The organism is Algoriphagus aquimarinus (genome assembly GCF_900112005.1).
In the GTDB taxonomy this organism is placed as follows: Bacteria; Bacteroidota; Bacteroidia; order Cytophagales; family Cyclobacteriaceae; genus Algoriphagus; species Algoriphagus aquimarinus.
Genome location: NZ_FOKK01000005.1, coordinates 1 through 100,772, shown reverse-complemented (window position 1 = coordinate 100,772; position 100,772 = coordinate 1). Strand labels below are relative to the sequence as shown.

82 protein-coding genes, 2 rRNA genes, 1 other RNA gene, 1 pseudogene and 1 riboswitch are annotated in these 100,772 nt (G+C 41.3%); of the genes and pseudogenes, 41 read left to right on the top strand and 45 right to left on the bottom strand.

The window, feature by feature from the left end; all coding sequences use genetic code 11:
• Positions 1-543 precede the first annotated feature (543 nt).
• From BM291_RS08050 to BM291_RS08030, 5 genes are all read left to right on the top strand, one after another.
• Positions 544-2,964, top strand: a complete 2,421-nt coding sequence (locus tag BM291_RS08050; protein ID WP_092896513.1) for a DUF1549 domain-containing protein — start codon at positions 544-546, stop codon at positions 2,962-2,964.
• Positions 2,965-3,561: 597 nt separating this feature from the next.
• Complete coding sequence (locus tag BM291_RS08045) at positions 3,562-4,992, top strand: DUF1501 domain-containing protein (protein ID WP_092896135.1); 1,431 nt, start codon at positions 3,562-3,564, stop codon at positions 4,990-4,992.
• A 184-nt stretch (positions 4,993-5,176) separates the two neighbouring features.
• Positions 5,177-6,208 carry a DUF4365 domain-containing protein gene (locus tag BM291_RS08040; protein WP_092896133.1) on the top strand — a complete coding sequence of 344 codons (1,032 nt, stop codon included), beginning with the start codon at positions 5,177-5,179 and terminating at the stop codon, positions 6,206-6,208.
• Between the two features lie 113 nt (positions 6,209-6,321).
• Positions 6,322-6,762, top strand: coding sequence for a carboxypeptidase-like regulatory domain-containing protein (locus tag BM291_RS08035; RefSeq protein WP_092896130.1), 441 nt, complete (start codon positions 6,322-6,324; stop codon positions 6,760-6,762).
• Between the two features lie 477 nt (positions 6,763-7,239).
• Positions 7,240-8,565, top strand: coding sequence for a Gfo/Idh/MocA family protein (locus tag BM291_RS08030; protein ID WP_092896128.1), 1,326 nt, complete (start codon positions 7,240-7,242; stop codon positions 8,563-8,565).
• A gap of 95 nt (positions 8,566-8,660) precedes the next feature.
• On the opposite strand, the gene BM291_RS08025 is transcribed toward BM291_RS08030, so the two are convergent.
• Positions 8,661-9,410 (bottom strand): flavodoxin family protein, encoded by a 750-nt coding sequence (locus tag BM291_RS08025; RefSeq protein ID WP_092896126.1) that lies wholly within the window; start codon positions 9,408-9,410, stop codon positions 8,661-8,663.
• Positions 9,411-9,619: 209 nt separating this feature from the next.
• Here BM291_RS08025 and BM291_RS08020 point away from each other — a divergent pair, with 209 nt between their 5' ends.
• Positions 9,620-10,306: a Crp/Fnr family transcriptional regulator gene (locus tag BM291_RS08020; RefSeq protein WP_092896124.1), complete on the top strand. Its 687-nt coding sequence runs from the start codon at positions 9,620-9,622 to the stop codon at positions 10,304-10,306.
• Positions 10,307-10,698: 392 nt separating this feature from the next.
• Entirely contained in the window at positions 10,699-12,120 is a 1,422-nt protein-coding gene (locus tag BM291_RS08015) for a DUF6600 domain-containing protein (protein ID WP_092896122.1), read from the top strand.
• Positions 12,121-13,172: 1,052 nt separating this feature from the next.
• Here the strand turns inward: BM291_RS08015 and BM291_RS08005 are convergent.
• The 6 genes from BM291_RS08005 to BM291_RS07980 all read right to left on the bottom strand — a co-directional run bounded on the left by BM291_RS08005 (position 13,173) and on the right by BM291_RS07980 (position 24,024).
• Positions 13,173-15,221, bottom strand: coding sequence for a sulfatase-like hydrolase/transferase (locus tag BM291_RS08005; protein WP_245786804.1), 2,049 nt, complete (start codon positions 15,219-15,221; stop codon positions 13,173-13,175).
• Between the two features lie 168 nt (positions 15,222-15,389).
• A complete protein-coding gene (locus BM291_RS08000; RefSeq protein WP_092896118.1) occupies positions 15,390-17,168 on the bottom strand; it encodes a RagB/SusD family nutrient uptake outer membrane protein in 1,779 nt (592 codons plus the stop codon).
• Between the two features lie 13 nt (positions 17,169-17,181).
• Entirely contained in the window at positions 17,182-20,664 is a 3,483-nt protein-coding gene (locus BM291_RS07995; protein ID WP_245786803.1) for a SusC/RagA family TonB-linked outer membrane protein, read from the bottom strand.
• Between the two features lie 81 nt (positions 20,665-20,745).
• Entirely contained in the window at positions 20,746-21,780 is a 1,035-nt protein-coding gene (locus BM291_RS07990) for a FecR family protein (RefSeq protein WP_092896116.1), read from the bottom strand.
• Between the two features lie 224 nt (positions 21,781-22,004).
• The gene (locus tag BM291_RS07985) at positions 22,005-22,598 is read right to left on the bottom strand and encodes an RNA polymerase sigma factor (protein ID WP_092896114.1); all 594 of its coding nucleotides are present in this window, start codon (positions 22,596-22,598) and stop codon (positions 22,005-22,007) included.
• Positions 22,599-22,731: 133 nt separating this feature from the next.
• Positions 22,732-24,024, bottom strand: coding sequence for an aminopeptidase P family protein (locus BM291_RS07980; RefSeq protein ID WP_092896508.1), 1,293 nt, complete (start codon positions 24,022-24,024; stop codon positions 22,732-22,734).
• Positions 24,025-24,401: 377 nt separating this feature from the next.
• On the opposite strand from BM291_RS07980, the gene BM291_RS07975 reads away from it, so the two are divergent.
• The 4 genes from BM291_RS07975 (at position 24,402) to BM291_RS07960 (ending at position 28,958) form a co-directional block, all read left to right on the top strand.
• Positions 24,402-25,631, top strand: coding sequence for a M16 family metallopeptidase (locus BM291_RS07975; protein WP_092896112.1), 1,230 nt, complete (start codon positions 24,402-24,404; stop codon positions 25,629-25,631).
• A gap of 2 nt (positions 25,632-25,633) precedes the next feature.
• Positions 25,634-26,278 carry an O-methyltransferase gene (locus tag BM291_RS07970; protein ID WP_092896110.1) on the top strand — a complete coding sequence of 215 codons (645 nt, stop codon included), beginning with the start codon at positions 25,634-25,636 and terminating at the stop codon, positions 26,276-26,278.
• A gap of 67 nt (positions 26,279-26,345) precedes the next feature.
• A complete protein-coding gene (locus BM291_RS07965; RefSeq protein ID WP_092896108.1) occupies positions 26,346-27,941 on the top strand; it encodes a lytic transglycosylase domain-containing protein in 1,596 nt (531 codons plus the stop codon).
• Positions 27,942-27,965: 24 nt separating this feature from the next.
• On the top strand, positions 27,966-28,958 hold the full coding sequence (locus BM291_RS07960; RefSeq protein WP_092896106.1) for a DUF3078 domain-containing protein: 993 nt from the start codon (positions 27,966-27,968) through the stop codon (positions 28,956-28,958).
• Here the strand turns inward: BM291_RS07960 and BM291_RS07955 are convergent.
• Positions 28,955-29,455, bottom strand: a complete 501-nt coding sequence (locus BM291_RS07955; RefSeq protein ID WP_092896104.1) for a hypothetical protein — start codon at positions 29,453-29,455, stop codon at positions 28,955-28,957. The two genes, BM291_RS07960 and BM291_RS07955, sit on opposite strands and share 4 nt — an antisense overlap.
• A 74-nt stretch (positions 29,456-29,529) precedes the next feature.
• Positions 29,530-30,675 (bottom strand): DNA polymerase III subunit gamma/tau, encoded by a 1,146-nt coding sequence (locus BM291_RS07950; RefSeq protein WP_092896102.1) that lies wholly within the window; start codon positions 30,673-30,675, stop codon positions 29,530-29,532.
• Between the two features lie 403 nt (positions 30,676-31,078).
• On the opposite strand from BM291_RS07950, the gene ssrA reads away from it, so the two are divergent.
• Positions 31,079-31,481, top strand: a transfer-messenger RNA (tmRNA) gene (gene ssrA, locus BM291_RS07945).
• A 238-nt stretch (positions 31,482-31,719) separates the two neighbouring features.
• Here ssrA and BM291_RS07940 read toward each other — a convergent pair.
• Positions 31,720-32,730 (bottom strand): LacI family DNA-binding transcriptional regulator, encoded by a 1,011-nt coding sequence (locus tag BM291_RS07940; RefSeq protein ID WP_092896100.1) that lies wholly within the window; start codon positions 32,728-32,730, stop codon positions 31,720-31,722.
• Positions 32,731-32,884: 154 nt separating this feature from the next.
• Between BM291_RS07940 and BM291_RS07935 the strand changes: the two genes are divergently transcribed.
• From BM291_RS07935 to BM291_RS07925, 3 genes are all read left to right on the top strand, one after another.
• Positions 32,885-34,327, top strand: a complete 1,443-nt coding sequence (locus tag BM291_RS07935; RefSeq protein ID WP_092896098.1) for a mannitol dehydrogenase family protein — start codon at positions 32,885-32,887, stop codon at positions 34,325-34,327.
• Between the two features lie 24 nt (positions 34,328-34,351).
• The gene (locus BM291_RS07930; RefSeq protein WP_092896096.1) at positions 34,352-35,674 is read left to right on the top strand and encodes an MFS transporter; all 1,323 of its coding nucleotides are present in this window, start codon (positions 34,352-34,354) and stop codon (positions 35,672-35,674) included.
• Between the two features lie 205 nt (positions 35,675-35,879).
• Positions 35,880-36,809, top strand: coding sequence for a carbohydrate kinase family protein (locus tag BM291_RS07925; RefSeq protein ID WP_092896094.1), 930 nt, complete (start codon positions 35,880-35,882; stop codon positions 36,807-36,809).
• A gap of 151 nt (positions 36,810-36,960) precedes the next feature.
• On the opposite strand, the gene BM291_RS07920 is transcribed toward BM291_RS07925, so the two are convergent.
• Positions 36,961-38,427: a sulfatase family protein gene (locus tag BM291_RS07920; protein ID WP_245786802.1), complete on the bottom strand. Its 1,467-nt coding sequence runs from the start codon at positions 38,425-38,427 to the stop codon at positions 36,961-36,963.
• A gap of 429 nt (positions 38,428-38,856) precedes the next feature.
• Between BM291_RS07920 and BM291_RS07915 the strand changes: the two genes are divergently transcribed.
• From BM291_RS07915 to BM291_RS07900, 4 genes are all read left to right on the top strand, one after another.
• Positions 38,857-39,267 (top strand): hypothetical protein, encoded by a 411-nt coding sequence (locus BM291_RS07915; RefSeq protein WP_092896090.1) that lies wholly within the window; start codon positions 38,857-38,859, stop codon positions 39,265-39,267.
• A 159-nt stretch (positions 39,268-39,426) separates the two neighbouring features.
• Positions 39,427-40,515 carry an efflux RND transporter periplasmic adaptor subunit gene (locus BM291_RS07910; RefSeq protein WP_092896088.1) on the top strand — a complete coding sequence of 363 codons (1,089 nt, stop codon included), beginning with the start codon at positions 39,427-39,429 and terminating at the stop codon, positions 40,513-40,515.
• 30 nt (positions 40,516-40,545) lie between these two features.
• On the top strand, positions 40,546-43,713 hold the full coding sequence (locus BM291_RS07905) for an efflux RND transporter permease subunit (RefSeq protein ID WP_092896086.1): 3,168 nt from the start codon (positions 40,546-40,548) through the stop codon (positions 43,711-43,713).
• Positions 43,706-45,145: a TolC family protein gene (locus BM291_RS07900; RefSeq protein ID WP_092896084.1), complete on the top strand. Its 1,440-nt coding sequence runs from the start codon at positions 43,706-43,708 to the stop codon at positions 45,143-45,145. The genes BM291_RS07905 and BM291_RS07900 overlap by 8 nt, the downstream gene beginning before the upstream one ends.
• 88 nt (positions 45,146-45,233) lie before the next feature.
• Here BM291_RS07900 and BM291_RS07895 read toward each other — a convergent pair whose 3' ends face one another.
• Positions 45,234-46,346 (bottom strand): Fic family protein, encoded by a 1,113-nt coding sequence (locus BM291_RS07895; RefSeq protein ID WP_092896082.1) that lies wholly within the window; start codon positions 46,344-46,346, stop codon positions 45,234-45,236.
• Between the two features lie 498 nt (positions 46,347-46,844).
• A pseudogene (locus BM291_RS07890) lies at positions 46,845-47,226 on the bottom strand (ATP-binding cassette domain-containing protein); the annotation flags it as partial.
• 124 nt (positions 47,227-47,350) lie between these two features.
• Between BM291_RS07890 and BM291_RS07885 the strand changes: the two are divergent.
• Complete coding sequence (locus BM291_RS07885; protein WP_139229062.1) at positions 47,351-47,752, top strand: hypothetical protein; 402 nt, start codon at positions 47,351-47,353, stop codon at positions 47,750-47,752.
• A gap of 15 nt (positions 47,753-47,767) precedes the next feature.
• Here BM291_RS07885 and BM291_RS07880 read toward each other — a convergent pair whose 3' ends face one another.
• A complete protein-coding gene (locus BM291_RS07880; protein ID WP_092896078.1) occupies positions 47,768-48,463 on the bottom strand; it encodes an ABC transporter ATP-binding protein in 696 nt (231 codons plus the stop codon).
• Entirely contained in the window at positions 48,460-49,944 is a 1,485-nt protein-coding gene (locus tag BM291_RS07875; RefSeq protein ID WP_092896076.1) for a DUF5687 family protein, read from the bottom strand. Before BM291_RS07875 ends, BM291_RS07880 begins: the two co-directional genes overlap by 4 nt.
• Before the next feature lie 157 nt (positions 49,945-50,101).
• On the opposite strand from BM291_RS07875, the gene BM291_RS07870 reads away from it, so the two are divergent.
• Both BM291_RS07870 and BM291_RS07865 read left to right on the top strand, forming a co-directional pair.
• Positions 50,102-50,341, top strand: coding sequence for a hypothetical protein (locus BM291_RS07870; RefSeq protein ID WP_092896074.1), 240 nt, complete (start codon positions 50,102-50,104; stop codon positions 50,339-50,341).
• Positions 50,328-50,666: a type II toxin-antitoxin system PemK/MazF family toxin gene (locus BM291_RS07865; protein WP_092896072.1), complete on the top strand. Its 339-nt coding sequence runs from the start codon at positions 50,328-50,330 to the stop codon at positions 50,664-50,666. The genes BM291_RS07870 and BM291_RS07865 overlap by 14 nt, the downstream gene beginning before the upstream one ends.
• Positions 50,667-50,779: 113 nt before the next feature.
• Here the strand turns inward: BM291_RS07865 and BM291_RS07860 are convergent, their stop codons facing one another.
• Genes BM291_RS07860 through BM291_RS07850 form a run of 3 tightly spaced genes read right to left on the bottom strand, consistent with a single transcriptional unit; the run spans position 50,780 to position 53,879 of the window.
• Positions 50,780-51,742 (bottom strand): ABC transporter ATP-binding protein, encoded by a 963-nt coding sequence (locus tag BM291_RS07860; RefSeq protein ID WP_092896070.1) that lies wholly within the window; start codon positions 51,740-51,742, stop codon positions 50,780-50,782.
• Between the two features lie 3 nt (positions 51,743-51,745).
• Positions 51,746-52,777: an iron ABC transporter permease gene (locus BM291_RS07855; RefSeq protein WP_092896068.1), complete on the bottom strand. Its 1,032-nt coding sequence runs from the start codon at positions 52,775-52,777 to the stop codon at positions 51,746-51,748.
• A complete protein-coding gene (locus BM291_RS07850; RefSeq protein ID WP_092896066.1) occupies positions 52,764-53,879 on the bottom strand; it encodes an ABC transporter substrate-binding protein in 1,116 nt (371 codons plus the stop codon). The genes BM291_RS07855 and BM291_RS07850 overlap by 14 nt, the downstream gene beginning before the upstream one ends.
• 144 nt (positions 53,880-54,023) lie before the next feature.
• Positions 54,024-54,238: riboswitch (cobalamin riboswitch) on the top strand.
• 112 nt (positions 54,239-54,350) lie between these two features.
• Here BM291_RS07850 and BM291_RS07845 point away from each other — a divergent pair.
• On the top strand, positions 54,351-56,210 hold the full coding sequence (locus BM291_RS07845) for a TonB-dependent receptor (protein ID WP_092896064.1): 1,860 nt from the start codon (positions 54,351-54,353) through the stop codon (positions 56,208-56,210).
• A gap of 86 nt (positions 56,211-56,296) precedes the next feature.
• Complete coding sequence (locus BM291_RS07840; protein WP_092896062.1) at positions 56,297-57,346, top strand: YncE family protein; 1,050 nt, start codon at positions 56,297-56,299, stop codon at positions 57,344-57,346.
• Between the two features lie 248 nt (positions 57,347-57,594).
• On the opposite strand, the gene BM291_RS07835 is transcribed toward BM291_RS07840, so the two are convergent.
• The 3 genes from BM291_RS07835 to BM291_RS07825 are packed head-to-tail and all read right to left on the bottom strand — an operon-like array spanning position 57,595 to position 59,734.
• Positions 57,595-58,332, bottom strand: a complete 738-nt coding sequence (locus tag BM291_RS07835) for a DUF3298 and DUF4163 domain-containing protein (protein WP_092896060.1) — start codon at positions 58,330-58,332, stop codon at positions 57,595-57,597.
• Positions 58,333-58,334: 2 nt separating this feature from the next.
• Positions 58,335-59,330 (bottom strand): methylmalonyl Co-A mutase-associated GTPase MeaB, encoded by a 996-nt coding sequence (meaB, locus tag BM291_RS07830; RefSeq protein WP_092896058.1) that lies wholly within the window; start codon positions 59,328-59,330, stop codon positions 58,335-58,337.
• Positions 59,327-59,734: a hypothetical protein gene (locus BM291_RS07825; protein ID WP_092896056.1), complete on the bottom strand. Its 408-nt coding sequence runs from the start codon at positions 59,732-59,734 to the stop codon at positions 59,327-59,329. Before BM291_RS07825 ends, meaB begins: the two co-directional genes overlap by 4 nt.
• Before the next feature lie 52 nt (positions 59,735-59,786).
• Between BM291_RS07825 and BM291_RS07820 the strand changes: the two genes are divergently transcribed.
• Genes BM291_RS07820 through BM291_RS07810 form a run of 3 tightly spaced genes read left to right on the top strand, consistent with a single transcriptional unit; the run spans position 59,787 to position 61,417 of the window.
• Positions 59,787-60,317: a CopD family protein gene (locus tag BM291_RS07820; protein WP_092896054.1), complete on the top strand. Its 531-nt coding sequence runs from the start codon at positions 59,787-59,789 to the stop codon at positions 60,315-60,317.
• Between the two features lie 12 nt (positions 60,318-60,329).
• Positions 60,330-60,980, top strand: coding sequence for an SCO family protein (locus BM291_RS07815; protein ID WP_092896051.1), 651 nt, complete (start codon positions 60,330-60,332; stop codon positions 60,978-60,980).
• On the top strand, positions 60,977-61,417 hold the full coding sequence (locus BM291_RS07810) for a c-type cytochrome (protein WP_092896049.1): 441 nt from the start codon (positions 60,977-60,979) through the stop codon (positions 61,415-61,417). Before BM291_RS07815 ends, BM291_RS07810 begins: the two co-directional genes overlap by 4 nt.
• Here BM291_RS07810 and BM291_RS07805 read toward each other — a convergent pair whose 3' ends face one another.
• Positions 61,418-61,837, bottom strand: a complete 420-nt coding sequence (locus BM291_RS07805; RefSeq protein WP_092896047.1) for a hypothetical protein — start codon at positions 61,835-61,837, stop codon at positions 61,418-61,420.
• Between the two features lie 128 nt (positions 61,838-61,965).
• Between BM291_RS07805 and BM291_RS07800 the strand changes: the two genes are divergently transcribed.
• Complete coding sequence (locus BM291_RS07800; RefSeq protein ID WP_092896045.1) at positions 61,966-62,787, top strand: aminotransferase class IV; 822 nt, start codon at positions 61,966-61,968, stop codon at positions 62,785-62,787.
• 199 nt (positions 62,788-62,986) lie between these two features.
• Here the strand turns inward: BM291_RS07800 and BM291_RS07795 are convergent, their stop codons facing one another.
• Genes BM291_RS07795 through BM291_RS07780 form a run of 4 tightly spaced genes read right to left on the bottom strand, consistent with a single transcriptional unit; the run spans position 62,987 to position 66,523 of the window.
• The gene (locus BM291_RS07795) at positions 62,987-63,427 is read right to left on the bottom strand and encodes a hypothetical protein (protein ID WP_092896043.1); all 441 of its coding nucleotides are present in this window, start codon (positions 63,425-63,427) and stop codon (positions 62,987-62,989) included.
• A gap of 26 nt (positions 63,428-63,453) precedes the next feature.
• On the bottom strand, positions 63,454-64,716 hold the full coding sequence (locus BM291_RS07790; RefSeq protein ID WP_092896041.1) for an ABC transporter permease: 1,263 nt from the start codon (positions 64,714-64,716) through the stop codon (positions 63,454-63,456).
• On the bottom strand, positions 64,713-65,345 hold the full coding sequence (locus BM291_RS07785) for an ABC transporter ATP-binding protein (protein WP_092896039.1): 633 nt from the start codon (positions 65,343-65,345) through the stop codon (positions 64,713-64,715). Before BM291_RS07785 ends, BM291_RS07790 begins: the two co-directional genes overlap by 4 nt.
• Before the next feature lie 2 nt (positions 65,346-65,347).
• Complete coding sequence (locus tag BM291_RS07780) at positions 65,348-66,523, bottom strand: hybrid sensor histidine kinase/response regulator (protein WP_092896037.1); 1,176 nt, start codon at positions 66,521-66,523, stop codon at positions 65,348-65,350.
• Positions 66,524-66,788: 265 nt separating this feature from the next.
• On the opposite strand from BM291_RS07780, the gene sucD reads away from it, so the two are divergent.
• Both sucD and BM291_RS07765 read left to right on the top strand, forming a co-directional pair.
• Entirely contained in the window at positions 66,789-67,670 is an 882-nt protein-coding gene (gene sucD, locus BM291_RS07770; RefSeq protein WP_092896033.1) for a succinate--CoA ligase subunit alpha, read from the top strand.
• Positions 67,671-67,871: 201 nt separating this feature from the next.
• Entirely contained in the window at positions 67,872-68,384 is a 513-nt protein-coding gene (locus tag BM291_RS07765; RefSeq protein ID WP_092896031.1) for a GNAT family N-acetyltransferase, read from the top strand.
• Positions 68,385-68,654: 270 nt separating this feature from the next.
• Here the strand turns inward: BM291_RS07765 and pgi are convergent, their stop codons facing one another.
• Positions 68,655-70,298, bottom strand: coding sequence for a glucose-6-phosphate isomerase (pgi, locus tag BM291_RS07760; protein ID WP_092896029.1), 1,644 nt, complete (start codon positions 70,296-70,298; stop codon positions 68,655-68,657).
• Between the two features lie 219 nt (positions 70,299-70,517).
• Here pgi and BM291_RS07755 point away from each other — a divergent pair, with 219 nt between their 5' ends.
• Positions 70,518-71,231, top strand: a complete 714-nt coding sequence (locus BM291_RS07755; RefSeq protein WP_175499665.1) for an energy transducer TonB — start codon at positions 70,518-70,520, stop codon at positions 71,229-71,231.
• Between the two features lie 42 nt (positions 71,232-71,273).
• Positions 71,274-72,017 (top strand): hypothetical protein, encoded by a 744-nt coding sequence (locus BM291_RS07750; RefSeq protein WP_092896025.1) that lies wholly within the window; start codon positions 71,274-71,276, stop codon positions 72,015-72,017.
• A gap of 200 nt (positions 72,018-72,217) precedes the next feature.
• Here BM291_RS07750 and acnA read toward each other — a convergent pair whose 3' ends face one another.
• Entirely contained in the window at positions 72,218-74,995 is a 2,778-nt protein-coding gene (gene acnA / locus BM291_RS07745) for an aconitate hydratase AcnA (RefSeq protein WP_092896023.1), read from the bottom strand.
• 156 nt (positions 74,996-75,151) lie between these two features.
• On the opposite strand from acnA, the gene BM291_RS07740 reads away from it, so the two are divergent.
• Positions 75,152-76,210: an endonuclease/exonuclease/phosphatase family protein gene (locus BM291_RS07740; RefSeq protein ID WP_092896021.1), complete on the top strand. Its 1,059-nt coding sequence runs from the start codon at positions 75,152-75,154 to the stop codon at positions 76,208-76,210.
• Positions 76,211-76,216: 6 nt separating this feature from the next.
• On the opposite strand, the gene BM291_RS07735 is transcribed toward BM291_RS07740, so the two are convergent.
• The 4 genes from BM291_RS07735 to BM291_RS07720 are packed head-to-tail and all read right to left on the bottom strand — an operon-like array spanning position 76,217 to position 79,175.
• On the bottom strand, positions 76,217-77,194 hold the full coding sequence (locus tag BM291_RS07735; RefSeq protein ID WP_092896019.1) for an MlaD family protein: 978 nt from the start codon (positions 77,192-77,194) through the stop codon (positions 76,217-76,219).
• Positions 77,191-77,943, bottom strand: coding sequence for an ABC transporter ATP-binding protein (locus BM291_RS07730; RefSeq protein ID WP_092896017.1), 753 nt, complete (start codon positions 77,941-77,943; stop codon positions 77,191-77,193). Before BM291_RS07730 ends, BM291_RS07735 begins: the two co-directional genes overlap by 4 nt.
• Before the next feature lie 2 nt (positions 77,944-77,945).
• Positions 77,946-78,743 (bottom strand): MlaE family ABC transporter permease, encoded by a 798-nt coding sequence (locus tag BM291_RS07725; protein WP_092896015.1) that lies wholly within the window; start codon positions 78,741-78,743, stop codon positions 77,946-77,948.
• Between the two features lie 60 nt (positions 78,744-78,803).
• Positions 78,804-79,175: a response regulator gene (locus BM291_RS07720; protein WP_092896013.1), complete on the bottom strand. Its 372-nt coding sequence runs from the start codon at positions 79,173-79,175 to the stop codon at positions 78,804-78,806.
• Between the two features lie 1,242 nt (positions 79,176-80,417).
• On the opposite strand from BM291_RS07720, the gene BM291_RS07715 reads away from it, so the two are divergent.
• Positions 80,418-80,873 carry a YciI family protein gene (locus BM291_RS07715; protein ID WP_092896011.1) on the top strand — a complete coding sequence of 152 codons (456 nt, stop codon included), beginning with the start codon at positions 80,418-80,420 and terminating at the stop codon, positions 80,871-80,873.
• A 191-nt stretch (positions 80,874-81,064) separates the two neighbouring features.
• On the opposite strand, the gene BM291_RS07710 is transcribed toward BM291_RS07715, so the two are convergent.
• Positions 81,065-81,979, bottom strand: coding sequence for a glutaminase (locus BM291_RS07710; RefSeq protein WP_092896009.1), 915 nt, complete (start codon positions 81,977-81,979; stop codon positions 81,065-81,067).
• Between the two features lie 230 nt (positions 81,980-82,209).
• On the opposite strand from BM291_RS07710, the gene BM291_RS07705 reads away from it, so the two are divergent.
• The 5 genes from BM291_RS07705 to typA all read left to right on the top strand — a co-directional run bounded on the left by BM291_RS07705 (position 82,210) and on the right by typA (position 86,559).
• On the top strand, positions 82,210-82,557 hold the full coding sequence (locus BM291_RS07705; RefSeq protein ID WP_092896007.1) for a PadR family transcriptional regulator: 348 nt from the start codon (positions 82,210-82,212) through the stop codon (positions 82,555-82,557).
• Positions 82,558-82,576: 19 nt separating this feature from the next.
• Positions 82,577-83,239 (top strand): hypothetical protein, encoded by a 663-nt coding sequence (locus tag BM291_RS07700; RefSeq protein ID WP_092896005.1) that lies wholly within the window; start codon positions 82,577-82,579, stop codon positions 83,237-83,239.
• Positions 83,236-83,850, top strand: coding sequence for a hypothetical protein (locus BM291_RS07695; RefSeq protein WP_092896003.1), 615 nt, complete (start codon positions 83,236-83,238; stop codon positions 83,848-83,850). The genes BM291_RS07700 and BM291_RS07695 overlap by 4 nt, the downstream gene beginning before the upstream one ends.
• Complete coding sequence (locus tag BM291_RS07690; RefSeq protein ID WP_092896001.1) at positions 83,847-84,545, top strand: hypothetical protein; 699 nt, start codon at positions 83,847-83,849, stop codon at positions 84,543-84,545. The genes BM291_RS07695 and BM291_RS07690 overlap by 4 nt, the downstream gene beginning before the upstream one ends.
• A 208-nt stretch (positions 84,546-84,753) precedes the next feature.
• Complete coding sequence (gene typA / locus BM291_RS07685; protein WP_092895999.1) at positions 84,754-86,559, top strand: translational GTPase TypA; 1,806 nt, start codon at positions 84,754-84,756, stop codon at positions 86,557-86,559.
• A gap of 63 nt (positions 86,560-86,622) precedes the next feature.
• On the opposite strand, the gene BM291_RS07680 is transcribed toward typA, so the two are convergent.
• Entirely contained in the window at positions 86,623-87,609 is a 987-nt protein-coding gene (locus BM291_RS07680) for an aldo/keto reductase (protein WP_092895997.1), read from the bottom strand.
• Between the two features lie 167 nt (positions 87,610-87,776).
• On the opposite strand from BM291_RS07680, the gene BM291_RS07675 reads away from it, so the two are divergent.
• Positions 87,777-88,169 carry a Dabb family protein gene (locus BM291_RS07675; RefSeq protein WP_092895995.1) on the top strand — a complete coding sequence of 131 codons (393 nt, stop codon included), beginning with the start codon at positions 87,777-87,779 and terminating at the stop codon, positions 88,167-88,169.
• Between the two features lie 55 nt (positions 88,170-88,224).
• Positions 88,225-89,544, top strand: coding sequence for a S41 family peptidase (locus BM291_RS07670; RefSeq protein WP_092895993.1), 1,320 nt, complete (start codon positions 88,225-88,227; stop codon positions 89,542-89,544).
• A 147-nt stretch (positions 89,545-89,691) separates the two neighbouring features.
• Here BM291_RS07670 and BM291_RS07665 read toward each other — a convergent pair whose 3' ends face one another.
• From BM291_RS07665 to BM291_RS07615, 11 genes are all read right to left on the bottom strand, one after another.
• A complete protein-coding gene (locus BM291_RS07665; protein ID WP_092895991.1) occupies positions 89,692-91,344 on the bottom strand; it encodes a M1 family metallopeptidase in 1,653 nt (550 codons plus the stop codon).
• Positions 91,345-91,356: 12 nt separating this feature from the next.
• Positions 91,357-92,808 carry a M24 family metallopeptidase gene (locus BM291_RS07660; RefSeq protein WP_092895989.1) on the bottom strand — a complete coding sequence of 484 codons (1,452 nt, stop codon included), beginning with the start codon at positions 92,806-92,808 and terminating at the stop codon, positions 91,357-91,359.
• A gap of 48 nt (positions 92,809-92,856) precedes the next feature.
• The gene (locus tag BM291_RS07655) at positions 92,857-93,723 is read right to left on the bottom strand and encodes a universal stress protein (RefSeq protein ID WP_092895987.1); all 867 of its coding nucleotides are present in this window, start codon (positions 93,721-93,723) and stop codon (positions 92,857-92,859) included.
• On the bottom strand, positions 93,720-95,321 hold the full coding sequence (locus BM291_RS07650; protein WP_092895985.1) for a BCCT family transporter: 1,602 nt from the start codon (positions 95,319-95,321) through the stop codon (positions 93,720-93,722). The genes BM291_RS07655 and BM291_RS07650 overlap by 4 nt, the downstream gene beginning before the upstream one ends.
• A gap of 352 nt (positions 95,322-95,673) precedes the next feature.
• On the bottom strand, positions 95,674-96,273 hold the full coding sequence (gene hisIE / locus BM291_RS07645; protein ID WP_394333448.1) for a bifunctional phosphoribosyl-AMP cyclohydrolase/phosphoribosyl-ATP diphosphatase HisIE: 600 nt from the start codon (positions 96,271-96,273) through the stop codon (positions 95,674-95,676).
• A gap of 168 nt (positions 96,274-96,441) precedes the next feature.
• Positions 96,442-97,197, bottom strand: coding sequence for an imidazole glycerol phosphate synthase subunit HisF (gene hisF / locus BM291_RS07640; protein WP_092895983.1), 756 nt, complete (start codon positions 97,195-97,197; stop codon positions 96,442-96,444).
• Between the two features lie 229 nt (positions 97,198-97,426).
• On the bottom strand, positions 97,427-98,143 hold the full coding sequence (gene hisA, locus BM291_RS07635; protein ID WP_092895981.1) for a 1-(5-phosphoribosyl)-5-[(5-phosphoribosylamino)methylideneamino]imidazole-4-carboxamide isomerase: 717 nt from the start codon (positions 98,141-98,143) through the stop codon (positions 97,427-97,429).
• A gap of 177 nt (positions 98,144-98,320) precedes the next feature.
• Entirely contained in the window at positions 98,321-98,917 is a 597-nt protein-coding gene (gene hisH / locus BM291_RS07630) for an imidazole glycerol phosphate synthase subunit HisH (protein WP_092895979.1), read from the bottom strand.
• A gap of 112 nt (positions 98,918-99,029) precedes the next feature.
• Positions 99,030-99,809 carry a phenylalanine 4-monooxygenase gene (locus BM291_RS07625; RefSeq protein WP_092895977.1) on the bottom strand — a complete coding sequence of 260 codons (780 nt, stop codon included), beginning with the start codon at positions 99,807-99,809 and terminating at the stop codon, positions 99,030-99,032.
• 452 nt (positions 99,810-100,261) lie between these two features.
• Positions 100,262-100,373: ribosomal RNA gene (rrf, locus tag BM291_RS07620) — 5S ribosomal RNA — on the bottom strand.
• Positions 100,374-100,534: 161 nt separating this feature from the next.
• Positions 100,535-100,772: ribosomal RNA gene (locus BM291_RS07615) — 23S ribosomal RNA — on the bottom strand; the annotation flags it as partial.

Sequence of the window (100,772 nt, the reverse complement as noted above, 5' to 3'; positions counted from 1 at the left end):
TGCATGTTTTAATTCTCTTGCCAAAGGCAAGGCCTGTAGATGCCCAGAATGAAATTCTAGGGTAGTATGATGAGTGAGTATGACAGAGTGCCAAAGGCACGATCGGTAATTCCATTGGAGCAAAAGGGTGAGTTGATTATAATTTTTTTAGGAACTAATTGCTTTTTTAGTTTTAGGTTGAGGACATTATTTCATCAATTACCATAGAGTCGTACCTAAAGGCACGTCAGGTTTCCCATTATAAATCTTTCTACCCATAGTTTGTCTCCGCCTCAGCGGACAGGCACTAAAGGGGCAGGTTGAGAATCCGCGTATATCTGCGGATCTTTTCAGCGCAAATCTGCGGGAAATAAACCCATTCATCAAATCAACCCACAACAGGATAGGTTTACCCAACAAAACCACTATTTTTCAATTGTAAGATCAGTAGGCTGCTAATACTCAGCAAGTACTAAATCGTTTGCTTTACCTAGAACACACTTGAAAAATCAATCTCAAAAACCTTCTTCTCTTCCAATTTTCCTCTTTCTACTTGGAGGAACCATGCTTTTCATCAATTTCTCAGCATTTGCGCAGACGGAAGTTGTAGAAGAACCTGCTTTCTGGCTTTGGCAATTCCTAGGTCGCCTTCATCCCCTGATCGTCCATTTCCCTATCGCACTGATAGTAGTGGCGGCATTGATGGAGCTGTTTACTTGGAGGAAGTTCAACTCCAAGATCAGGCCTGGAATAATGATTTTAGCGACTATTGGAGCAGTGAGTGCAATTATAGCCGCACCTATGGGCTGGCTCTTAGCTACGAATGAAGGTACTTCTGGTGAACTTCTGGATTTGCATCAATGGATAGGAATTGGAACAGCCATTTTGAGTGTGCTCACGTTATTTTTCCTCTCCAAAATCTCACGCAGACCAACTAGATCTCAGATAAAAGTATTCAGGTCCTTCCTATTCCTAACTGCCATCTGCGTATCAGTTGCTGGACATTTTGGAGGATCACTTACGCACGGGGAAGATTTCCTCACGGAAGTTTTACCTATCGGCAATACCGATGAATCAGAAATTGAAAAAGCACCGATAAATCTAGCTTCCTACAGCTCAGAACTCAGTCCCGAGAAAGAGATGAAACTGATCGGGGAAGTTCGGATGGTCTTGGCGCACAATTGCTACAAATGCCATAGCGGAGCAAAGATCGAAGGGGAATTGCGGTTGGATGAAAAAGAGTATGTTTTTGCCGGAGGCGAAAATGGTCAGATTCTAATCCCCGGAAATCCCGGTGAAAGTGAGATCATCCGCAGAATTAACCTGGGCAAAAACCACGACGATGTAATGCCTTCCAAAGGCAAACTACTCAGCAAAGACGAACGAGATTTGATCGCGCTCTGGATCTCCAAAGGCGCACCTTGGCCGGATGGTGCTGCTCAACAATCCGTGTATCGAGTTGCAGAATTAGCTCCTCGAAACCCAACTCTCCCTGCCTATAAAGCCGGTTTGGACAATCCCATCGATCTCTGGGTGGATGAATACTTCCAGGAAAACAAGCTGGAATGGAAAGGAGTGGTGGACGACAAAACCTATCTCCGCAGGATCTACTTAGATATCACGGGTATGATTCCGAGTCCACAGGAGTTGGATGAATTCAGGAAAGACACACGCTCTGACAAGCGAAGCATCTGGCTACAGAATCTATTGAACAAATCGGATGATTATGCCACGCATTGGCTGACTTTCTGGAACGATGCACTCCGCAATGACTACACTGGCACGGGCTATATCACCAAAGGCAGATACAATATTACGGACTGGCTTTACACTTCGCTAAGAGACAACAAAGCATACGATCAGTTCGTCAGGGAATTGCTCAATCCCACCGAAAAGTCCAAGGGTTTCATTGAGGGAATCAAATGGCGTGGAACAGTCAATGCCAGTCAGCGAACAGAAATGCAGGCTGCGCAAAATGTAGGGCAGGTGATTTTGGGCTTGAACCTTAAATGTGCTTCCTGTCATGACAGTTTTATCTCTGATTGGAAACTCGAAGAGTCTTATGCTTTCGCCAATATTTTCGCAGACTCTACGCTCGAGGTCAGTCGCTGTGAAGTACCTACGGGGAAAATGGCTAAGACTGCAATCCTTTGGGAGGAATTAGGTGATATAGACAGTATGGCTACTAAAGCGGAAAAGCTCAGACAGCTCGCAGATCGATTGGTGCAGCCAGCGAATGGCAGAATGTACCGCACGATTGTAAATCGGGTTTGGAAGCAGCTAATGGGTCGCGGAATCGTGGAGCCCGTTGACGAGATGGACAATGCCCCTTGGAGTCAGGATTTACTGGATTGGCTGGCTTCGGATTTCGTGGAAAATGGCTATGATTTGAAGGAGTTGATATACCAGATCGCAAGTTCGAAAATCTACCAGTCCCAATCCATAGGCTACGAGACCTACGATGCTGTCATGGCTGATGATTACAAATTCAACGGAATGGTGCGGAGAAGAATGACAGCGGAGCAGTTTTCTGATGCCGTAAGTGAAATCGTTTACCCTCTTTTCCCAGACGATGCGATCAAGTACAATCCTTTTGAACTGCAGAAACCGGAGCATGTCACTCCGAGCTTTGCGCGAGCATCCTTGGTGGCAAATAATCCTTTCCTCACCGCCTTGGGAAGACCAAATCGTGAAATCGTCTCTACAAGCAGAGAAGCTCAGGGGAGTTTATTACAGGCGCTAGAACTTACAAATGGAGAACGATTGAATACTGCTTTGCAGAAAGGAGCGGAAAGATGGAAGACTCAACTCAGCGATCCAGTTCAGATCACGGAGGAATTGTACCTAAAAGCGCTGAACCGAAAACCCAATGAGAAAGAACTAGCGATCGCAAAAGCTGCTCTAGGCGCAAAACCAGATGCCGCCAAAATCCAGGATTTATTCTGGGCGGTGATTCTGTTGCCGGAGTTTCAGATGGTGGAGTGAGGAAGTTGGTTGTTGGTTATAGGTTGTTGGTTATAGGTTGTTGGGTGTTGGGTGTTGGGTGTTGGGTGTCAGATGACCGATGTAGCTCAGTAGTATCGTCCTTGCGAGGAGGCACTGCTTTTCTCTTCAGCAAAAAGAGTTAAGTTTTCAAAGGAAATGAATGAAGTACAGTTGAGGAATTCCCCCTTTTCAAAGGGGGCAAGGGGGATTTAAAAAAATAGACCGAAGACAGGAGACAGAAGACGGGAGTATCGTCATTGCGAGGAGGCACTGCTTTTCTCTTCAGCAAAAAGAGTTAAGTTTTCAAAGGAAATGAATGAAGTGCAACTGAGGCTACTCCCCCTTTTCAAAGGGGGCAAGGGGGATTTAAAAAAATAGACGGAAGACAGAAGACAGAAGACGGGAGTACCGTCATTGCGAGAAGGCACGACGAAGCAATCTGTAAGAAATTAATGATTTCCCGCAGATCAGCGCAGACAACTATCGCTGATTTTCGCTGATCTTGTGTTGTAGTAAATAAATTTATTATAGTAAATCTGCGTTTATCTGCGGTTCTTTTCAGCGATAATCTGCGGGAAAAAGATACTTAACCAAACCATGAAAACACCACTAAACCGACGAGACTTTATAAAAAAAACCTCTGCTGCTGCTATGGCTACTATGGGAATGGGCGCGCCGTTGGCGGGGCTGTTGTCTTCCTGCGGAGTGGACAAAATCCCGGCAACGGCAGACTCGGTTATCTTACTTTTCATGGCTGGAGGAATGGCGCATACCGAAACCTTCGATCCAAAGAAATATACGCCATTTCGCAAGGGAATGGAATCCAAAGAAGTGCTCAGCACCTTCCCTTCCATCCCGACAGCATTGGATGGAATTCACTTTTCCGAAGGCCTGGAATCCATGGCAAAAATCATGGACAAGGGAACGCTGATCCGCTCCTACGTGGCGGCAGATCTGGGGCATATTCTGCATACACGACATCAATATCACTTTCATACCTGCTACGAACCTCCACAATCCGTGGTCGTGCCGCATCTTGGTTCTTGGATCTCCAAGGAACTTGGTCCGCTGAATCCTGTGATTCCTTCCTTCATCAATATAGGACAGCGATTTTCGGTGGGTGAAGGCGAGGAACTGAAGGCTTTTCACAGTGCAGGTTTCTTGGGTTCTGAGCATGGTCCATTTTTGATTCCAGATCCTTCGGCTGGTTTGGATAGCGTGCGCCCTCCTATCGGCATGTCCACGAGTAGATTTGAGTCGAGAAATCAACTCTATGAAAACCTGCTTTCCGCGGGCGCCATGGGCGAATACGGTTCGGACTATCAAAAAGAATCCCTCAAACGATCCATGGAGCAAGCCTACATTCTGCTGAATTCCCCGGAAGCCAAGGCTTTTGATCTGAGTCTGGAACCCAAGGAAAGCTATGACAAATACAACAATGGTAAGTTTGGCTTGGGATGCCTGCTGGCAAGAAGACTGGTGGATCAGGGCGCTCGATACATCACCGTAACTTCCGAGTATGAGCCATTCTTTGGTTGGGATACGCATGACAATGGACATACCCGTCTGAAGGGCATGAAGAAAATGATCGACTCCCCTATCGCCCAACTCATCTCTGACCTGGATGAAAGTGGAAAACTGGACAGAACGCTTGTCATCGTAGCATCTGAGTTTAGCCGGGATATGCTGACAGAAGGAAGACCAGGTCTGAAAGTGCTGGATCAAGTGGATGTACCGGATATCATAGAAGACATGAAAAACTACGGAATGCACCGACATTTCACAGATGGCTGCTCCATGCTGATGTTTGGTGGCGGAATCAAACGCGGACATGTCTTTGGTAAAACCGCTGATGAGCGACCTTGCAAAAGCATAGAAAACCCAATCAAAATCGACAGCATCCACCAGACTGTTTATCATGCCTTAGGCATCGCTCCAGAGACAAACTACGAGATCGAACAGCGTCCATTCTACACCACGCCTGATGGACATGGGAAGGTTGCTTTTGATTTATTACAAAAAGGCTAATCCCTTCAAACAAAGTTTTTTAGATTAGTTTCTTCTATTTTTTAACTAAGGGTTGCGGAAGAAGTAAAGAGGGCGTATTTTGAAGAGCTTTTTGAAATTTAAAGTACAGCTTTATAAAACTTTAGGAAGACAAAAGTTAATTCAATAATCAAGTTTAGCTTAATCAAAATAGCAATTAAGAAACATGGATTTACCTAAAAGTAACAAATCGAATAAAATTGGCAGGAAAGGCGTTACACTCCTCACTTCGATTATTGAAGATCAACTAGATTGGCAATTAAGAATTAATCATCAAGAAGACGATTTTGGTATTGATGCTTACATTGATATTATAACTGAAGATGGTCATTTGACAGGAAAGTCTATTGCAGTCCAGATTAAATCAGGACGATCTTATTTTAAACAAACAAATGAATATGGTTGGAACTACTCTGGAGAACTTAAACATTTAAACTATTATCTAAACCATCAAATTCCTGTAATACTTGTTATCGTAGATACGGATTCGAAAAAAGCTTATTGGGAACTCTGTGATGCTCAACAAACTGATAGAAGCAGTAAAGGATGGTCAATAGTAATTCCTTTTCATCAAGAATTAGGAGAAAAATCAAAAGTAGAATTAACAAAATATATAGGTCCGACAATTGATTATGTTTCTCAATTAGAAAACCAGTGGAAGACAAATGAGTTCTTAAAAAAAATTGGACATATTCTTCTTGTAGTTGGTAAAGAAGAAATTGAAAATTCTGACTATGAACCCTTAATTTCAGCTTTGAAATATTTTACAAGAAAAAAAGATTTAATGTATAAATATAGGAGCAAAATAGAAATTGCTATTCATGGATATGACAATGATGACAGACAACTATATGAAATTGACAAACCTAAAGAATGGATAGTCAATATATTGGAACATGTAAAAGGGCTCACCTTCTTTTTAGCTAATCACGTAAACGCACAGTTTCTAAGGTTGTTTCTATATTCTCAAATAGAATTTGAAATAAAAGGAAATCCTAAAAATGAAAACGGTATTGAAAAAATAAAGGTTGAATTTGAATCAAAAGAATCAGTGAAAGTATTGTACAAACTTTTTGACGATTTAAATGAGTTTTGCGATTATTTTAAGATACCTACACCGATTAATAAGGAGGTTTCAGATAATATCACAAACTGTTATACGGGTGGTGAATTTTTGAAGAATAAGGATAATCAATAATGAATAATTAAAACGCTATAAGCCCCCACTGATAGTAGAATAAGCGTTGAGGTTGCTAGGTGTAGATACAAACTTCACCCAGTCATAGTAGCTAAATTTACCCAAGACTAGGAATGAGGCTTTTGATACTTCTGACAATCTATTTAATTCCATTTCTTTCAACTGGACAGACTCGAACAATTACTGGAAAAGTCATTGACGAATTCGAACTGACGACCATTCCACAGGTGAGAATTCAGAATCGCGACACCGTACAACTTGGGACAACTGACATGAACGGGAATTTTAAAATAGAACTCCCCGCTGGGACAGAGCAATTGCTATTCAGCTTTATAGGTTTTGAGCTGACAACGGTTCAGGTTCTAAACAACTGCGATAACTTGGAGATTATTATGATGTTGGCAAGCTCCTATGACTTCATGACAATGAAGACAGTTAATAGGAAACGATATAAAAGATTCAGAAAATTAAATGAACGACATCAGGAAGCATTTGAGAAAGGTGTTTTTAAATCAAGGACACCTTGTGTAGCCTATATCTTCAGTAAAGATTAAACGCTTGAACCCATAGCTACCCCACTGAGCGTAGACTGGCGTTGAGCTAGGTTTAGTTCCAGAAATAAGCATAGACTATATTTAGTCCCTATCTGATTCTTGATTAAATCTCCTTTATCGTTGAGCTAAAAAAAGAGAACCTCAGGTATATCCCGAGGTTCTTGATTCGTCAAAATTCCTATACTTTACTTCAAGGCTTAATCATTCAGTATAGGTTTTAGTGCATAGCCTTTCAATTGAAATTCCGATAACGTTGTTTGTGCTGTGAAAGTGACTTTAGCGAAGGGTAACAAACCTTGCACTAGGCGTAATTTGTGACTAAGCTCCTCTACAACATCACAGCTCAGCCACTTTTTTAGGATTTTTTTTCACTGAAAAGCTATAGTAACAGGCTTTTAACCAGACACTTTTCCGATTCATCACAATTTCCTGTATTTTGAGTTCAAGATTCTTTTCCCAACCCAAAACACAAACCCGATGACTGACCGTCGCAACTTTATCAAATCCACAGGAATCCTCGCTGGCGGACTTTGGCTAGCCCCATCTCTACTCCAGGCCAAGCAAGGCGTCGCTGCAAGTGACCGGATTCGGGTAGCACTCATAGGTTGCAATAATATGGGTTTTGGAATTCTTCGTCATCACCTCGCGCTGCCGGAAGTGGACTGTGTGGCCCTGTGCGATATAGACCAAAATGTGCTCGATCGAAGAATCGCGGAAGTGGAGACAGCCACAGGAAAAAAACCGGAGCGCTACACCGACTTTAGACTGTTGCTGGAACGCAGCGATGTGGACGCGGTAATTATCGGCACTCCAGATCACTGGCATTGCCTGATCGCCGTGGCCGCCTGCCAGGCCGGAAAGGATGTCTATGTGGAAAAACCCATGGCAAACACCATCGGGGAGTGTGAGCTGATGGTCAATGCAAAAAATCAGTACGACAGAATCATGCAAGTAGGTCAGCAGCAACGATCTGGGCAAGCTTTTATTGAAGCCCGGGAGTTGGTGAAAAGTGGCTACATAGGCAAAGTCAGAAAGGTGAATATCTGGTCAAACTTCAATTACGGACTTGGAAACCTGATCCAACCTACGACTCCGATCCCTGAGGGAGTGGATTATGATTTTTGGCTGGGACCTGCACCTTCCCGAAGCTTCAACCCAAATCGCTTTCACGGAAGTTGGCGACACTTTTGGGATTATGGCGGGGGTTTGATGTCCGACTGGGGTGTGCATCTATTGGATATGGCGATCTGGGTGGAAGAAAATCCGGCTGTCCCTTCCAGAGTACTTACCTACGCAGCCAATGTCAATAAGGAGAATCGGGATCGGGACACCTTCGATACCATGAATGTCCTCTATCCTAAAAAGGACTTTTTGATTAATTACGACATGAATGGTGGGCTGCAAACCGGACCTTACGGCAAACCATACGGAATCGGGTATGTGGGCGAAAAAGGTACGCTAGTAGTCAATCGCGGTGGTTACGAAATCTATCCGGAATGGGATCCAGAGGCCAAAGCTCCAAAAATAGAAGCCAAAAAATTGGAAGGAATGACTGACAGTCACAACCTACATGTAGCCAATTTTGTGGAATGCATCAAAAACAGAAATCAACCCATTTGTCCGCCGGAGGCTGGGCGAATCGCAGCCTTGCACGCTCATATTCCAAATATCGCAGCAAGGATTGGGGCGGAGGAATTGCTTTGGGATGAAGCCAAACGAGAATTTACTGGAAATGCAGCTGCCAATGAATTGATTTGGCCTAGCTATAGAACGCCTTGGACTTTACCGAAAATAACCTCTTAACTATCCTGATATAGTTGAGCAAGGACAAGGCGTAGTCCCGCACAGTTAGCGGGACTACGCCTTTCTATCTAATCCACTTTTCAATTGATAAGCTATTACGACCTATACTCAGGATTTGGACTATCTTGATCTGATTTTGCATCCCACATAGTTCGCTGATTTCCATAGGCAGGAATACCGCCTTTGTCTTTCAGCATTTTTGCCAGGTGCATCAGGTTCCAAGTCATAAAGGTTGTATTTCGGGTAGTAAATTCATTTTCTGGACCACCTGAATTTTTATCCATATAGGAAGGACCAGGACCAGCCTCTCCTATCCATCCGGCATCTGCCTGCGGAGGAATGGTATAACCCAAATGCTGAAGTGAGTACAGCATATTCATGGCGCAGTGTTTAATCCCATCTTCATTTCCCGTAATCAGGCATCCACCCACGCGACCATAGTAAGCGTATTGACCTTCGTCATTCAGTTTGCCGGAAAAACCGTACAAGCGCTCGATCGCCATCGTAGCAATGGATGACTTCTCGCCCAACCAAATAGGCGTACAAAGCACCAGAATATCTGCATCCATGACTTTTTGCTGAATAGCTGGCCACTCGTCGGCATCCCAGCCATGTTCCTTCATATCTGGATACACGCCAAAAGCGATCTGATGATCCACCGGGCGAATCACCTCCACCGAGACTCCGTTTGCCTCCATGATCGCCTGACTGATGCTGATCAGCCCAGAGGTATGGGATTGCTCAGGGGATTTCTTTAAGGTGCAATTGAGAAAAACTGCTTTGAGGCCAGAGAAATCTTCGGGATTATTTTCATTGAGTTGTTGTTGGAAAGAATTGAGTATCATGGGTGTTTTTGGTTGTTAGTTATTGGTTGTTAGTTATTGGTTATTCGTTGTTAGGTGGTTGTTGGTTAGAAAAGTGGACTGATTTATAAATTACTAAAACCTGATCTTTTGAAGTGTCTTTATAAAGACAGACATCAATTTATGAGATAGTATCCCTGTTATTAACTAATTTGAACCTGTTCTGTTTGAAAAAACATCAAATCCACACTATGTCCGAAAACGCCAACATCTGGTTCCTCGATAATTTCAGCATGATGAAAGTGCTGAAGCCTCATGAACTGATGGAATTAGAAAAAATGACTGTAATGGCTGATGTGATGAAAAATCAGGCTGTTTACTTCCCACAAGATGAGGCTAGGACTATCTATTTTTTGAAAAAGGGAAAAGTGAAAATCTCCAAAGCCTCGGATACGGGCAAAGAAATCATTCTCAGCATACTTGGCCCGGGAGAAATGTTCGGCGAACTAGTTCTGGCAGGTGAAGAATCAAGAGAAGACCTGGCTGTAGCGACCGAAGATGTGATAATCTGTAAGGTCAATCAGGAAAGATTCAAGGAGCTCATGGCAAAAAATCCAGCTCTTAATTTCGCGATTACCAAATTCATCGGGCTTAGAATTAAGAAAATACAGACTAGATTGGAAAACTTGATTTTCAAGACTTCAGAACAACGAATCACCTGGTTTCTCAAGGATTTCACAACCGAGTTTGGTAGACAGCTCAGCGGTTTTCCAAATCAGTGGCATGTCGACATGAAACTCACGCACAAAGACATTGGTAAGTTGACGGCCACGAGTAGGCAGATGGTCACCACTGTTTTGAGGGATTTAGAAACTAAGGGGATTATTAAATACGATAGAAGTAGAATCTATATTTTGGATATCACACAAATCAGTTGATTCTTGACGGTTAGGTGTGCCAGATTTTTTTGAAAAAAGTATAAGTACTTATTTTTATTTTTTCCAATATTTTTAAACTGAAGTAAACGATCTTCAAAAGAAAAATTACAAAGATTAAAATATGTTATATAATATTTTTAAGTAAGTACTGATTTTTAACATCAATCTTAAGGCAATATTAAGATTTAACTCAACCATTGGCCTAATTTTTTACGTAAACCAACCAAGGAATCTGCACATTTTAAGGAAGTTCGAAAAACTTGGCGTGATTTTGGTTTTAGTATGCATGCATCCTTTTAGTAGAAAAATGCATCTACCTAAATAGGAAGCCTTAAAAAGCCCACAACCCAATAAGTATATAACCAATTATTTAATCACTAAACCCACGTAAAATGAAAACGCAACAAGTACCACGATGGATGAGGAATTTGATGATGGGAATCATCGCACTAATCTGGATTACCCCAAAAGAAGCCCAAGCGGAAAATGTAGCTGGAGTTTCCTTTCAGGTATTCTATGATGAATTGATGCCTTATGGGGACTGGGTAAAAGATGGACGACATGGATATGTATGGCTACCTGCTGTATATGATGATTTCCACCCTTATGGAACCAATGGACACTGGGTAATGACCAATTATGGTAATACCTGGGTATCTGATTACGACTGGGGTTGGGCGACTTTCCACTACGGTAGATGGTACTTTGACGACAATTACCAGAGCTGGGCATGGATTCCTGACTACGATTGGGGACCAGCTTGGGTAGACTGGAGAACCGGTGGTGGATATTACGGTTGGGCACCTATGGGTCCTGGCTTCTCTATCAATTTCAGAGTAAATATTCCTTCTACTTATTGGATTTTTGTTCCTCAAAGAAGATTTGCCTACGTGAACGTTTATAACTACCACGTACCGCATGCAAGAAGAGTGAACATCTATAACAATACAACCATCATCAATAACACTGTGGTGTACAATAACAATAGATACTATGGTGGACCAGCGCGAAGAGAAGTAGAAAGAGTAACCAAAAGCTCTTACCCTGAGCGCAGAATAGAGAACAGCAGTTCAGCTGGAAGAACTGTAGCCTCAAGAAACGCAGTAAGTGCATATAGACCTGATTTGCAAAGTGCAAGAGGAACAACTGCATCTGCTAGACCTTCTAGAGTTCTTTCTTCCGGACAATCCAGAACGCAGCCAGCGACTACTCCTTCCAGAGTAAACAGCAGATCTGAAGCAGTTTCTGGTAGATCTGCAACTACTCCTGCTGGATCTTCAAGATCATCTGAAAGAGTAACAACGCCAAGTCGAACTGAGAATACTGGAGGTAGATCTACCTCTCCTTCTACTAGCCGTGGAGAATTCGAGACCACACCATATCCTGGTTCTCAAACAAGAACCTCTACTCCTAGTCGTGAGAGTCAAGGATCTCCTAGCACTACTAGAAGCACTGAACCTAGATCTTCGAGCCCATCTACAAGAACAGAGAACAGTAGAGAATCTCAGACCCGTTCAACTCCAGCAAGAACTCAGTCTGCACCTGCTCAAAGATCAAATGAATCTAGAACACAAAGTGCTCCGGCACAGCGTTCGACCCCAACTAGAACACAGCCGGCTACTTCGAGAACTCAATCTTCAAGCCCAGCAACGAGAAGCACCCCTGCCCGTACTAGTCAAACTAGACAATCGCAGCCAACTACTCGTTCTACTCCACAGGTAAGGAGTTCTACTTCCAGAACTTCTACTCCTGCGAAAAGCTCTACAAGTAGCTCTACTTCAAGAAGTACCTCAAGAACTAGAGGAAATAATTAATCTCGAACAAAACCTATTTGAAAAGGATAGCCCATTGGCTATCCTTTTTTTGAGATTATTTTCCGCGAAGGGCACAAAAGTCATGAATAATAGATCGTTTTTGGATCAGGGCTGAAAGTCCTGAATATCTCAGCCCAGCTCGACAGGCCTGGGATATGATAAAAAGCCCAAACCCCAAAGCTCTAAAAGAGCGGAATAATCCATAAAACAGCAGCACTCTCCCCTACAGGACGAATAAATTACCAATCAATTTCCAGCAACAAACCAGACGTTCCTACGGAATGAGCACTGCCAATACCAAGACAAATTTGTCCAGAGGGACAACTCGTTTGTAGATGAATTATGCGGATTCTCTACCAACCGTTCCTGAGGAACGTATCTTGAAAAATCACAAATGATCATCTGGCTTGAGCCTTATTCTGGCTCAATAATCCTAAAATCTTTACCATCGAGCCAAGACATAAAACATCTTCTTCTTGAGGATAACTAGCTTTCAAATCCCCCTTACCCCCTTTAAAATGATTCTCATCTCCACAATACATTGTAACTAAGGGGGAGTCGGCCACGGACGCAACCAAGATCAACGGAAAGAATACGGTTTTTTAGTTAAAAACTAAAGAACCACCCTAAGTAGCGGTGAGGTCTGCGATCGAAAAAAATCACTTATTAATCAGGGCTGAAAGTCCTGAATATCTCAGCCCAGCTCGACAGGGCTGGGATATGATAAATAACCAAAACCCCAAAGCTCTGAAAGAGCGGAATAATTCATAAAACATCAGCATTCTCTCCTACAGGACGAATAAATCACCAATCAATTTCCAGCTACAAACCAGACGTTCCTACGGAATGAGCACTGCCAATACCAAGACAAATTTGTCCAGAGGGACAACTCGGTTTTGTCAGATATTTGCCCCATTTTTCTTCTGCTCCATTGCACCTTTCACTGAAAAAATTAACGTGCTTAACATTGGAAAGAAAGCACAAAAGGGAAAGCCGATGACTTTCCCTTTTGTGTAAACTATTTGGTGTTCCTTTCTTGGCTCAACTTCCCACTATCTAAACCAAAACCCAGAACTGACTACTTCCTTAGGATTATCTTCAAAACTCCAAGACAAGTCAAGTTTTGGCGAGCTGTCTTCCTTCAACATATAAATTTTCACAGGGTGATATCCTGCTTCCAAATAAACAGTACCCTGAGGTGAATCATCTGTCGAATAATTACCATCTACTACCGAACTATCATGAATTCGCATAAAGAAGTGACTTTGTTTGCGATCAGCAGAAAAAGTGTATTTCCCACCTTCTGGAACTTTGATGTATCCAGTCCAAACTACTAGATTACCATCTCCACTTTCGCCCTCAATAGCTGGCAAATCTTGCACTTCTTCCGAAATTGCTTTCCCCAATACTGAAGGAATGAAAGCGCTGTTGACCTGATATGTAGTGGCAACTAGGCCTTCTTTGACTTTCAGACCTTCCAATGCTGGAACAAGTGAATTATCATAAGGACGAGGAGCTCCCATATCCGCCATTCTACCTCTAAGTGCCATAGACTTGAATTCCTCTTGCAGTTTGATATTTTCACCAGCTAGGTTCCTCGCTTGCTGCGGATCTTTCACTACATTATATATCTCAAAATCATCGGCTTGGTTTTGAATATCATAGCGAACCCCTACCATATCACCTTTTCTAAGCATCTGCATTTCCCCACGCTTTTTGTTTCGGTGAGATTCCAAAAACTCATCAAATCCAGGCACTTTCCCATTTTCAGAATATTCTACATATATCTTGCTGGAGGCCTGTTTTCCCTTTCCGATCAAAGAAGGCAATAAGGATACACCATCTGTACGAATAGGTGCTGCTGCCTGGGAAACATCCGCGAAGGTTGCCATCCAGTCATACGAAATACTTGGGGTAGAAACGACCGTCCCTTCTTTGATATGTGTTGGCCAATGTACAATCGTAGCTGTGCGTAAACCTCCCTCATACACATCTCTCTTTATGCCGTCAAAATTTGCGAAATTATTAAAAAACTCAGGCGTATAGGCCACATAGTCCTTGGGTAAATAAGACTCTCTGGACGGACCATTATCTGAAGTAAATACAACCAAGGTATTTTCTGAAATATTCAGGTCTTTGAGCAATTGCATCAAATCCCCTACTTGATCATCAATACGTCTATTCACGGTAGCGTATCGCTTATAGGTAGATGGCCACTCCTCCTCTGGAGTGTTTACATCTTTGTCGTGATCGTAGGTAGCATTGGCAAATTCAGGATAGGTAAATGAATCCACTTCGCCGGAAGCTGTATTAATCATTTCACCAGGAGTACCTAGCCATTGAAGTCCTCCATTCAAGCCACCACCTGCAGGATAATCTTGCGTAGGTAATTCCAGTACTGCATGAGGCGTGTCATAGGCCAAATACATGAAAAATGGTTGTCCTGACTTCTTATTTTGATGTGAAATAATATAGTCTTTTGCCTTGGCCGTGAACAAATCTCCCGTATAAGATTTGTCAAGTCCTTCTACCAGTTCATACCCATCGTACACCTCTTTACTCCCACGGTAAACTCCTTCTACAGGATAATGCTCATGTCCATCTCCATGTCGGATATAACCAAAGTACAGGTCAAAGCCCTTTTTCAACGGGTGTGCTGGCCAATCAGGCCCTTTTCCTTTTCCCTGTAATCCCCATTTACCAATCGCAATGGTTTCGTATCCTACATTCTTAAGCACATCAGCGACCGTATAATTATCCCCGATTTCCTTATCAAATTGATTATTGCGAACGTGCGCATGTCCTTGGCTGACTCCCATTAGAATCGAAGCTCTAGATGGTGCGCAAACAGGAGCAGCAGTATAATGATTTGTCAACATAGCTCCCTCATTTGCCATTTTATCCAGCATTGGAGTCATGATCCATGGTTCACTTCGATCGTTCCGTACTTTTCTTTCATTTTGAAAAAAAACACCTATATCACCATATCCAAGATCATCCACCAGGATGAATATTATATTGGGTTTCTCCTGTGTGTGTCCCACACTTGGAAAAGCGCCTACCAATACGAGCAGGCTCATCATTCTTAAAAAACTATTCACTTTCGATATTGGTTTGGATTGAAAACTGAGATTCAAATTACTCATTCAGAACACCTCTGGGAACAACAATTGAAATTCAACTGAGTGTTAGATATAAGGATTCTAATTTAATGAAAATGCCCTCCAATCTAGATGGACTGAAGGGCACTTGTTATTCTTAAGTAGAACTTACCAACCTGGGTTTTGCTCCAGTTTTGGATTAAGGGCAATCTCTTCAGAAGGCACCGGATACAAATACTGGTAATCTTCCCAAGCAGGAGGATTTCCAGTGAAGAACTGGATATAACCCTCCGCTGCTCCCCCTTGAATTGGAATTCTATTGTTCACATCAGAACCTTTAATCCAACGACCAAGCTTTGGTGAGTTTGTGTAATCCATTTTCTTCCATCTTCTCAAGTCATCAAACCTGAAGCCTTCCGCCATCAATTCTATACCACGCTCACGTCTGATCTCCCACAATACCGGATCAATATCGGGATCTCTCGTTGGGTCAAAACCCGCAGTGATAGTACTAATAGCCATTGGCGCTACATTGCCTCTTGCTCTCAGTTTGTTGATCGTCATGTCTGCAACAGACTGATCAAATTCACCCAGTTCCCACTTTGCTTCAGCATAATTGATCAAGACCTCACCCATTCTGAAAATCGGTGCGTCATTGAAATCATTATTCTGAATATCGTGAAGGCGGTTGTAGTATTTGAACAGCTTATAGCCAGTTCTGGAAACATTATAAGGATCGCCTTCATTGAAATCTCTGTAGTGTGGAGAAACCCTCAATATATACCCGGCATGATTTCTAGATGGTAATTCTTTCTGAGTCGAGCTAGAAATACTAGCCATAAAGTCAATATACTCACGATCTTTAGGGTTAGCTGAATAATCCCAAGCTAGTTGATTTCCTGCTACTGTTTTCACTCTGAAAGGAGGAGTAATGGTATACAACATTCGTAGATCTCTTTTTCTGAACTCGGCATAAGGATCCTTATCCGTTTCAAAATCCGGGCTGTTCCAGATAGTCTGACCATCCTGCATCAGGTAAGAATCAGCACCACGTTTTGTGATATCCCAGTTACCAGCCGAATTTCTATGTCTAGAAGTCAAGCTATGGGTCAATATTCCATTTTCATATCTTTTGAAAAGCAGAATACCTGGTACGCCATCCAAAGACTCACTATTAAACACCTCATTGTAATTAGGGTGCAGCGTTGGGTTATTAGCGATAAGTTGTTCCGAAGCTTTAACAGATGCTCTTAGAAACTCTTCTCCTCCTGACAAGCCATGATAGCGTCTCCAAGTCCCTTCAAAAAGGCCAAATCTTGAAATCAAAGCTCTTACTACATCGCTGCTAATTGTATTACTAGCCACACCGTTAGTGCCAGGCTCAAAGATATTCTGCTCTGCAAAAAGCAAATCATCCAACATATGCTTTGCTACTTCTGCACGAGGCGTACGAGGAGCAAAAAGTAGTTCGTCCTGATCCGAAAGAACTCTGTCTACCCAAGGCACATCGCCATAAGCTGCGATCTTGGAATAATAATCGTAAGCTCTGAAGAAATAACTGATCGATCTCCAGTGATTTTTTTCTGCCTCAGTCATGTTAGACTTATCTAGATTATCCAGCATGATATTAGCCCGACGCACAAAAGAAAAGTCCCAGATTGATGATGCTGTAGGAATAGTTTGTCTTCCCCAGATCCAAGCAGAACCTTGATTAGTATTATTCTGCATCATCAGATCTGCATCCCAATCACTGTTGATTGGAGCAAAGTCATATCCTGGAAACGCAGTGTAAAACCCATAGGCATAGGTCTGCGAAACCTGGAAATTCTCAAAGGCATTCTCCTCTGAAAATGCTAATTCCGGCTTTTTGTCCAAGGTGCTTTCAACACAACTAAATGTCAAAAGCGCTAGCGTAAAACCGAAAGCTATATTTTTAACTATTTTCATAATCTTCTGTTAATTAAAGTGTCACGTTAAGTCCGAAGGAGATCTTCTTAATGAAAGGATAATTCCCGCCATTGTTAATCCCAGTCAAATCTGCATCAAGCCCATCAGGCAAATGATCAAAATTGAGTAAGTTTTCTCCTGACACATACATTCTAAATCTTGTGATTTTCAGTCTATCTAAAAGCTGATCACTTAAAGTATAGCCCAACGTAATGTTCTGCAATCTGAGGTAAGCACCATTAGAGAGGTATTTACTCTGGACATTTCTACTAACACCGTAATTACCTGCACCATTAGGGTAGTTTCTAGGATAGAAAGCATCCGTATTCTCTGGTGTCCAGTAATCCAACTGGTGCTCGTACACTGTAGTAAATTCAAATGTATAAGGGAAATACACCGGATTATTAATCCATACGTCACGTTTGCCTATTCCTCTTAGAAATAGAGACAAGTCAAAGTTGGCAAAGGAAAGAGAACCATTTACACCATATTCAAATCCTCTGGTGGAATTACCGATAATGGATCTGTCTCCGGGATTTTCCAACGTACTGTTGCCAGAGAATATCACTCCATCACCATTTAGATCTAAGTATTTGATATCTCCTGGGTTTTGCTTCACACCATTGAACGAAGGCACTCCGTCTTTCAATTGTCCATTGAGTAGGTTAGCATCTAATGTGCCTTCTACGAAATCATCCACAGTATAAAAGCCATCGGTCGTGTATCCCCAGATTTCATTCATTTTTTGACCTACATAGAACTGGCTAATCAAGCCAGCTTCATTCTGGAACCTGGTGATCTCAGTAGTACTGTTGTACAAGTTGAAACCTACAGTATAGTTGAGTCTCTTGCTCGTCTCTCTCCATTTGATATCCAATTCCCAACCCAGAGTTTTAAGATCGGCTACGTTTTGAAGTGGCGCATTAGCACCGAGTGCAGCTGGCAATTGAGAGCCTGCAGCTAGCATATCCAACGTCTGTCTATTGTACCAATCAAACGTGGTAAATAACTTATTCTCAAATAATCCGAAATCAACTCCAACATTGGTCGTTCTCACCCGCTCCCAAGAATAATTAGCACTTACCAAGCCAGGAGCGCTTAAACTAACGGCACGAACTCCGGAATCATTATCTATCCAAGCTACGTTGGAAGAATTCATAGTAGGCAGGTAAGGATAATTTCCCCATGTTCCTTCTACCGCCTGATTTCCGATTTCTCCCCATGATCCTCGCAGTTTTAGTTCAGTAATCGCTTTCGCTACACCTGCCATAAATGGCTCTCTACTTACTTTCCATGCTCCAGAAAAAGAAGGGAAGAATCCGAAGCGGTTTCCTTCAGGGAATCTGGAAGAGCCGTCATATCTACCATTTGCTTCCAATAGATATTTTTCTTTGAACTGATAGTTTGCTCTACCAAAGAAACCTACGATGCCATAATCAGTGTAGAAATCACTCACGTTCACTACGCCAGTGGCAGTAGAAAGCCCAGGATTAGAAGGAGAAATAAGCTCCTGTCTAGAAGCATTGAAACCTTCTCTTATAGATACCTGCTGGTTCATTCCCAACATGAAATCCATGGCGTGCTCGCCGAATTTCTTATTGTATTTACCATAAGCATTTAAAGCGTGGTAATTTCTCTTGTTTGAACTAGTAAAGTATGAAGACTGACTAGGGTTGTATGGAGAAATAGATAAAGTAGCAGGATTGATCATCGTCGGAGTGAAAGAGGGAGAACTGATCTCATCTCTACTTTTCTCAAACGTGTATTCAGCATTGAATTCCAGTCCTGCAAGAGGCTTATAAGATCCTTTTAAAAAGAATCGTATAACCTCTTCAAAATTTTCACGCTCAGGTGAATATTTGATCAAATTCGCTGGAGTCGCAAAAGGAATCTGCTCAGTACCACCTAGATTATCACTTCCTATAGGAGTAGCAGAGTGGAAGTTAATTGCACTGTAATACAGGCTACCCCAATTTCCTCCAATAGGACCGGTTCTCAGACCATTTTTATAAAAACTATTGAAAGTTGTACTGATCTTAGGACTGATCTGTGTAGTCAAATCTACATTCGCAGTATATCTCTTGTAGCTATCCTTATCCGTCACCATGATACCATCTTCGTCATTGAAACCCATGGATATACGGTAAGAAGTGTTTTTACTACCTCCTTTTACAGATAAGTTATGGATTTGCTCGAATCCACTCGATCCTAAAAACTCCTGGTAAAGATCATTTTCACGAGTGTAATACCTCAGACCACTTGGGTCAGTGATATATCCTTCTGGATAAGCACTTGGGTTGCTATTGTACTCATTGATATATCCCTTCCAGGTTGACACATTCTGACCGGTCCAATAAGTCTGCTGTCCCCAATCGTCCAATGCAGTAACAAAATCCAGCGGAGATGCTTTCTTAGGTAGCGTACTTGGTTTAGTAAAACCAAAGTTGTTAGAGTATTCCAGCTTCATAGGCTGCTCGAATCCACCTGTCTTCGTCGTGATCAAAATCACACCAAATGCAGCTTCAGCTCCATAAATAGAGGCAGCGGATGCATCTTTCAGTACTACTACATCTTCTATATCTCGAGGGTTGACATCGTCCAAACTCATTGGCACGTTGTTCACCAAGACAAGTGGGCTACCACCATTGATAGAAGTGAATCCTCGAATGTTGATATTCGTACTAGCACCTGGCTGACCACTTCCGTAAGTAATCTGCAAACCTGGAACAGTACCTTGAAGAGCTTTAGCAGCATCAGTCACAGGTCTATCACCCAGCACTTTGTCCATTTTCACAGAAGTCACAGCACCTGAAATATCCTCACGCTCCTTGCTACCAAATCCTACCACAACGACTTCATCCAATCCTGCGTAATCTTCTTCCATCACGATATCTACACGGCTTCTAGCCCCTACTACTACTTCCTGCTTTTTGAACCCTATAAAACTAACCACGAGGACAGCTCCTTCATCAGGAACTGAAAGTGTATAGTTTCCATCCAAATCTGTAATAGTACCCTGTACACTACCTTTGAGCAAAACATTCACTCCTGGGACACCCAAGCCATCTTCATCTGTGATCTGACCCGTGATCTCCCTTTCTACTTTCTCCTCTTTCTCAACTTTTTTGGCCGATGGAGTAGTAGCATTCACACTTATGGTCTCATTGACCTGCTTAAATTTCAGCTGGGATTGCTGAGCGATTTCACCTAGAAACACCGCTACTGAAGCACGGCTATTTTTCAAAATCACATTTCTAGAAATATCCACACCAGCATCAGTGAAGAAAAATGTGAAAGGGGTTTTTTGCTCAATTTCTTTGAAAGCATCTTTAATAGACAGCTCTCTTGGTTGCATCGAAATCACAACCTTCTCTATATCCTTAGCCTGTAGCAGCTCATTTGCGGAGGCAGTAGAATATACCGACATCCCCAACATGAGCACTACCAAAAAGCCTAGATTTAGCAACGGACTAAATACACGTAAACTTTTAATCATAGTACATCATTTATTGTAGGTTTATTAATTGCATTTTTCACTCTTACTTATCACTTCTATATAGCTCTACTTGACTGAAGATTACTCTCTAGTAAAATCAACATAGACAGTATCCTTATTTATTTCATACTTGAAAAACGTGGAATAGCTCAGCACGTCCAGTACATTTTCTAAAGTCTCTCCTTCTTGGAATTTGCCCAATCCCTTAGCTGTGGACAGACTTCCTTTCACCTCGATCTTCACTCCATACCAGCGCTCAAGTCGCTTGAAAATCTCCTTGAAACCCAAGTTTCGGAATTCTAAAACACCTTCAGTCCATTGCGTATCACGTCTGACATCTCCTTTTCTTTTCTCAAATCCACCCTTACTACTAGTCAAAACTGCTTTTTCACCCGGTAATAGAATTAGAGCCTCATCACTCTCTCCCTTATCCACTTTCACTTTTCCCTCGACTAGCAACACCTCCACGCTATTCTCATTTTCATAAGCTTTGATATTAAAAATAGTCCCGAGCGCTTCTGTGTTCAACCCAAGACTTTTGATAATGAAGGGATGCAAACTGTCTTTTGCCACGGTGATGTATGCCTCGCCTATTAGCTCAATATTTCTATTGACTGCGAAGTCTTCCTGATACACCACTGAACTTTCAGAATTTAGTGATACCAAGGAGCCATCTGGAAGCTGAAATTTTGATTTTACGCCGGAGGGATTACTTCTTGTGATTACTTTGGAAGGAAGTTCCTGCTGGGTAGGCTCAGGAGTATTCGTTAATTTGAAAAAAACTAGAGGAACCAAAATGACCAGTGTCACGATGGCTGCTACACTTACCCAAGAAGGTATATGTCGTTTAGTTGTTCTATGTACCTCTCTGCGGTAGTTACTGTCGAGCTTTCGCGTCTTAGCTTTTACTTTCTCAACATTGATTTTATCTAGAAGGGATTGACCGTTCCAATCTGCATAGTCTCCGACTACACGCTTGCTGTTCCAGTCAGAATTAATTTTAGAATCTAAAAAAGAGGTGCCTTCCTCAGTATTCAGCCAAGCACAAAACACTTTCGCATCTGACTCGGGCATTTTCCCATCAAAAAAATCCTCAAACTGTCTATTCTTATCCATTAGGTTTATTTAGTTAACCCGGAATATGAATTAGAATTCGTAGGAGAATAAAAGCCACAAGTATATCAACTTAATGATTTCAGGTAGTCTTAATTCGTAACAGATTTCCTATTACATATTTTGGGTTCAAAAGTATATAGACCTGAGGTCCGCAAAAGTCCCGGAGAAATGTGAAAAAATCTTAATTATTTTTCCTCGAAGGAATTCCACCTAATAAACTACTACTACAATTCGCCCATAGTCGATAGCCACAAAATCACAATAGGAATAATATCCCGCTCTGAAATCTTGGACTTCAAGTACTTATTCGCTTCTACTAATTGATTTTTAACTGTTTTCTTAGAAATATGCAGTTGGTCAGCAATCTCATCCAGAGAGAGTAATTCCACCCTTTTCAATAAAAAAATCTGTCGCTGTCTAGGTGGAAGGTTATTCACCTCCTTTAGCGAAGCTTCCAGCATTTCTGCATAAATAAAGTCATCCTCTGTAGAATTATGAGCATCACTACCTGTGGACATTAATTCAGTTTTTTGAAGGGATTTTCTAGCATTCTGCTGGACAAGTCGAATCACCAGCGATTTGAGGATAGCTAGTAAGTAAGCATTGAAGCTCAAGGAGGGATCCAATCGCTCTCTATTTTTCCAAATCTTGATAAAAGTCTCCTGCACTACTCCTTCCGCATCCTCATGATCCAGTTTCATTTTTCGGGAAGTGTGGTAGATTTTCTTGGAATACTTGGTGTACAAAAAAGTAAATGCTTCTTCTGAGCCCGACCTAAGGTCTTCTACCCACATCGCATCTTCTACTTCACCTTTCATCTAAGAATCCTTAATTGTACCTGAACTTGGTATTTGAAATAGCAATTAAAGAATTTTAGGGCAAATATTCCAAACACTGCATAGCCCAAATCATCTAGGACAAGGGACTATGCAGTGATTATTTTAAATTCTATTAACTATTCATCAACTCCTCAATCTCCTCAGCTTCTACTGGGATGTTTCGCATCAGGTCAAAATACCCTTTGCCTTCCTGAATCACGATGTTGTTCTCCAGTCTAATCCCAAGACCCTCCTCCTGAATATATATCCCAGGTTCTACTGTAAACACCATGCCTGGCATGATCGGTCCATGCATAGTTCCTACGTCATGCACATCCAGTCCCAAATGATGAGAGGTGCCATGCATGAAATACTTTTTGTAAGCAGGCCAAGCAGCGTCTTGGTTTTTAATATCGGTCTGATCAATTAAGCCCAAATCCACTAATTCGCTTTGCATAATCAGCCCAACTTCCTTGTGGTAATCCTGAATATTAGTGCCAATTCTTAATATTTGCGAAGCTTCCTTCTGTACACGTAAAACTGCATCATACACCGCACGTTGTCTCTCCGTGAATCTTCCGCTCACAGGAATGGTACGCGTCATATCTGCATTGTAATTACCATATTCAGCACCCACATCCATCAGTAGCATTTCGCCAGCTATACACTCCTTGTGATTCTCAATGTAATGCAATACGCAGGCAGATGCTCCAGAAGCGATGATCGGCTGGTAAGCAAAGCCATTGCTTCTATTTCTCACAAACTCATGCAGGTATTCTGCTTCGATTTCATATTCCGTCACTCCTGGCTTGACAAAGGACAAGATTCTTCTAAAACCTTTGTCAGTAATATCACAAGCGATTTGAAGCTGATTGATTTCTTCCTGTTCTTTCACCCCTCTCAACTCGTGCATGATAGGAGCAGCGCGATGATAAGTATGAAGAGGGAACTTCGTTTTACATTCCTTGATGAATCTAGCATCCTGAGTCTCTACCACTACCCCAGCACGCAAATGCTCGTTGGTATTAAGGTAGACATTGCAGCAAAGTGCCATTACCGTATTGAAGACCTGATCAAAATTGGCTAGCCACTGTATGTTCTTGATCCCAGAAGTCGCTTCAGCTTCTTCCTTCGTGTACTTATGTCCTTCCCAAATCGCAATATGCTCATTCGTTTCACGCAGAAAAAGCACTTCACGCATGTGAGGATTAGGACAATCTGGAGCTAACAATAAAATGGTTTCTTCCTGATCTATTCCGGTGAGGTAGAATAAATCATTATTCTGACGAAAGCGCATAGTCCCATCAGCATTGGTAGGCATGATGTCATTAGAATTGAAAATCGCTACGCTACTTTCTGTGAGCTTGTAGCAAAATTTCTCACGATTCTTGATGTAAAGTGAACTAGAAAGAGGTTGATATTTCATCTGTTTATATTTTTTGTGATTATCCGCAATGATCCCATTAGCCCTTATTTGCTTTGGTTTACTGGCTGGAAGACCGAAGACGGGTGACCGAAGTGGGATCAATGCTCGAGTTTACCAAATTCTATGATGCATATGTCGCTATACTGGCAGAAAAGCGGATATAAATATTGGATTTCATTAGTTAAATCCTGCCCTGTGACGAAGCAAAGGGGATTGTGTGTCTGAGATACACATGCCTTATGCTGACTAGAATTCATAGATTTTTTCTGATTCTGAAATGGAAAGTTACTAATTATACCGCGAAAATCTGGTTAGAAATTCAACTGGAACCAATTTCCTGCTTTACTTTGTATATTACCGAAAGGGTAAATTAAAGCATGGAATTAAACATCAAAGAACTTAGTAACGGCATTCGGATTGTTCATCAGGAAGTTACCCATACCAGACTAGTTCACTGCGGATTTATATTAGACATAGGGAGTAGAGATGAGACCAAAGAGCAGGAAGGTCTAGCCCATTTCTGGGAACATATGGCCTTCAAAGGCACCAAGAAGCGCAAAACCTTCCATATACTCAACCGCTTAGAATCACTGGGCGGAGAACTAAATGCCTACACCACCAAAGAGAAAGTATGCTTCTACGCTTCTACCCTAAAGGAGCATTATAATAAAGCTGCCGAACTACTCTTTGACATTACATTCAACAGTACTTTCCCTGAAAAACAGATAGAAAAAGAGCGCCAAGTCATCCTCGAAGAAATGGCCATGTACCGAGATTCTCCGGATGATGCTATTCAGGATGAACTGGATGAGTTGGTCTTTGAAAATCATGCTTTAGGCAGGAATATCCTGGGAACCGAACAGACAGTCGGAAGCTTTACACAACAGGATTTCTTCGACTTTATCTCTACCCGCTTAGATACGTCCAGGTTGATATTCTCTGTAGTTGGAAACATCTCCTTTCAGAAAGCACTGCGAGGGATAGAAGGTCCTTTGTCGCAAATTCAGAGCAAAAGAAGTCTGTACGTGAGGAGTGATTTCAGTAATTATACTCCAAAAGTAAAAATTCAAGAGCGGGATGTAAGTCAGTCACTTTGTGCGATTGGACGACCCGCATTCTCACTTTACGACCCAAACCGCTTTAAACTTTTCCTTTTAAACAACATCTTAGGAGGCCCGAGTATGAACAGTAGATTGAACCTTATGCTTCGCGAAAAGCATGGCTATGTGTACAGCATTGAGTCAAACTACCATCCATTTTCGGATATAGGGTTTTTTGGGATTTACTTTGGCACAGAGGGGAAAACGCTGCAAAAGGCTCAATCACTCGTCCTGAAAGAAATGAGTAAAATGGCTAAAACCAAGCTCGGAACTGTACAGCTTCACATGGCTAAGGAGCAAGCGATAGGTCAGATGGCGATGGCTGAGGAAAATTACTCTGCTCTTATGCTGGTATATGGCAAAAGTCTGCTTGATCATGGAAAAGTAGATCCCTTGGAAAATATATTTTATCAGATTAGAAATACTACAGCAGAAGAACTTCAGGAAATTGCTCAGGAAATGTTCAATCCAGATATGCTTACTTTCTTGACTTATAAGCCCCAATAATCATGGAATTCATAGACCCTGCACTTTTAACCTACTGCGAAGACCATAGTACAGAAGAGGATACTTTGCTGAAAAAAATCACCCGTGAAACTCAGGCAAAAGTCATGTTGCCACGCATGATCTCTGGACACTTGCAGGGAAAAATGCTGGAGCTTTTCACCAAAATGCAAAACCCAAAAACAATTTTAGAGATCGGTACCTATACCGGATATTCTGGAATTTGCATGGCAAGAGGATTGGGAAAAGGCGGTAAATTAATTACGCTGGACATCAATGATGAGCTGGAAACGATGGTAAGAGGGTTTTTCGAAGAAAGTGGACTAGCAGAGCAAATTGATTACAGACTTGGTAACGCCATTGAAATCATCCCTACTCTTCCAGGTCCATTCGACATGGTCTTCATAGATGCAGACAAAAACAACTATGCAAGGTATTACGAACTGATCATTGACAAGATGAATCCTGGGGGGATTATTCTAGCGGATAATGTGCTTTGGTCAGGAAAAATATTGGTAGAAGAAGGAAAAAAAATCGACAAGGATACGCAAGCTATCTTGGATTTTAACTCCATGGTTCAAAACGATCCAAGGGTAGAAAATGCCCTTCTTCCCATACGCGATGGCGTGATGATGGCAAGAAAAATCTAGGAGAAAAGAAAAGGGGAATCATTTTTGCTAAAATGAGGCTGCAACGAACGATGAAAGCCTTTTTCGAATGAAAACCAACAGTATAACTTACCTCCTTTTCATCTTAACACTTTTTATAAGCCAAAATTTATTGGCTCAAATCCCGCAGGTTCCAGCAGAATTGGAGTTTGCAGATATAGTAGTAAGAATAAATCCACAGGCTCGCAGAGAAATCCAACTGGATGTGGATGCTCAATATCGTAACCCAAGCTATTTCAAAGTAAAGCAAGATAGAGTCAACCTATATATGCCCCTAATCGAGCGAGAGCTCAAAAACTCGGGAGTTCCTGTAGACCTGAAATACCTTGTGATTCAAGAAAGTGGTTTGATAGGAGATGCTGTCTCCACTTCCAATGCCGTTGGATTTTGGCAGTTCAAGCAAGGAACTGCAGAAGAGGTATTTCTAAGAGTAGATAACCAGATCGATGAGCGAAAAAACATCGTCTCCTCCACCAAAGGAGCAGCGCTTTATTTGAAAAAACACAACAATACCTTTGACAATTGGATGTGTGCCTTAGTGTCTTACCAGATGGGGTTAGGCGGAGCCAAAGCATATTTCGGAACCCAGTACAATGGAAAACAGGTCGTCGATGTAGATAGAAATACACATTGGTACTTCAAGAAATTTTTAGCTCATAAAATCGCATTTGGCAGCCATACAAGTACGCTGACTAGCAATGGAAGCTATATGGTAGAAGAGCGCGTGCAAGGGCCTACTACACTTGCTGCACTATCGAAAAAATACGGGGTAACAGAAAAACATTTAGAAGAATACAACCTTTGGACAAAAAACGGTAAAATCCCTGGAGACAGAGTCTATACCGTAGTGTATGTGAAAAATGGTTCGCTTCCAATTCAACCAGCGGTCATCACGGAATCGCAGCCAAAAACAACCACTACTACTACCACAACCACAGCTAGTAACTCTCATGTCTACAAGCAAGCGAATTCATTCCCAAGAATTAACGGGAACACTACCAAAGCATCGCAGGCAGATCAAATCACGGTGAACAACCTAGACGGAGTTCAAGCTGCTCAGACAACTACTCAAAGCACCTTCTCTGACCGAGTTGGCGTGAAGGAAAATAAACTTCGTAGGCTAAATGATCTTGAAAAAGGCGAGCGAATAGAAGCAGGCGAATATTACTATACTGAGAAAAAGAATGCCAGCGCTGAAGTAGCTACACACATCGTAAGACCGGGTGAGACACTTTGGAGTATCTCTCAAAAATACGGAATCAAGCTTTCCTCCTTGAAATCTAAAAACAGAATCAGAAGAGACAGCGAATTAAAAGCTGGAATGGTACTGAATCTTCAAGAGCACAGAAAGCGTGGCGAGGAAATTCCACGAGTAGCACTTACTGCTCCTGCACCAGCAAGACAGGCAGTGGTCACTCCGACGCCTAGCCCGACAGTTAGTCAGCAACCTTCATCTACTACTATTCAAAACAATACTTCAGCACCCTCTCCTACCAGACTTACGCATACTGTCGCAAGCGGTGATACGCTCTTCAATATTAGTAAAAGATACGGCGTGAGTGTCAATGAATTGAAGGATTGGAACAATATCGGAACTCAAAATATCATATCCATTGGGCAGAAATTGGTTATCTTTCGCCCCTGATCTGTAATCCCCTAAGCTTTTTAAATGTCAAAGTATCTCCTGATTTACGGATTATTCCTACTATGCTTTAGCCACACTATTCAGGCTCAGGATAGACAGTATATTCCCGACACCGTACTGATTAATGGTGACACACTATTGATGCTTGGAGACTCGCTCATTATCGATGTGCCAGTCAAAGAGATCTTTTGGAAAACGGGTGGAAACTACAATCTAAACGTTCAACAAGTCACTTTGTCCAATTGGGCAGCTGGTGGATCCAGTACATTTGCATTGACTTCAGGCCTCACTCTTTTTGCCAATTACAAGAAGGAGAAAAAAGTTTGGGACACGCAATTGACTTTCAGTATGGGATTCAACCGTCAAGATAACAGGGATTACAAGACTAGAAAAACGAACGATAATTTCCATTTTGTAAGTAACTACGGTAGAGAACTCTCGGAATTCTTCTACCTGTCTACTCAATTGGACGCGAGAGCTCAGCTCCTAGCGGGTTACAAATACTCTAGGCCAGCAGGAAGTGACGTAGAAGTTCGCACCCGGATTTCAAACTTGCTTTCGCCTGGTTATGTACAATCTTCTACGGGTTTGAACTACCGAAAAACCTACAAAGACAAAAGTAAGATTTCGGTAATCCTATCTCCTTTCACGGGTAGATTCACTATAGTGCTGGACGATTCTCTCAGTAGAGTTGGTGCATTCGGTGTGACTCCAGGAGAAAATGTACGAGCTGAAGCAGGGGTCTCACTTGCCGCCTCAGTGACGGACATTCAATTGATGAAAAATATCACCTGGAAGTCAGACATCAACTTGTTCTCAAACTATGAGGTATTTGGAAATATGGTAGTCAACTTCAATTCTGTGATCAGAATGAAGGTAAACAAGTTCATATCCACGCGGATAGAGACGGTAATGATCTATGATGAGAATGTATTTATCAAACAAGATGACGGCACATCCAGGCAAGCCGTACAGCTGCAGAATCTCGTCAACTTTGGGATATCCTTGGATTTTTAAAAATCCGTTTCCAAGCCAAATCTCCGCTGAAATTCACCCAAAGCAGCATGCTTATCCTTTAAAAAGTTGAATTTATCAGTGCTGGTATAGAGTTTATTGCGCTCTGACTCTAATTCTTCTTTTAGCTCCAGTTCTATTCTAAAGTGATTAACATTACCAATTTCCCGGATAATTCTGGTTAATTCAGGCTTCATCTTGAGCGCAAGCTCCTCTTGTACATGTCCCATCACCTCTAGGATAACAGATCCATTGTTCATCTTAAGTGATTGCCCAAGAATTGCCACTTCCATGCTTTTCTCAATCTTCTGAAAGTGCTCCTTTACCGAAATAAAAATCTCGTCTAATATCTGTTGGGTGAGATCTCTCCCCTCTACTTTTACTTCGACGACTTCCTCACTTACCTTACTTTTGGCATTCTGCAATTCATCTTTAGCTTTTTGGTCAGCGAGTTGCTTGGTATGTCCTAGGTTTTTGGGAATAGAAATAGTCTTCTGCAAAGAACTAGGCTTGGCAGGACCGGAAGGAGTAGGAAGAGGAATTGGTTCTTTAGTGGGTTCAGGGACTGACTGTGTCAGGCTTTTTTTTTTGCATCCTCAGCAGCCATCATAGATAGACGAAATGCTTGTGGAAGCTTAGCCATTTTCATTAATGCCAATTCTACGTGCAAACGCTGATTTTTAGACGTCTTATAATGAATATCACATTGATTAGCGATGTTCAACGCAGAAAGCAAAAATGAGGCAGAAGCAGCTTCTGTCTGTTGTAAATAACGCTCTTTGGCAGATTCTGACACTTCTATCAACTCTACAGTAGCTGGATCTTTAGCTACTAATAAATCTCTAAAATGCTCGCAAAGGCCTACGATGAAATTGTGCCCATCAAATCCTTTCTTCAAAATCTCATCAAAAATTAATAAGACTTGGGAAAGATTCTCAGTAACTAATGCGTCTACTACTTTGAAGTAATAATCGTAATCAAGGATGTGAAGATTACCAATGGTCTCATGATACGTGACTTTTTTCCCTGCGGAATAGGTCACAATCAGATCAAACATGGATAAAGCATCCCGCAGTGCTCCGTCCGCTTTGGTAGCGATCAAGCGTAACGCTTCCTCTTCATAGTCCACGGTTTCCTTCTCCGCGATATACTGCAAATGCGTCGCTATGTCTTTGATCTGAATTCTATTGAAATCAAAAATTTGACAGCGAGAAAGAATGGTAGGAATAATTTTATGCTTTTCTGTAGTCGCCAATATGAAGATGGCATACTTTGGAGGTTCTTCCAATGTCTTCAAAAATGCATTGAAGGCCTGATTGGAAAGCATGTGAACCTCATCAATAATATAAACTTTGTACTGCCCTTTTTGCGGAGCGTAACGTACTTGATCTACTAGATTACGGATATCATCTACGGAGTTGTTAGAAGCAGCATCGAGCTCGTAGATATTGAAGGAACTGTTGTTTTGGAAAGAAACGCAGGATTCGCATTTACCGCAAGCTTCGAAATCAGCCTGAAGATCTTCACAGTTGATCGTCTTTGCAAGGATACGGGCACAGGTAGTCTTCCCCACTCCACGTGGACCACAAAACAAAAAAGCCTGAGCTAAATGGTTGTTTTTTATGGCATTCTGAAGCGTGGTGGTAATATGCTGCTGCCCTACTACGCTTTTGAAATCTGCCGGTCTGTATTTTCTTGCCGAAACGACGAAATTTTCCATCACCGCAAGATATAAAAAACTCTATACTCAGGAAGCCCAGCAACTGGCTATTTCAGACAATCTTCGCTAAATACCTGAATTATAGGGAATGAATTTTAAGGTGAATGGCTGAGATGATTTCAGAACGCTGATTTTGCTTGAATATGGACCTGGCAATAACCTTTCCCGCTGATTTTCGCTGACAAAACCCGCTGATTAACACAGATGATTCTGCAACTGAAATTCGCTAAGAAACTCAGATCTACCAGCTAATAAAATCTGCGGAAATCTGCGCTAGTTTTCTGCGTGCATCTGCGGGAAAAATAACATCTCATCAAAAATAACCCCAGCAAGAAATTTAATGCAGGAAAAGAAAAAACTCAAGGAACCAAAATTCTATTACTTTTGTCTTCCTAATTCAAATGGGGCTGACCGGTTTTGACAGTAAGTGTAAAGATCGGGCTCGCATGCAGGCTGGAGTATGTATGGCCTTAAAAAATTCATACGCACTATAAATGGCGAAGAATCTTACGCTATGGCTGCCTAATCTTACCTTAACAGGAAAGAAAGCTTAAAGGGTTGAGTTACGAGAGTAATTCCCCGGCCACATCCCTCCGCCCCCCGTCCTTTCGGGGCGGATTCCGGGATGTCGACTTGATTGGAATGCGGCTTGTGATGCTATTAAGCAGGTCTAAGACAAATAGCTAAGTCGGAACTAGGTGTGTCACCCAGCATATTTCGATCGAAAACCTAACAGGTGACTAAGCATGTAGAAGGTACGTTGTTTCCTTATCTGGACGCGAGTTCGAATCTCGCCAGCTCCACAAACCCCTTGGTTTTAATTTAAATACCAAGGGGTTTCTTTTTTTAAACCCATCAAAATAGTGGCTATGTTTTTAACAGGCTGATAATCTTCAGGACGTGTTAACCCTTAGGTGTTGAGCTATTTCAGCAAAATCAGTTGAAAAAAAGCAGACTTCATTGCAACACTTTTCTATTCAACAATCACATTATCTAATGCCACTAATCAGCACATAATGCAATTAACGAATATTAGACAGCTCTCTAAAAACTCGATGAGGAACGTATTTTTAACTCAGCATCTAGAAGTATTTCTCTACACGCTACATCAAAATTCTTGATTTTTTCTAGCATCAAGCGAGCTGCCTCCTCTCCCATTTGAACAAGTGGCGGCTCGACACTACTTAGCTGCGGGTAAACCATCGTGGACAACTCCGTCCCGGAAAAACTTGCAACCGACACCTCTTGAGGGATTTTCACACCCTGTTCTAGTAAATAGTTCATAGCACCAATCGCCAACGTATCTGTAAAAGCAAAAATTGCATCAAATTCAATTTGCTTTTCCATAAGTGTTTTTACAGCGTTTTTACCATCCTCGAAACCCAAGCCTTTAGCTTCAATAATCAAGGCAGGATCAGAAATGCCATGCTTATCCATGACCTCTTTATATCCTTTGGCTCTATCTTGAGAGTTTCTAAGTGAAGGCGGTCCCATGATATGGGCGATCCTTTTTCGCCCCTTCGAAACCAAATGTTCTGTCACCGCAGAGGCATACAAAAAATTATCGACTAGCACTTTAGACACATTTAGCGAATCGTTCGGCATACGATCAAAAAACACCAACGGAATACCTCGATCTAGTAATTGCTGGTAAACGTCATGATTTTTACTTTCATCACATAGATTAATGATAATTCCGTCCACATTAAACTCCTCTAAAAGCAGCAGATTTTCTCGTTCGCGTAGAGGATCTTCATCACATTCTGTGATAATGACTCGATAGCCTAATGGGTAAAGGATTTCTTGAATCCCACGTAAAACTTTGGATGAAAATGGAGTGACCATTTCTGGAACCACAAAACCTATATTTTTAGATCGCCCATACTTCAAACTTGCGGCTGCAGAGTTGCGCCTGTATCCAAGTTCCTTAGCTGCCTGTAATACTTTCTTTTTAGTTTCCCAATGAATATTCTTATCATTCAGCAAAGCTCTTGACACCGTGGAAGTAGAGAGAAGTAGATGCTTTGCCAAATCTTTCACTGTTACCCTTTTCATAAAATAGCATTGGTGTAACTCAAAAATAGTAATAATTATCGCGCTGGGAACGCTCCCAAAATTTTGGTAGCGTTCCCAATTCATTTTTTCCTGAGAAAACGTACCAAGGATAAGTGTAAAAGTTTATGTTTGAAATAGTTAATCAACAATAAAAATGGACCCTCAGAATAATAAGTATACCCAAAATGACTGCACCTCTGGTATTTTACACATAGGTGTCGGCAACTTTCACAGAGCTCATCAAGCATTTTATACTCACTTACTTCTAGCAAATGAAAGTGCTAGAAATTGGGCAATTTGTGGTGTGGGCATGTTGGAATCAGATGAAGTTCTATTTGATAAACTTCGCGCTCAACACCTAGACTATACACTAACAATTTGTGGAAGAAACGGTGTCAATGAAACAGTTACCATTAGTTCTATTAAAGAATTACTGCTAGCATTTAAACAGCCAGAACTAGTCCTTAATAGAATGGCAGATGCTGCTATTAAGATTATCACCCTCACGATCACAGAAGGTGGCTATAACTTGGATAAATCCACGAACAAATTTATCCTTGATGATCCACAGATTGTTCACGATATAGAAAATCCATCAGACCCTAAAACTGTTTTTGGCTTTGTGGCAGAAGGACTTCGCCAAAGGCGAGCCAATGGAGCTGGCGGGATCACTATTCTTTCTTGCGACAACCTACAGCACAATGGCACTACTGCAAAAGCAGCATTTATGGCATTTTTTGAAGCACAGGATAAAGACTTGAGTACGTGGGCAGCTGCAAATCTTACTTTCCCAAATAGTATGGTGGATAGAATTACGCCGGCCACCACTCCGGAAGATGTAGAGCGATTGAACAAATCCAGTGCGTTCCGAGATGAAGCGCCAGTTTACTGCGAAGACTTCATCCAATGGGTGATTGAAGATGATTTTATTGCAGGAAGACCAGACTGGGAAACAGTAGGAGTACAATTTACGGATGACGTATCGGCATTTGAAAACATGAAGCTTAGCTTATTGAATGCTTCTCATACCTTACTCTCCTACCCGTCCTTCCTACTAGGCTATAGAAAAGTAGATGAAGCCATGGCAGACGAGGATATTGTGAGTTTTGTCCGTGAATTCATGGATATAGATATCACACCAAATGTCCCAGCACCAGAAGGAATTGATCTCGAAGAATACAAGCAAACACTGATAGAGCGATTTGCCAATAAAGCCGTAAGCGATCAGTTGAGCCGCTTGTGCTATGACGGAATTTCCAAATTCCCAGTATATATCATGCCTAACTTGGCCAAAATGATAGCCAATCAGCAAGATCTGTCTCGGGTGGCATTTTTATTTGCCAACTACAGACATTACCTAAAATATCAAAAAGATGATAAAAAGGTTGAGTTTAATTATGCAGAGCCATGGCTAAATGCTGCAGACAAGGAGATGATAGCAGGTGAAGATCCACTTAGTTTCTTAGGCTTATCGGCTTTCAAAAGTGCACCACTTATCAATCATAATGAGTTCACCACATCCTACCAGAAGTATGTGGATAGCATTCAAAACGATGGGACTCGAATTGCTCTAAAAGCTATTCTTTCCAAACCTTAGTCTTAACTCTCCCTTCAAAACATTATGACAACAAAAACCCAAAATCGTCTTCTCCCTTTTGTAATTGTAACATTCATTTATTTCATAGTAGGCTTTCTTACTACGGTGAACGAGCAGCTACAGGCTCCGCTGAAATTTACATTCCTCTCTGATGCGGGAAGTTTAAAGAACACGTTGACAACGATGATTTCCTTTTTCTTCTTTCTCGGCTACCTAGTAAATGGCACTATCGCCAGCAAATGGGTTAACAGACATGGATATAAAGCAACCATCATACGGGGACTTCTATTTATGATTACTGGACTGTCCATGTATTTCTGTTCATCCTTTGTTGGTGACAGATTTCCCGACCTAGGCATTCATTTTTCAGATGTCTTTATACCTTATGGTTTTATCATATTCATTGTCGGATCTTTCTTGATGGGTACTTCAGCAGCCATTATACAAGTAGTAGTAAATCCATATGTAGCATCTTACGAACTGGGCGCAACGCTACCCGTGCAAAGACTGAATATTACCACAGCAATTAATTCCATTGGTACCACCACGGCGCCATTTTTCGTGACGCTTGTCATGTTTAGTGGAATATCCATTCTGGACGTGGAAATAAGCCAACTGCTTTTACCTATAGGCTTATTAATTGTAAGTGTATTAATCGTCACTTTGGTCACAAAAAATCTACACTTACCTGATATCGCCAACACTAGAGCAGCTGATGGAGAAAAACTAACACGAAAGCTCTGGTCTTTCAGGCATTTTGCACTTGGCGTAATGGCCATTTTCTTTTATGTGGGAACGGAAGTAGCTATCGGTGCGAATATTAATTTACATGCATTCGAACTCGCTGACTCTGGCAATCCTATGTCTTTTCTCGGTAAAACGGATATCATTATAGGCGGAATGGATTTGGGTATTCATGCCTTACTATCTACGCTGTATTGGGGTGGTTTTTTCATCGGAAGAGGCATATCAAGCTTTTTCAATAACATATCAGCAAGGACACAACTCACTGTAACCACTTCCCTTTCTGCTGTATTAGCGATCATAGCCATGATCACACAAAATCTATGGTTTTTAGTGGCGATTGGTTTATTACATTCCACTATGTGGAGCTGTATTTATTCATTATCCATCAAAGGATTAAAAAAATACACTTCCAAAGCTTCTGGAGTGTTTATTTCTGCTGTTTTCGGCGGTGCAGTTTTCACCCTACTTCAAGGTGGTTTAGCTGATGTTTTTGGCTCATGGAGATGGACTTGGACTATCACTGTAATCTGTGAATTACTTATGCTATCCTATGCTTTGTTCGGCTCAAGAATCAGGGAAAAAGACATGATCGATGTATAATCATGTGGTTGCTACCCAGCTAGCATTACTTTCTTTGCAATCCCCAACACAAGACTATAGACGTGCATTCCACTACTACGTACAGTCGCAAGTGGACTATATCTTGAAGTAGACCATAGCTCAAAATGCTTTCCTCAATTTGCTGGCTTCGACCCGGAAACACCTATTTGTAAAACTCAATTGCCCGATAATATCTTTTAGTAAAATGACCAACAAGAAAATTAATGTAGCCTGTTTTGGCGAAGTCCTGTGGGACACATTCGTTGATGGAAATCGTAGAGCCGGCGGTGCTCCCTTCAATGTAGCCTATCACCTTTCTAAAATGGGAGTTGAGGCCTACATGATAAGTAGCATTGGTGACGACCGACTCGGTGCTGAATTGCTAGAAAAAATCAGAAACTGGAATATCTCTACCGCTGGGATCCAAATCTCAGATCAATTCCCAACCAGCCAAGTGCTGGCCACAATGGATGAAAACAACGAGGCTCAATATGAAATAGTAGAAGGTGTAGCTTGGGACTATATAGAAGCACTTCCACAGGATAAGGCAAAAGTCAGCACGATGGATGCGTTAGTGTTCGGGACATTAGCAGCGAGAAATGAACGATCTAGAAATACCCTACTTGAATTAGTAGAAAAAAGTCCTTTCAATGTGTTTGACATCAATCTGAGACCTCCGCATTACGATGTTACGCTCATCAAACAGCTTCTTCACAAAACGCAGTTGGCCAAATTCAACAAGGCTGAACTACGCTTAATATTAGACTTTCTAGGCAAGTCCTACCAAGACGAAGTAGATAGCATTCGTTTTATCCAAGACACATTTGGGATCATGGAAGTGATCGTGTCTAAAGGCAGCAAAGGCGCTCTTTACGTTTGTAAAGATGCTATTTACAATTACCCAACTATTCCTATTACGGTAAAAGATACTGTAGGCAGTGGTGATAGCTTCTTGGCAGGGTTTATTTCAAAGCGATTAGAAAAGAACTCTACTGCCCAGGAAATAATGAGTAATGCAGTTTCATTAGGGGCATTTATTACCGCTCAGCAAGGAGCTTGCCCAGACTATTCCTTAACTGATTTCCTATCCTTTAGTGATCAAAATCAAGTAAATCCTATTAAAATGGACTACTAAGCTCTCGGCTGGCCTGAGTGAAATTGATCACCAAACATTAAGATCCAAACCTATATCAACCAATGAGAAAAGCTCCGGTGACTTCTACCGGAGCTTCCATTTTGAAGGTTAAAAATTTTAGTACAGATAGTCTTGCGATCCATGCGATAACTCAATAATCCTCCCCAGCCTCACTTCGCTTTACAGAAGCATTCCATTCTTCCCAGTACTTAACCATTTCCTCGAGCTTTCTAGGTTCCTTATTGGCTAGATCAACAGTTTCTCCCGGATCATTTTTGATATGATACAACTCAAATTCCGAGTTGGGTCCTTTTCTATAAATCTTATAATCTTCCTCAATCAAAGCCGATTGTGACTCAAAATTAAAAGCCAAAGGCTGCTCTCTTTGGGTCTGATTCCCAGATATAAAAGGGAATAGATCAACTCCGTCATAAGGCCGGCTATTTTGCTGAATATCCACTCCCAATAAGTTAGCTATCGTTGGGAAATAATCAGAGGTATAACTCGGAGCAGTAATTTTTGTACCCGGAGCTATCCTGCCCTTCCACTCTACGATACCCGGCACTCGAATCCCTCCTTCGTACAAACTTCTCTTTCTCCCTTTCAGACCTTTGGTCAGTCCCTGAGTACGACCAGTTACAGATTTGCCCTCTGGGCCATTGTCACTTGTATAAAACAAAATCGTGTTTTCTGCTACTCCCAGTTCTTCCAACTTTTCTCTCAACCTACCTACCTGCAGATCCAAAGCGGACATTACACCATAATAATTTTGCTGATCCTCAGACAGGTCAGCATAAGGCTTCTTATATTCCTCGCCAGTTAACACCGGCAAATGTGGGGTGTGAAACCAGATGATTGTCAAAAATGGCATTTTTTGATTGACTGAATTTTCAATAAAAGGAATCGCCCGATCCATAATAACACGGGAATCATCGCCCTCCAGATTGTCAGTAACTATCTCACCTGGGCCTGTCCAATAAAAAGTCTGAAACGACTCTCCTTCCACCAACTTATCACTCACATCTTCCGCTGATTTAGGAGGAGTTATCATCGGATTCCATGTAGGAACTTTAGACTCCGTCACAAAACTCACATCGAAGCCATTGTCCCAAGGTGGCGCATAATCACCGTCAAATTTTGCTCGACCTCCTCGGTTTGCATCCAAAGTATCACGAGTCAAAGTTCCTAAGTGCCATTTTCCAAAATGCCCCGTGGCATATCCTTTTTCCTTCACCAACTCTGCAAGCGTTATTTCTTCTTGCTTGATATGCCCGCAGTTGGCATGACATATCCCATATCGAAGAGGGTGTCTTCCTGTCATTACACTTCCACGGGTAGGAGAACAAACTGGTGCAGCCGCATAAAAACGTTCAAAAACAGCTCCGCTAGCTGCCATCTTATCCAGATTGGGAGTAAGTAGGTTTGGGTGACCATTGTAACCTGTGTCTCCCCATCCTTGATCATCTGCCATAATCAGAATAATGTTAGGCGGTCTTTCTCCATTTTCCTGCTGGGCTATGTCAGATCTGGGAGAACTTTTACAACTTCCTAAAAGTGAGCCACACCCTATCAGTAGCAGTCCTGATACCGCAGTAATTCCTATATATTTTCTTAACACAAGTCTATTTTTTTTGAAAAATCTAAAAACACAATTTGAAACAGCATTTCAAAATTCTTTGAGGAAAATGATCTGAAATACCCTCCAAAAATCTCCTTGCAGAAAACTTTATCTTATAACAGAAAATAAATAACGGCAACCACATTAGAGAATAAACCCTCTTCATCTCCCCATGGAAAGCTATCTACATTTAGTTGAAAGAAAACCCGAAGAATGGAACAGTTCAGAATTCTGAAGTCATTCAAGGAAAATACTTTTCACTAAGTGATATAACCAAAGAACTCTATCTTTTTTTACTAAGCTCAAAGCCGCATTTCTACTTACTAGAGGCATGTAATGAATTTTTTTCAACAAAACAGCCCTATCATTGAGAATATTTAACCAAAAGTGTTTGAATATAATAGAAGTCTTATATAAGTTTGTGCCCAAATGGCAACGTATTTAGTCAGGTTCCTTTTATCTCTAAGTATTCTCATCTCAAGTGGGTATAGTGCAATCTATGCTAACATTGATACGGATAATACTATTGACAGCTATGGTGCTTCCTTTGAGAACACCATTGGAGTCAACAATACACGCCAGCATCCCTTATCTTATTCTGCATCCAAAGAACATGGAAGTGACATTTTCACCGTCAATAATTCCAAGATTGAAGAGGAAGATGATGACTTTGTTAGTAGCAGTAACTTTTTAGACGCTCATTATTTCAATGCGCTTCATTTCACCCGTATTTTCGGATTTTTATTTCAGGACTTACCAGAAGACTTGCATTTCAGCAAGTTCATTCCCGATACTAAAGCACTTCGCTTACACGTCGTAATACAAGTATTTAGAATATAATACCCTTTTTTTTGAGGCAAATCTTTCTTTTGCCCCACCTCCCCCTATTTATTTTACAGCTCTAAAACCATTAGCGTCAAGCTATTAGGGCTTCGTGTATTTGCTATACACAAACACCCAAAATCACCTGGAAAAAGTCTCGTTTTTAAAAATCAACCTATGAAAAATCGAATTTTCATGCTCTTGAGCCTGTGCGGCTCATTGTGGATTGCTAGTTGTAACTCACATGGAGAAGAGCATAAGGAAAGTGAAACCACCTTTCTGGTCACTAGCCCTTTGACAATGGACACATTAATCACCAAAGATTATGTCTCCCAAATTCATTCCATCCAACATATTGAGCTTCGTGCTCAGGAAAGAGGATATCTGCAGAAGATCTATGTAGATGAAGGCCAACTTGTAAGAAAAGGCCAGCTTTTGTTTAAAATCATGCCTAAGCTTTACGAGGCAGAACAGCAAAGTGCCAAAGCAGAAGTAGATTTTGCTGAGATCGAATATCAAAACACAAAAACGCTTGCTGACAGAAATATTGTGGCTCCTAACGAGCTAGCAATGGCTAAAGCAAAATTGGCTAAAGCAAGTGCTGAACTGGCATTAGCCGAAGTTCACTTACAGTTTACTGAGATCCGAGCTCCATTTGATGGGATTATCGGTCGGTTCCACGTAAGAGAAGGTAGTTTGCTTGACGAAGGGGAATTGCTTTCTGAATTTTCAGACAACAGCAAAATGTGGGTTTACTACAACGTTCCTGAAGCAGAATACTTAGAATACAAAGCTGAAGTGGCGAGTAATGACGATGTAATTGTCCACCTCTTAATGGCAAACAATAAATATTTCGCCTACCAGGGAGTCGTAGAGACTATCTTATCTGATTTCAATAATGAAACTGGTAACATCGCCTTTAGAGCTACTTTCCCAAACCCTGATGGTCTATTAAGACACGGGGAAACGGGGAATATTGAAATGAGAATTCCGCTTAAGGATGCCTTATTGATCCCTCAAAAAGCAACGTTCGAAGTACTTGACAAAAAGTACGTCTATGTAGTGGATGAAGAAAATAAAATTCGCTCAAGAGAAATCACCATCGCAGCAGAGATACCACACATTTTTGTGATTTCTGGAGGCCTAGAGAAGACCGACAAAATCCTTCTTGAAGGTCTTCGTCTAGTAAGAGAGAATGAGGAGATTCATTATGAATTCGTCCAGCCTCATACAGCATTGTCTCAGTTAGACTTATATGCAGAGTAGTCCATTCTCTCATAAAAACCAGAAGCAATAATGTTTAGCACATTCATAAAAAGACCAGTCCTCGCGATTGTCATTTCGATCATTATCGTATTTATAGGCTCGTTATCTATTAACCAGCTGCCTATATCTCAGTTCCCTCCGATTGCCCCTACTACAGTAAGTATTTTCATAGCCTATCCCGGATCAAGTGCAGATGTACTTGTGAAGTCCACTTTGATTACGTTGGAAAACGCCATCAATGGTGTGCAGGACATGAGATACATGGCAACGGATGCTACCTCTGCGGGTGAAGCCACGATTAATATCATCTTCGAACCCGGCACGGATCCCAATCAGGCAGTAATTCGTGTCAAGACAAGGGTGGATCAGGTGATGCCACTCCTCCCAGAGCTTGTACAGCGTGAAGGTGTAGTTATTACACCTATACAACCTAGTATGTTGATGTATGTCAACCTGTATTCAACTAGCGAAAGCATGGATGAAAAATTCCTATATAACTACGCTAACGTGAATATGATCCCTGAAATCAACCGGATCAAAGGGGTAGCACGATCTCAAATATTAGGTAGCCGTACTTACGCCATGCGTGTTTGGTTAAATCCTGATCGTATGCGTGCATACAATATCTCAGTAGATGAGGTGATGGAGGCCATGAAAGAGCAGAGTATTGTAGGCCGTCCAGGTAGAATAGGCCAAAGCTCTGGTATAGAAGCACAATCTCTAGAATATGTATTGACCTATAAAGGGCGATTCAGTAAGGCAGAGGAATATGACAACATTATTATCCGTGCAAATGCTGAAGGTGAAAGTATTCACTTAAAGGATATTGCCAAGACAGAATTGGGAAGTGAATTCTTTGATATTTACTCCAATCTGGACGGTAAGCCATCTGCTGCAATTGTATTGAAGCAAAACTATGGTAGTAATGCAAGTGACGTAATTGCGGAAGTAAAAGCGGAGCTGGAAATAATGAAAGCTTCTTTCCCTCCGGGAATGGATTACAATATCAGTTATGATGTTTCCCGATTCTTGGATGCATCTACCGAGCAGGTGATCCATACACTACGGGACGCTTTCATCTTGGTAGCCTTAGTTGTGTTTATCTTCTTAGGGGATTGGCGATCAACTTTGATCCCAATTATAGCAGTTCCGGTTTCTCTAATTGGAGCATTCTTCGTCCTTCAGATGTTTGGCCTCTCTATCAACATCATAACACTATTTGCCTTAGTTCTTGCTATTGGTATTGTGGTCGATGATGCGATTGTGGTAGTGGAAGCAGTTCACGCCAAGATGGAGGAAATGCCTCACCTGACACCGTATCAAGCGGTAAAAAGAGTACTTGGTGAGATTTCTGGTGCTATCATCGCAATCACTGCAGTAATGGTATCTGTATTCTTACCGATCTCATTTATGAGTGGACCGGTAGGTACATTCTACCGTCAGTTCTCTATCACCATGGCTAGTTCGATTGTGATCTCAGCAATCATTGCCTTGACTCTGACACCGGTGCTTTGTGCTATGTTATTGAAAAATAACCATGGAAAAGAGAAGAAGAGAAATATTCTAACGAAGGCTCTAGATGGCTTCAACAGCGGTTTTGATAAGCTCACAGGAAAGTATGTAAGCCTACTTAGATCTATGGTAAGTAGAAAATGGCTCACCTTCGGAATTCTTTTACTTTTCGGAGCCGGTATTGTATTCGAAAACCAAATACTACCTGCTGGATTTATCCCAAGTGAAGATCAGGGAACAATCTACGCCATTATCCAAACACCTCCAGGTTCTACGCTAGAGCGAACTAACCAGGTTTCTCAGAAGCTTCAGAAAATATGTGAAGAGATTGACGGAGTAGAATCTGTTTCCTCTTTGGCAGGATATGAAATTATGACAGAGGGTCGTGGTTCTAACGCAGGTACTTGTTTGATCAACTTGAAGCCTTGGGGCGATCGTAAGCACACCGTAAAAGAAATCATGGAAGAATTGGAAGAAGAATCCAGAGGCCTTGGAGCCGTAGTGGAATTCTTCGAACCACCAGCAATTCCAGGTTTCGGTTCATCAGGTGGTTTCTCCTTGAGATTACTGGACAAAACCACAACCACTGATTATCAGGATTTTGACAAGATCAACAAGAAATTCATGGATGATCTCGGTGCGCGTAAAGAGTTATCAGGCCTTTTCACCTTCTTCGCCGCCAATTACCCTCAGTATGAGCTGGAAATTGACAACGATAAGGCGATGCAAAAAGGAGTTTCTATAGGAACAGCAATGGAAAACCTGAACATTCTTATCGGTAGTACTTATGAGCAGGGTTTCATTCGATTTGGTAGATTCTTCAAAGTTTATGTGCAGTCAGACCCTGCATTTAGAAGACTCCCTTCTGATGTCCTGAATCTATTTGTGAAAAACGAAGCGGGAGAAATGGTTCCTTATTCAGCTTTCATGACGATGAAGAAAACTCAGGGACCGAATGAGGTTACTCGTTTCAACATGTACAATTCAGCATCTATCCGTGGTCTTCCAGCAGAGGGATTTACCACCGCTGATGCTATTCAGGCGATTAGAGAGGTATCTGCCCAAACATTGCCTAAGGGCTATGACATTGCGTGGGAAGGCTTATCATACGATGAATCAAATAGAGGTAATGAAGCGCTTTATGTATTCCTCATAGTATTGGTATTCGTGTATTTCGTACTCGCTGCGCAATATGAAAGCTTTATCATTCCTCTTGCGGTAGTATTCTCGCTTCCGGCAGGGGTATTCGGATCTTTCTTCTTATTGAAAATGATGGGGCTCGACAATGATATCTATGCTCAGATCGGACTTATCATGCTCGTCGGACTATTAGGTAAAAACGCCGTACTGATTGTGGAATTTGCGGTACAAAAGCGTCAGGAAGGATTAAGTATCCTAGAAGCAGCCATTGAAGGCGCGCGAGTTCGTTTCCGACCTATCTTGATGACATCCTTTGCATTTATCGCAGGTTTGATTCCATTGATTATCGCATCAGGTGCAGGAGCAATCGGTAACCAAACCATTGGTGCTTCAGCTCTTGGAGGCATGCTATTCGGAACCATTTTCGGGGTGATCATTGTCCCAGGCTTGTACTACATATTCGGTAGTATGGCTGATGGCCGTCACCTGATTAAGAATGAAGATGAAACTCCATTATCCGAACAAAAACACCACTCACATGCTTAAGAGAATCATATATATATGCTTAGGAGCGACGGCTATCACACTAGCAGTGTCTGGTTGCAAAACTCCTGAGCTAATACAAAAAAACGTAAATGACGCAGTACCTGAGAGCTATTCTAATAGCTCTCAGGATTCTACAAATACAGCGGCAAACGTAGTATGGATGGATTATTTTTCCGATCCATACTTGAAAGCTCTGATTGACACTGCCTTGAGCAACAATCAGGAGTTGAATATTACATTACAGGAAATTCAGATAGCCCAAAATGAAGTAAGAGTCCGCAAAGGTGAGATTCTTCCTTCTGTTGGTCTGGGAGCTGGAGCTGGAGTAGACAAAGTAGGTAGATATACCAGTCAAGGCGCGAATGATGCAAATACTGACATCAAGCCAGGTAAAGAAATGCCTGACCCGCTGCAAGACTACATGCTGGGAGCCTACGCTACTTGGGAAGTCGATATTTGGCACAAGCTGCGTAATGCTAAAAAATCTGCAATGACCAGGTATTTGGCCAGTGTAGAAGGCAAAAACTTCATGGTAACCAATCTGATTTCAGAGATCGCCAATTCCTATTATGAGCTGCTGGCTCTTGACAATCAACTTGACATCGTCAAGCAGAACATTGAGATTCAAAACAATGCTTACGAGATAGTGAAATACCAAAAGCAAGCTGCACGAGTTACCGAATTGGCAGTACGCAGATTTGAAGCTCAGGTACTGAACACTAAGAGTCTTCAATTTGGCATACAGCAGGATATCATAGAAATCGAGAACAGAATCAACTTTCTTGTAGGTAGATTCCCACAGAAGGTAGAAAGGGATGCAAATGCATTTGGAGAACTAATTCCAGAAACAATCCATGCAGGTATTCCTTCTCAATTATTGGCAAACAGACCTGATATCAGACAAGCTGAGCTAGAGTTAGCGGCTTCTAAGATTGACATCAATGTAGCCAAAGCTGACTTCTACCCTTCCTTGGAGATCAAAGCAGGTCTTGGTTATAATGCTTTTAACCCAAGCTACATATTCACTTCTCCTCAGTCGCTGATCTATTCACTTACCGGTGAACTGGTAGCTCCTCTGATTAATAGAAATGCGATAAAAGCGAGGTATTTGATGGCTAACGCTAAGCAGATTCAGGCAATTTACAACTATGAGCAAACCATCTTAAACGCTTATATAGAAGTAGCAAATCAGCTATCCAACATCAGCAATTTGGAAAAAACCTATGACTTGAAGTCCCAGGAAGTACAAGCCCTTACTCAATCAGTTGACATTTCTACTGAGCTCTTCAATTCAGCAAGAGCAGATTATATGGAAGTTCTATTGACACAAAGAGATGCACTGGAATCTAGATTCGACTTGATTGAAACTAAGATGAAACAAATGAATGCCAAAGTAAATATTTACCAAGCCCTTGGTGGCGGTTGGAAATAGAATTGGTTGATTAAAGGTTGAACGTCTATCCATTTAATGGTATGGATAGCATTTTCGAAAGTCCCTCTGAGCGTTTGGAGGGACTTTTTTAATCCCCTAAAATTCTGACAAGCTCTTCATTTACGTAGTACACCTCCTTACCATCCTTCTTAGGAAAGAGAATTTTCGCCTCCGCCAACTCTGAGAAATACTTAGTCAAAGTTGTTCTGGAACTCACTCCCATCAGCTCACCAAGTGTTTTTGACTTGAGATAAGGTTGTGAAAAAATCAGCTCGTTGACCTCTTTCGAATACCACTTGATTTTTGATTTACCATGGGCTAAAGTAGCTTCCATCTGCACGATGATTTCATGGATCAAGTCCTCTGTCAATTTGGACGTTTTCTCCACCGCTTCCAGCATAAATAAGATCCAAGACTTCCAGTCTCCTCGCTGAGTCACTGCGCCAAGATGATAATAGTAGTCTTCCTTGTGGACAATGATATACTTGGATAGATACAGCACTGGAAGATCCAGAAGCCTTTTATTGACCAAGTAAAGCTGATTCAATATTCTGCCAGTTCTCCCATTTCCATCTGCAAATGGGAGAATCGCTTCAAATTGATAATGGGAAATACACATTTTCAACAGCGGATCAGTAGGGAAATCTGTGTCGTTCCCGAGATATTCCGTCCAATTATCCATTAAATCCTGAAGTATCTTCTCTCCTCTCGGTGGTGTATAAACTGTCTCCCCTGATCGAAACTCACTATTTCCTCTCTTGATAATCGTTTGTGTAGCAGGAGATCTAATGCCTGCATTCGTGTTTTTCACTTCTCTAAATACACCCAAGATCACTTCTTGATTGATCCTAGACTTGTCTTTCATCGTTGCATATCCTTCCCAAAGTGCCTCTCTATATCGTAGTACTTCCTTTGTCGCCGAGTCCGCTCTTTCTTCCTGAATTAAGTCAGAAACAGCCTTATACAACTCCTCTTCTGTCGTGAAAATATTCTCAATAGCAGTAGAACTTTTTGCTTCCTGCAACGCTATCGTATTCACCAGCATCGTTGGATTGGGCAAACGAAGTACACTCGCATTCACAGAGGCCAATGCCCTCGATGCAGTTACCAGTTTTTTCAGAACTGTAATATCCTCTTCCACTTCCTTGGACACGGGAAGGAATGGCAGGTCATTAAAGGGAATATTTTGGTCGTACGGCATAGAATACTTCGTTTATAACGTCCAAATTTACCAAATAAATGAACATGACATAAATAACATGTTCATATTATTTATTAATATGAACATGTTGCTATTATATGTCCAGAAAATAGGTACACAACTAGCACATATCCAATTTTTTAATAAAAATGGACATGTACTCAAGCCTTGTCCAGAAATAGTAGCTTTTCTTAGTATATGTTCACTTGACGAGCTAAAATGAACAGGTTTTTTAAACTGAGGAGCATAGTAGATCAGCAGGACCACTTGGCGTTAGACAGGCTCACTAGCCAAGGATTACATTGAGGGCACAATTTAATTAAGATGGCATCTCGACTGCGCTCGATAGACCATCCGACAGAAGTCTGCCAAAATCAGACTGGCTATAAAACCTATCCCCGTCCTTCTAAACCACACAAACCCGGTGGCCGAGAAATGTCGAGGCTCTTTATAGTTTAACCTTATTCCAACAAATAAAAAGATTTTCAGCTCGATAACTCAACCCGTAAAATAAGCATCCAGCTCAGCGAGCGTAGCTGGCCTATCTCTCAGATCATTGATAATCTTACCTTTTTCAAGCAGTACGATGCGGTCAAAAATCTCCGTGACATGATTCAGATCATGACTGGAAATCAAAAAAGTGACTTGAGACGCTTCTTTTACTTGAAGGATTAATTTCTTCAACCGTATCTGAGAACTGGGATCCAAATTCTCAAACGGCTCATCCAAAATATGCTCCGGTAGTTCTTTTCCATTCTTCAGTTTTGCTCACATCCCTGGAATCGATTACCACTTTTCCATGAGTAACACGAACAAGGTCGAGCATTATTCTAAACAAAGTTGTTTTACCGGCACCATTGTTCCCCACTAATCCGAAGCAACATCATCGGTATAATCATTAGAAACTGTGCGGCTCCACAAAAAGACCTCTCTAAATCAACGGAGAGTTTTTTTTGTTTTTACCACAATTCTTATTTCTTTGGTCAACAAATTCACCTTCCTCCATGCTCATCATTTTACGTGCAAACAAGCTTAATTCGAGTCATAGCATGGTGAAAATGCTACCTCTACTTTTTTTAGTTCTATTTGGCTGCAATATTATTCCGCCAGAACCGTCTGATTATACTGTGGAAGAGGTAAGCGTGATTGGAGGGCCTAATCAAAGTTTCCAAGACAGTGTTGGACTTTTGCTTGTGGTCAGAGGCCTCCCTCCCACCAACAAATGGGATATGATTTGGGAAGTCAATGGTCAAGTGGTGTTTACAGAGGAGGTAACCGGAAAGGCAGGAAGGATCTCATCTCTTCAGAAATTCAAAGGGAGTCAGCCAGGAGAATACATTTTTAAAGGTTGCATCTTATCCAAGACAATAAGGGTCTGTGACGATGTAACTTTTTTCCTACGGTGACTATTCCAAATCCATTTACCCAGTGAAATAAGCATCCAGCTCAGCGAGCATGGCCGATCTATCTCTCAAATCATTGATAATCTTACCTTTTTCCAATAAAACTATACGATCACAAATTTCCGTTACATGATTCAGATCATGACTGGAAATCAAAAAAGTAACTTGAGACGCTTCTTTTACTTGAAGAATCAATTTCTTCAATCGTATCTGAGAACTTGGATCCAAATTTTCAAACGGCTCATCCAAGAACACTACATCAGGATCCCCCATAAGTGCAGCGGCTATACCTACCTTCTTCAAATTACCTTTGGACAGATCTCGGATGTATTTCTTTTTCCCTACAATCTCATCGTTAAAGAACTCAGTAAACTTGCCAAGGTGAAGTTGCAAATCAGCTTCTGATAAACCATAAATTTTGCGTAGGGACTGGAAATACTCATCTGCCGTCAGGTAGGACAAGAGCATATGCTCATCCAGATAAGCTCCTGTCGTTCTCTTCCATTCTTCAGATTTACTTACATCCCTAGAATCGATTTCCACTTTTCCTTCGGTTGCTCGTACGAGATCAAGCATAATCCTGAACAGGGTTGTTTTTCCAGCTCCGTTATTCCCCACCAACCCAAAGCACTCAGATTTTGGGATTTCCAGTTTCTCCACATCTAGGACAACTGTTTCTTTATATTGTTTTTTCAGGTTAGTAACTTGAATCATAACTCTTGACGGAATGAAGATGAAATTTCGTATCGGTTTTTTAAAACCCTGTTAATATTAATAGTGGACAGCTTTTCGAAGAATAAAATCCCTACGATCCCTACCGTGCCAAGGGCTGCTAATCCTGCATAGAAATTGAAAAGGAGCGCAAAAGGCAAGTAAACCAGATAAGGAGCCACCATCATCGGTATAATCATTAGAAACTGTGCTGCTCCTACCCCTTCGTAGTTGAACATTGCTCCCTTGTTGAGATCCATAGGTTTTGGCTTCCAAAGAGCCAAATAGATAATCAGGTGAATCATTACACCTGCATTAAACAGGAAAGTAGCTAAATGAATCAATAAGAATGACCAGCCAAAATAGACGTATGGAATTGACAGCAAAAAGCACAACAAAGAGATAGACAACAACAGTAAGTACTTCCCTCTTACTAAATTCTTTATTCCATCTTTTCGTCCAAGGAAGAAATCAAAATAGCCGGAATTCCAGCTTAGGAACAGCTGCCCATACTGAATCATAAATATGCCTGTGATGAATATCCCAACAAAAATAAAAATGTTCCGCATTGGCCCGGACTGATAAGCTGGGTTATCATAGAAAATCGTCCCATACAACAAAAACAATGCACTTAGCATAAGGAAGGTTCTACTTTTTTTGTGGCGAATAATCAGCTTCCACTCCAAATTTGCCAACTCCCCTGCCATTCCAAACTTGGAAAAGAAGCCAACCGATTGATTAACAAATCGAACCTCTTCTTCCTCTGCCAAATCTTCCAGGTAGGCGTTATTTAGATAATAGGAGAATGCCATATAATAGCCCAAACTACACATGACAAACATGATTGCCACTGGAATAAAGCTAGTCATAGCAAAATTGAAGAATGGAGCGACTAGTTCACCCAAATTAAACCAACCCATATAGGTAGATCCTCCACCCAAAAGGAGAACAATGAGCACAATAACTACTCCGATCAGGCTATCTTCAAAGCGCTGCTTGAACCACAGCATAAACCAATGCAAAGTCCAGCTGATAAACAGGATAGTTCCTAACCAGAAAATTGAACCGGAAACTCCATATTGAATGGAGATCTCGGTGAATGCAAAAGGAGTGAAAAGGATTAAAGCGATGATGCTTAACGGGGAGAAAAAGGACCTTCCTAGTAGCATGTGCATTATTTTCCTCTTGGAAATAGGCAGATGCAATAGACTTTCTAGCTCTATAACAGGCAGTTTCTGCAGAAAATACCTATACATAAATTCTACTAAAAAGAAGAAAATCAAACCTGAATTCAGTACTTGAATAGGGTCTTGTCCTTCAGCAAGTTGCTCTATAATTCTGGTCAGAAATAAGCCCGCAACCAACAAATACCCCAAAAGCATAACAGCCAGAAAACCAAGGAAAATGGCAACCATCACGCTTTTTGCAAAGGCCGTGGATCGGAAACTTTTCAGAAATTCCAATCGGATCAATTCAAATAACATACAATCTCAAAAGTAAGTAGGGTCTAATTTCAACTCAAAATATAGGGAAAGCTACAGGATTTTTCGCTTAAGAATCCATAAATATGGATTGAATCTACACGAAATCATATGAACCTTTTAGATTTAGTATATATTTAAAGTATATACTCACGGGACAATGAAAACACTCTCTTTAAAACTAGACAAAGATATCTTTGAGGAAACAGAAGAGATTCTTAAGGACAAAAAAGTAGCTCGAAACCGCTACATCAATCAGGCGCTTGAATTTTACAACAAGTTTCAAAAGCGGAAGAAATTAAGTGCTGCATTTGCCGAAGCCTCAAACTTGGCCAAAGAAAGCTCATCAGAAATTCTCGCTGAATTTGATGCTTTAATCGAAGAAGATGAAGCAGTTTGAGCTCTGGCTAGCAAATCTAAATCCCTCAAAAGGAACTGAGCCCGGCAAGATTCGGCCAGTTGTGATTATACAAACTAACCTTCTCAATCAAGTTGACCATCCTTCTACGCTTGTTTGCCCACTCACCACTCAGCTTACGCCAAAGAAAAATATTCTTCGAGTCCGCATCTCTCAAGGAAATTATGGACTAGAAAAAGACTCTGAGATTCTTATCGATCAAATCAAGGCTTTGGACAATCGAAGGTTTTTGGAAAAGCTTGGCGAGTTAGGGCAAAAGGAAATTGCTGAGCTTAGAAGTAAAGTGAAGGCGATTTTGGATCTGTAATTTTAAAATGGAAAGGAATTTCTACGCTAACCTTTGAGGTCTTTTTTTGACCTCGAAGGTTTTATCAAAAGTTTAATAAACTAAAACCTTCGAGGTTTTCTAAACCTCAAAGGTCACAAAGCCAAGATAAAATCCTCCAAACTCAAGAATTCCTTTCCTGCGTAATTAACCAAAAATGGATCTTTGCTAACTTCAATCGGTTCTGGTAACTCTTTAATCCCAGCTTTTTCAAGAGCTTTTGAGACCCATGCAGTATATTCACCTGGCCCTGAAACATCAAATTTCAAACTTCCAATCTTAGATTCTATCCTTCCCTTCTCCACACTAAATCTAAAATTCTCTCCCGGCAATAATTGATTGATTTGACCAGTAATTACCAGATCCTCTGGCAAACCTGATATCAATGGCGTTCCACAATTCAGCAACCAGAATCGATCTGCTGTTTCCAGAGCAATCTCCAAATCATGAGTTACCACAAGGATTGACTTCCCTTGACTTTTGGAGATTTCCCGAAGCAAGTGCATGATTTCATAGCGATTCACAAGGTCCAAATGTGCAGTAGGCTCATCCAACACCATTACCTTCCCGTCCTGTGCTAGCGCACGAGCGATCAAAGCTTTTTGTCGCTGTCCATCGCTTATTTCAGAAAGGCGCTCATCGCGCAAGTATTCTATTTTCGTAGCAGAAAGCGCATTTTGAATTACTTCCCGATCAGTTTCCTCCAGCTTCCCAGTCCAACTTGTATGTGGAATTCTACCCATCGCTACCAATTGCCCCACAGTCATATTTCCTGGTAAAAATGGCTCAGTCAACACAACCGAAAGTTCTTTGGCCAACATTTCACTTGAGTAAGATGAAATAGGTTTTCCTCTAAGCAAAACCTCTCCGGTAAAAGGCTTCAACTGTCCCAAAACAGCCTTTACCAAGGTTGATTTGCCCACACCATTTGGCCCAAGCAAACAGCACATTTCTCTCTCAAAAAGCTCAAAATCCAATCCGCTCAGAATCTCCTTCTGAACTTTGCCTTTGCTGTAACCTATGGTTAGGTCTTTACCGATTATTGATGCTTTTCCCATAGCCTAGAATTCTTTGCTGAAGTTTTTGCGAAGCACCAAACTGATCACTATCGGAGCACCAACGAGTGAAGTCACCGCATTAATAGGCAAGGTCTGAGCTGAACCAGGTAGCTGACCAACTGCATCACATAGGAGCAACAAACTCGCTCCTATCAGAGCCGTTGCGGGAAAGAGGATTCGATGATCCGAAGTTTTCCAGACCATCCTAGCCAAATGCGGCACGGCAATTCCAATAAAAGCTATCGGCCCACAAAAGGCAGTGATACTCCCAGCTAACAAACCTGTGCTTAGAATCATCAGCCAACGCAAGCGATCAGGATTGATCCCCATACTTTTCGCATAGCTTTCTCCTAAAAGCATTCCATTATAAGATTTGACGGAGGCGATCACGGGAATGATCCCAATAGAAATCACCAGCCCTAGCACCCAAACCTGATCCCAAACCAAGCCTCCCAAACTGCCCATAGACCAAATGGTAAAAAGCTTTAATGCTTCGGCCCCTGAAAAGTAGGAAAGGACAGAAATAACCGCCGATACGGCCGAGCCAAACATCAATCCAACGATCAAAAGCGTCATGCTATCCTTAACTTTCCAAGCCGCCAAACTCACCGTAAGCAAAACTAAACTTGCGCCCAAAGTTCCGGCGATGGCAATTGCCCAAGGGTTGATCGCTCCTCCAAAAGTGGACAATCCAAACGCTGAACCGGCCAACATCAATATCGCCACTCCCAATCCAGCACCTGAACTAATTCCTAGTACAAATGGCCCTGCAAGTGGGTTCCTAAAAAATGTCTGCATCTGAAGTCCGCTGATACTTAGTCCTATTCCTGCTAAAATTGCAACCAGCGCTTTTGGAAATCTATAGTTCAGAATAATCTGTTCACGAGACGCTTTTGTCCAATCACCTGTGAAAATCCCTGACAGAATTTCACCAGGAGAAATAGACACAGAACCTAGACTGAGATTGAGCAGAAAGCTCAAAACCAGTAGAATCCCTGCGGCCGAAAGAAGAAGAATTGAACTACTTTTTTTCATCGAGTTGTTGATAAAAATACAACTCATATGCTGGAAGTAAGTCGGGATGAAGGATTTTGATCAGATCTTTTAGAATCAAATCCGGACGCATATAGCCCAACTCAAAGTATTCCAATCCTCCAGCTCTACCGCGCTTCTGAGTATAAGAGTATACATTCCCAGATTTGAAAGCCTTAAAAGTCTTATATCTAGGCTCTGCATTTCCCATGGTTTGCAAATCAGGAAAATCAGCAGAACCAATCCAAAAATCAGCCTCCAAAGCATTTTCAAGCACAAATTCATAATTCAACTGGGCACTTCCAGTCCCTATTTGATCTTCGAAAATATAATTTCCTCCAGCATTTTGAAGGATTTTTGCTCCCCAGCTTTCACTTCCCGGTGCATACCAAATGTCCTGATAAAGCACTCCACTTAGTACCGTTGGACGAAGGGAATCGATGATTGCCTCACTCAATTTCTCCGCTTCCAAATAGTCCTTTTCCACTTGCTCAAAAGCAAGGTTAGCTTCCTCGTATTTCCCTAAAAGCACGCCCGTAAACTTGATCCACTCAGCTCTTCCGAGTGGATGCTGCTCCACATATTCGCCGTTGATTACTGCTGGAATCTCGGCTTGCGCCAGCAAATCCAAGTACTTCAGATCATCTCCCAGCGTAGAAATCATGATCCAATCAGGCGCTAAATCAATGACCATTTCTGTATTTGCCGAAGGCCCAGCTCCCAAATCCTCCACCTTTCCAGCATCAATTTGCTTCCAAGTTTTGTCCGAAGAAATCAAATTGAGATTGGGAAAACCACTTAACTTTTCATTGGCATTTAGCATGTCCAAATGTGGGATATGCGTGGTCGAAGTCATAATGATTTTCTCTACTGGAAGCTGAATAATTGCATCGAAATTCCCTGCTGGTTTTTTAGCATTTTCTTCCAAAATCAAATACTTAAAAACTCTATCCGCTCCTGACCAAGCCTGAGTCACTTCCAACTCCCAAAAATCATTTCCCCGAGAAATAGTAAATCCAGAAGCATAGCTCAAGGCTACTTTTTCGAGTTCCTGTGCATCATCACTTTTCTTTTCATTACATCCTGAAAAAGAAAATGTTAACATCAGAAAAACTGAAGTAATAAAGAGGCTGAATCGAAGGTTTTTCACAGAATTTCTTAGAGATATTGAAAGCCAAAATAAGCGCGGGTTTTCGCCACTTCCAAAATTTGTCCATAAACAGATTTTTTTTCTAAGCTTTCCCGATCTACTTTTGCAGCCGAAATAGGTTCCCAATCTCGTACCAGAGCTCTTGGGATTAAAAGGGAATTTGGTGTAAAACCAAAGCTGTCCCCGCAACTGTAAGCCGAGCGGATTTTTCCGCAAATAATTTGTCAAAAATGCCATTGTTCCGAAACGAATTCGGAATGAGAAGGCGGCAAATTAAGGTGAGCCAGGAGACCTACCTATTTCCAGTGATTCTGTGCTTTCGGAGGAAAGGCTACGAAGAATGTACCAGAACCGATAAATCGGCTCCGATCCCTTCTTCCTATTTCTCTTCAAGCCCGAATCGAATTTAAACTAATTCGATCAGGGATGTTTTTGTTTTTGTGGGTTTACACTTTTGTCGGCTTTTATCCGGTCAGCCAGGATACAATTCCCTTGGCGGAAGTGGAAGTGTATGCGCCAGCTTTGGATCGATTTGCCCAAGGGCAAAAAGTGATCAGCTGGAAAAAAGCAGAGTTGACAGATTTCCAAGGCCGTTCACTTGGAGACATCCTACAAGAGCAATCTCCAGTTTTCGTCAGGCAATACGGGGCTGGAATGATCGCATCTCCATCTTTTCGTGGCACATCTGCTGGGCATACAGCAGTTTTTTGGAATGGCCTTCCGATCAATAGCCCATCGCTTGGGCAAAGTGATTTATCTATTCTGCCTATTTCCGCTATCGAAGAAGTAAGCTTACAGTTTGGAAATGCAGGTGCACTATTCGGAAATGAAGCCATCGGTGGCTCGATCCATTTGGGCACAAATACTGAGTTTGGAAAAGGACTTCAAGCAGGCATTTCTCAGCAGATCGGAAGTTTCGGCCTGGTCAACACCAACCTATTTGCAGGTTTCTCCTCGAAAAATTTCAGTAGCAACACCAAAGTCTACCGTGAGTTTTCTAAGAACAATTTCCCATACAAAGACCTCGGGCAAATCGGCACGCCGGAAATAAAAGAAGATCATGCGCAGTTCGAGCAGATCGGAGTTGTTCATAATTTGGCTTGGAACCTCAATTCCAGCAATCAGATAAAAACTGCCTTGTGGTGGAATAAAACCAATCGGGATGTTCAGCCTGTGATGGGTTCAAACACAAACGATGCTCAGGAAGATCAATCTTTTCGAGCGGTCCTTGACTTCTTCCATTTTGAAGAAAAGTCAGTTTGGAATCTGAAAACAGGGTTTGTGAAAAACGAGCAGCTTTTCAATGCTAGCCAAAACAACAGCACGCAATACTTCCTCGCTGGTGATTGGGATCAGGAGATTTCTGACAAATGGACCTCAAAACTAGGTGCTAGATACACGCTGACGAAAGGAGATCTAAGCACTTACAAAGCTGATGATGAACGAATCGAATTGTATCATAGCACTAAATTTTCAGCCACAGAGAATCTGTCATTTGCTCTAAACCTTCGCCAGTTAGTATACTCCGGCACTTTTGCTCCATTCACTCCAAACCTAGGAATGGACTGGAACTTTTGGAACACAAATTCTCAATCCTTGCAACTCAAAACTTCCCTTGGAAAAGGCTTCAAAGTCCCAACGCTGAATGATCGATATTGGAATCCAGGCGGCAATCCAGACTTACTTCCTGAAGAAAGTCTGAGTGGAGAAGCAGGCTTAACTTGGAGTAAAAAAGGAAACCTGAATTGGACTCAAGGCTTGACTTATTACAAAATGTCGGTGGACAACTGGATCCTTTGGCTACCAAAAGGAAGCTTTTGGACTCCAGAAAACATCAAGAAAGTCAGCAATCAAGGCATAGAATATCTAGGGAGTTTGGATGGAGCTGTTGGAACTTGGAATTGGGAGCTGACCACATCCTATACTTACTCCAAAGCTATTACAACGCAAGGCACGGACGAGAATGATAAGTCCATAGGAAAGCAACTACCCTATACTCCGCAGCACCAAGCCAATGCGAAGGTGCAAGTGAAGAAATCAGGATTCACCAGCTCGATCGGAACATTCTTCGTGGGAGAAAGATCCGTCACTGCCGACAATCCTCGTATGATGCCCTCATTTCAGCTATTCAACTTTGGATTAGGCTACGACCAACTTAGGCTTGGCAAGCTTCACTTTCCTCTAAGTTTTCAAATCAACAATGTTCTCAACACAGACTATCAAGTGCTCTATTTGAGAGCTATGCCTGGAAGATCCTATCAATTTAACTTATCCATACTATTATGAAATCGAGCATGACACAGTCAGCAAACACTGTTGAATATTAACCATGCGTGATTCCATATGGCCTTTAAAAAACAAATTATAATCATATGAAATTAAACCAACTACTCGGGGCTTTAGCCCTTATCTCTGCATCCTTTGCCTGTTCTGACAATGGTGAGGAAAAACCTTTAGGCAAATACAACAACGGTATTTTGATCATGAACGAAGGTAACTTTGGCACTAATGATGGCGAAGTCTATCACTTAAATCCAAATACGGAGGAGCTCCTTCCTAATATTTTCGAAACTGAGAATCTTAGACCTTTCGCAGGTTTATTGGAAGACATGGTGTTTGAGGCAGACAGATTGTATCTGGTAGCAAACACTGGAAAAGTAGAAATAGTGAATCCTGCTGATTTCAAAAGTTCAGGAGCTGTTTCTGCTGAATTGGATCAACCAAGATCTTTGGCTGTGAACGGAAGCAAGCTTTTCATCTCTGATTACGGCCCTTATGACGCCAGTTATGCTACGCCAGATTCTTATGTAGCTGTGGTAAATGGTCTTGATGGAGGTGTGGTTTCTAAGAAAATCGAGGTTTCTAACAAGCCGGAAGATCTTTTCTCCTATGGGAATTACATCCTCGTAGCGGGTTCTGAGGAAAACAAAATCGAAATCATCGACGCAACTCAGGAGACTGTGACAAAAACGCTCCAATTAGAGGCTTCTCCTCGTCAGTTCTATGCTGAAGACGGGATTCTTTGGGTATATGCCGTGGGAGCAGATGAGGTCATTTTCTACACTGTAAACCTTAGTAGTCTTACTTTAGGAAATACTTATTCAGTTCCTGTAGCAAATGCTACGAGCAGAATTGCATTCGACGGGGACGACGAAATGTATATTTTGACTAGCTCGGGATGGCCAAATTATAATGATGCGGTAGTTAGTATTGATATTGAAGGTAACACCGCTACTGCCACTGAATTGATGACTGGATCAGGCTTCTACGGAATTGGATTTGACGACAACTTAAATCAAGTGTATGTCGCTAATTCAAATGGTTTTCAGGGTAACGGAACGGTAACTGTTCTTTCTGAAACAGGTTCAGTAATCAGAAGTTTCGAAGTAGGAAGAGGCCCTTCTGGCTTCTTGGTTTACTAAGATTGGAAAATTTTAAAATTGAAAAATTTGAAGATTAATGACACCTAGTGTTAATCAATTTACTTCAAATTCTATTTATTCAAAAGCCGTTGGGATTGATTTCTCAACGGCTTTTGGGCTTAATATCAAAAACTCTCCAAAATTACATTCCATAAAAAGACGGTGTTTTATAGATTGTATTCCATAAAAAGACGGCTTTTTGTGGATTACGATCCATAAAAGTCACCTAAAGCTCACCCAAGTATCACTTATTTCCACCTCACGATCCCCCTCAAATCCTGCAGCTCAAATTCCAGCTCAGTGTATCCCATCACATAAGGCCCAATCTCGTAGGGTATATAGGTCAAATGAAATTTCTCGTCTTCATATCCCATCGCATTTGGGAGAAAAAAACCTGTTTCTGGCAAAAAGAATCCAGCTTCCTCCAATGACTTTCCTTCTTCTGCCCCATGATGTTTTCGGAATGCCTTTTCGGCAATTTCCAGCATCTTTTTTTCATCCAAAACCACTCGATCAATACTGAGATACTCCCCTGATTGGGCATCAAAGTTCATGTAGTAAACACTGGAATTCGGATGTGCTCCTCCAGAGAAATTGAATTCTGTAAACTTAAAACTCAACGTACTATCAGACTCATAAGTCTTCTCTACGTTCACCTCAATGGACCAACCACCAGGAGCATCTGGGAAATCAGATTTAAATTCCTCGTAAGAATTCAAATAATCATTGGCGGCAGAATCTAGGTTGTCGTAGGTTTTATCCTGCTGAAAGTATGCTAACAATTGAAGCCCTATTTCCTCATTAATTAAGGAAGCTGCTGGTACATTTTCAGCTACTGGCCAACTAACTTTAACTTCGGCGCAATTGTCATCAACGCACCTTTCAGAAGTAAAGGTTTTGGTACTGAAGCTAAGTTGGGCCTCAATTTGCTCTGACTTGCTGCACGCGAAACATAAAATAGAAGCTAAAATGACTATGTATTTCATTTTTAATTTTTGGTTGGATTAAAAAATGTAGTAATCAAATCCCTCGCCAGAGATAAAGGACTAAGCTCACCACTTTCAACTCGCTGACGATTTTGTTGAAGTATTTCCTGCACTCGCTGATGCTCCAGAAAGAATTTCCCCAACAGAAACTGTAGGTTCTCATCCAGCCAATTGAGTCTTTGCGAAGCACGATTTGAAGCCCAAAACCCCGACGCTTGCATCTGGAGATTGTATTTCTGAATCATGCCCCAAACTTCGCTCAACCCTTCCTTGGTCGTTGAAGAAGCGGTCATAACTGGAGTTGACCAGTTATTTTGTCCTAGTGGAAAAATATGCAGGGCATTTTGATAAGCTGACTTTGCCTTCTTAGCATTGATTTGATTTTCGCCATCAGCCTTGTGAATCACTAGGCCATCGGCCATTTCCATAATACCTTTTTTGATTCCCTGCAATTCGTCTCCAGCTCCAGCCAGCATTAGCAAAAGAAAGAAATCCACCATGCTTTTCACAGCAGTTTCAGATTGTCCCACTCCCACTGTCTCAATCAAAATCACATCAAAACCTGCTGCTTCGCAAAGTAGCATCGCTTCTCTAGTCTTAGACGTCACCCCTCCCAAGGTTGTACCTGTTGGACTAGGACGGATAAAAGCCCGCTTATCTCCCGCCAACTTTTCCATGCGTGTTTTATCACCAAGGATACTGCCTTTGCTTTTTTGACTGGAAGGATCTACAGCTAAAACCGCAACCGACTTCCCTTGGTCTACAAGTAGCTGACCGAAAGCTTCTATAAATGTGCTTTTCCCAACTCCAGGAACTCCGGTGATTCCAATCCTGATTGAATTCCCTGTATAGGGCAAAACCTCTTGCACTAAGTCAGAGGCCAGATTCAAGTCACTTTCCAATGAACTTTCAGCAAGCGTGATTGCCTGACTGAGCTTCGTTCTATCGCCAGAAAGAACTCCTTCTTTGTATTCCTGCAGCGTGAAACGTTTTCTCATTTTGCGTAGCCATCAGTAAAACTCACATCTCCCATAGGACTCTTTTGATAGGTAGCGATCACAGAAGTATGTAAACTTTGTATGAAATAGGGGTCAGTCGGAGATAAACTGATCTCCTGATTCACTTCTTTGGTGAAAAAGAAAACCACCGTTCTACCATATTTAGTATGCGGCATAGCATCTCCGTACTCCCTCATCCAATCCTTAGAAGGATCCAATGCAGCTACAGCATAAACTCGAACAACTGGCCCGGTATTATTCTCATTTCTAAAGGTTGACAACTCCTTGTACTTCCCTTCAAATCGCTCGATTCCGGGCTGTGAAAGAGAATCCATGGAAATATAAACTACAAGTCCAGCCACTATTAGGGCGATAATCCAGAAAATGATTTTAGAGGTTTTCAAAAACTAGTGTGGTTATAAAGATAAGGCCTTAATTTAGCCCAAAATTCCGAGAATGACTTTCGAGTACCTAAAAGCACTTCACATCATTTTTGTAGTCACCTGGTTTGCAGGGCTATTTTATATCGTTCGATTATTCATCTATCAGACTGAAGCAATGGAACGCCCTGAGGCGGAGCAAAAAATACTCAAGCCACAATTAGACATGATGGCTTCACGTCTCTGGTACATCATCACTTGGCCTTCTGCTGTACTGACGTTGATCTTCGGCACTTTGGTTTTGAGTCAGCGCATGGGCTATTTGGAAATGGGCTTTATGCACGCCAAACTTGCATTCGTATTCCTTCTCTATTGCTACCACGGCTGGTGTCACAAACTTTTCAAAGAACTGCAGGCTGGACGAACTCGATGGACATCCACACAGTTGAGGATATGGAATGAAGCATCCACACTCCTGCTATTCGCCATTGTTTTTCTGATTGTATTGAAAAGCACCTTGAGTATGGTTTGGGGTTTGGCAGGGCTGATCACACTTGGAGTGACCCTGATGCTCGCTATCAGACTTTACAAAAAATTTAGAAATTAACTCTTAATTAGCATGCATACGAGGTTTTCGATTCTCTCTCTTCTTCTGATTTCATTATTATTTTCTCAGTGTAAACCTGCGGGAGAAAATAGCACCCCACTTCCAAAACTTGGGAATTGGCATGTAGACGAAAAAACAGTGGATGGGAAAGTGGTACTGGATACAGTTTATCACAAAATCGCAGATTTTTCCCTTACAAATCAAGAAGGAGAAACTATCACTAATGCATCTGTAGAGGGCAAAGTTTACGTAGCGGATTTCTTTTTCACAACTTGTCCGACTATCTGTCCGATCATGAAAAAGGAAATGCTTAGAGTATATGAGAAATTTGGAGAAAATCCGAATTTCAAAATTCTGAGTCATACCATAGACCCAAACTATGACACAGAAGAGGTATTGAAGGATTATGCACAGAAGTTAGGAATAGACAATTCTAACGCCTGGAGCTTCTTAACTGGGGATGCCGAGAAGATTTATGAATTAGGACAAACCAGCTATATCACCACTGCCCAAGCCGATCAAACTGCCGCTGGAGGATTTCTACATAGTGGAGCTTTCATATTAGTAGATCAAAACGGTCATATACGTGGTGTTTACGATGGTACAAAAACAGATCAAGTAGATCAATTGATCAAGGACATTCCAACGCTTCTTGGACAATGAAAAAGTATCTGATCATCTTGCTGTTAGCTGCAGCATGCAGCCCAAAAAACTCTAATGATGAGAATACACTATCTCAAATTGAAAACCCTGAGGTGATGAAATATGCCGTAGATGGCAAAACTATCTACGAAAACCACTGTGGGAATTGCCACCAAAATGATGGCTTGGGACTTGGGAAATTAATCCCACCCTTACGAGACGCAGATTATTTCCAAAAAAGTGTCCATCGTACCGTTTGGATCATGAAGCACGGGCAGGAAGGTGAAATCGTAGTAAATGGGCAGGTTTATAATCAGCCCATGCCTCCGAGTCCGCAACTCACTGCATTAGAAATCTCCCAGATCAGCACGTACTTATACAATATCTGGGGAATGAGCGAGGGAAAAATCACTTCAAAACAAGTGGAAAAATACCTGCAGGAAAAACCTGAATTCTGATTATTTCAGAAGCTTGTCGGCTTTTTCCAAAGCAGCTTTCATCTCCACATTGACTTCGGTCACTAACTCCATCTGCTTATCCAGATATGCTTTGACTTCAGCTTCCTTCATTTCACCATCCTTTTGCTCATATTGACGCATCCAGGCAAACATTGATTCATGTGCGTGATTGAGGTCATATGCAAGTGCTTTATACTCTTCTACTGCAGCTGAATTTGCTTCTTCTTGACTTTCCAACTCTTTCGCTTTTTCGAGAGCTTTTCGTTCAAGTGATTTAAGCTGTCCCATTTTTGGCATTACTTCATCATGCACGGCAATTACCTCAGCTCTGAGTTTTTCATTGTCGCTTGGACCGCTAGGACCACAAGCGTTTATTAGCAAAAATGAGGTTAAAATTAAAAATAGAATGGTTCTTTTCATGATTACTCGTTTAATACATGGCAAAGTTAATATTTTATCTAAAGATAGTATTATAAACTAAGATGACATGAGAAGGTGATTTATTCGACCAGAGCTGTTAATTTTAGAAGCTCTTTAATACCCACACTATGAAACCATTTTGCTTTGCCGATGGGCAAATTATCTCTACAGAAAAAGCCAGCATTCACCCGATGGATTTAGGATTAATCCGTGGATATGGGATTTTTGATTTTTTCAGAACAGTCAATTTCCAAGCTCTTTTCCTAGATAGTTACTTAGATAGATTTTTTGCATCTGCGGAAAAAACCTTCCTTCCTCTAGATTATTCTAGGGCAGAACTGAAAGCCGTTATTCAGGATTTGATCGAAAAAAACCATCTCAAAGAAGGTGGAATCCGAATGGTATTAAGTGGCGGAGTTTCATCAAATCACTTTTCCCCTGCCAAAGGAAAGTTATTCATCTTTGCAGAGTCTCTGATTTTCCCTGCTCAGGAGAAATATGACAAGGGAATCAAATTGCTCTCGCTCGAGTACGTACGACCAATTGCTGAGATCAAAACGACCAATTACGCACTACCTGTTTGGGATAGTATGCGATGGAAAGACGCAGGTGCTGAAGATGTACTTTATCATATGAATGGTATTATCAGCGAGAGTTCCAGAAGCAACTTTTTCATCGTAAAAGATGGAGTCATCAGCACTCCTGATGCTCATGTGCTTATGGGGATTACTCGTAAAAACGTGATAGAGTTAGCTGGAAACGTACAAATCAGACCTGTAAGCATGCAGGAAGCGCTAAATGCGGATGAGACCTTTATCACCAGTACTACAAAGGTATTACTTCCTGTGACGCAAATCGATGAACATGAAATCGGAACTGGAAGACCAGGGCCTGTTTCATTGGACCTTTTAGAAAAATTCAGGAAGTTGGAGAGGGAAATTTGTTACTAGAATTGAATGGAAGTCGGGAAGTTGGAAGTTTAACCAATACGCAATTTATACGCTAAGCTACTTAAAGGATTTTCATCTGTGCGAGCTGGATGGCAGTCTAAAGAATGCATTCGTTTGGTCCAAGTCATGAGACTTGAACCAAGTTGAGCAAAACGCATAGCGCCCTCGGTGGTCACCGTGGACAAAACAACTCTATTTACTAATTCACCAGCGTAGCATTCTTCATGATGTACATCAGCTTCTCTGGATCCTTGCTATTCAAAGTAAGTGTACCGCGAACGCGAACTCTATTAGAAGTATACTTAATCGGCGAAGCCATATCCACTTCCATGACGGTTTCTGGTCCACCAGAGCCACAGAAGAAACATTCTGCCAAAGGCAAACTCGATAGGATAATGTGCTCAGGTTTGAACATTCCCTCGAAGGGGATAATGTAACCGTCAGCCTCCACTACTTTGCCTTCCATCTTGGTGATGTTCTCTGAAAAAACTGGAACATAAAGCTCACCGTACTGATCTTCGGAGATTTTATAGGTCACCTCAGTAAGGTTTTTCCATACATTCGTGCTTTGGGCCAAAAGGGAAACCTGTCCCAAAATCATCACTAGAACCGCTAAGACGACTATTTTTAACTTTTTCATATTCGGGTTTTTAAATCTGCCGCTAGTTAAGCCTTTGTTAATTGCTTTGCAATACTTGTTTGATAAGCTGCAACAGCCGGGATAATAGAAGCCAGAACTCCCACCGTTAACGCATAAACTACTATCCAAAGTTCTTGCTTAAGGAAAATCCAAGGCTGAAGTGAGCCTACTACACCTTGCTCATTCTGCGAAATAATAACCGAAAGGAAGGTGTGTCCCAGTAAAATACCAAGAACTGCTCCCATAAATGTCAACATGATTCCTTCCAGAAATATCAACAACAAAAGTTGTCCTCGAGAAGCACCGATAGCTCGCAGAATCGCTAGATCGTACTTTCTCTCCTTAAGTGAATTATACAATGCAATGAAAATCCCAAGTCCCGAGATCCCAATAATCACCACAGCAAGTCCTTGCAGCAAAGTAATTCCCACACCAAGTAATTCAAAAAGTCTAGACATCTCGAAAGACGGAGAAGCTGCCTGCATAGAAGTGCCAGAATTAATTAATCGAGGAAGCTGTATGGCTGCCATCGGATTCCTGTATTGGACCAGTAGTGTAGTTAAATCCCTGGATTCGATCGTTTTTGGAAAACCTATTACAGCAACTGAATCCTGAAGATTGACCATATGGTGCTCTTCGTGGTTAGCTGTAGAATCAGCAGGCTCTGTTTCTCCTTCATCATGTGTATACCAGATAGATTCCACACTCGTCAAAATCAATCGATCCAGCACATTTCCTTTTCTATCCAATACGCCCACGACTTTGAATTTATTAGCATCATGCTCATGGCTCCCTACGCTGATACCATGGCTACCTAAGAATTCATCGCCAACTTTATAGCCAGACTTAACAGCGACTTCAGCTCCCAAAACAACTTCAAATGGCTTTATCCATAGCGCTCCACTTTGCAACTCGGCCTCGTAAAGTGCAGGATAATCGTGATTTGTACCTACGATTCTGAAGCCTTGGTAATTATCTCCCAAAGCCATAGGGATAATGTTCTTCACCAAACGATTTCTGGAGAGCTTCTGCGCCTCATCCATCGGGATATTTCCTGTCGGGAAATCTATGTGATAAACTCCCGCAAGTATCAATTGAAGCGGACTTCCTTTTGCGCCCACGACCAAATCTATTCCAGCTGCATCCTGACTCATTTTCTTCTCGAACTGATCCTGAATCAATAGCAACACCGTAATAATAGCTAATCCTAGTGCTAGCAAAAACACGTTTAAACCTGTGGAAAGAGGTCTAAAAGTCAAATATTTCCAACTTAGTTTAAATAAATTCATGATGGGTTGACTTCTACAAAGTTGGGGATATGCGCTTTGACTCGCTGATCATGTGTGACAATGATCAATGCTGCACCGATCTTGGCCGCTTGAGTTTTCAACAGCTGAATGACTTTCTCTGTATTCTCATCATCTAAGCTAGAAGTAGGTTCATCTGCGAGAATTAACTTTGGACTGTTTGCCAACGCTCTAGCTATGGAAACACGCTGCGCTTCTCCTTCACTTAGGGTCAAAACGGAAGATTTAGCCTTTTCACTTAAACCCAACTCCGCCAACAACTGCCCAATATCTTGTCCTTTTTTCTTACTGAAAAAATGAGCCATTTGAAGGTTCTCTTTCACATTCAGAGCAGCGAGAAGATGTGGCTTTTGAAAAACTATTCCGATCTCTTTTCCCCGAAACAAATCCATTTCCTGCCCTTTCATTTGCGAAAAGTCCTTATTAGCTAAAACAACCTCTCCAGCCTTAGGCTTGAGCAGTCCTGCCAATAAATTCAATAGTGTAGTTTTCCCTGATCCAGATTTACCAAGCACGAGCAAACTTTCTCCTGACGCCAAGGAAATATCTGGAAAAACCAACGTTTTTTGGCCAGGGTGATTGTATTCTAAATTTCTTGATTCAAAAAGCATAATTAACGTACCGGGATTTCTACTTTAAATGTAGTACCATTCTTAGAGCTACTTTCAAAGGTAATTTCGCCCTTCAATACGTCCATGCATTTTTTCACTATAGAAAGACCTAATCCAGAGCCTTCTACAATTCCCACATTCTTGGCACGGAAAAAGCGATCAAATAGCTGGCTTTGCTCGGAAACTGGAATACCGATACCGGAATCCTCAACTACACCTATAAGCTTGCTATCCTTAAATTCCAGCTTGAAATTCACTTCTTGCCCATCCTTAGAATATTTCACACTATTGGACAGAAGGTTTTCGAAAATCTGATATAAAAGTTCAGGATCTGAGGTAATCACTTTGGGAAGATTGATCAATTCAGATTTGATTGTCACCTCATTTTCCATTCCTGCTTTTACTGTATCCAGCACCTCTTTGACGAAAGCTCCTAGGAACATCTTTTTAGGCTTGAACTCAATCTTATCTGCATCCGCTTTCCCAAAAAACAGTACGCTGGTCAGCAGATTATTCAATGCTCTCACAGAATTCTCGATCTTAAAAGCATGCTTTGTAATCTTCGGCTTAAAAGGATGATCTTTTTCCGCATAGATCTGAAGCAATTGGGCTGAGCTCAAGATAGAAGTCAGGGGTGTTTTGAATCCATGAGAGACATTCAACACAATTCTAGACTTCAATTCATTGATTTCCCTTTCCTTTTCCAGTGCTTTGGTAAGCTCCCTATTGGCGTTATATAGCTCAATTGTACGCTGTTCTACTTTTTCTTCGAGTTCATTATTGAGCTTCTGAAGTTCCTTTTCCTTCCGGTCCTTATAGATCGCCAATTCGATCACCATGTTCAGCTCTCGAATATTGAATGGCTTGATGACATAAGCACTAGGATTGGTCCCAACAACCTTGTTAAGCGTCTCAGCATCAGAACTTGCACTTAGATAGACCACAGGGATATCATATTTCTCATTGATGATTTCGGTGGTTTTTATCCCATCCAATTCACCGGACAAATTGATATCCATCATCACCATATCGGCGTAATTTTCAGACAAAATCTCAAGTGCTTTTTCTCCAGAATCTGCTATTCCAAGAATTTCGTGTCTGTTTTTCTCGAGGGCTCGCTGAAGCAAAAGTGCTGACACTGCGTCATCTTCAACGATGAGAATTTTAAGGCTAAACATAGATCAAAATGAATGTGATAAATCTAATTATAGTCGAAAATATAAAAAATATGCGTCTGGCAAGCCGAAACAGGTCAATTGCTTTACAAAAGGAATGAAAGTGGGGCAGCTTTTCATCTACCCCACTCTATTATTCTCATTTACCGCCCTTCATGAGAATGCAGTCATTATCAAAGAATAGTCGAATTCCCTGCATATTGTTCTTCTTTTCTTTTGTGGGTGGTGGGTTTATTATATTTTTGTGCCAAACTATAGAAATCGCATCATGAGTGTACTAGTAAATAAAAATTCCAAGGTGATCGTACAAGGTTTCACCGGGTCTGAAGGTTCTTTCCACGCACAGCAAATGATCGAATACGGTACAAACGTAGTCGGCGGTGTAACTCCTGGTAAAGGAGGCTCGACTCATTTGGAGAAGCCTGTATTCAATTCTGTAGAAGAAGCAGTTCAAAAAACTGGTGCAGACACATCTATCATTTTCGTACCACCAGCTTTTGCTGCTGACGCGATCATGGAAGCTGCTGATGCTGGCATCAAAGTAATCATCGCTATCACTGAAGGTATTCCTGTAGCTGATATGATGAAAGCTAAGCCATATATTATCGAAAGAGGCGCAACGCTTATTGGCCCTAACTGCCCAGGAGTAATCACTCCAGGTGAAGCTAAGGTTGGTATCATGCCAGGTTTCGTATTCAAATCAGGTAGAATCGGTATCGTATCTAAGTCCGGAACGTTGACTTACGAGGCAGCTGATCAAGTAGCAAAAGCTGGCTTGGGAGTTTCTACTGCAATCGGAATCGGTGGAGATCCTATCATCGGAACATCTACTAAGCAAGCTGTACAATTGCTAATGGAAGATCCAGATACTGACGCGATCGTGATGATCGGTGAGATCGGTGGTAACTACGAAGCTGAAGCAGCTAAGTGGATCAAAGAAACTGGTAACAGAAAGCCTGTAGTAGGATTCATCGCTGGTCAAACTGCTCCTGCTGGACGTAGAATGGGTCACGCTGGTGCTATCATCGGTGGAGCTGATGATACTGCTGCTGCCAAAATGAGAATCATGAGAGAAAATGGAATTCACGTAGTAGATTCTCCAGCGGAGATCGGAGCTACCATGGCAAAAGTCTTGGGCGTGAATGCGTAATAATTGTTAGATGCCCGATGCTAGATGTCGGGTGTTTAAAAACCGCTTCGATTAATTTCGGCGCGGTTTTTTTTTGAAAAAAACAGGGATTTAAAATGACTCTGAACATGGCTTCAAAGATTTGATTAAACTTGTTGAAACTCATCGACATTCCTCCTCTCAAATCTGTAACAGCTTACAATTGAGAAAAAAACAATCAAAATGATAGAAACAGAAAGGCTTATTATAAAGCCATTGAGCTATGATCAACTGGTGAAATACACAAAATGTGACAACTCACTCGAGCAGGAGCTTAACTTGAATGAAACGTCAAGAACAATTTCGCCAGAACTAAAGGAGGCATTTGAACAAACAATACTTCCGAATGTAGCCGACGAAAGCAAAAACTATCTCTATTCAACTCTCTGGACAGCTATTTCAAAAGCCGAGAATAAGATGATTGGTGACTTGTGTATAGTTGGCGAGCCAAACTCTGAGGGTGAAATAGAAATTGGTTATGGAACGTATGAGGAATTTCAGAGCAAAGGATACATGACAGAGATTGTTGCTGGAATTATTACTTGGGCTAAAACCCAATCACAAGTAAAATCAATCCTTGCTTCTACTGAGAAATCAAACACGGCATCTTTTAAAGTGCTCGAAAAAAACAAGTTTACTAAAATCGGAGAAACTGAAATCTTATACAATTGGAAGTTGGAAATGGAGACTGATTGATAAAGTAATCAACCGGCTATCCTCTCCCCCTGTCTGTGCCTTCACAGACCGGAATTATTACAAACAACAGTAGGCAGTAGAGACACATAATACAGCGAAATTAGTGGCCTGTGAGGACACAGACCACGGTTGCGAGAATGATTGATAAGGCAACCCGCTGACAATTTAGTACTAAGGCATACGACTAAAAAAAATCCCGACTCTTTGCAAAGTCGGGATTTTGATTTTTACGCCTGCTTCGTTCTGTGTCTCCACAGACAACAGAGAGAGTTATCTCATTTTCTTATACGCATTGATCAAGCCATTCGTAGATCCATCGTGAGCAGTGATTTCTTCGTTGCCATGAAGCTCAGGAAGAATGCCAGAAGCCAAAACCTTACCTAGCTCCACTCCCCATTGGTCAAAGCTAAATATATCCCAAACCACTCCTTGCACGAAGATTTTATGCTCGTACATCGCAAGTAGTTGACCAAGTGTGTATGGTGTAATCTCCTTCACCAAAATTGAATTGGTAGGTCGATTGCCTTCGAAAACTCTATGTGGAGCAATCTCCTCTATCTGCTCATCAGACTTACCCGCAGCTTTCATTTCGACTTTCACATCTTCCAGAGACTTTCCTTTCATTAGGGCTTCTGTCTGCGCAAAGAAGTTGGAGAGCAACTTCTGATGATGATCTCCAATAGGATTATGAGAAATCGCTGGAGCGATAAAGTCACAAGGAATCAAATGTGTGCCCTGGTGGATCAATTGATAAAAAGCATGTTGTCCATTAGTTCCAGGTTCTCCCCAGATAATAGGTCCAGTAGTATAATTCACCTTTTCACCGGAGCGGCTGACGTATTTGCCATTGCTTTCCATATTTCCCTGCTGGAAATAGGCTGCAAATCTATGCATGTACTGATCGTACGGAAGGATTGCCTCAGAACTTGCTCCAAGGAAATTGGTATTCCAGATGCCAATCATCGCCAAGACAACCGGGATATTTCTATCAAATTGAGAATTACGGAAATGCTTATCCATCGCATGAGCACCGGCAAGTAGTTTCTCAAAATTGTCGAATCCTATGGTGCAGGCAATCGGCAAACCAATAGCTGACCAAAGAGAATACCTACCTCCTACCCAGTCCCAGAACTCAAACATATTGGCAGTATCAATTCCAAATTCGGCTACCGACTTGGCATTGGTAGATAGCGCTACGAAATGCTTGGCTACAGCGGAATCAATTTTCGCATGCTCCAAGAACCAATCACGCGCCGTATGCGCATTAGTCATAGTTTCCTGTGTAGTGAAAGTCTTGGAAGCGATAAAGAACAAAGTCGTCTCAGGATCTACCTTCTTCAAAGTCTCTGCGATGTGCGTCCCATCCACATTAGACACAAAGTAGATTTCAATATCTGGATTCTTAAATGGCTTCAATGCCTCAGTTACCATCACCGGACCAAGATCAGATCCACCGATACCGATGTTTACGAGTGATTTAATTGGTTTTCCAGTATAACCTACCCACTCTTTATTTTGAATTTTGTCTGCAAAAGCCTTCATCTTTTTCAAGACTGCCGATATATCCTCCACTATATTATGTCCATCGAGATAGACTGATTCATCAGCTGGATTTCTTAGCGCGGTGTGCAATACAGCTCTTCCCTCGGTGACATTGATAGGCTTTCCTGTAAACATATCCTCGATTGCGACATGCAGTTTGCACTCACGCCCTAGATCAAAAAGTGCATCCAGAATATCAGGATTCAGCCTATTTTTAGAAAAATCCACCAGAATATCTTCCATCGTAATGCTCAATCTATCAAAGCGCTCCCGCTCCTCGAATTGAGAAAGAATGGTCATGTCTTTAGTATCTTCAGCAAGTTGCTGTAATCTTGCCCAGGCTGGCGTGGTCGTAGGATTAATTGCGTTCATTGGTTTGTTTTGATAGGAATGAGTCACAAAAATAAGGTTTATCTTCAGGGATAAAAGGCTTTTATACTTCTTGCCTATTAGCGCTCTTGAATGCTTGAATACTGAAAAACTATTTCAAGTTTTAAAAAGATTAATTAGTTTCGAGAAACATACTATTCAAGCCCAATCATGGTTTTCAAGTGTAAAGTGCTAATAAGCCTGTTCTTTTATACGTCTTTAGTGACGCAAAGCCTTATCGCCCAAGAAAGAGTAATCATCAAGTTAGATGGAGGAATGACTCCAGTTCTTAATGAAAACTTTGGAACACATAAATACAATCAAATTATAACAACCGGAACAGACAGCTCCTCTATATCCAAAATATACGATCTCAAAAACCGACTTTTTAGTCAAACCAAAGAGAAATACAATGAGGAATTGGGGTATAATGAGGCTATTATATCCAAGTATGACACCCTACAGAATTTAATTTCCAGTGAAATTAAAAACGTGGACAATGGCAGCTTTGTAAGGGTTTTCTTGGATGAGGAGAAGGTGGTTTCCCGCTTGGAATATTTCTCAGGTCAAGTTTACAAATTTTATCTTGGTGAGTCTGAAACGCCAACTATTGAGAGCGAGAAGAACCCAATGGTGCTTCAGGCTAATTATGAGATGAGTGAATACAATAGGTTTTTAGCTCAAAACTTAAAGTACCCGCAACAAGCAAGAGAAAGGAAAGAAATGGGAACAGTACTTCTCAAGCTTGACATCAATGAAGCAGGGGAAGTTTCAGAAATATCCTGCCTTAATAAGAACGAACTTTACAAACCATTGATTAATGAAGCTATACGTGTTGTAAAAGCTTTTAATCCAAGTTTCATTGCGCCTATTGACATCTATGGAAATAAAACATCCACCATGGCAAGAGTGCCCATACGATTCAAACTGAGCTAAATCATTTAAAAATCGTAAAGAATTTCAAGTATGATTACTCCCATGAGATTAGGAACAACCATCCTCTTTACTATTCTCAGCTCCTTTCTAAGCCTAAGCCTTTTTGCTCAAGACAGAGAAATTATCGCATTGAATCAATATAGAGGGCCCTTGGATAAAGAGAAGTTGGAAGTACATACCTATAATAAAATAGTCACTTATGCCCCTGATAAAGTTAAGATTGAAAAGGTTTACACACTTGACAACCAGCTGAGAAGCACAACAAGAGAGAGCTACAATCCTGATTTGGGATACATTGAAGCCGTAACACAAAATTTTGATTCGCTTTCTAACCATACTTCTACACGATTTAAAAATGTGGAAAATGATATGTGGATGGAAGTTTTCTTTGAGAATGGGGAAGAGGTTTCTAGGTTACAATACAGCGGAAATAAGATGTACAGGTTCGATATTGTGGGTAGAGAAACACCTATAATTTCCACCACCAACCCGCTTAATCCCAGCTTTATTCCCGACCGAAAACATTTTTTAAATTTCTTTGATTCAAGATATGTACATTCTAAACAACGTGAATCTGGCTTTGTGCTTGTCGGTATTCATACTGATGAGAAAGGAGATGTAACAAAAATAGAATGCCTTAATTATGGAGAAGCGCCTAATTATATGGCAAAAGAAGTTTTAGATGTTTTTAATGCTTATGATTTCAAATTCGAACCAGCATTAGACATCAAAGGCAATCCAAAAGCATCTGTATTGAGATATCCAATAAGGATTAACTATCGCTGAGAATTAGACTTTGGTAAAGAACAAAACCCGCCATTACTGACGGGTTTTGTTAGTTAAAGGCTAGATTAAAAACCGAAACAATAGGCAATGAGATTGCTTCCCCGATTTATCGGGGCAGGCTGTGCCTCGCAATGACGTATTCACCGCTCAACTCTAGCGGAAAGCTACTTCCATCACATGACATCAAACACCCAACTCCCCTACTCCTTCAAGAAGTCCCTCAGCACGTAATTCAAAATGCCGCCATGCTTGTAGTAAGCAATCTCGACTTCTGAATCCAATCTTGATTGTACTTGAATTTTCTTCTCCTGAGAGTCAGAAGTGACAATCACCTCGAATTTCTGACCTGGAGTCAATCCTGATTCAATTCCAACAATGCTGAATTCCTCTTTGCCTGTTAAGCCCAAGCTCTCGGCAGTTTCTCCTGGCAAGAACTGAAGTGGCAAGACGCCCATACCCACCAAATTGCTTCGGTGAATACGCTCATAGCTTTCTGCAATCACAGCTTTGATTCCTAATAAGGTTGTGCCTTTTGCTGCCCAGTCACGGGAAGATCCCGAACCGTATTCTTTGCCCGCCAAGACTACCAGAGGCACATGTGCTGCCTGATATTTCTCCGAAGCTTCGAATACAGACATTTCCTCATTGCTAGGAATATAAGTTGTAAAACCTCCCTCTTGTGTACTCAATTGGTTTTTGATACGAACATTGGCGAAAGTACCTCTAACCATGACCTCGTCATTTCCTCTTCTCGAACCGTAGGAATTAAAGTCCGGACGCTCCACTCCTCGTCCATTCAGGTATTTGCCTGCTGCAGAATCCGGCCTGAATGATCCCGCTGGTGAAATATGATCCGTAGTGATCGAATCACCGAGTTTCAACAGAACTCGCGCATTCAAAATGTCTTTTGCGATTGGCACTTCGGTAGAAATATCCTTAAAGAATGGCGCTTCCTTGATGTAGGTACTGCTTTCATCCCAAGGATAGATTTCTCCTTCTCCAGATTCCAACTCTTTCCAGATATCATTGCCCTCGAAGATCTCTCCATAGCTTTTCTCATAATCATCTGGAGTAAGGACTTTTTTCGCTACCTCGGCGATCTCCGCGTCGGTAGGCCAGATATCTTTCATAAATACCGGTTCGAGATTTGGATCATAACCGATTGGCTCGTTATACAAATCCACATCTACTCGACCTGCGATGGCATATACGACCACCAGCATAGGTGACATGAGGTAATTCATTTTTACTTGTGGATGCACCCGAGCTTCAAAGTTTCTATTTCCAGAAAGCACTGATGCCACGACCAAGTCATTGTCTTCAACGGCTTGCGCAATGTGCCTAGGAAGCGGGCCTGAGTTACCAATACAGGAAGTACAGCCATAACCGACGGTATGGAATTTCAAGGCCTCCAAGTCCTCAAGCAAGTCAGCCTTTTCTAGGTAATCCGTTACCACTTTGGAACCTGGTGCCAGAGAAGTTTTCACCCAGGGCTTCACATCCAATCCCAATTCACGCGCTTTCCTAGCCACTAAGCCAGCTCCAAGCATTACGGAAGGATTGGAAGTGTTCGTACAGGAAGTGATCGCTGCTATGACGATAGAACCATCGTACAACTCAAATTTCTCATTGTGCAGATCGACAGAAACGGACTTCAAACCATTTTTAATCTTGGTTTTTATCTCTGTTTCAGCAGGAGCTTGTACTCCTGATTGATCTTCAGTTTGTCCACCACCTTCTTCCAGGAATCGACCTAACTCTTCTCTTTTATCAATGGGAATGTACTGACGACCGTGAACCGACTCCAGTAATTCACCGAATTTTGGCTTAAAATCTCTCACCAAAATTTTATCCTGAGGACGTTTTGGGCCAGAGACAGTAGCTTCTACGGTCCCCAAGTCCAATTCCACCACAGAACTATACTTGATCAGATCCTCATCTTTTCTCCAAAGCATATTAGCCTTGCAATAATCCTCCACCAATTTGATCTGCTCTTTGGAGCGATTGGTCTTGCCCATGTAGTCCAGCGTACGGTCATCAATTGGAAAATACGTCACTGTACAACCAAACTCTGGGGACATATTCGCAATCGTAGCTCTATCAGGCACTGAAAGGTGGTCCAGACCTGGGCCAAATACCTCCACAAATTTCCCTACTACGCTATTCCTTCTAAGCAACTCGGTAATAGTCAAAACCATATCCGTAGCTGTGGTTCCCGCTGGCAGTTTACCAGTCAGTTTCAATCCAACTACCTCTGGCATGATAAAGTAAATTGGCTGACCGAGAATTGCAGCTTCCGCTTCGATTCCTCCTACTCCCCAGCCTACTACTCCGATCCCATTCACCATCGGTGTGTGCGAATCTGTACCAACTAGCGTATCTGGAAAGACCATACCATCGCGTTTGATCACGCCCTGAGCTAGGTATTCCAAATTTACCTGGTGGCATATACCCATTCCTGGAGGAACCACTGCGAAGTTATTAAAGGTCTTCTGAGCCCATTTGAGGAATTTGTATCGCTCAGAATTTCGCTCATATTCCTTTTCTACATTCTTTTGATAGCTATAATTTGTTCCAAAGTAATCTACCTGCACCGAGTGATCGATCACAAGATCTACTGGAATAAGTGGATTGATCGTACTTGCATCCTTACCTTTTCGATGCGCTTCAGAACGTAAAGAAGCTATATCTACTACAGCCGGAACACCGGTAAAATCCTGCATCAGCACTCGTGCGGGCTTAAAAGGAATATCTTTATCCGAAGGATTAGGTGACCAATTCATTAAGGTCTGCAGATGCTCCTTTGTAATCGCAAAATCATCAAAACTCCTTAACGCATTCTCCAATAAAATTCGGATAGAAAAAGGCAAATGCTTTACAGGATGCCCTGAAGCTTCAAGCTTTTCCAAGCTCCAAAAGGTATGATCTCCTTCAGAAGTTTTAAGAGTAGATTTAATCTGGTATGGGTCTTGGTCCATGATAAAAAGGGGATTTAGTAAAAAAAAGGAATCAAAGTAATAACTCTAAATTGGGAGTTTGAATTCCATTGGCTGCTAATTTGAGTCCCAAAGTCTTGCCAAAAGACCAAAGAGAATTATCATCTTTAATTTAACTTAAGAAAATCAAACTTCTACATGGGGCTATACATACTTCGATTCTTTAGCGCATTTTTTATTCTAGCGACATTTTTCCCCTTAATCAAACTAGACTTCTGGTGGGTCCGAATTTTTGATTATCCAAGACTGCAAAAGTTACTTATCACGCTTTGCTTATTGGCTGTATGGATTTATCCGTACACTTTTCCTTTGGACACTGAGTCTATTATATGGTCAGTACTGCTACTCACCTGTGCTATCTATCTGGCCAATAAGGTCTGGCCATTTACTCCATGGGCAAAAAAAATGATTGATTCTGTGCCTTATGTTGAAAATAACGGGATTCATATTCTGGTTGGTAATGTGTACCAATACAACCAGAATTATCATAAAGCTGTAAGCCTTGTTCAGAGAACTTCCCCAGATCTTATCTTTTTTGTAGAAACAGATAAAGCCTGGGAAAAAGGGCTTTCCGAAATCGAAAAAGACTACCCTACGCAGATAAAGCTTCCAATGGATAATACCTACGGACTGCTGTTATATTCCAAGTTGGAAATACAGAGAAAAGCTATCAATTACTTAATTGATGAGGAAATCCCTTCATTGGAGCTTGACATAAAACTTCGAAACGGGGAATTAATTACCATTTACGCGATTCATCCGACCCCACCAGTCCCTGGAGAGAATGAAAAAAGTACAGACCGTGATGCGGAAATTCTTTTAGTCGGTAAAAAATCTAAAGAAAATCACTTGCCCTCTTTGGTAATAGGAGACCTGAATGATGTGGCTTGGAGTTATACTACTGAGCTGTTTTTGAAAAACTCAGAAATGGCTGACCCTCGCAGAGGAAGAGGATTGTTCAACACTTTTCATGCGAAAGTCCCATTCTTCAGATGGCCACTTGATCATATCTTTTTGAGCGAACATTTTGGACTAGGAGGAATAAAAGTTCATAAAGGAATAGGCTCAGATCACTTCCCTATCTCCATCAAAGCCGTTTTGACAAAGAGAAACGACACAGACACGATGAAAGCAAACGGGGATGAAAAAGAAGAAGCCCGCGAAAAAATTTCCCGCGGGCTCAATGATGAAGATTAATAGCTATTAGTTATTCTCCTTAGCTTCTTCCTTTTTCTTACGCTTAAATCCTTTATTGAATGGCCAAGTGTACTCAAGGGCATCCATTCCACGGTTTAAGTTATAGGTAGCTGAATCAGCATTCTCAAGGGTACTTTTAAGGCTTTTTGCAAATTCAGGATCATTTAAAAGCATTCCTACGGAATTATTAGGATCGTTAAATTTATCGGTGATAGTACTTAGTTTCTGAGTCATTTCCTCAGAGTTGGCAGCAGCTTCTTTCAGACTCTCCATTGATTGTCTTAGGTCAGCAGCCATCGTAGTATCTGTCACCAAGTCATTGAATAGATTGCCTTTTTGATTCAATTTAGAGGTGAAGCTGTTCAATTCATTAATCATTCTATTACTATTGACTGAAGCTTGATTGAGGTTTTTCACAATAGCACGGAAACTTTCTGCTAGAAGAGAATCAGTCAGTGCTGCTCCTACCATACCTTCTCCCTCAGCTAGTTTGCTCGTCAAGTTTTTAAGATTTCCAGTGATTTCGACCAGATTTTCATTATTTACCTGAAGTGTTTCCATCATCTTGTCCGTATCTAGCGGCATGACAGATTCTAGCCTGTCTCCGTCCACTACAGGGGGCGCCAAGGTAGTTCCTCCGTAGATTATGATAATCTTGTTACCAATCAACCCATCAGAGCTAATAGTGGCCTTAGAATCCTTTCTAATGAATTCGACCACTTCTTCCTCCACATTCATTTCGATTTCCACCTGAGAATCTCCATAGAAGTTGATTTTTCTAACCGTACCGATTTTCACACCGGAAAACCAGATGTTATTTCCTGTCTGAAGTCCTCCGATATCATCGAAAACAGCTTTTAACTGTATAGCTTTTACAAACTTCTTTTGCTGACCACCTAAAGTCAACACCCCGGCCACGAGGATTGCAATGCCTAGGAAGACAAATATGCCTACTATGACTGATCTTTTATTTTCGCCTCTCATGAGTTGATAAAATTATAATCGTAAAATGATTTTATGCGTTTGTCTTCTGCATGAGGAAATACCTCTTCAAAAGTTCCGACAGCGTCAAACTGTCCATCCAATAACACTGCCATACGATCTCCTGTATCTTTGGCACAGGTCAAATCGTGCGTAATCACGATGGATGATGTATTGTATTCTTCTCGAACTTGGTTAATCAGGGTGTTGATCTCACCACATGTAATCGGGTCCAAACCAGCGGTAGGCTCATCGTAAAGCATGATCTCAGGCTCCAAGATTAAGGTCCGTGCCACACCGATTCTTTTCTTTTGACCACCGGAAAGCTCTGAAGGCATCTGATTGATAGACTGAGGAAGTCCTACACTATCTAACAAGCCTTCTATTTTCATAGTAATCTCCTTCTTAGTGAGGTTTTTAATATTTCTCACCAAAGGAAATTCCATGTTCTCTCTGACAGTCATACTATCGTAAAGCGCTGAGTTTTGGAAAGAGAACCCAATCCTCAATCGTAACGCATTCAACTCTTTGGTTCTAAGAGTTGAAACCTCTTTGCCAAGCACAGTCATGGTTCCCGCATCCTGTTTCAGCAGACCCACCATGATTTTGATCAAAACGGACTTTCCAGAGCCAGATTTACCTAACACTACCAGGTTTTCACCTTTGTGCAGATCTAGATCGACTCCTTTCAATACATCTAAGTCTCCGAAAGACTTCATCAAACCGCGAATTTCTACAACCTTATCTTCCATAATTAAAATGCTCGGATTGCGTTTACGATTTGAAGTACCAAGAGCTCTTCAATAAATATTAAGAACATGGCCATAACTACCGCAGCATTCGCTGCACGGCCTACGCCTTCTGTTCCCTTGGATGAATTATACCCCTTGTAACAGCCCACGATTCCTATAGTAAAGCCAAATAAAATCGACTTGAGCACTGAGGAAGTGATATCCAGAAAGGAAATCGACTCGAACACCTGTACAAAAAAGGTAGTCATACTCACTTTTTCATTTGCACTCACACTGAGAAATGATCCAATGAGCGCTACAAAATCAGTGTACATCACTAGCAGTGGAATCATTAGGGTGGTAGCAATGACCCGCGTAACAACCAAGAAATTAAATGGATTGGTCGCCGAAACCTCCATCGCATCGATTTGCTCTGTCACCTTCATGGAGCCTATTTCCGCTCCTATACTAGAACCCACCTTTCCCGCTGCAATTAGTGCCGTTACCAGTGGTCCCATAGCCCTTACTACAGCGATCGAAATCAATGATGGTAACCAAGAAGTCGCTCCAAACTCCGAAAGAGATGGTCTCGACTGGTTAGTAAAAACTATACCCACGATAAACCCAGTAAGGGATATCAAAGGCAGAGATTCTACACCTATCCGGTAGCACTGATGAATGACCTCCCTAAATTCATAAGGCGGTACAAATACCTCTTTGAAGAATCGCCTTACAAAATTCCAAGCGTCCGCCAGTCCGGTAAAAAACTTATCTATTTTCTTTGAAAGCAGGGGCTTTCTGTCTTCTGCTTTTTCAGTCATACATTCTTTCTGATGGCTCGAAATTAATTAAATTATTCAAAAGGATAGTTCTAATATACTTCAAAGTCCGAGGATTGATCTTAAGTCTGATTCACTTAAGGGTTTTTCAAAAATTTCACTGATTCTCTTGTCGGAATTTGCCCGTTGTATTTGCTCATTTTCAACAGATCCAGACTGCAAAATAACGACCGAATCTGGACTCACTTTTTCTACCTCATCTACGAATTCCCATCCAGTCATTTCTGGTAAATTGAGATCAACCAAAAGCATATCCACAGAGTCGGATTTGAGATAATCTAAAGCCTTACTAGGCGTGTCAAAATAAACAAATTCGATTCCTGAATTAATTTTCAAAAGTCGCTTCTCCACTAATATCTTTTGAATCCTGTCGTCATCAAGTAAAAGTATCTTTTTGATCTGGGTAGATTTCATTCTGAGAAATGTCGGAGAGAAGGTGTTGGTTTGATAACGCTAAGATTAAAAAAATCTAGATCAAAATCCCAGTCTTGCCCAGAAGGTCACAATCAAGAGTTCGTTCTGTATATGTCTTGAATGGACTTTACTTCAGTCAAATTCTATTAAGCGCCAATTCTTGCGGCGGCATTGGCCAGCCCTATAGTTTTTTACATCAACTACTTATTTTAGTCTAGCCTAATCTTTTTAGCCTAGACAAATTACGTGAACCCTAAACCAGTATTAAAAGCTATAAAATCAATTAGTTAGTATCAAAACAATAAAGTATAGCTTACTGAAGTACTAGACGGTTTAAATGATTTTGGCGAATGCGCTGGTCACGCCCCATTTTCATTAACAATAGATTGTTCTGCAGTTTTACAAGAGATATTATCACCGAAATCAGGGCTGACCTTCAGGAATTTCGCCCCTATTAATTTTCCTGTTTAATTTGAAAAAGCTGGAGCTCAGAAATAAAAACTCTGACCAAAAAATTCGATTTATGCAACATCCCTAAACTCATTTTGGATTGGATAGAGACCAAGAATGTGAGCTAAAGAAGACAGAAGACATCCGCAAAAACATGAGATATAAAGGATCAAACTGTCGACTGCTGATCATTTTACTTTCATCAAAATACGCCCGCCATTCTATAATCTGTACAATTATGTGGGTGGACGCCTTGCACATTTTGCCCGCGATGAGTCCCATTATGGGGATCAAAAAGGCTGGAAAAAATATCAAATACGACTTACAACGCCCCTAATACAGCAACCCGAAATCGTCAATTTCCTCTACCTTTTTTACCGAGAAAAATCGCTTCACTCCCACTTTATAGATAATGATTTACACAAGCAAAATACCCCAATATAATTTGGATTAGGTGTGCGTTGATCACCCACTTTTTGAACCACTTTTGAACACTCTCATACGGTAGAAAAGAGCAAGTGGATACTACCTCATTCTTGGCAATAGCCGCATGTTTGAACTCATGAATTCACCAAGCTATTATCGAATTTTCCAGATCTAATTCGAACTTTAGATCAGGCATTTTCTTCGGTTTTCAATCAACTTTAGTTTCCTCCTTAGGCAACTTTCCTTCTTGTAAAGATCTTGATCTACTTCATAAATGATTTTAAAATCAAGAAGGAAATCAACTTTTCCATAGTCTGAAAAAAGCTAAATTGTCTAAAACTATAATCCGAGCATAACCTAACTGATATGAAAAAGCTATTGATTTTACTACTCATTTCTTGTTCCGCTACCTCATATACTTTGGCTCAAAAAATATCTTACGATGAAGCTTTGGCCAAGGAAGTTGGAGCAGATGATTATGGAATGAGGAAATATGTGATCGCCTTTCTTTATCGAGGAGATAAAGTGGATCAATATTCAGAGCAGGAAAGAAGCGATATACAAGCTGGACATATGGCTAATATCAATCGATTGGCTGGAGAAGGGAAAATGGTAATGGCTGGGCCTTTCTTCGGAAATGAAGAACTGCGAGGGCTTTTCTTCTTTGCTGTAGAAAGTCTAGAAGAAGCTCAGAAACTTACAGAATCCGATCCAGCAATCAAGGCTGGCATACTCAAAATGGATCTAAAGGAATGGTATGGATCAGCCGCACTGATGCTGATGTCAGATATGCACACCAAAGTAGCGAAGGTGGAGATTTAAACCCTCGGTAGGTTTAGGTATGACAATGATATTTCTGAGTAATACCCCACATGGTTTTTAACTCAAAACGTGAAATTCAATTACGTAAAAATCTCCCCTAGTTTAGTTTAAAGCAGGTATTTATTGTAAAAATCAAGGTACACGCTGATCAAAAAACTTAACTCTAATCCAAAATTGAACCGTAGTCAGATTTAAAATAAAGAGAATGACAACTTATCGGTTAACAGTTCCAAAGCCCGTATTGATTTAATTGAATTGCCCTTTTCGTTAAGTTCAGGACTCCACACCGCAATACTAAACTTATGCGGCATCACTGCAGCCACTCCTCCACCTACCCCACTTTTCCCAGGAAGCCCAACTCTATAGGCAAATTCTCCTGCTTCATCATAAAACCCACAGGTCAGCATGAGTGCATTGATACGTCGGGCGCTGCTTTCTGATAAGATCTGTCTATCGGCAAAAATAGAAAAGCCGTCATTGGCTAAAAATGAAAAGGATTTGGCTAGGTCTACACAGCTCATTTCAATAGCACATTGAGAAAAATACACATTGAGCACCTCTTCGATGGGGTTATTAAAGTTTTTGTAAGATTTCAGAAAATATGCCAATGCAGTATTGCGTTCCCCATGATTTTTTTCAGAATTCATGACATCCGGATTGATTTTCACACAGGTTTCACCTGCTAGTTCATTGATAAACTCTGAAAGTTGATCTATCGGGTTTTCAAATTTGCTGCACAGGGCATCTGTGATCACCAACGCTCCTGCATTAATAAAAGGATTTCTAGGAATACCTTTTTCATACTCTAACTGAGCGATAGAGTTGAATGGATCTCCACTTGGCTCCACGTTCACCCGAGACCAAAGCTTCGTATTGAACACATTAAATACCATGGTCAGCGTGTGCACTTTGCTGATACTTTGGATAGAGAACGGAACCTGGTGATCACCTACACCATATACATTCCCTTTGAGATCCACCAAAGCAATCCCAAACTGATTGGGATCTACATTCGCGATTTCAGGTATGTAGTCAGCGACTTTACCTTTGAGATTCTCTGCCTGTACCTCATGATACACTTCTTCAATTAGTCCCTGATAGTCCATTTGAGAAATTTGTGGAAAATTGAGAGAGAATGAAAGAGTTTTGTGAGAAAAGCTGGAAGACGGGAGACCGAAGACAGAAGCTCCCGTCTCCGGTCTCCGGTCTCATCTTAATTAGTAAACGCAGATACCCATCAGTTCAAACTAATTTCCAGAAAAAAAAAACATGCCTCAGAATCTTATGTATATAATATTTTTATATATTTGAAGAAGCTAGGTAATACAGCAAAACCATGTCGAACAACAATCTTATCAAAGGCTCTCTGCAGACTATCATCCTCAAACTCTTGGAAGAAAATGAAAAAATGTATGGCTATGAGATTACCCAACGTGTCAAAGAACTGACTGCGGGTGAAATCAAAATCACCGAAGGCGCGCTCTACCCTGCGCTGCACAAACTGGAAGCCGAAGGGTTGCTCAGCACCGAGATACAACAAGTGGATAACCGCGTGCGGAAATACTATAGGCTGACCAAGGACGGGCAAAAGGAAGTCACCAGCAAAATGTCTGAGTTGCAAGGATTCGTAGAAAACCTCCAACGAATCCTGACTCCAGACCTTAAACCTGGTTTTAATATCTGATTTTTTAACTCAAGAAGCTATGAGAAAACTTACAGAACAGGAACTTCTATGGATCCATTCTAGGCAGAAAAGCCTCCATATCCGCTATACTGAAGTGTATGAAGAGATTTTTGATCATTACTGTACTACGTTAGAGAATTCTACAGAGATCGATTCTCCTTCAATCATCGCCAAACTCAATGATACTTTTTCTTGGTCAGTGGTGAAAGGAATGGATAAGGAATTAGAAAAAAATGTATCAAAGCAAATATGGGTAGCACAACTTGATTTCCTGAAGTTTTGGAACCGTGGGTTTAAAGGGTTGTTGGCAAGCATCATAGGATTTGCGTTACTAGCAATAGCCATTTTCATCATCCCTGCTTCAGAATTAATCCTCGTATTTTTAGTTATTATTCTCATTACCACAGCTGGAGTGTTTTTCATGAAAAGAGATGCTCTTTCCTTTAGGCTCAGTCACAAAACGGTCTCCATCTCTTCTGCTACTATCATCAAAAGAGTTGGGATATTGAACACAATATTTATGTGGATTTATGTTATACCAAGTGTATTAACTAGGGGTGAGATTCATTCAAATACCCTATTTGTTTGGGCAACGGCAATAGTTACCATCTTTAGTGTTATGTACTCAATTAGCTTATTGGCCATTGCCTCTGATTTACCTGCTCAAAGAACTGCTATATGAAACTAACTAGTGAACAAATCTCCCAAATTCAATCCTCTCTGTCTGGAGGAAAGATCTATTATGATGATATCAGAGCTGAAATGGTAGATCATATTGCATCAAAAGTAGAAGACGCGATGGAACAAGGAATCCCTTTTGAAGAAGCTTTAGAAAGTGCACAAAAAGACATTAATCCCTTCAATTTTCAAATGAAGCTTTTGGTAGCCTCTCACTTAGGTTTTTTTAAAACAATTGTCTCTAATATGCTAAAAGGATCAATACTATTGAAAAGCATTCCACTTTTTGCAGTTTGCCTATTCTTCATTTATTTTGACCAAAGCCCTGAGGCATCCGAAAAGCATGTGAAAACCATATTCATTAGTGCTACCGTAGGATGGGCTCTTATGGGGCTTTGGGGAGGTCTATTAAAAAATTCAAAAGTTGTAGCTGCTGGAAATACACTTTGGCTTATTGTCTGTATTTCACAAGTTGTGCTTAATCTTGATTTTATCGTATGGCTTGGCATACCCCCTCAAATCGCTATTTATCTGATCACTTTTTTACTTTCTCTTCTGTATATCGCAGGACTTTCAGAGGTAGTGTTTCAGACCAAAAAACTTAGCGTAACATGAAACTCTCCCCTTCCCAAATTGACACCCTCAAAAAACTGATTTCCTATAAAGGATATCCTGAGATCGATCTGCAATACGAGATCCTGGATCATGTGGCTTGCAAGGTGGAAGTGCTTTTGGAAGAAAAGCCAGACATGAAACTTGACGATGCTTTCCGAAAAGTTCATGGGGAATTCGGGATTTTTGGGTTCAGTGATCTGGCAGAGTCTTACACCAAAAGTATAGAGAAGCGCTATCAGAGATTTTTTTGGGAAGAATTTAAGTCGATTTTCACCAGTTCTAGACTGATATACCCTATAGCTTTGGGATTTATGCTGTATTGGCTAAGTATGAACAGCCTCCTTTTTGGAGAGAAAGTAGGTTTGCCAGTTTGGGGCGGGGCTTTTACCATACTAGCGGTAATCTTCATCATCGCTAGGTATTGGAAGGCTAACAAATCAATGAAGAACTATGTATCCTACCGAAGTTCAGTGCATTCATTTACATTCTTCAACCTCATGCTGCAAGTCAGTATGTTTGGAATGCGCAGATTAGAAAACCCATACTATCCTTTTGACTTTAGTCCTCAAAGTATTTTGACTTGGCTATCAGTTATGGCTATTTCCGCTTGCTTTATATGTATCTTTTTAATCCCCCGAGTTCTCGTCAGATCAATTGATGAAACCAGAAAGCTACAGACGATCTACGAATCTTGAGTAGTAAACGACCGATTGGAACCAACCCTTTTCCTAATAGCCACGGATATAACACAGTTTTTTGCACATATATATAAAGAGTGGCCACAAACTAAAAAACACTTTTTGTACTAAATAAGCTCTTCAGGACACATAACGTTAAACTTCACAGGTAGATAACCCAACTCCAAAATTTTATTTGTACTTTTGCGCCTCAATCAGGCAAACCATGCAGAATATTCGGAATATCGCGATTATCGCACACGTTGACCACGGCAAGACTACACTCGTGGACAAAATCATTCACGCTTCTCAGATTTTCAGAGAAAACCAGCAGTTTCAAGATTTGATTCTTGATAGCAATGACCTGGAGCGTGAAAGAGGAATTACAATTCTTTCAAAGAACGTATCCGTTCGCTACAAAGACGCTAAAATTAACATTATCGATACCCCTGGTCACGCCGATTTCGGTGGTGAAGTAGAGCGAGTATTGAAAATGGCTGATGGTGTGATCCTTTTGGTGGATGCATTCGAAGGCCCTATGCCACAGACCCGATTTGTATTGGGTAAAGCATTGGATCTTGGACTGACTCCTATCGTAGTAGTAAACAAGGTAGATAAAGAAAACTGTCGCCCAGACGAAGTTCATGAGTCAGTTTTTGAATTGATGTTCAACTTGGACGCTACCGAAGAGCAACTGGAATTCCAGACGCTTTACGGATCAGCTAAGCAAAACTGGATGGGTCCTGATTGGAAAAACCCTACAGATACTATCTTCCCTCTTTTGGACGCAATCTTGGAACACATTCCAGCTCCAAAAATCGACGAAGGTACACTTCAGATGCAAATCACCTCATTGGATTACTCCAATTTCGTAGGTAGAATAGCTATCGGCCGTGTGAAAAGAGGCTCAATCAAAGAAGGTCAGCAGATCGCTTTGATGAAAGCTGATGGCTCTATCAAAAAGATGAAAGTAAAAGAACTTCATACGTTTGAAGGTCTTGGTAAACTTAGAGTTACGGAAGTAACTGCAGGTGATATCTGTGCAGTAACAGGCATCGAAGATTTCGAGATCGGTGATACTATCGCTGATGCTGAGAATCCAGAAGCTCTTGCTAGAATCTCCATCGATGAGCCTACGATGAATATGCTCTTCACAATCAACAACTCTCCTTTCTTCGGTAAAGAAGGAAAATTTGTGACTTCACGTCACTTGAGAGATCGTTTGATGAAAGAGACTGAGAAAAACCTTGCTCTTCGTGTAGAATCAACTGATTCTGAAGACAAGTTCTTGGTTTACGGTCGTGGTATCCTTCACTTGTCAGTTTTGATCGAAACGATGAGAAGAGAAGGTTACGAACTTCAGGTTGGTCAGCCTCAGGTGATCTTCAAAGAAATCGACGGTGTGAAATGTGAGCCTATCGAAACATTGGTAGTAGACGTTCCTCAGGAAACTTCCGGTAAGGTGATCGAACTTGCAACTCAGCGTAAAGGTGAGTTGGTGATCATGGAGCCAAAAGGTGATCTTCAGCACTTGGAATTCAACATTCCATCTAGAGGATTGATCGGTTTGAGAAACAACATGCTTACCGCTACTCAAGGTGAAGCAATCATGAACCATAGATTTACTGCTTACGAGCCTTTCAAAGGAAATATTCCAGGCAGAGTAAATGGATCATTAATCTCTATGGATAACGGTCAGTGTACTGCTTATGCGATCGATAAACTTCAGGACAGAGGTACTTTCTTCGTAGAGCCAGGAGACGATCTATACACAGGTCAGGTGATCGGAGAAAACTCCCGTGACAATGATATCGTGGTGAACGTGCAGAAAGGCAAGAAATTGACCAACATGCGTGCTTCAGGATCTGATGATAACGCGCGTATCACTCCAGCTAAGAAATTCTCTTTAGAAGAATCTATGGAATACATCCAGAAGGATGAGTACCTAGAGATCACTCCTAAGTCTATCCGAATGAGAAAAATCTTCTTGGACGAAGGCGAAAGAACTAGAAACGCTAAGAAAGATTCTTAAGTAAATCTTAGAATCAAGAATATATTGAAATCCCTCAAGCGATAGTTTGAGGGATTTTTTTTATTACCAAAGATCTTGAACCTCGGAGCGGATATGCTTGTCATAGATTTTTTTCACAGCATCCATTTGCTCAGGCGTAATAGCCGCTAATTGCCCAGCATTTACATTTGCTTCCAACTGTGATGATTTAGAAGCACCAGGAATCACTACACTAACCTCATCGTACATCAATACCCAACGAAGTGCAAGAGCTGCTAAAGCGCCATCCCCTTTAAAAAGTTCTCGAAGCTCTTCTATTGCTGGAAAGGCCTTATCCAATGGAACTCCTGCAAAAGTCTCTCCCTTATCAAATGCTTTACCTTCACGGTTAAAATGACGGTGATCATCCTTGGAGAAAGTGGTTTCTGCAGTGATTTTTCCTGATAGCAACCCACTAGCCAATGGAACACGAATAATTAACCCTACATTTTTTGTGGATGCAAGTTTAAAAAGCTCATCAGCGGGTTTTTGCCTGAACATATTGAAAATAACTTGTACGCTAGAAACAACATCGTATTCCATCGCACTTTTGGCTTCCTCCACTTTTTCCACGCTTACTCCCATGGCAGCTATTTTCCCTTCTGCTCTCAGCTTTTCAAATAACCCAAATACATCATCCCGTTGATAAACTGAAGTAGGAGGGCAATGAAGTTGGATCAAATCCAGTCTATTGAGTCCAGTGTTGCGAAGGCTGTCTTCCACATGACGTCGCAGCCGATCAATAGTATAGGTTTCATCGATATGCGGCTGGATCCTTCTGCCACATTTAGTTGCCACAAAAATCTTTTCTGATCGAGCTCGTACAGCTTGCCCTACAGCAGCCTCACTCGCACCACCATCATACACATCGGCTGTATCTATAAAATTAACCCCTTTGTCAAAAGCTTCGTGAAGTATTTCCTCAGCAACCTTGGGGTTAAAAGCTTTACCCCAACCTCCTCCTACTTGCCAAGTACCCAAACCAATTTCTGATACTTTCCAACCGGTCTTACCTAAGATTCTATAATTCATACTTCTGCAGTTTTATTGAAAAAAGGGAATTGCTATTCAAAAGGAAGGCAAAAAATCGCCTGATTATCTAAAAGTAATTTAAATTTTTATCTTTAGAATCACGGTTCGAAGTGATATTTGTCCGTTAGAAAAAACCAATCACTCCTCAAACCAAAACCATTCAACAAATGAAATCTAGAAGACAATTTATCAAAACAATCGGCGTGGCAAGTGCCACAGCTGTCTTACCTATAACCTCAATCGCTAACCAAATGGCAAAACAAAAAATGATTCACCAAGTTTACTTTTGGCTTCATGATGAAGCAAATACTAAAGAGTTCCTCACAGAAGCAGTGCCTATGCTGGGTCGCTGCAAGACGGTAGGTAAATTCATCGCTGGCACGCCTGCGGCTACTGAAGACAGAGAAGTGGTAGACCATAGCTTCCAAGTGTCTTGTACGGCTTTCTTTGATAGCCTAGAAGATCAATTGGTATATCAGTCAGACCCACTGCACTTAGAATTTATCGATAAGTATTCCCATATGTGGAAAAAAGTCCAGGTTTACGACATCGCGATCTAATCAAGATCCAAAAGCACCTCTCACTCGTAGTTAGTACAACAGTCAATCCTGAAATATGAATAATGCAAAGTGGATTTTCGGACTAATGATTTTACTCATCTGGTCTTGCAGTCCAAAAGATGAAATAATACCTGATCCGCAGTCGGACAAGGTGAGAGGTGCTATTTTTGAATCTATGGAGGAATGGTACTACTGGAACACAGAGCTACCTACTTCTATAAATTCTGCGAATTATTCTTCGAACGAAGAATTCCTAAATGCAATCACCTTTAAGCCATTAGATCGCTTCTCCTACCTAACCACTCAAGATGCATTTAACAATGCATTTGTCGGCAAAAATGCAGGACACGGATTTGGATTTGCGTTCGATGCTGCTGAGAGACTATACTTGACTTTTGTATATGATGAGTCCCCTGCGGGAAAAGATGGCTGGCAACGTGGTTGGGAGATTATAGAAATTAATGGGAAAGCTATCTCGGCATACAAAAACGCCTCAGGGGGATACGATTTCCAATTAGGAACTTCAGATCCCGGAATTACAAATTCCTTTACATTCAAATTACCCGATGGTACAACAAGCACGCGTACAAACGTAAAAGCTGAATACCAGTCAAACTCAGTACTTCATAAAGAAGTCATTGACCTTGATGGTAAAAAAGTTGGTTACTGGGTTTACCAAAGTTTCAAAGCTACGGCAGGGCAATCACCTACCAAAAGTCTGGAAGTGGATGAATCCATGAAATTTTTCGAAGACGCTGGTATCAATGAACTGATCATAGATCTACGATACAATGGCGGCGGGTCAGTTGCAGTGGCAGAGCAGATCAACAACTACCTGATTCAATTGTCTAATACTGGCAAATTGATGTATACCAACAAACTCAATTCCTTAAAGACTAGCCTTCAAAGAAGCGTGAATTTCAAGAAGGCTGGTAGCTTAAATCTTGACAAATTGATTTTCATCACCTCCAGAGGATCCGCATCTGCTTCAGAATTAGTTATTAATTGCTTAGAGCCCTACTTCGATATCACGCTAGTTGGTGATAATACCTACGGGAAACCGGTTGGCTCTTTTCCTCTGTCCAGCTACAATGATATCTTAAAGCAAAATAACGTAGAACTGGTACCTATCACATTTGCCACGGCAAACTCTGAAGGAAAAGCAGAGTATTTCGATGGATTCCCTGCGGACTTTGCTGTCGGTGACTCTCCTCAATTCAACTGGGGCGACCCAAATGACCTCCGCTTTGCTGCAGTATTGCATGTCCTGCAAAATGGATCGGTCGGAGGAAGGTTGTTGAATACTTTCTACAGACCCAAATGGGAAATGATCGATCAATTCAAAGGATTACAGCAGGAGTTTCCTGCTTATTGAATTGGGTTTGTTGTTTAGATAATCATCCAAACAGATTGGTTAAAATCAAAAAAGTCCTGCCTCCGAAGAAGCAGGACTAATCACTATATCTATTAAGAAACTTCAGCCTTGCGGCCTCCGCGTTATTCTCTGCGGTTAAAACTATTTTTACTTTTTCTTCTGAAAGGCAGATTCCATCAAAACCCATGAATCTGGATCCAGAACCACCTTGGTAGGTTCGAAGTTTATTGGCAGAGAGAATGTATTATTCTCTTTATTTATTGTCACCGTTTCTAGCACAGGTTTTATAATGTCAGATTGATAAATACCCACTTGAATTGGCATTACGAATAAGCTCCCGTCATCCTGAGTTTGATTCAATGAGATATTCAATGCTTTTTTATTCTTATCGTAAGACCATGATCCATCCACAACAAGCGCTCCTGACTTGTATAGCCACTGCTCTAGAAAAACCCCAAGATCCACTCCTGACACTTCCTCCATTTCTCTTCTGAAATCAGCTGTCGTAGCATTCAAATCTTGGTATTTCGCATAATACGTTCGAATACCTTTCCAGAACAAATCATCGCCAATCATACCACGAAGCATATGCAAGACCCATGATCCCTTATGATAAGTCTGCGAGGTGGTGACCTTACTCATATCATCCAGGTTGTCATGAATAATGGTATACCCTGGGTTTTCTGCATGAAAAGAATCAACACGCTTCTTACTTGTTGTCATTTGCTCCATGAAAGCATCTTGCCCGTATTGGTGCTCGATGAACAGTGACGTGAAGTAAGTAGCGAAGCCTTCGCTCAGCCACACATCATCCCAATCGTATTCTGTCACAGCATTGCCAAACCATTGATGTGCAATCTCATGAATCACTACATTTCTCCAGCGTTCATTTCTATCTCCTACAACTGATCCCTCAGAATATAAAATTGCTGATGCAGCTTCCATACCACCACTCACGCTATTGGATTGAATATTCGCTAGTTTCTCATAGGAAAAAGGTCCTACGTAATCACTGTAGAATTCGAGTGCTTTTTTGGTGGGCTCTGCAAAATCATAAAATCCTGCATCTCTATCTTGACGATAAACCCATGTTTCGATAGCTTTTCCGTCAAAATCATCTACATGCTGTACCGCAAATTCTGCCACACCTAAGACGTATAACCAAGAGGCTATCGGAACAGATTGCTTCCAGTGAGTCAACCTATTTCCATTTCCTAAATCTGTTTCTTCGACCTTAAGACCATTGGACACCACTTGATAATGATCAGGAGCTGTCACCACAAACTCACTCGTAGCTTTATCATAGGGATGATCCACTACCGCCAGCCAGTTTCTCGCTTTGTCTGGCCAATTATCACTAAAGAAAGTACGATCTCCATGTTTATTGTTCGCAATCTTAAGCCCTGTAGCAGGAACTCCAGAATAGACCACTGTATATTGGCTGCGTTGGTTAACGCGTGAAGCTGCTGGTAAGGTAATTTTCAAGGCATCCCCTTCATGGGTAAAACTCAGTTCTTTTCCATCAGCCATCACTTGGCTCACAGTCATTCCTTTATTCTCTAAGGCCTCACTTGCCTTGGTCAAATCCAATCTTAGAACTTGAACCCCTTCTCCCAAATAACTGACATCGATTTTCGCTTTACACTTGATCTCATCCGTGTCATCAGACAGTTCGATCTGAAATTGATAATTCAGAATATTGACTTTAGGGTTTTTGGGATACTTATCTGCAAAGGAATAAGTAACAAAGAGACACAGGAAAGTAAGACTTAGTATTCCGTATTTTATGGTAGACATCATCAAATAGGAGGGTTATTTATCAAGAGGTAGTTTAACGGCAGGGCTAAAATCAATTATCCCTTTTTCAGAGATAGTCTGCTCTATCTCTGCTATACTCGTAGGCACGAATGCACTCAGATTTTCCACTCCGTCTTTAGTAACTACTGCTACATCCTCTATTCTTACATATAGCCTTTCTTCATGAATCCAGATCATCGGATCAATTGTGAACACCATTCCAGGCTCCAATTTCACACCATGCACTCGTCCTACATCGTGAACGATCATTCCAACTGGATGCTGAAAATGTCCACGAAACTTAATTCCTTCTTCAACAGCTTTCAGATGAGCGGGCTTCACAAAAGCCTTACCTACCATATATTTCTTCATCTCTGCAGCAGCTTGATCCAGCACTTCGTTGGAAGTAACTCCTGGTTTGATGTATCTAAAAAGTGCATCTCTATACGCTATTATAAACTCATAAAGCGCTCTTTGCTCATCTGTAAACTTGCCATTCACAGGCCAGATTCGAGTCACATCACTAGAATAATACTTGTAGTCGGGCGCATAATCCATCAGCACCAAATCTCCATCTACAAGTTGGTCTGTCTTTTGGAAATAATGCCCCATGTAAGCATTTGTTCCTCCTCCTATGATCGCAGGATATGAATCTCCCATTGCTCCATGAAGTGAAAACACATACTTACCCGCTGCACCAAGTTGGTATTCGTACACACCTGGTTTAGTAGATTTCATTGCTTCGATGATCGCCAAGCCGGCGATCTCAGTAGCCTTACGGATAATAGCTATTTCCTTTTCACTTTTGATCAGTCTCAAGTTATCCAGCGTTGGCGTAAGATCTTTGATTTCAAATTGTGGGAATGTAGCTTTTAGCTTTGCAATAAAGTTGGCTTCACGGGACGGTGCACCGTCCCAAGGATCTGAGGCAGCCATAATTTGCTTAGACAAAAGTTCGTCCCGACTATCATTTCCACTTTCTACTGGACTAAATTCCACAAAAAGCGCTGGACCGGATGGTTTGACTAAGCCACCTGCTCCAGAAAGGTCTGAAGCCAGTTTCTCAATACCTTTTACCTCATCGATTCCCGTAAGTTCTTTTACCAACTCTGCATCTTCTGCTGAAAGAACCTTACCCTGATTTCGTTCCATACCCTCATCTCTATGCTGAAGATATAATGTCGATTTCTTGCTTTTGCCGTTGATAAGAAGGTATGCGTGTGGGGACTCTATTCCTGTCAAATAATAGAAGGAATTGGATTGGCGAAAAACGCTGACGCCTGGAGTACCGCCTGCTCCTTGGATGACTGCAATGGATTGATTTCCTATAGCATCAAAAATCTTTGCTCTTCTGGTAGCAAATTCTTCTTTTGAGAAATCCGTTTGATAGTAGTTTTTCTCTTGCGCAATTGCTGGAATTATAGACAGCAAAAACAGGAGAACTGTTATGGTGTTTTTAATTTTCATAGATAAAATAATGCTCAAATGTTGGTTAAATAAATAATTTAAATCTGGTCAATTGGGCTTGACAATCAATATAGGAACTTTCCGCTCAGCATAAGTCAATCGCTCTGCTACACTACCTATCAGTAGATCATCTGCATCTGCATTACCTTTGTTTCCAATGATGATCAAATTGGCTTGATGCTCTGCAGCATATTCATGTATAGACCTGCTAATATGGTTACCACTGTCTTCCACACAAATCAATTCTTCGGCAAGTCCAGTTTTCTTTTGAATTTTCTTAAAAGTACTCTCAGCTTTCGCACGAAGCGTTTTTTGATATTTCTCTTGATTTATGAAGTAGGGAAAATATTGAAAACCAGCTTTAAGCACATGTACAGGCATCAATTTCGAAGAAAGATTCTTAGACAAGTTCAAGCCGCGCACGATTACCTTCTCTGAATAGTCAGAAAAATCCAGCGCCAATACGATGCTTTTAAATTCTGTCTTGGCGCCTTCCGGCACAAACAAGCAATCAGAATCAGTCAGTCGAATTACTTTGCTACTAAATACGCCAGTACCTTCTTCCTTGGCTTTTTTCCCGAGCACCAACATATTGAAAGACTGCGAATCCACCCACTTGATGAGTGCATCCAATTTTCCACCCAGAGCTATTTTAATGTGAATACTGGATTTCTTTTTGCCAAAAACTTTTTCGACTAACTCCATAACCTCATCTTCCAAGACTTCCTCCAGTGGCTTGGGAAGCTGCTGAGTCAAAGCTGCTAGATCTGCAGAATCGCTCTCTAAGGCTACAAAATGTATCAAGGTGAGTGAATCAAATTCGAATACATCATCCAGCTTTTTGAAATAGTGCAACAAAAACTCATCCGTCTCGCTCAGATCCAGAAAAATCCCAATGTTCTTTAATGGCTTCATGGCTTTTTATCTTTATCGATTTGCTTCATTATTACTTTCGTCAGGCGGTTGGCGTAGGATTTTTGATCAATATCTTCTGCCAGTTGTTTGTCCATGGCATATTCCTTTTTTACCCCTTTCAGCAGCGAATAACACATGACTGTCAAGATAAAGAGAAAAGGCAAACCTGTCGAAATCGTGGCCGTCTGCAAAGCAGTGAGTCCACCACCCACTAACAACACTGCGGCAACAGCACCTTCGGTCGTCGCCCAAAATACATGCTGAGGAGTAGGTGTGTTGAGCTTACCACCGGAAGTGATACTATCGACCACTAAAGATCCAGAATCAGAGGACGTCACGAAAAAGCTGGCAACCAATAGTATCCCTAAAACAGAACCGACCATTCTCAGTGGGAATTTCTCCAGAAAGACAAATAAGGCGGTTGATTCGTCTGAGATTATTGCCTTGGCAAATTCATGATTTCCCCCAGCTAATGTGTCCTGCATATCTAAAAATATAGCAGATCCGCCTAAAGTCGTCATCCAGAAGAAAGTCAAAATACTAGGCGCTAATAATACCCCAAAAATAAACTCACGAATCGTTCTCCCTTTTGAAATTCGGGCAATGAACATTCCAACAAAAGGTGACCAGGAAATCCACCAAGCCCAGTAAAACACTGTCCAGTCTCCCTGCCAATCCTTATTGACAAAAGCTTCAGTCCAAGTTGACAATTCTACCAGTTCATTGGCATAGACACCCATGTTCTGTATAAATGACTTAAATACAAATAGGCTTGGGCCGAAAATCAACACGAATAATAAGAGTAAGCCTGCTATTCGCACATTCCATTCACTTAGGAACTTCACCCCTTTATCTACTCCAGATACGACTGAGATGGTCGCTATGGCAGTAATCCCAGCAATTAAGGCTACCTGAACCCACACGTTATTTGGTGTACCAAATACATAGGAAAGTCCCCCGCTCACTTGTCGTACGCCGATTCCCAAAGAAGTAGCCAAGCCGAATATGGTAGCTAATACAGAGAAAATATCAATCGCATCACCCATCCAGCCATAAATCCTGTCACCCAGTACGGGATAAAAAACTGACCGCATAGTCAAAGGCATATTTCTATTAAAGGCAAAAAATGCCAGGGACAATGCTACCACAGCATAGATGGCCCAAGCATGGATTCCCCAATGCAAGAATGTAAAACTCATCGCATCTTGGGCTGATTCAACAGTAAAGGGGTCTGCTACTGGAGGTTTGGCATAATGAGAAACTGGCTCAGCCACACCATAGAATAACAAGCCAATTCCCATCCCAGCGCTAAAAAGCATGGAGAACCAAGAACTGGTAGAAAAGTCCGGCTTAGCGTCTTTTCCACCCAATCTGATGGATCCATACTTACTAAAGCCTAGATAGAGGCAGAAAATTATAAAAAAGTTGACTGCCAAAATGAATAACCAACCGGTCTTTTCTGTCACAAAAGTTTTAAAGGAATCAAATAAAACCAACATGGGTTCCCCCACAATTATGGTTACCGCCATAAATACAACCAACAAAATGACCGTTGGGAAAAATACAGGATTATGGATGTCTACGTACTTGTTTTTCATAAGCTGAAAATTCTATTAGTTTAAAAAGCACTTTCAAGTGAATCTTGTGCTTATCGATTTATGTAATTCTGTATATCCGCTTTTCTGCTAGTAAAGTAATTAAAGCATTACAGAATTTGGTAAACACTAGCATCTAGGGACACTTCGGTCTTCCTGCCGGGCAAGCAAAGAGATTTTTGTGACTGGCATCATTACGGATAATCATATATGCAATTATCTCGATATAGGGAATGAAATAAAAAGTTAAGGAATTCTACTTGCCACAAAGAAAAAGGGTTGAATTATCTTCAACCCTAGAGCTTTTATAACCTTTACCAAGCTGGCCTCTGTCAACAAAGACCATCAAACATGCTTACTTTTTCTTATGTCTATCTATCAGCACATCCATCACCTCATCCAATTCATAGCCTTTAGCTTCAAGTAGCACAAGATAATGATATAGCAAATCTGCCGCCTCACCCATAAAGAGTTCTTTATTATCGTCCTTTGCTTCGATCACAATCTCCACGGCTTCCTCTCCTACCTTTTGGGCTACCTTATTGATGCCTTTGGCAAAAAGAGATGCTGTATAAGAGGTGTCAGTTGGATTGGTTTTCCTATCCTTGATGATAGCTCTCAATTGATCGATAAAACCGGTCTTGGAAGTATTTACTTCTTCAAAGCAGGTATCTGAACCCGTATGACAAACAGGGCCTCTTGGATTGGCTTTCACCAAAATTGAATCACCATCGCAATCTGAAGTCATGCTTACCAACTCGATGAAATTGCCAGAAGTCTCCCCTTTAGTCCAAAGTCTGTTTTTACTACGAGAGAAAAAAGTCACCATTCCTGATTCTTTGGTTTTAGCAACTGCCTCTTCATTCATGTAACCCTGCATCAGCACTTTTCCGCTGATCGCATCCTGAACTATTGCTGGCACCAAACCGTCCATTTTCTTAAAATCTATATTCATGTCTATGATAACCTTTGAGGTTTTCAAAACCTCGAAGGTTTTGATTTTTAAATTACTATTTGTTTTCACTTATTGGCTGAGAAAACTTTATGGAAAAACTATCAATCACTATTTAAACCTTCGAGGAGATTTTTCAGTCGTGCCTCCTTCAAAATAACACCTCAAAGGTTACTTCCTAACACTCACACCTTCATCCACCAAATACCCCTTCAATTCCGGGATACCTATTTCTTTAAAGTGAAAAATGCTCGCCGCCAATGCAGCATCCGCTTTCCCGAAGGTAAACACATCTTTGAAATGTTCCATACTTCCTGCACCGCCAGAGGCAATCACTGGAATAGAAAGCGCAGATGAAATCTCTGATAAAAGCTCATTTGAGAAACCTGCTTTGGTTCCGTCATGATCCATTGACGTCAAAAGAATTTCTCCAGCACCTCGATCACAAACTTCCTGAGCCCAAGCTTGAGTTCTTAGCAAAGTCGCTTTTCTACCTCCGTGGGTATGCACAAAGTCAATTCCGTCAATATTTCTTGTATCGATCGCCACTACTATACACTGCGAACCAAATTCAGCAGCCATTTCATTGATGATTTGAGGATTGTGTACGGCCGCCGAATTGATGGAGATTTTATCTGCTCCTGCATTGAGTAGAAACTTCACATCTTCAACAGTAGATATCCCTCCTCCCACTGTAAATGGGATATTAATAGCTTTGGCCACTTTGGTTACGAGTTCGGCTAAGGTCTTACGCTTGTCCACTGTAGCAGTGATATCCAAAAACACCAATTCGTCAGCACCTTCGTCAGAGTAAATCTTCGCTAGCTCCACCGGATCACCAGCATCCCGCAGTTCTACAAAGTTCACACCTTTGACCGTACGACCATCTTTTATATCCAGACAGGGAATTATTCTTTTGGTTAACATCTTCTTGTATTCAAAACTTCATTATTCATTATTCGGCGTTCTTCATTCATTATTCGTAATTACGATTTACGATATGGGATTTACGAGGTCTTTGCTAGCGTTTATCCTCATTTCTATCTTTTGCCTTTTTAGAAGTTACGAATCGGAAATTCTGATTGAGGTTCTAATTTACCTCGTAAATCGTCATTCGTAACTCGTAAATATCTCTATCGTATTTCGTAAATCCTTATCACCCAAACGCTGCTAGTTCCTCCAACGTCACCCTTCCTTCATAATACGCTTTTCCGACTATCGTCCCATAAACCCCGATTTTCTCCAGGTCTTCGAGGTCTTTGACAGAGGATACACCCCCACTTGCGATCAATTTCACTCCAGGAATTTCTTCCAAGATCTCTTTGTATAAATCCGTAGATGGCCCCTGAAGTAAACCATCTTTAGCTACATCAGTACAGATCACATAGCTTATTCCTTTGGCTACGTAGTCTTTGATAAAAGGAATCAAATCTACCGAAGTAGTTTCCTCCCAACCTCCAACAGCAATTTTCTTATTCTTGGCATCTGCTCCAAGGATAATTTTATCAGAGCCATACTTCGTAATCCAAGCTTGAAAAAGTGTTGCATTTTTCACTGCAATACTTCCTCCTGTCACCTGCTGAGCGCCCAATTCAAAAGCTTTCTCAATTTCCTCGTCAGCTTGAATTCCTCCTCCAAAGTCCACTTGCAAACTTGTGCCTGAGCTGATTCGCTGAAGTACATCTGCATTCACAATCTTTTTAGCTTTAGCTCCATCAAGATCTACTAGATGCAATCTTCGTATTCCAGCGCCTTCAAAGCGTTTGGCCATTTCCAAAGGATCGTCATGGTACTCTTTTTTGCTACTGTAATCGCCCTGACTAAGTCGGACACATTTGCCTCCGATGAGGTCTATGGCTGGAATGATTTGCATTTTTTGAATTGGAAAATTTGAAAATTGAAAGATTGGAAAATTACGATTTACGATTTTTGAATTACGACATCAACATGAACTTCAATCGTCAATTCAATGTGGTAAACCTTTGAAGATTTCATTTGAAGTTCCGAATATGCTCGTAAATCGTATTTCATAAATCGTAAATAACTTGAATTATAAGCTTAGAAAATTCTCCAATATCTTCTCACCTACCAGCCCACTTTTCTCAGGGTGAGCCTGCATTGCATAATAATTATCCCGGTGAAGAATTCCTGAGAAATCATGAATATAATGTGTCTGGGCAATTGTGAATTCGCTCAACTCAGCATAGAAACTGTGCACATAATAGACAAATGGATTGGCAGGTAGATCTTTTAGCAATGGAGTATCAGTCAGATTCTCCAACTCATTCCATCCTACATGGGGCACTTTGAACTCCTGAGAGTTCTCTGGCAGAAAACGCTTTACCCTAACTGGGAAAATCCCTAAGCACTCCGTATCGTTTTCTTCAGAATGTTCACAAAGCAACTGCAAGCCGAGACAAACACCCAAAAAAGGTTGTTTGATATCCGCGATCAATTGATCAAGCTTACGCTCTTTAAGATATTTCATGGCTGTACTTGCTTCGCCTTGCCCTGGGAAAATCACCTTATCCGCGGCACGTATTACTTCCGGGTCATCCGTCAGTTCAGCATTTGCCCCTAGCCTTTCCAATGCATAAAGCACCGACTGTACATTTCCGGAATTATATTTGATAACTGCTATTTTCATTTTGTTGTCGGGTGTTAGGTGTCCGATGTCCGATGTAAACACCCAGCATCGGACATCCGTCATCCCACATTTATTTTTTCACTTCCTCTTTTCACCTACTACCTATTACTACTTACTTCTCTCCATCCACCAACATCTCCTCCAGCACGGCCTCTATTTCAGGCAATGATTCATAGAGTTGCTTATAACTCTCAATCACAAAGTATTTATCTTGAAAGCGATCTTTCCAGTATTCCTGATTGAGAATCTTCCGAACATCATACACGAGATGGGTCGGTTCGTTTGAAAGGCTGAATTTAGTCTCTCCAGCTGAACTTAGTATCCCCGCACCATATATTTTTAACTCTCCTTCTTCTTTAATGAGTCCAAACTCAATTGTAAACCAATAAATCCTACTTAGCAATTGGATAGCCCAAGGATTATCAATATGCTTTAGTGCAATACCAGATAAATTTTCTAGAAAGTCCACATAGGGCTGATTTGTCAAAAGAGGCATATGCGCAAATGCATCATGAAACATATCAGGTTCTTCTAAATAATCGAGTTGTTCCATTGTGCGAAGCCAAGTTGAAGAAGGGAACCTTCTATTATTCAACAAGCCAAAGAACAAATCATCATCAATCAGCCCAGGAACTACCTGCACTTCCCAACCAGTACTTTTTACCAAGACCTGATTCAATTCATCAAAATTGGCAATTTTATCTGCAGAGAACTTGACTTGCTCTACTCCTTCCAGATAAGCTTTGGAAGCAGCTTTAGGTAAATTCGGCATTTGTCGTTCAAAGAGAATCTTCCAAACACTGAAGTCTTCGGCAGTATATAGTTCATACTCCTGCCTCAGCTTTTGGAGTCTTAGGTCACTGAAGACCCAGTTTTTTTGTTTTGTATTCATGGTATTTGGGTTGTATTCTGTATTCTGGTTAACTCTTAAGTTCTACTTATGTTGTCCCACTTCTCGAGAAGCAGTATAACGGTCCTGAAAGCAAAAAAGACCCATTCCGATTAGGAATAGGCCTCTATATTATTTTTTACCAAAAATCCATAGTCATCCTATCCCTTCATCGAAGATGGTAGTAAGAATGATGTACGAACGTTCTTGGTGTTGGATTCATAGCGCTAAGATACTAAGTGATTCTGCTAAAGCAATATATCACAACAGGTTTCCTAAAAGGAATTAGAAGAATTGACTCATAAAACCCTCAAATCCCCTGGCCATTACCCCACATGTTGGAGTAAACGAGTGTATTTTCGTTAGTTAAGGTAGGCTGCGTTGGTGGGAGGATGGTCTATAAAAAGGCTATAAAACCAAAAAGCCCTTTGGAATGAACCAAAGGGCTTGAATAAATGAGGCGGCGACCTACTCTCCCGGGTGTAACCCCAGTACCATCGGCGCTGCAGGGCTTAACTTCTCTGTTCGGGATGGGAAGAGGTGGGACCCCTGCGCTAGGCCGCCTAAATTGTAAGACTTCAGTAGCTAGTAGCAAGTAGCAAGATCTCTTTCGTATCTCAACTAGTCCTTGACTCGCATGCTGCGTCTAATATTTTAAGTTCTTCGGTCTTCGGTCTTCCGACTTCGGACTTTTTAATAACATGTTTTTGCAGAAACTGTAACAAACGTAGCGTAAGCTTTTGGGCAATTAGTACTACTCGGCTATGACATTACTGCCTTTACACCTATAGCCTATCAACGTCATCGTCTCTGACGGCCCTATTTGGAAGTCTCATCTTGAGGGGAGTTTCGCACTTAGATGCTTTCAGCGCTTATCTCTTCCCGACGTAGCTACCCGGCAATGCAATTGGCATCACAACCGGTACACCAGCGGTCAGTCCAACCCGGTCCTCTCGTACTAAGGTC

What these genes read in the sequence shown, in the direction of transcription:
- BM291_RS08050 (WP_092896513.1), top strand. Translation starts at nt 544, where the DNA reads ATGCTTTTCATCAATTTCTCAGCATTTGCGCAGACGGAAGTTGTAGAA.
- BM291_RS08045 (WP_092896135.1), top strand. Translation starts at nt 3,562, where the DNA reads ATGAAAACACCACTAAACCGACGAGACTTTATAAAAAAAACCTCTGCT.
- BM291_RS08040 (WP_092896133.1), top strand. Translation starts at nt 5,177, where the DNA reads ATGGATTTACCTAAAAGTAACAAATCGAATAAAATTGGCAGGAAAGGC.
- BM291_RS08035 (WP_092896130.1), top strand. Translation starts at nt 6,322, where the DNA reads ATGAGGCTTTTGATACTTCTGACAATCTATTTAATTCCATTTCTTTCA.
- BM291_RS08030 (WP_092896128.1), top strand. Translation starts at nt 7,240, where the DNA reads ATGACTGACCGTCGCAACTTTATCAAATCCACAGGAATCCTCGCTGGC.
- BM291_RS08025 (WP_092896126.1), bottom strand. Translation starts at nt 9,410, where the DNA reads ATGATACTCAATTCTTTCCAACAACAACTCAATGAAAATAATCCCGAA.
- BM291_RS08020 (WP_092896124.1), top strand. Translation starts at nt 9,620, where the DNA reads ATGTCCGAAAACGCCAACATCTGGTTCCTCGATAATTTCAGCATGATG.
- BM291_RS08015 (WP_092896122.1), top strand. Translation starts at nt 10,699, where the DNA reads ATGAAAACGCAACAAGTACCACGATGGATGAGGAATTTGATGATGGGA.
- BM291_RS08000 (WP_092896118.1), bottom strand. Translation starts at nt 17,168, where the DNA reads ATGAAAATAGTTAAAAATATAGCTTTCGGTTTTACGCTAGCGCTTTTG.
- BM291_RS07995 (WP_245786803.1), bottom strand. Translation starts at nt 20,664, where the DNA reads ATGATTAAAAGTTTACGTGTATTTAGTCCGTTGCTAAATCTAGGCTTT.
- BM291_RS07990 (WP_092896116.1), bottom strand. Translation starts at nt 21,780, where the DNA reads ATGGATAAGAATAGACAGTTTGAGGATTTTTTTGATGGGAAAATGCCC.
- BM291_RS07985 (WP_092896114.1), bottom strand. Translation starts at nt 22,598, where the DNA reads ATGAAAGGTGAAGTAGAAGATGCGATGTGGGTAGAAGACCTTAGGTCG.
- BM291_RS07980 (WP_092896508.1), bottom strand. Translation starts at nt 24,024, where the DNA reads ATGAAATATCAACCTCTTTCTAGTTCACTTTACATCAAGAATCGTGAG.
- BM291_RS07975 (WP_092896112.1), top strand. Translation starts at nt 24,402, where the DNA reads ATGGAATTAAACATCAAAGAACTTAGTAACGGCATTCGGATTGTTCAT.
- BM291_RS07970 (WP_092896110.1), top strand. Translation starts at nt 25,634, where the DNA reads ATGGAATTCATAGACCCTGCACTTTTAACCTACTGCGAAGACCATAGT.
- BM291_RS07965 (WP_092896108.1), top strand. Translation starts at nt 26,346, where the DNA reads ATGAAAACCAACAGTATAACTTACCTCCTTTTCATCTTAACACTTTTT.
- BM291_RS07960 (WP_092896106.1), top strand. Translation starts at nt 27,966, where the DNA reads ATGTCAAAGTATCTCCTGATTTACGGATTATTCCTACTATGCTTTAGC.
- BM291_RS07950 (WP_092896102.1), bottom strand. Translation starts at nt 30,675, where the DNA reads ATGGAAAATTTCGTCGTTTCGGCAAGAAAATACAGACCGGCAGATTTC.
- BM291_RS07940 (WP_092896100.1), bottom strand. Translation starts at nt 32,730, where the DNA reads ATGAAAAGGGTAACAGTGAAAGATTTGGCAAAGCATCTACTTCTCTCT.
- BM291_RS07935 (WP_092896098.1), top strand. Translation starts at nt 32,885, where the DNA reads ATGGACCCTCAGAATAATAAGTATACCCAAAATGACTGCACCTCTGGT.
- BM291_RS07930 (WP_092896096.1), top strand. Translation starts at nt 34,352, where the DNA reads ATGACAACAAAAACCCAAAATCGTCTTCTCCCTTTTGTAATTGTAACA.
- BM291_RS07925 (WP_092896094.1), top strand. Translation starts at nt 35,880, where the DNA reads ATGACCAACAAGAAAATTAATGTAGCCTGTTTTGGCGAAGTCCTGTGG.
- BM291_RS07915 (WP_092896090.1), top strand. Translation starts at nt 38,857, where the DNA reads ATGGCAACGTATTTAGTCAGGTTCCTTTTATCTCTAAGTATTCTCATC.
- BM291_RS07910 (WP_092896088.1), top strand. Translation starts at nt 39,427, where the DNA reads ATGAAAAATCGAATTTTCATGCTCTTGAGCCTGTGCGGCTCATTGTGG.
- BM291_RS07905 (WP_092896086.1), top strand. Translation starts at nt 40,546, where the DNA reads ATGTTTAGCACATTCATAAAAAGACCAGTCCTCGCGATTGTCATTTCG.
- BM291_RS07900 (WP_092896084.1), top strand. Translation starts at nt 43,706, where the DNA reads ATGCTTAAGAGAATCATATATATATGCTTAGGAGCGACGGCTATCACA.
- BM291_RS07895 (WP_092896082.1), bottom strand. Translation starts at nt 46,346, where the DNA reads ATGCCGTACGACCAAAATATTCCCTTTAATGACCTGCCATTCCTTCCC.
- BM291_RS07885 (WP_139229062.1), top strand. Translation starts at nt 47,351, where the DNA reads ATGCTCATCATTTTACGTGCAAACAAGCTTAATTCGAGTCATAGCATG.
- BM291_RS07880 (WP_092896078.1), bottom strand. Translation starts at nt 48,463, where the DNA reads ATGATTCAAGTTACTAACCTGAAAAAACAATATAAAGAAACAGTTGTC.
- BM291_RS07875 (WP_092896076.1), bottom strand. Translation starts at nt 49,944, where the DNA reads ATGTTATTTGAATTGATCCGATTGGAATTTCTGAAAAGTTTCCGATCC.
- BM291_RS07870 (WP_092896074.1), top strand. Translation starts at nt 50,102, where the DNA reads ATGAAAACACTCTCTTTAAAACTAGACAAAGATATCTTTGAGGAAACA.
- BM291_RS07865 (WP_092896072.1), top strand. Translation starts at nt 50,328, where the DNA reads ATGAAGCAGTTTGAGCTCTGGCTAGCAAATCTAAATCCCTCAAAAGGA.
- BM291_RS07860 (WP_092896070.1), bottom strand. Translation starts at nt 51,742, where the DNA reads ATGGGAAAAGCATCAATAATCGGTAAAGACCTAACCATAGGTTACAGC.
- BM291_RS07855 (WP_092896068.1), bottom strand. Translation starts at nt 52,777, where the DNA reads ATGAAAAAAAGTAGTTCAATTCTTCTTCTTTCGGCCGCAGGGATTCTA.
- BM291_RS07850 (WP_092896066.1), bottom strand. Translation starts at nt 53,879, where the DNA reads ATGTTAACATTTTCTTTTTCAGGATGTAATGAAAAGAAAAGTGATGAT.
- BM291_RS07845 (WP_092896064.1), top strand. Translation starts at nt 54,351, where the DNA reads ATGTTTTTGTTTTTGTGGGTTTACACTTTTGTCGGCTTTTATCCGGTC.
- BM291_RS07840 (WP_092896062.1), top strand. Translation starts at nt 56,297, where the DNA reads ATGAAATTAAACCAACTACTCGGGGCTTTAGCCCTTATCTCTGCATCC.
- BM291_RS07835 (WP_092896060.1), bottom strand. Translation starts at nt 58,332, where the DNA reads ATGAAATACATAGTCATTTTAGCTTCTATTTTATGTTTCGCGTGCAGC.
- meaB (WP_092896058.1), bottom strand. Translation starts at nt 59,330, where the DNA reads ATGAGAAAACGTTTCACGCTGCAGGAATACAAAGAAGGAGTTCTTTCT.
- BM291_RS07820 (WP_092896054.1), top strand. Translation starts at nt 59,787, where the DNA reads ATGACTTTCGAGTACCTAAAAGCACTTCACATCATTTTTGTAGTCACC.
- BM291_RS07815 (WP_092896051.1), top strand. Translation starts at nt 60,330, where the DNA reads ATGCATACGAGGTTTTCGATTCTCTCTCTTCTTCTGATTTCATTATTA.
- BM291_RS07810 (WP_092896049.1), top strand. Translation starts at nt 60,977, where the DNA reads ATGAAAAAGTATCTGATCATCTTGCTGTTAGCTGCAGCATGCAGCCCA.
- BM291_RS07805 (WP_092896047.1), bottom strand. Translation starts at nt 61,837, where the DNA reads ATGAAAAGAACCATTCTATTTTTAATTTTAACCTCATTTTTGCTAATA.
- BM291_RS07800 (WP_092896045.1), top strand. Translation starts at nt 61,966, where the DNA reads ATGAAACCATTTTGCTTTGCCGATGGGCAAATTATCTCTACAGAAAAA.
- BM291_RS07795 (WP_092896043.1), bottom strand. Translation starts at nt 63,427, where the DNA reads ATGAAAAAGTTAAAAATAGTCGTCTTAGCGGTTCTAGTGATGATTTTG.
- BM291_RS07790 (WP_092896041.1), bottom strand. Translation starts at nt 64,716, where the DNA reads ATGAATTTATTTAAACTAAGTTGGAAATATTTGACTTTTAGACCTCTT.
- BM291_RS07785 (WP_092896039.1), bottom strand. Translation starts at nt 65,345, where the DNA reads ATGCTTTTTGAATCAAGAAATTTAGAATACAATCACCCTGGCCAAAAA.
- BM291_RS07780 (WP_092896037.1), bottom strand. Translation starts at nt 66,523, where the DNA reads ATGTTTAGCCTTAAAATTCTCATCGTTGAAGATGACGCAGTGTCAGCA.
- sucD (WP_092896033.1), top strand. Translation starts at nt 66,789, where the DNA reads ATGAGTGTACTAGTAAATAAAAATTCCAAGGTGATCGTACAAGGTTTC.
- BM291_RS07765 (WP_092896031.1), top strand. Translation starts at nt 67,872, where the DNA reads ATGATAGAAACAGAAAGGCTTATTATAAAGCCATTGAGCTATGATCAA.
- pgi (WP_092896029.1), bottom strand. Translation starts at nt 70,298, where the DNA reads ATGAACGCAATTAATCCTACGACCACGCCAGCCTGGGCAAGATTACAG.
- BM291_RS07750 (WP_092896025.1), top strand. Translation starts at nt 71,274, where the DNA reads ATGAGATTAGGAACAACCATCCTCTTTACTATTCTCAGCTCCTTTCTA.
- acnA (WP_092896023.1), bottom strand. Translation starts at nt 74,995, where the DNA reads ATGGACCAAGACCCATACCAGATTAAATCTACTCTTAAAACTTCTGAA.
- BM291_RS07740 (WP_092896021.1), top strand. Translation starts at nt 75,152, where the DNA reads ATGGGGCTATACATACTTCGATTCTTTAGCGCATTTTTTATTCTAGCG.
- BM291_RS07735 (WP_092896019.1), bottom strand. Translation starts at nt 77,194, where the DNA reads ATGAGAGGCGAAAATAAAAGATCAGTCATAGTAGGCATATTTGTCTTC.
- BM291_RS07730 (WP_092896017.1), bottom strand. Translation starts at nt 77,943, where the DNA reads ATGGAAGATAAGGTTGTAGAAATTCGCGGTTTGATGAAGTCTTTCGGA.
- BM291_RS07725 (WP_092896015.1), bottom strand. Translation starts at nt 78,743, where the DNA reads ATGACTGAAAAAGCAGAAGACAGAAAGCCCCTGCTTTCAAAGAAAATA.
- BM291_RS07720 (WP_092896013.1), bottom strand. Translation starts at nt 79,175, where the DNA reads ATGAAATCTACCCAGATCAAAAAGATACTTTTACTTGATGACGACAGG.
- BM291_RS07715 (WP_092896011.1), top strand. Translation starts at nt 80,418, where the DNA reads ATGAAAAAGCTATTGATTTTACTACTCATTTCTTGTTCCGCTACCTCA.
- BM291_RS07710 (WP_092896009.1), bottom strand. Translation starts at nt 81,979, where the DNA reads ATGGACTATCAGGGACTAATTGAAGAAGTGTATCATGAGGTACAGGCA.
- BM291_RS07705 (WP_092896007.1), top strand. Translation starts at nt 82,210, where the DNA reads ATGTCGAACAACAATCTTATCAAAGGCTCTCTGCAGACTATCATCCTC.
- BM291_RS07700 (WP_092896005.1), top strand. Translation starts at nt 82,577, where the DNA reads ATGAGAAAACTTACAGAACAGGAACTTCTATGGATCCATTCTAGGCAG.
- BM291_RS07695 (WP_092896003.1), top strand. Translation starts at nt 83,236, where the DNA reads ATGAAACTAACTAGTGAACAAATCTCCCAAATTCAATCCTCTCTGTCT.
- BM291_RS07690 (WP_092896001.1), top strand. Translation starts at nt 83,847, where the DNA reads ATGAAACTCTCCCCTTCCCAAATTGACACCCTCAAAAAACTGATTTCC.
- typA (WP_092895999.1), top strand. Translation starts at nt 84,754, where the DNA reads ATGCAGAATATTCGGAATATCGCGATTATCGCACACGTTGACCACGGC.
- BM291_RS07680 (WP_092895997.1), bottom strand. Translation starts at nt 87,609, where the DNA reads ATGAATTATAGAATCTTAGGTAAGACCGGTTGGAAAGTATCAGAAATT.
- BM291_RS07675 (WP_092895995.1), top strand. Translation starts at nt 87,777, where the DNA reads ATGAAATCTAGAAGACAATTTATCAAAACAATCGGCGTGGCAAGTGCC.
- BM291_RS07670 (WP_092895993.1), top strand. Translation starts at nt 88,225, where the DNA reads ATGAATAATGCAAAGTGGATTTTCGGACTAATGATTTTACTCATCTGG.
- BM291_RS07665 (WP_092895991.1), bottom strand. Translation starts at nt 91,344, where the DNA reads ATGATGTCTACCATAAAATACGGAATACTAAGTCTTACTTTCCTGTGT.
- BM291_RS07660 (WP_092895989.1), bottom strand. Translation starts at nt 92,808, where the DNA reads ATGAAAATTAAAAACACCATAACAGTTCTCCTGTTTTTGCTGTCTATA.
- BM291_RS07655 (WP_092895987.1), bottom strand. Translation starts at nt 93,723, where the DNA reads ATGAAGCCATTAAAGAACATTGGGATTTTTCTGGATCTGAGCGAGACG.
- BM291_RS07650 (WP_092895985.1), bottom strand. Translation starts at nt 95,321, where the DNA reads ATGAAAAACAAGTACGTAGACATCCATAATCCTGTATTTTTCCCAACG.
- hisIE (WP_394333448.1), bottom strand. Translation starts at nt 96,273, where the DNA reads ATGAATATAGATTTTAAGAAAATGGACGGTTTGGTGCCAGCAATAGTT.
- hisF (WP_092895983.1), bottom strand. Translation starts at nt 97,197, where the DNA reads ATGTTAACCAAAAGAATAATTCCCTGTCTGGATATAAAAGATGGTCGT.
- hisA (WP_092895981.1), bottom strand. Translation starts at nt 98,143, where the DNA reads ATGCAAATCATTCCAGCCATAGACCTCATCGGAGGCAAATGTGTCCGA.
- hisH (WP_092895979.1), bottom strand. Translation starts at nt 98,917, where the DNA reads ATGAAAATAGCAGTTATCAAATATAATTCCGGAAATGTACAGTCGGTG.
- BM291_RS07625 (WP_092895977.1), bottom strand. Translation starts at nt 99,809, where the DNA reads ATGAATACAAAACAAAAAAACTGGGTCTTCAGTGACCTAAGACTCCAA.